Annotated in this window: 117 protein-coding genes (2 of these 117 cut by a window edge); 44 read left to right on the top strand and 73 right to left on the bottom strand. The window is 64.1% G+C overall.

Annotated features, from left to right (window positions below; genetic code table 11):
* From MJ205_RS21760 to MJ205_RS21745, 4 genes are all read left to right on the top strand, one after another.
* A protein-coding gene (locus tag MJ205_RS21760) for an efflux RND transporter periplasmic adaptor subunit (protein WP_239812824.1) crosses the window boundary here: on the top strand, positions 1-248 show its end. 1,072 nt of this gene lie to the left of the window's left edge; only the last 248 of its 1,320 coding nucleotides appear in the window; its start codon lies beyond the left edge, outside the window; its stop codon occupies positions 246-248.
* Positions 249-263: 15 nt separating this feature from the next.
* Positions 264-3,482 (top strand): efflux RND transporter permease subunit, encoded by a 3,219-nt coding sequence (locus MJ205_RS21755; protein WP_239810337.1) that lies wholly within the window; start codon positions 264-266, stop codon positions 3,480-3,482.
* Positions 3,475-4,914 carry an efflux transporter outer membrane subunit gene (locus MJ205_RS21750; protein WP_239810336.1) on the top strand — a complete coding sequence of 480 codons (1,440 nt, stop codon included), beginning with the start codon at positions 3,475-3,477 and terminating at the stop codon, positions 4,912-4,914. The genes MJ205_RS21755 and MJ205_RS21750 overlap by 8 nt, the downstream gene beginning before the upstream one ends.
* A 193-nt stretch (positions 4,915-5,107) precedes the next feature.
* Positions 5,108-6,007: a c-type cytochrome gene (locus tag MJ205_RS21745; protein WP_239810335.1), complete on the top strand. Its 900-nt coding sequence runs from the start codon at positions 5,108-5,110 to the stop codon at positions 6,005-6,007.
* 29 nt (positions 6,008-6,036) lie between these two features.
* On the opposite strand, the gene MJ205_RS21740 is transcribed toward MJ205_RS21745, so the two are convergent.
* The gene (locus tag MJ205_RS21740) at positions 6,037-6,606 is read right to left on the bottom strand and encodes a DUF2946 family protein (RefSeq protein ID WP_239810334.1); all 570 of its coding nucleotides are present in this window, start codon (positions 6,604-6,606) and stop codon (positions 6,037-6,039) included.
* Between the two features lie 130 nt (positions 6,607-6,736).
* On the opposite strand from MJ205_RS21740, the gene MJ205_RS21735 reads away from it, so the two are divergent.
* The 4 genes from MJ205_RS21735 (at position 6,737) to MJ205_RS21720 (ending at position 10,109) form a co-directional block, all read left to right on the top strand.
* Positions 6,737-7,339, top strand: a complete 603-nt coding sequence (locus MJ205_RS21735; RefSeq protein ID WP_239810333.1) for a LemA family protein — start codon at positions 6,737-6,739, stop codon at positions 7,337-7,339.
* A gap of 4 nt (positions 7,340-7,343) precedes the next feature.
* Complete coding sequence (locus MJ205_RS21730) at positions 7,344-8,282, top strand: TPM domain-containing protein (protein ID WP_239810332.1); 939 nt, start codon at positions 7,344-7,346, stop codon at positions 8,280-8,282.
* The gene (locus MJ205_RS21725; RefSeq protein WP_239810331.1) at positions 8,282-8,800 is read left to right on the top strand and encodes a TPM domain-containing protein; all 519 of its coding nucleotides are present in this window, start codon (positions 8,282-8,284) and stop codon (positions 8,798-8,800) included. The genes MJ205_RS21730 and MJ205_RS21725 overlap by 1 nt, the downstream gene beginning before the upstream one ends.
* A gap of 121 nt (positions 8,801-8,921) precedes the next feature.
* Positions 8,922-10,109, top strand: a complete 1,188-nt coding sequence (locus MJ205_RS21720) for a DUF1624 domain-containing protein (protein ID WP_239810330.1) — start codon at positions 8,922-8,924, stop codon at positions 10,107-10,109.
* Between the two features lie 31 nt (positions 10,110-10,140).
* Here MJ205_RS21720 and MJ205_RS21715 read toward each other — a convergent pair whose 3' ends face one another.
* From MJ205_RS21715 to MJ205_RS21665, 11 genes are all read right to left on the bottom strand, one after another.
* Positions 10,141-10,530, bottom strand: a complete 390-nt coding sequence (locus MJ205_RS21715; RefSeq protein ID WP_239810329.1) for a Fur family transcriptional regulator — start codon at positions 10,528-10,530, stop codon at positions 10,141-10,143.
* Between the two features lie 117 nt (positions 10,531-10,647).
* Entirely contained in the window at positions 10,648-11,982 is a 1,335-nt protein-coding gene (locus MJ205_RS21710; RefSeq protein ID WP_239810328.1) for an OprD family outer membrane porin, read from the bottom strand.
* 241 nt (positions 11,983-12,223) lie between these two features.
* Entirely contained in the window at positions 12,224-12,640 is a 417-nt protein-coding gene (locus MJ205_RS21705; RefSeq protein WP_021025621.1) for a F0F1 ATP synthase subunit epsilon, read from the bottom strand.
* A 71-nt stretch (positions 12,641-12,711) separates the two neighbouring features.
* Entirely contained in the window at positions 12,712-14,115 is a 1,404-nt protein-coding gene (gene atpD / locus MJ205_RS21700; RefSeq protein WP_239810327.1) for a F0F1 ATP synthase subunit beta, read from the bottom strand.
* Between the two features lie 34 nt (positions 14,116-14,149).
* Positions 14,150-15,022: a F0F1 ATP synthase subunit gamma gene (gene atpG / locus MJ205_RS21695; protein ID WP_239810326.1), complete on the bottom strand. Its 873-nt coding sequence runs from the start codon at positions 15,020-15,022 to the stop codon at positions 14,150-14,152.
* Positions 15,023-15,040: 18 nt separating this feature from the next.
* Positions 15,041-16,600: a F0F1 ATP synthase subunit alpha gene (gene atpA, locus MJ205_RS21690; RefSeq protein ID WP_230775531.1), complete on the bottom strand. Its 1,560-nt coding sequence runs from the start codon at positions 16,598-16,600 to the stop codon at positions 15,041-15,043.
* Positions 16,601-16,642: 42 nt separating this feature from the next.
* Complete coding sequence (locus tag MJ205_RS21685; RefSeq protein WP_239810325.1) at positions 16,643-17,191, bottom strand: F0F1 ATP synthase subunit delta; 549 nt, start codon at positions 17,189-17,191, stop codon at positions 16,643-16,645.
* A 12-nt stretch (positions 17,192-17,203) separates the two neighbouring features.
* A complete protein-coding gene (locus MJ205_RS21680) occupies positions 17,204-17,674 on the bottom strand; it encodes a F0F1 ATP synthase subunit B (RefSeq protein ID WP_021025616.1) in 471 nt (156 codons plus the stop codon).
* Between the two features lie 35 nt (positions 17,675-17,709).
* Complete coding sequence (atpE, locus tag MJ205_RS21675; RefSeq protein WP_021025615.1) at positions 17,710-17,958, bottom strand: F0F1 ATP synthase subunit C; 249 nt, start codon at positions 17,956-17,958, stop codon at positions 17,710-17,712.
* Positions 17,959-18,010: 52 nt separating this feature from the next.
* On the bottom strand, positions 18,011-18,874 hold the full coding sequence (gene atpB, locus MJ205_RS21670) for a F0F1 ATP synthase subunit A (protein WP_239810324.1): 864 nt from the start codon (positions 18,872-18,874) through the stop codon (positions 18,011-18,013).
* Between the two features lie 20 nt (positions 18,875-18,894).
* Positions 18,895-19,368, bottom strand: coding sequence for an ATP synthase subunit I (locus MJ205_RS21665; protein ID WP_239810323.1), 474 nt, complete (start codon positions 19,366-19,368; stop codon positions 18,895-18,897).
* Positions 19,369-19,587: 219 nt separating this feature from the next.
* On the opposite strand from MJ205_RS21665, the gene MJ205_RS21660 reads away from it, so the two are divergent.
* From MJ205_RS21660 to lipA, 3 genes are all read left to right on the top strand, one after another.
* On the top strand, positions 19,588-19,899 hold the full coding sequence (locus MJ205_RS21660) for a YbeD family protein (protein WP_239810322.1): 312 nt from the start codon (positions 19,588-19,590) through the stop codon (positions 19,897-19,899).
* A 58-nt stretch (positions 19,900-19,957) separates the two neighbouring features.
* On the top strand, positions 19,958-20,662 hold the full coding sequence (gene lipB / locus MJ205_RS21655; protein WP_239810321.1) for a lipoyl(octanoyl) transferase LipB: 705 nt from the start codon (positions 19,958-19,960) through the stop codon (positions 20,660-20,662).
* A 141-nt stretch (positions 20,663-20,803) separates the two neighbouring features.
* On the top strand, positions 20,804-21,784 hold the full coding sequence (gene lipA, locus MJ205_RS21650) for a lipoyl synthase (RefSeq protein WP_239810320.1): 981 nt from the start codon (positions 20,804-20,806) through the stop codon (positions 21,782-21,784).
* Positions 21,785-21,869: 85 nt separating this feature from the next.
* Here lipA and MJ205_RS21645 read toward each other — a convergent pair whose 3' ends face one another.
* Positions 21,870-22,460 carry a cysteine hydrolase family protein gene (locus tag MJ205_RS21645; RefSeq protein ID WP_239810319.1) on the bottom strand — a complete coding sequence of 197 codons (591 nt, stop codon included), beginning with the start codon at positions 22,458-22,460 and terminating at the stop codon, positions 21,870-21,872.
* 134 nt (positions 22,461-22,594) lie between these two features.
* Between MJ205_RS21645 and MJ205_RS21640 the strand changes: the two genes are divergently transcribed.
* A complete protein-coding gene (locus MJ205_RS21640; RefSeq protein WP_239810318.1) occupies positions 22,595-23,587 on the top strand; it encodes a GlxA family transcriptional regulator in 993 nt (330 codons plus the stop codon).
* 14 nt (positions 23,588-23,601) lie between these two features.
* Here MJ205_RS21640 and ptsP read toward each other — a convergent pair whose 3' ends face one another.
* The 4 genes from ptsP to MJ205_RS21620 all read right to left on the bottom strand — a co-directional run bounded on the left by ptsP (position 23,602) and on the right by MJ205_RS21620 (position 26,971).
* Positions 23,602-25,362, bottom strand: coding sequence for a phosphoenolpyruvate--protein phosphotransferase (ptsP, locus tag MJ205_RS21635; protein WP_239810317.1), 1,761 nt, complete (start codon positions 25,360-25,362; stop codon positions 23,602-23,604).
* 227 nt (positions 25,363-25,589) lie between these two features.
* Complete coding sequence (locus MJ205_RS21630; protein ID WP_116926826.1) at positions 25,590-25,859, bottom strand: HPr family phosphocarrier protein; 270 nt, start codon at positions 25,857-25,859, stop codon at positions 25,590-25,592.
* Complete coding sequence (locus MJ205_RS21625) at positions 25,828-26,277, bottom strand: PTS sugar transporter subunit IIA (protein WP_239810316.1); 450 nt, start codon at positions 26,275-26,277, stop codon at positions 25,828-25,830. Before MJ205_RS21625 ends, MJ205_RS21630 begins: the two co-directional genes overlap by 32 nt.
* A gap of 148 nt (positions 26,278-26,425) precedes the next feature.
* Entirely contained in the window at positions 26,426-26,971 is a 546-nt protein-coding gene (locus MJ205_RS21620; protein ID WP_239810315.1) for a hypothetical protein, read from the bottom strand.
* 136 nt (positions 26,972-27,107) lie between these two features.
* Here MJ205_RS21620 and MJ205_RS21615 point away from each other — a divergent pair, with 136 nt between their 5' ends.
* Together MJ205_RS21615 and MJ205_RS21610 are read left to right on the top strand one after the other, a co-directional pair.
* Complete coding sequence (locus tag MJ205_RS21615; RefSeq protein ID WP_239810314.1) at positions 27,108-27,620, top strand: TlpA family protein disulfide reductase; 513 nt, start codon at positions 27,108-27,110, stop codon at positions 27,618-27,620.
* 117 nt (positions 27,621-27,737) lie between these two features.
* On the top strand, positions 27,738-28,232 hold the full coding sequence (locus MJ205_RS21610; protein WP_239810313.1) for a GNAT family N-acetyltransferase: 495 nt from the start codon (positions 27,738-27,740) through the stop codon (positions 28,230-28,232).
* A 138-nt stretch (positions 28,233-28,370) separates the two neighbouring features.
* On the opposite strand, the gene MJ205_RS21605 is transcribed toward MJ205_RS21610, so the two are convergent.
* The 21 genes from MJ205_RS21605 to MJ205_RS21505 all read right to left on the bottom strand — a co-directional run bounded on the left by MJ205_RS21605 (position 28,371) and on the right by MJ205_RS21505 (position 43,542).
* A complete protein-coding gene (locus tag MJ205_RS21605; protein ID WP_239810312.1) occupies positions 28,371-28,880 on the bottom strand; it encodes a peroxiredoxin in 510 nt (169 codons plus the stop codon).
* 128 nt (positions 28,881-29,008) lie between these two features.
* Positions 29,009-29,278 carry a 30S ribosomal protein S17 gene (gene rpsQ, locus MJ205_RS21600; RefSeq protein ID WP_021025601.1) on the bottom strand — a complete coding sequence of 90 codons (270 nt, stop codon included), beginning with the start codon at positions 29,276-29,278 and terminating at the stop codon, positions 29,009-29,011.
* An 11-nt stretch (positions 29,279-29,289) separates the two neighbouring features.
* On the bottom strand, positions 29,290-29,487 hold the full coding sequence (gene rpmC, locus MJ205_RS21595; protein ID WP_021025600.1) for a 50S ribosomal protein L29: 198 nt from the start codon (positions 29,485-29,487) through the stop codon (positions 29,290-29,292).
* Positions 29,488-29,504: 17 nt separating this feature from the next.
* On the bottom strand, positions 29,505-29,921 hold the full coding sequence (rplP, locus tag MJ205_RS21590) for a 50S ribosomal protein L16 (RefSeq protein WP_021025599.1): 417 nt from the start codon (positions 29,919-29,921) through the stop codon (positions 29,505-29,507).
* 2 nt (positions 29,922-29,923) lie between these two features.
* Positions 29,924-30,787 carry a 30S ribosomal protein S3 gene (rpsC, locus tag MJ205_RS21585; RefSeq protein WP_021025598.1) on the bottom strand — a complete coding sequence of 288 codons (864 nt, stop codon included), beginning with the start codon at positions 30,785-30,787 and terminating at the stop codon, positions 29,924-29,926.
* A gap of 16 nt (positions 30,788-30,803) precedes the next feature.
* Positions 30,804-31,136, bottom strand: a complete 333-nt coding sequence (gene rplV / locus MJ205_RS21580; RefSeq protein WP_021025597.1) for a 50S ribosomal protein L22 — start codon at positions 31,134-31,136, stop codon at positions 30,804-30,806.
* A 10-nt stretch (positions 31,137-31,146) separates the two neighbouring features.
* The gene (gene rpsS / locus MJ205_RS21575; protein WP_027010580.1) at positions 31,147-31,422 is read right to left on the bottom strand and encodes a 30S ribosomal protein S19; all 276 of its coding nucleotides are present in this window, start codon (positions 31,420-31,422) and stop codon (positions 31,147-31,149) included.
* 10 nt (positions 31,423-31,432) lie between these two features.
* Positions 31,433-32,257: a 50S ribosomal protein L2 gene (rplB, locus tag MJ205_RS21570; RefSeq protein WP_021025595.1), complete on the bottom strand. Its 825-nt coding sequence runs from the start codon at positions 32,255-32,257 to the stop codon at positions 31,433-31,435.
* Positions 32,258-32,259: 2 nt separating this feature from the next.
* Complete coding sequence (rplW, locus tag MJ205_RS21565) at positions 32,260-32,595, bottom strand: 50S ribosomal protein L23 (protein ID WP_021025594.1); 336 nt, start codon at positions 32,593-32,595, stop codon at positions 32,260-32,262.
* Complete coding sequence (gene rplD, locus MJ205_RS21560; RefSeq protein WP_021025593.1) at positions 32,592-33,212, bottom strand: 50S ribosomal protein L4; 621 nt, start codon at positions 33,210-33,212, stop codon at positions 32,592-32,594. Before rplD ends, rplW begins: the two co-directional genes overlap by 4 nt.
* Positions 33,212-33,883 (bottom strand): 50S ribosomal protein L3, encoded by a 672-nt coding sequence (rplC, locus tag MJ205_RS21555; protein WP_021025592.1) that lies wholly within the window; start codon positions 33,881-33,883, stop codon positions 33,212-33,214. The genes rplD and rplC overlap by 1 nt, the downstream gene beginning before the upstream one ends.
* 233 nt (positions 33,884-34,116) lie before the next feature.
* Positions 34,117-34,434: a 30S ribosomal protein S10 gene (rpsJ, locus tag MJ205_RS21550; RefSeq protein ID WP_239812823.1), complete on the bottom strand. Its 318-nt coding sequence runs from the start codon at positions 34,432-34,434 to the stop codon at positions 34,117-34,119.
* A gap of 18 nt (positions 34,435-34,452) precedes the next feature.
* Entirely contained in the window at positions 34,453-35,643 is a 1,191-nt protein-coding gene (tuf, locus tag MJ205_RS21545) for an elongation factor Tu (protein WP_116926819.1), read from the bottom strand.
* A gap of 146 nt (positions 35,644-35,789) precedes the next feature.
* On the bottom strand, positions 35,790-37,901 hold the full coding sequence (gene fusA / locus MJ205_RS21540) for an elongation factor G (RefSeq protein ID WP_239810311.1): 2,112 nt from the start codon (positions 37,899-37,901) through the stop codon (positions 35,790-35,792).
* Between the two features lie 157 nt (positions 37,902-38,058).
* Complete coding sequence (rpsG, locus tag MJ205_RS21535; protein ID WP_021026534.1) at positions 38,059-38,532, bottom strand: 30S ribosomal protein S7; 474 nt, start codon at positions 38,530-38,532, stop codon at positions 38,059-38,061.
* Positions 38,533-38,701: 169 nt separating this feature from the next.
* On the bottom strand, positions 38,702-39,079 hold the full coding sequence (rpsL, locus tag MJ205_RS21530; RefSeq protein ID WP_012202325.1) for a 30S ribosomal protein S12: 378 nt from the start codon (positions 39,077-39,079) through the stop codon (positions 38,702-38,704).
* 329 nt (positions 39,080-39,408) lie between these two features.
* Complete coding sequence (locus tag MJ205_RS21525) at positions 39,409-40,581, bottom strand: D-alanyl-D-alanine carboxypeptidase family protein (RefSeq protein ID WP_239810310.1); 1,173 nt, start codon at positions 40,579-40,581, stop codon at positions 39,409-39,411.
* Positions 40,582-40,666: 85 nt separating this feature from the next.
* Positions 40,667-41,308 carry an alpha/beta hydrolase gene (locus MJ205_RS21520; RefSeq protein ID WP_239810309.1) on the bottom strand — a complete coding sequence of 214 codons (642 nt, stop codon included), beginning with the start codon at positions 41,306-41,308 and terminating at the stop codon, positions 40,667-40,669.
* Between the two features lie 109 nt (positions 41,309-41,417).
* Positions 41,418-41,771 (bottom strand): (2Fe-2S) ferredoxin domain-containing protein, encoded by a 354-nt coding sequence (locus tag MJ205_RS21515; protein ID WP_239810308.1) that lies wholly within the window; start codon positions 41,769-41,771, stop codon positions 41,418-41,420.
* Between the two features lie 91 nt (positions 41,772-41,862).
* Positions 41,863-43,062, bottom strand: a complete 1,200-nt coding sequence (locus MJ205_RS21510) for a VanZ family protein (RefSeq protein WP_239810307.1) — start codon at positions 43,060-43,062, stop codon at positions 41,863-41,865.
* 60 nt (positions 43,063-43,122) lie between these two features.
* The gene (locus MJ205_RS21505; RefSeq protein WP_239810306.1) at positions 43,123-43,542 is read right to left on the bottom strand and encodes a CopD family protein; all 420 of its coding nucleotides are present in this window, start codon (positions 43,540-43,542) and stop codon (positions 43,123-43,125) included.
* Between the two features lie 198 nt (positions 43,543-43,740).
* On the opposite strand from MJ205_RS21505, the gene hemB reads away from it, so the two are divergent.
* Both hemB and MJ205_RS21495 read left to right on the top strand, forming a co-directional pair.
* Positions 43,741-44,754, top strand: a complete 1,014-nt coding sequence (hemB, locus tag MJ205_RS21500) for a porphobilinogen synthase (protein ID WP_239810305.1) — start codon at positions 43,741-43,743, stop codon at positions 44,752-44,754.
* Positions 44,755-44,825: 71 nt separating this feature from the next.
* Positions 44,826-46,070 carry a magnesium transporter CorA family protein gene (locus MJ205_RS21495; protein ID WP_373449446.1) on the top strand — a complete coding sequence of 415 codons (1,245 nt, stop codon included), beginning with the start codon at positions 44,826-44,828 and terminating at the stop codon, positions 46,068-46,070.
* A 51-nt stretch (positions 46,071-46,121) separates the two neighbouring features.
* Here MJ205_RS21495 and MJ205_RS21490 read toward each other — a convergent pair whose 3' ends face one another.
* From MJ205_RS21490 to MJ205_RS21480, 3 genes are all read right to left on the bottom strand, one after another.
* A complete protein-coding gene (locus MJ205_RS21490; protein ID WP_239810303.1) occupies positions 46,122-48,173 on the bottom strand; it encodes a bifunctional 2',3'-cyclic-nucleotide 2'-phosphodiesterase/3'-nucleotidase in 2,052 nt (683 codons plus the stop codon).
* Positions 48,174-48,332: 159 nt separating this feature from the next.
* Positions 48,333-49,025, bottom strand: coding sequence for a dienelactone hydrolase family protein (locus MJ205_RS21485; protein WP_239810302.1), 693 nt, complete (start codon positions 49,023-49,025; stop codon positions 48,333-48,335).
* A gap of 46 nt (positions 49,026-49,071) precedes the next feature.
* The gene (locus tag MJ205_RS21480; protein ID WP_230773277.1) at positions 49,072-50,289 is read right to left on the bottom strand and encodes an MFS transporter; all 1,218 of its coding nucleotides are present in this window, start codon (positions 50,287-50,289) and stop codon (positions 49,072-49,074) included.
* A gap of 135 nt (positions 50,290-50,424) precedes the next feature.
* Here MJ205_RS21480 and MJ205_RS21475 point away from each other — a divergent pair, with 135 nt between their 5' ends.
* The 6 genes from MJ205_RS21475 to MJ205_RS21450 all read left to right on the top strand — a co-directional run bounded on the left by MJ205_RS21475 (position 50,425) and on the right by MJ205_RS21450 (position 56,048).
* Positions 50,425-51,300: a helix-turn-helix transcriptional regulator gene (locus MJ205_RS21475; protein ID WP_239810301.1), complete on the top strand. Its 876-nt coding sequence runs from the start codon at positions 50,425-50,427 to the stop codon at positions 51,298-51,300.
* 64 nt (positions 51,301-51,364) lie between these two features.
* On the top strand, positions 51,365-52,111 hold the full coding sequence (locus MJ205_RS21470; RefSeq protein WP_239810300.1) for an SDR family oxidoreductase: 747 nt from the start codon (positions 51,365-51,367) through the stop codon (positions 52,109-52,111).
* A gap of 24 nt (positions 52,112-52,135) precedes the next feature.
* Positions 52,136-52,852 carry a two-component system response regulator CreB gene (gene creB, locus MJ205_RS21465; protein ID WP_239810299.1) on the top strand — a complete coding sequence of 239 codons (717 nt, stop codon included), beginning with the start codon at positions 52,136-52,138 and terminating at the stop codon, positions 52,850-52,852.
* Between the two features lie 9 nt (positions 52,853-52,861).
* Positions 52,862-54,328, top strand: coding sequence for a two-component system sensor histidine kinase CreC (gene creC, locus MJ205_RS21460; RefSeq protein ID WP_239810298.1), 1,467 nt, complete (start codon positions 52,862-52,864; stop codon positions 54,326-54,328).
* 110 nt (positions 54,329-54,438) lie between these two features.
* Positions 54,439-55,854: a cell envelope integrity protein CreD gene (gene creD, locus MJ205_RS21455; protein WP_239810297.1), complete on the top strand. Its 1,416-nt coding sequence runs from the start codon at positions 54,439-54,441 to the stop codon at positions 55,852-55,854.
* On the top strand, positions 55,851-56,048 hold the full coding sequence (locus tag MJ205_RS21450) for a hypothetical protein (protein WP_239810296.1): 198 nt from the start codon (positions 55,851-55,853) through the stop codon (positions 56,046-56,048). The genes creD and MJ205_RS21450 overlap by 4 nt, the downstream gene beginning before the upstream one ends.
* A 67-nt stretch (positions 56,049-56,115) precedes the next feature.
* On the opposite strand, the gene MJ205_RS21445 is transcribed toward MJ205_RS21450, so the two are convergent.
* The 5 genes from MJ205_RS21445 to MJ205_RS21425 are packed head-to-tail and all read right to left on the bottom strand — an operon-like array spanning position 56,116 to position 60,358.
* Complete coding sequence (locus tag MJ205_RS21445) at positions 56,116-56,754, bottom strand: hypothetical protein (RefSeq protein WP_239810295.1); 639 nt, start codon at positions 56,752-56,754, stop codon at positions 56,116-56,118.
* Positions 56,754-57,425 carry an ABC-type transport auxiliary lipoprotein family protein gene (locus MJ205_RS21440; RefSeq protein WP_239810294.1) on the bottom strand — a complete coding sequence of 224 codons (672 nt, stop codon included), beginning with the start codon at positions 57,423-57,425 and terminating at the stop codon, positions 56,754-56,756. Before MJ205_RS21440 ends, MJ205_RS21445 begins: the two co-directional genes overlap by 1 nt.
* 10 nt (positions 57,426-57,435) lie before the next feature.
* The gene (locus MJ205_RS21435; protein ID WP_239810293.1) at positions 57,436-58,401 is read right to left on the bottom strand and encodes an MlaD family protein; all 966 of its coding nucleotides are present in this window, start codon (positions 58,399-58,401) and stop codon (positions 57,436-57,438) included.
* Positions 58,402-58,403: 2 nt separating this feature from the next.
* Complete coding sequence (locus MJ205_RS21430) at positions 58,404-59,231, bottom strand: ABC transporter ATP-binding protein (protein WP_239810292.1); 828 nt, start codon at positions 59,229-59,231, stop codon at positions 58,404-58,406.
* A 2-nt stretch (positions 59,232-59,233) separates the two neighbouring features.
* Positions 59,234-60,358: an MlaE family ABC transporter permease gene (locus MJ205_RS21425; RefSeq protein ID WP_239810291.1), complete on the bottom strand. Its 1,125-nt coding sequence runs from the start codon at positions 60,356-60,358 to the stop codon at positions 59,234-59,236.
* Between the two features lie 298 nt (positions 60,359-60,656).
* On the opposite strand from MJ205_RS21425, the gene MJ205_RS21420 reads away from it, so the two are divergent.
* Both MJ205_RS21420 and MJ205_RS21415 read left to right on the top strand, forming a co-directional pair.
* Entirely contained in the window at positions 60,657-62,339 is a 1,683-nt protein-coding gene (locus MJ205_RS21420) for a GMC family oxidoreductase (protein ID WP_239810290.1), read from the top strand.
* A gap of 535 nt (positions 62,340-62,874) precedes the next feature.
* Positions 62,875-63,633: a sulfite exporter TauE/SafE family protein gene (locus MJ205_RS21415; RefSeq protein ID WP_239810289.1), complete on the top strand. Its 759-nt coding sequence runs from the start codon at positions 62,875-62,877 to the stop codon at positions 63,631-63,633.
* Positions 63,634-63,757: 124 nt separating this feature from the next.
* Here the strand turns inward: MJ205_RS21415 and mrdA are convergent, their stop codons facing one another.
* The 4 genes from mrdA to MJ205_RS21395 form a co-directional block, all read right to left on the bottom strand.
* Entirely contained in the window at positions 63,758-65,710 is a 1,953-nt protein-coding gene (mrdA, locus tag MJ205_RS21410; RefSeq protein ID WP_239810288.1) for a penicillin-binding protein 2, read from the bottom strand.
* A gap of 20 nt (positions 65,711-65,730) precedes the next feature.
* A complete protein-coding gene (gene mreD, locus MJ205_RS21405) occupies positions 65,731-66,249 on the bottom strand; it encodes a rod shape-determining protein MreD (protein WP_239810287.1) in 519 nt (172 codons plus the stop codon).
* Between the two features lie 37 nt (positions 66,250-66,286).
* Entirely contained in the window at positions 66,287-67,228 is a 942-nt protein-coding gene (mreC, locus tag MJ205_RS21400; protein ID WP_239810286.1) for a rod shape-determining protein MreC, read from the bottom strand.
* Positions 67,229-67,515: 287 nt separating this feature from the next.
* Complete coding sequence (locus tag MJ205_RS21395; RefSeq protein ID WP_021026802.1) at positions 67,516-68,562, bottom strand: rod shape-determining protein; 1,047 nt, start codon at positions 68,560-68,562, stop codon at positions 67,516-67,518.
* Between the two features lie 212 nt (positions 68,563-68,774).
* On the opposite strand from MJ205_RS21395, the gene gatC reads away from it, so the two are divergent.
* The 3 genes from gatC to gatB all read left to right on the top strand — a co-directional run bounded on the left by gatC (position 68,775) and on the right by gatB (position 72,167).
* A complete protein-coding gene (gatC, locus tag MJ205_RS21390) occupies positions 68,775-69,074 on the top strand; it encodes an Asp-tRNA(Asn)/Glu-tRNA(Gln) amidotransferase subunit GatC (RefSeq protein WP_239810285.1) in 300 nt (99 codons plus the stop codon).
* Positions 69,075-69,216: 142 nt separating this feature from the next.
* Complete coding sequence (gatA, locus tag MJ205_RS21385) at positions 69,217-70,692, top strand: Asp-tRNA(Asn)/Glu-tRNA(Gln) amidotransferase subunit GatA (protein ID WP_239810284.1); 1,476 nt, start codon at positions 69,217-69,219, stop codon at positions 70,690-70,692.
* Between the two features lie 20 nt (positions 70,693-70,712).
* Positions 70,713-72,167 carry an Asp-tRNA(Asn)/Glu-tRNA(Gln) amidotransferase subunit GatB gene (gene gatB, locus MJ205_RS21380; RefSeq protein ID WP_239810283.1) on the top strand — a complete coding sequence of 485 codons (1,455 nt, stop codon included), beginning with the start codon at positions 70,713-70,715 and terminating at the stop codon, positions 72,165-72,167.
* A gap of 139 nt (positions 72,168-72,306) precedes the next feature.
* On the opposite strand, the gene MJ205_RS21375 is transcribed toward gatB, so the two are convergent.
* From MJ205_RS21375 to MJ205_RS21355, 5 genes are all read right to left on the bottom strand, one after another.
* Positions 72,307-72,459, bottom strand: a complete 153-nt coding sequence (locus MJ205_RS21375) for a transcription initiation factor TFIID subunit D10 (protein WP_239810282.1) — start codon at positions 72,457-72,459, stop codon at positions 72,307-72,309.
* Between the two features lie 206 nt (positions 72,460-72,665).
* Positions 72,666-73,466, bottom strand: a complete 801-nt coding sequence (locus MJ205_RS21370; protein WP_239810281.1) for a hypothetical protein — start codon at positions 73,464-73,466, stop codon at positions 72,666-72,668.
* A gap of 108 nt (positions 73,467-73,574) precedes the next feature.
* Positions 73,575-73,733: a hypothetical protein gene (locus tag MJ205_RS21365; protein ID WP_239810280.1), complete on the bottom strand. Its 159-nt coding sequence runs from the start codon at positions 73,731-73,733 to the stop codon at positions 73,575-73,577.
* A 434-nt stretch (positions 73,734-74,167) separates the two neighbouring features.
* The gene (locus MJ205_RS21360) at positions 74,168-75,355 is read right to left on the bottom strand and encodes a hypothetical protein (RefSeq protein WP_239810279.1); all 1,188 of its coding nucleotides are present in this window, start codon (positions 75,353-75,355) and stop codon (positions 74,168-74,170) included.
* Entirely contained in the window at positions 75,352-76,656 is a 1,305-nt protein-coding gene (locus MJ205_RS21355) for a hypothetical protein (protein WP_239810278.1), read from the bottom strand. Before MJ205_RS21355 ends, MJ205_RS21360 begins: the two co-directional genes overlap by 4 nt.
* Before the next feature lie 242 nt (positions 76,657-76,898).
* On the opposite strand from MJ205_RS21355, the gene MJ205_RS21350 reads away from it, so the two are divergent.
* Together MJ205_RS21350 and MJ205_RS21345 are read left to right on the top strand one after the other, a co-directional pair.
* Positions 76,899-77,360, top strand: a complete 462-nt coding sequence (locus MJ205_RS21350; RefSeq protein WP_239810277.1) for a PaaI family thioesterase — start codon at positions 76,899-76,901, stop codon at positions 77,358-77,360.
* 58 nt (positions 77,361-77,418) lie between these two features.
* Positions 77,419-77,970 carry a nitroreductase family protein gene (locus MJ205_RS21345; protein WP_230773338.1) on the top strand — a complete coding sequence of 184 codons (552 nt, stop codon included), beginning with the start codon at positions 77,419-77,421 and terminating at the stop codon, positions 77,968-77,970.
* A 63-nt stretch (positions 77,971-78,033) separates the two neighbouring features.
* Here the strand turns inward: MJ205_RS21345 and MJ205_RS21340 are convergent, their stop codons facing one another.
* The 6 genes from MJ205_RS21340 to serA form a co-directional block, all read right to left on the bottom strand.
* A complete protein-coding gene (locus tag MJ205_RS21340; protein ID WP_239810276.1) occupies positions 78,034-79,125 on the bottom strand; it encodes an ABC transporter ATP-binding protein in 1,092 nt (363 codons plus the stop codon).
* 1 nt (position 79,126) lies between these two features.
* A complete protein-coding gene (locus tag MJ205_RS21335; RefSeq protein WP_239810275.1) occupies positions 79,127-79,993 on the bottom strand; it encodes a carbohydrate ABC transporter permease in 867 nt (288 codons plus the stop codon).
* Positions 79,983-80,984 (bottom strand): carbohydrate ABC transporter permease, encoded by a 1,002-nt coding sequence (locus MJ205_RS21330; RefSeq protein ID WP_239810274.1) that lies wholly within the window; start codon positions 80,982-80,984, stop codon positions 79,983-79,985. The genes MJ205_RS21335 and MJ205_RS21330 overlap by 11 nt, the downstream gene beginning before the upstream one ends.
* Before the next feature lie 18 nt (positions 80,985-81,002).
* On the bottom strand, positions 81,003-82,367 hold the full coding sequence (locus tag MJ205_RS21325) for an ABC transporter substrate-binding protein (RefSeq protein WP_239810273.1): 1,365 nt from the start codon (positions 82,365-82,367) through the stop codon (positions 81,003-81,005).
* Between the two features lie 110 nt (positions 82,368-82,477).
* The gene (locus tag MJ205_RS21320; RefSeq protein WP_239810272.1) at positions 82,478-83,434 is read right to left on the bottom strand and encodes a TauD/TfdA dioxygenase family protein; all 957 of its coding nucleotides are present in this window, start codon (positions 83,432-83,434) and stop codon (positions 82,478-82,480) included.
* 193 nt (positions 83,435-83,627) lie between these two features.
* Positions 83,628-84,857: a phosphoglycerate dehydrogenase gene (gene serA, locus MJ205_RS21315; protein ID WP_239810271.1), complete on the bottom strand. Its 1,230-nt coding sequence runs from the start codon at positions 84,855-84,857 to the stop codon at positions 83,628-83,630.
* A gap of 325 nt (positions 84,858-85,182) precedes the next feature.
* Between serA and MJ205_RS21310 the strand changes: the two genes are divergently transcribed.
* The 5 genes from MJ205_RS21310 (at position 85,183) to MJ205_RS21290 (ending at position 88,257) form a co-directional block, all read left to right on the top strand.
* Entirely contained in the window at positions 85,183-86,313 is a 1,131-nt protein-coding gene (locus MJ205_RS21310; RefSeq protein ID WP_239810270.1) for an alkene reductase, read from the top strand.
* Between the two features lie 82 nt (positions 86,314-86,395).
* Positions 86,396-86,968, top strand: a complete 573-nt coding sequence (locus MJ205_RS21305; RefSeq protein WP_239810269.1) for a hypothetical protein — start codon at positions 86,396-86,398, stop codon at positions 86,966-86,968.
* A 13-nt stretch (positions 86,969-86,981) separates the two neighbouring features.
* The gene (locus tag MJ205_RS21300) at positions 86,982-87,344 is read left to right on the top strand and encodes a hypothetical protein (protein ID WP_239810268.1); all 363 of its coding nucleotides are present in this window, start codon (positions 86,982-86,984) and stop codon (positions 87,342-87,344) included.
* An 88-nt stretch (positions 87,345-87,432) separates the two neighbouring features.
* The gene (locus MJ205_RS21295; protein WP_021026822.1) at positions 87,433-87,663 is read left to right on the top strand and encodes a hypothetical protein; all 231 of its coding nucleotides are present in this window, start codon (positions 87,433-87,435) and stop codon (positions 87,661-87,663) included.
* 60 nt (positions 87,664-87,723) lie between these two features.
* Positions 87,724-88,257, top strand: a complete 534-nt coding sequence (locus tag MJ205_RS21290) for a GNAT family N-acetyltransferase (RefSeq protein ID WP_239810267.1) — start codon at positions 87,724-87,726, stop codon at positions 88,255-88,257.
* 11 nt (positions 88,258-88,268) lie between these two features.
* Here the strand turns inward: MJ205_RS21290 and MJ205_RS21285 are convergent, their stop codons facing one another.
* The 3 genes from MJ205_RS21285 to pyrE all read right to left on the bottom strand — a co-directional run bounded on the left by MJ205_RS21285 (position 88,269) and on the right by pyrE (position 90,285).
* Complete coding sequence (locus tag MJ205_RS21285; protein WP_239810266.1) at positions 88,269-88,886, bottom strand: DNA-3-methyladenine glycosylase I; 618 nt, start codon at positions 88,884-88,886, stop codon at positions 88,269-88,271.
* Positions 88,887-88,901: 15 nt separating this feature from the next.
* Complete coding sequence (locus tag MJ205_RS21280; protein ID WP_239810265.1) at positions 88,902-89,507, bottom strand: DUF4124 domain-containing protein; 606 nt, start codon at positions 89,505-89,507, stop codon at positions 88,902-88,904.
* Positions 89,508-89,586: 79 nt separating this feature from the next.
* A complete protein-coding gene (pyrE, locus tag MJ205_RS21275; protein ID WP_239810264.1) occupies positions 89,587-90,285 on the bottom strand; it encodes an orotate phosphoribosyltransferase in 699 nt (232 codons plus the stop codon).
* Between the two features lie 10 nt (positions 90,286-90,295).
* Between pyrE and MJ205_RS21270 the strand changes: the two genes are divergently transcribed.
* Positions 90,296-91,099: an exodeoxyribonuclease III gene (locus MJ205_RS21270; protein ID WP_239812822.1), complete on the top strand. Its 804-nt coding sequence runs from the start codon at positions 90,296-90,298 to the stop codon at positions 91,097-91,099.
* 62 nt (positions 91,100-91,161) lie between these two features.
* Complete coding sequence (locus MJ205_RS21265) at positions 91,162-91,749, top strand: hypothetical protein (protein WP_239810263.1); 588 nt, start codon at positions 91,162-91,164, stop codon at positions 91,747-91,749.
* 9 nt (positions 91,750-91,758) lie between these two features.
* Here MJ205_RS21265 and pntB read toward each other — a convergent pair whose 3' ends face one another.
* From pntB to MJ205_RS21235, 6 genes are all read right to left on the bottom strand, one after another.
* Complete coding sequence (pntB, locus tag MJ205_RS21260; protein WP_239810262.1) at positions 91,759-93,174, bottom strand: Re/Si-specific NAD(P)(+) transhydrogenase subunit beta; 1,416 nt, start codon at positions 93,172-93,174, stop codon at positions 91,759-91,761.
* Positions 93,175-93,192: 18 nt separating this feature from the next.
* On the bottom strand, positions 93,193-94,842 hold the full coding sequence (locus MJ205_RS21255; protein WP_239812821.1) for a Re/Si-specific NAD(P)(+) transhydrogenase subunit alpha: 1,650 nt from the start codon (positions 94,840-94,842) through the stop codon (positions 93,193-93,195).
* 170 nt (positions 94,843-95,012) lie between these two features.
* Positions 95,013-96,755, bottom strand: coding sequence for a hypothetical protein (locus tag MJ205_RS21250; RefSeq protein WP_239810261.1), 1,743 nt, complete (start codon positions 96,753-96,755; stop codon positions 95,013-95,015).
* A 38-nt stretch (positions 96,756-96,793) separates the two neighbouring features.
* Positions 96,794-97,141, bottom strand: coding sequence for a hypothetical protein (locus MJ205_RS21245; protein ID WP_239810260.1), 348 nt, complete (start codon positions 97,139-97,141; stop codon positions 96,794-96,796).
* Between the two features lie 136 nt (positions 97,142-97,277).
* Positions 97,278-97,703: a cupin domain-containing protein gene (locus MJ205_RS21240; protein WP_239810259.1), complete on the bottom strand. Its 426-nt coding sequence runs from the start codon at positions 97,701-97,703 to the stop codon at positions 97,278-97,280.
* A gap of 80 nt (positions 97,704-97,783) precedes the next feature.
* Positions 97,784-98,620, bottom strand: a complete 837-nt coding sequence (locus tag MJ205_RS21235; protein ID WP_239810258.1) for an AraC family transcriptional regulator — start codon at positions 98,618-98,620, stop codon at positions 97,784-97,786.
* A gap of 188 nt (positions 98,621-98,808) precedes the next feature.
* Between MJ205_RS21235 and MJ205_RS21230 the strand changes: the two genes are divergently transcribed.
* Positions 98,809-99,447 carry an MBL fold metallo-hydrolase gene (locus tag MJ205_RS21230; protein ID WP_239810257.1) on the top strand — a complete coding sequence of 213 codons (639 nt, stop codon included), beginning with the start codon at positions 98,809-98,811 and terminating at the stop codon, positions 99,445-99,447.
* 67 nt (positions 99,448-99,514) lie between these two features.
* On the opposite strand, the gene MJ205_RS21225 is transcribed toward MJ205_RS21230, so the two are convergent.
* Both MJ205_RS21225 and MJ205_RS21220 read right to left on the bottom strand, forming a co-directional pair.
* Complete coding sequence (locus tag MJ205_RS21225) at positions 99,515-101,824, bottom strand: TonB-dependent siderophore receptor (protein ID WP_239810256.1); 2,310 nt, start codon at positions 101,822-101,824, stop codon at positions 99,515-99,517.
* Positions 101,825-101,987: 163 nt separating this feature from the next.
* Positions 101,988-102,920: a helix-turn-helix transcriptional regulator gene (locus MJ205_RS21220; RefSeq protein WP_239810255.1), complete on the bottom strand. Its 933-nt coding sequence runs from the start codon at positions 102,918-102,920 to the stop codon at positions 101,988-101,990.
* Positions 102,921-103,082: 162 nt separating this feature from the next.
* Here MJ205_RS21220 and MJ205_RS21215 point away from each other — a divergent pair, with 162 nt between their 5' ends.
* Together MJ205_RS21215 and MJ205_RS21210 are read left to right on the top strand one after the other, a co-directional pair.
* Complete coding sequence (locus tag MJ205_RS21215; RefSeq protein WP_239810254.1) at positions 103,083-104,099, top strand: alpha/beta hydrolase; 1,017 nt, start codon at positions 103,083-103,085, stop codon at positions 104,097-104,099.
* 12 nt (positions 104,100-104,111) lie between these two features.
* Positions 104,112-104,411 carry a DUF2218 domain-containing protein gene (locus MJ205_RS21210; RefSeq protein ID WP_239810253.1) on the top strand — a complete coding sequence of 100 codons (300 nt, stop codon included), beginning with the start codon at positions 104,112-104,114 and terminating at the stop codon, positions 104,409-104,411.
* A 19-nt stretch (positions 104,412-104,430) separates the two neighbouring features.
* On the opposite strand, the gene MJ205_RS21205 is transcribed toward MJ205_RS21210, so the two are convergent.
* Positions 104,431-105,279, bottom strand: a complete 849-nt coding sequence (locus MJ205_RS21205) for a M48 family metallopeptidase (RefSeq protein WP_239810252.1) — start codon at positions 105,277-105,279, stop codon at positions 104,431-104,433.
* A gap of 169 nt (positions 105,280-105,448) precedes the next feature.
* On the opposite strand from MJ205_RS21205, the gene MJ205_RS21200 reads away from it, so the two are divergent.
* The 5 genes in view from MJ205_RS21200 to MJ205_RS21180 are tightly spaced (each overlapping or abutting the next) and all read left to right on the top strand, a layout consistent with a single transcriptional unit that may run on beyond the window.
* Positions 105,449-106,156: a hypothetical protein gene (locus tag MJ205_RS21200; protein ID WP_239810251.1), complete on the top strand. Its 708-nt coding sequence runs from the start codon at positions 105,449-105,451 to the stop codon at positions 106,154-106,156.
* On the top strand, positions 106,153-107,028 hold the full coding sequence (locus MJ205_RS23735) for a hypothetical protein (RefSeq protein ID WP_305852705.1): 876 nt from the start codon (positions 106,153-106,155) through the stop codon (positions 107,026-107,028). The genes MJ205_RS21200 and MJ205_RS23735 overlap by 4 nt, the downstream gene beginning before the upstream one ends.
* Positions 107,025-107,879 carry an aspartyl/asparaginyl beta-hydroxylase domain-containing protein gene (locus MJ205_RS21190; RefSeq protein WP_239810250.1) on the top strand — a complete coding sequence of 285 codons (855 nt, stop codon included), beginning with the start codon at positions 107,025-107,027 and terminating at the stop codon, positions 107,877-107,879. Before MJ205_RS23735 ends, MJ205_RS21190 begins: the two co-directional genes overlap by 4 nt.
* Positions 107,867-108,892, top strand: a complete 1,026-nt coding sequence (locus MJ205_RS21185) for a sulfotransferase family protein (protein WP_239810249.1) — start codon at positions 107,867-107,869, stop codon at positions 108,890-108,892. Before MJ205_RS21190 ends, MJ205_RS21185 begins: the two co-directional genes overlap by 13 nt.
* Positions 108,889-109,493, top strand: the 5' portion of a protein-coding gene (locus MJ205_RS21180; RefSeq protein WP_239810248.1) for a hypothetical protein. It continues 541 nt past the right edge of the window; 605 of the gene's 1,146 nt are visible here — the first part of the coding sequence; the start codon lies at positions 108,889-108,891; the stop codon falls past the right edge of the window. The genes MJ205_RS21185 and MJ205_RS21180 overlap by 4 nt, the downstream gene beginning before the upstream one ends.

Raw genomic sequence — 109,493 nt, 5'->3', positions numbered from 1 at the left:
AGTCCAAGGGCACGAACTGGGTGGTGAGCGAAGGCCTCAAGGAAGGTGACCAGGTCATGGTCGATGGCTTCATCAAGCTGGGCATGGGTGCGACACACGTCACGCCGGTGCCATGGAAGAACCCGAGCGACAAGGCGGCATCACCAGCTGCCCCTGCGGCAGGGGCAGCGCCGCAGGCCGCAGCGCCGGCTGCGGACAAGCCCGCCGCTGCGGCCGACGCTGCAGGCAACGCCGCCGCCAGCAAATAAACAGGACACAGCGGAATGTCAAAGTTCTTTATTCACAGACCGATTTTTGCCTGGGTGATCGCGATCTTCGTGGTCCTCGCAGGTATCGTGTCCATTACCCGACTGCCGGTGGCGCAGTTCCCGAGCGTGGCACCGCCCACGATCACGGTGACGGCGACCTACCCTGGCGCAACCGCGCAAACGCTGACCGATTCGGTGCTGCAGCTGATCGAGCGGGAAATCAACGGTGCCGAAGGCCTGATGTACATGTCGTCGTCCGCCTCTGCCACGGGCAGCGGCGAGTTGACCGTGACTTTCGAGCCCGGCACCAACCCCGACCTGGCCCAGGTGGATGTGCAAAACCGGCTGGCACGCGCCACGCCGCGTCTGCCCAGCATCGTGCAATCGCTGGGGGTGCGCGTCGACAAGTCGATGAGCAACTTCCTGATGATTCTGACCTTCCAGTCGGACACCGGAGAGACCTCGCGTGACGAAATCTCCGATTACGTCAACCGCAACGTGGTGCCGGAAATCCAGCGCCTGAACGGCGTGGGCAAGGCCCAGCTGTTTGCGGCGGGCCGCGCGATGCGCGTCTGGGTCGATCCTGCCAAGCTGCAGGGCTACAACATGTCGATCGCGCAGATCAATGCGGCGATTGCCGCGCAGAACCAGCAGATCTCCGGCGGCGCGCTGGGCGATACGCCGAGCCTGCCGGGCACCATGATGAATGCCACCATCGTCGTGCCAGGTCAGCTGTCCACGCCCGAAGAGTTTGGCGAGGTGGTGCTGCGCTCCAACTCGGATGGCTCGACCGTGCGCCTCAAGGACGTGGCCCGGGTGGAACTGGGCTCCGAGAGCTATGCCACCAACTCGCGCCTGGACGGCAAGCCCGCCGTGGCGCTGGCGGTGCAGCTGACCTCGACCGCGAACGCGATGGCGACCGCCAAGGAGGTCTACAGCAAGATGGACCAGCTCGAACCCTTCCTGCCTGCGGGCGTGAAGTGGGCCGCGCCTTATGACACCTCGAAGTTCGTCAAGATCTCGATCGAAAAAGTGCTGCACACCTTGCTCGAAGCCATCGTGCTGGTGTTCATCGTGATGCTGATCTTCCTGCAGAACATCCGCTACACCCTGATCCCGACCATCGTCGTGCCCATTGCGCTGCTCGGGGCCTTTGCAGTGATGTACAGCGTGGGGCTGACGATCAACATTCTGTCGATGTTCGCGATGGTGCTGGTGATCGGTATCGTCGTGGACGATGCGATCGTGGTGGTGGAGAACGTCGAGCGGATCATGTCCGAAGAGGGCTTATCGCCCAAGGAAGCCACGATCAAGGCCATGGGCCAGATCCAGGGCGCCGTGGTCGGTATCACCGTGATTCTGGTGACCGTGTTCATCCCGCTGGCGATGTTCTCGGGCGCGACCGGCAACATCTACCGCCAGTTCTCACTGGTGATGGCGATCTCGATCTTCTTCTCGGGCTTCTTCGCGCTGACGTTGACGCCAGCGCTGTGCGCCACGATGCTCAAGCCCATCCCCAAGGGCCATGCGCATGACAAGAAGACCGGCCTGCTGGGCCCCTTCTACAACTGGTTCAACCGCATGTTCGGCAAGGCCACCAAGGGCTACCAGAAGACCTTGGTCGGCGTCGTCAAGCGCACATTCATGGCCTTCCTGGTCTACGCAGCGGTGATTGTCGGTGTGGTGTTTGGCTTCAAGGCGCTGCCAACGGCTTTCCTGCCGGTGGAAGACCAGGGCTATGTGATCTCCTTGGTGCAACTGCCCCCGGGTGCCACCCAGGAGCGCACCAGCGAAACCATGAAGCACCTCGAAGACTTTGCGCTGGCGCAGCCTGAGACGGCCAACATCGTGAGCATTCTGGGCTTCAGCTTTGCCGGTCAGGCACAGAACATGGGTCTGGCCTTCACCGTGTTCAAGGACTGGTCCGAGCGCACAAAGCCGGGCTCGGATGCCTCGTCGTTCGCCGGCCGCGCCATGGGCGCCATGATGAGCCTGCGTGACGGCTTCATCTACACCCTGGTGCCTCCGTCGATCTCCGAGCTGGGCAACAGCGATGGCTTTACCTTCCGTCTGCAGGACCGGGGCAACCACGGCCATGCCGAACTGCTCAAGGCCCGCAATGACCTGATCGCCAAGGCCAGCAAGAGCCCGATTCTGACCGGCATGCGCTTTGACGGTGTGGATGACGCGCCGCAATGGCAGGTCGATATCAACCGCAATGCGGTGTATGCGCAGAAGGTCAGCATGGGCGACATTGCCACGACCTTGTCGACGGCACTGGGCTCGAGCAACTCGACCGACTTCCCGAACAACGGCTACATGCAGCGCGTCACCATCCAGGCCGACGCGGCCACCCGCATGCAGCCCGAGGATGTGCTGAAGCTGACGGTGCCCAACGCAGACGGCAAGCTGGTCGAGCTGTCCACCTTGGTGACCGCCAAGTGGATCACCGGCCCGATGCAGATGTCGCGCTACAACGGCTATCCGTCGATGAGCATCACCGGCCAGGCCAAGCCCGGCTACACCACCGGTGACGCGATGGCAGAGATGGAGAAGCTATCAGCCGAGCTGCCACAAGGCTTTGGCTACGAGTGGACCGGCCAGTCGCTGGACGAAAAGAAAGCCGGCTCGTCGGCGATGATCCTGTACGCGTTCTCGATCCTGGCGGTGTTCCTCTGCCTGGCAGCGCTGTACGAGAGCTGGAGCATTCCGCTGGCCGTGCTGCTGGTGGTGCCGCTGGGTGTGTTGGGCGCGGTGGCCGGTATGCACCTGCGCGGCATGCCCAATGACATCTACTTCCAGGTGGCGCTGATCACCGTGATCGGCTTGTCCGCGAAGAACGCCATCTTGATTGTGGAGTTCGCCAAGGACCTGCACGACCAGGGCATGAGTGCGCTGGATGCGGCGCTCGAAGCCGGACACCTGCGTTTCCGCCCGATCCTGATGACCTCGCTGGCCTTCATCCTGGGTGTGGTGCCGCTGTACATTGCCTCGGGCGCCAGCGCCGTGAGTCAGCACGAGATCGGCACCGGCGTGTTCTGGGGCATGATCATCGGCACCTTCCTGGCCGTGTTCCTGGTGCCGGTGTTCTTTGTCGAGGTCTTCCGCCTGTTCGGCCGCAAGGGCGAGCAGGACAAGGGACCGCAAGGCAGCCCGCCCGCGCCGCATTCGCCTGACCGCGGACACGACGCTGTTCTGTCTGCCAATGTGGGGAAAGGAACCCACCATGAATAAGAAACTGATACCAACCGTCCTGGCTGCGGCCCTGCTGGCCTCGGGTTGCTCGCTGATTCCGTCGCTGGACAGGCCCGCCACCCCGGTGGCTGCGCAGTACCCGGTGGCCACCGAGCAGGCGCAGCAAGCCGCTGCCGATATTCCCTGGCAGAACTTCTTCACCGATACGCGCCTGCAGCAGCTGATCCAGACCGCGCTGGACAACAACCGTGACCTGCGCGTGGCGGTGCTCAACATCGCCCAGGCCCGTGCGCTGTACCAGATCCAGGACGCCCAGCGCTTTCCGGAAGTGGGCGTGTCCGGCTCGGCCACGCGCCAGCGCAGCCAGATCACCGGCGGCTATGCCAATGCCTTCAGCGTGGGCGTCGGTATCCAGAGCTGGGAGATTGACTTCTTTGGCCGCATCAGCAGCCTCAAGGAGCAGGCGCTGGCCCAGTACCTGGCCACCGAAGAAGGCCGCAAGTCTGCCCAGATCAGCCTGGTGGCGGCAGTCGCCAATGCCTGGCTGACCCTGCAGGCCGACGAGGAGCTGATCGACATCTCGCGCCGTACCCTGGAGACGCGGGAGGAGTCGATCAAGCTGTCCAAGCTGCGCCTGGATGCCGGTGTGGCTTCGGAGCTGGACTACCGCCAGGCCCAGTCGCTGACGGAAAACGCCAAGGCCACCTTGGCCCAGCAACTGCGCCAGCGCGCGCTGGATGTCAACGCCCTGACCTTGCTGCTGGGCCAGACGCCGCCTGCCGAGCTGTTGACCAGCCTGCAGGGCAAGCGTCTGAGCGATCTGCCGGTGATGGCCGATGTCCCCGCAGGCCTGCCGTCGGACCTGATGCTGCGCCGCCCGGACCTGCGCCAGGCCGAGCAGACCATGATCGCCGCCAACGCCAACATCGGCGCGGCGCGTGCGCTGTTCTACCCGGCCATCTCGTTGACCGCCAGCGCCGGCTTTGCCAGCTCCGAGCTGTCCGACCTGTTCGACTCCAAGTCCAAGGGTTTCACGATTGCGCCTTCGCTGTACCTGCCGATCTTCAATGCCGGCCGCAACCAGGCCAACCTGGAAGTGGCCGAAGTGCAGACCAAGATCGCTGCAGCGCAGTATGAAAAGGCCATCCAGACCGCGTTCCGCGAGGTATCGGATGCCCTGGTCAGCCGCCAGACCCTGGCCGACCAGCTGCAATCGCAGCAGGCCCAGGTCGAGGCCGAGTCGGCACGCCTGAAGCTGTCGGACCTGCGCTACAAGAACGGCGTGGCCAGTTACCTGGACCTGCTCGATGCGCAGCGTTCGCTGTTCACGCTGGAGCAGGCCGTGGTGCAGGTGCGCCTGACCCAGCTGCAGAACCAGGTCGGTCTGTACAAGGCCCTGGGCGGCGGCTGGACCGAGCCCGCGCCGGGCGACACTGTCGCTCAGGCGGCGCCCACTGCTGGCAAACCATAGGTTCCTGCCCGCGACTGCGGCCCCACAATGGCTTGCCAGCCCCCTGGCAAGCCATTTTTTTATGCGCCGGCACCCCAGGTGTGGCAGTTTGCCTGCAGGTAGTAGCCCGGAGGCCCAGCCAAAAAACCCGTCGATATAATGATTTTGGCCTCTGCACGATGAACAACAAGCCCCCAGAGAATTTGAGGAAGCCATGAGCGACATCCAGCAAGAAGAAGCACATACAGGCCCCGTCAAATCACCCAAGCAATTTTTGTGGACGGTGATCTTTGCTTTTGTGATTCCGGTCTTCGCCATCATTGGCCTCGTGACCTATGTGACCTCGGCCAACAAATCCGGCCCCGGCGCCGCCGATAACGCAGGCTCCATCGAAAGCCGGCTGCAGAAAGTGGGCTCGGTCGAAATACGCGATGCCAACCGCCCCCTCAAATCCGGCCAGGAGGTCTACCAGGCCCAATGCGCTGCCTGCCATGCCACCGGCGCTGCCGGTGCCCCCAAGTTTGAAGATGCCGCTGCCTGGGCGCCGCGCATCAAGACCGGCCTCGAAGCGCTGGTGCATTCGGCCATTGCCGGCAAGGGCGCGATGGCCCCGCAAGGCGGTGGTGACTTCGAAGACACCGAAATCGCCCGTGGCGTGGTGTACATGGCCAATGCCGCAGGCGCCAAGTTCGATGAGCCCCAGCGCCCTGCCGCTGCCAGCGCCGATGCAGGCAGTGCTGCCCCAGTTGCCCCGGTTGCTGCAGCGCCCGCCGCTGCTGCCCCTGCAACTGCTACGGCCGCCGCTGCAGCGGCCCCTGCCGAGCCAGCAGCGGCTGCAGCCGCAGCACCGGCAGCCGCCCCTACCGCCAATGCAGCCGTCAATGGCAAGGCGCTGTATGACAAGGCCTGCTTTGTCTGCCATGCCGCTGGTGTGGCGGGCGCGCCCAAGTTTGGTGACAAGGCCGCCTGGGCGCCTTACATCGCCCAAGGCATCGACAGCATGGTGAAGATCGCCATCAGCGGCAAGGGCGCCATGCCCCCGCGCGGCGGCTCCAGCGCATCGGATGAAGAGATCCATGCCGCCGTGCAGTACATGGTGGAGCATGCGCAGTAAGCGGGCAGCCCACCGCGCACCTTAAACGATCAAGCCTGGCCCGCCGCCTTCTGCGCGGCCGGTGAGCGCACAAAGCCATAGCGCTTTTCCAGCAGCACGCTGGCCACCTCGGTCGGCTCAGGCAGCAGGCCCTGCTCCAGCGCCTGCGACACATCCAACACATCCTGTGTATGCACGATGCCCAGACCCTGGCCGGTGTGCAGATAGACGGCACCTTGTTCATCGGCCAGCACCGCCTGCACCTGCGCAGGGGCCAGTACCGCGCCGGTATGGGCATGCAGATGCAGGGTCTCGTCGCGCCACTGCGCGCGCCAGACCCAGGGGGTCGCCTCCAGCTCCACAAACACCTGCTGCGGGCCATTCTGGAAATACCAGCAGCCCTGGGCATCGGCCAGGTAGTTGCGCGCAATGAACTGCGCGAGCTTGTCATGCTCCACCCGCGATCCCTTGGCGCCTGGCAGGCCGCTGGTAAACGTCCCGGCGGCCTGCGCCTGTGCATCACGCAGCCACCAGTTGCCGCGCGCGTCCAGCGCCAGCCAGCCCCAGCAGGCGGGCACGTTTGGCCATTTGGCCATGGCTTGTTTCACGATATCGTCCATCCGCGCATCGTACTGCATGCCCCACCGCCCGCCATGCCAGCGCCTGGGCCGCCTCACCGTCAATAATCGCTGACAATGGACCGCTGCCAGATGGGTAACAATGGCGGCTCTGAAATGGCAAGGAGCCCTCATGAACGCATGGAAAAGATTTCTGGTGGTGGCAACGGCGGCGCTGGCACTGACGGGCTGCGGCTACAACGATTTCCAACGTTTGGACGAAGAGTCAACAGCCGCCTGGAGCGAGGTGTTGAGCCAGTATCAGCGCCGTGCGGATCTGGTGCCCAACATCGTGGCCTCCGTCAAGGGTGAGGCCAACTTCGAGCAAGACACGTTGACCAAGGTGATCGAGGCGCGGGCCAAGGCCACCTCGATCCAGGCGACGCCCGAGCTGGTGAACAACCCCGAGGCTTTCAACAAGTTCCAGCAGGCCCAGGGCGAGCTGTCCAGCGCGCTGTCGCGCCTGATGGTGGTGTCGGAGCGCTACCCCGAGCTCAAGGCCAACCAGGCTTTCCGCGATCTGCGCGTGACCCTGGAGGGCACGGAAAACCGCATCGCCGTGGCGCGTGACCGTTATATCGGCACCGTCAAGGCCTACAACATCAAGGCCCGCCAGTTCCCGACCAACTTGACCGCCAAGGTCTTTGGCTACCAGCCCAAGGCCAATTTCACGGTGCAGAACGAGGCCCAGATCTCCCAGCCGCCTACCGTGGACTTCTCGTCTGAGCGGAAGTAAGCGCATGGCGTCGATGCCCGCCTGGCGCCCCCGGCTGGCCTGGCTGCTGGCCCTGGTGGCGGCCCTGTTGCTGCCCTGGTTCAGCACGCCGGCACGGGCTGCCGTGCAGCCGGTGCCAGCGCTCAGCGCCCATGTGATCGACCAGACTGCCACGTTGAGCGCGCAGGAGCAGGCTCAGCTGGAAGCCCAGCTCACGGCGCTGGAGCGTGATACCGGCGCGCAGGTGGTGGTGCTGATGGTCGTCAGCACCAGTCCCGAAGACATTGCTGCCTATGCGCACCGTGTGGCCAGCACCTGGATGATTGGCCGCAAGGACGTGGGCGATGGCCTGCTGGTGCTGGTGGCCAAGGACGACCGGCGCATGCGCATCGAGGTCGCCAAAACCCTGGAAGGCGCAATCCCCGATCTGCGCGCCGCGCGCATCATTGACGAGACGATGAAGCCGGCCTTCCAGGCTGGCAAGTTTGCCGTGGGCATTGGCGACAGCGTGGCCCAGATCAGCGCGCTGATCAAGGGCGAGGCGCTGCCGCCACCCCGCACCACCGCCCCAAGCCGCAACCAGGCGTCATCGGCCTTGCCCGATGACCCGGCGCAGCTGCTGCTGTTCTTCTTCATCTTCGTGATGGTGGGCGGCAGCGTGTTGCGCAGCATGCTGGGCCGTGCGCTGGGCTCGCTCGCCACCGGTGGTGCCGCAGGCCTGGTAGCGGCATGGCTGACATCGAGCGTGCTGCTGGGCATTGGCGCTGGCGTTGCCGCCCTCTTTGTGGTGCTGTTGGCCGGCACGATGCGCGGAGGCAGCTCGATTGGCGGGGGTGGCGGAGGCTTTGGCGGCGGAGGCGGCTTTGGCGGGGGTGGATTTGGTGGCGGCGGCGGTGGGGGCGGCGGATTCAGCTCCGGCGGCGGCGGCAATTTTGGGGGCGGTGGCGCCTCGGGGAGTTGGTGATGGGCCATTGGTTGCAACGCTGGGGCAGGCAACTGCGCCACCGCTTTCTGGAGCGCGATGCCTCCCATGCCTTGCCTGACGACGCCCGGCAGCGCCTGGCCCATGCCATCGCGGCCTCGGAGGCCAGGCACAGCGGCCAGATCCGCGTCTATGTGGAAAGTGCCCTGCCCTGGAGCTACATCCGCCGCGATGCGCCAGCGCGCGAGCGCGCGGTGATGCAGTTTGGCAAGCAGCGCGTCTGGGATACCGAGCACAACAATGGCGTGCTCATCTACCTGCTGCTGACCGACCATGCGATCGAGATCGTTGCCGACCGCGCGGTATCGCGCTGCGTGAGCGGCCCGCAATGGCAGGCGATGGTCGACAGCCTGGCCGCTGACCTGCGCAGCGGACAGTATGAAAAAGCCCTGCTGGCGGCCATCGGCCAGGTATCGCGCCATCTGGAGCAGCAGTTTCCGCGCGGCGCCGCGCCTACAGCGCCAGACAATGAACTGGATGACCAGCCGTTGATCGGCTGAGCACGGCGCACGAGGGGCGAATTTCGGCCTCCCCGCCCGATCAGGCAGCGGATATAAATGATAATGCGTAATCAATATCATTTGATGCGCATTTCATCGCCCATCTCGTCCGCCTGCTTCCATGTCCTCCGACGCCCCCATCCTCCCCCGCAGCCCTGCTGCCTTGCCGGGCGCCAGCCGCCTGCAATCCATCGACGCGCTGCGCGGCCTGGTCATCCTCTTCATGCTGATCGACCATGTGCGCGAGACCTTCTACCTGCACCACCAGGTGCCGGACCCGATGGATGTCTCCGCCACCGCGCCGGAGCTGTTCTTCAGCCGCTTGCTCGCCCACCTGTGCGCACCGGTGTTTGTGCTGCTCACGGGCCTGTCGGCTTTTTTGTACGGCAGCAAGTACGAAGATGGGCGCGCTGCGGCTTCGGGCTTTCTCTTTAAGCGCGGGCTGTTTCTGGTGCTGCTGGAAGTGACCGTGGTCAACTTTGCCTGGACCTTCCAGTTCCCGCCCACCAAGATCTTCTTGCAGGTGATCTGGGCCATTGGCCTGTCGATGCTGATGCTGTCGGCATTGGTGTGGCTGCCCCGGCGCGTGATCATTCCGCTGGGCCTGCTGCTCGTCGCCGGCCACAACCTGCTCGACCACCTGCACTTTGCGCCCGACCATGCGTTGCACACGCTCTGGGCCGTGCTGCATGACCGGGGCTGGATCGATGTGAGCAGCAGCCTGCGCCTGCGCACCTCCTACCCGCTGCTGCCCTGGATTGGCGTGATTGCGCTGGGCTATGCGATGGGCCCGTGGTTTGCCAAGGGTGCCGATGCGCTGCAGCGCCAGCGCCGCCTGCTGACCTGGGGCCTGGGCCTGCTGGTGGGCTTTGTGCTGCTGCGTGCCGCCAATGTATATGGCGACAAGCCTTGGGCGGTGGGCGACTCGCTGATGGTCAGCCTGATGGGCTTTTTGAACATCACCAAGTACCCGCCCTCGCTGCTGTTTCTGGCGCTGACCCTGGGCATCGGCCTGCTCCTGCTGCGCGCTTTCGAGCGCCGGCCACAGATGCGCTGGCTGGCACCGCTAACCGTGTTTGGCGCCGTGCCCATGTTCTTCTATGTGCTGCACCTCTATGTGCTCAAGTTCCTCTACCTGGGCGCGCAGGCGATCTGGGGCAACAACCAGGGGGAGGTATTTGGCTTTGATGCGATCTGGATGGTGTGGATCACCACGGTGGCCATGGGTTTTGCGCTGTACCCGGCGGTAAAGGCCTTTGCCGCCTTCAAGGCCCGCAGGCGCGATATCACCTGGCTCAAGTACCTCTAAGAACCTGTTCAAAGCCGTTTTTTACGCGGCCTCAGGCTGCAGGCCCTGCACCGCTGAGGCAGTCCTTGCACTGGCCGTACAAGGTGATCTCATGGTCCTCGACCAGAAAGCCCGGCGGCGCCATGCCCTTGAGATCGCCCGGGCAGGCGGGGATATCAAACACCCGGCGGCAGCTGTTGCACTGGAAGTGGTGGTGGTGGTCATGCGTGGCCGGCTCGTAGAGCGGCAGGCCACCGGGCAAGGTCACCACGCGCAGCAGGCCTTCTTCCGTCATTGACTTGAGGTTGCGGTAGACGGTGGCAATGCCCAGCGCCGGCAGCGCCGCACCCGCAATCTCCAGCACCTCTTGGGGGGAGAGAGGACGGCCTTGCGATGCAAAGGCATCGGCGATGGCGGCGCGCTGGCGGGTAGGACGTTGCATGGTCTGACAGGGGCGTTCTGGGGAACGGCTAAGGCAATCGAGGGTGCGCCCATCATAGCCGCTCAGGCCGCCGCCTGCAGGCAGCGCCGGCGGGCTGGCGCTCCCCTACCGTGCGCGTCAGAAAATCTGCAAGGGCATCTCGGCCAGCAGGCGCACCTGGTTCACATTCAGCTCGCCCTGGGTTTGGTTGGCCCGGTGCACGCCATAGCGCAGCTGCAGCGCCAGCCCCTTGGCCTGGCCCTGCTGCACGGTGTAGCGCAGCAGCATGTCGCGCTCCCAGTGGCGACCGCCACTGCCGGTGGCGCCCAGGTAGTTGGTATACACGCTGCCGGCACGGCTGTAGTCAATGCCCGAGCCGCGTGTATAGGCCACGCCAGCGCGCAGGCCCGGTGTCAGCCACTGGCCCAGATCGGCCTCGTACTTGAGCTGCCACGAGGCCTCGTGCGGCGCATTGAAGTCCGACAGCTGCATCGCGTTTTCCAACCAGATGGAGCCCCGGTTCACATAGTCGAACGGCGTGTCGCCATCCACCTTCTGGTAGCCCAGGCCCAACTGGTGCATGCCGGCCGAATAGGTGGCCATCAGGCTCCAGGTCAGGTTGTCGACCTTGCCGGCCTTGGCGGCACCGGTGTCTTGGTTGCGGTACAGGTTCAGGCTCAGCGAGAGGCTTTGCTTATCGGCCAGCGCCTTTTTGTAGAAGCCGCCCAGGTACCAGGTATTCCAGACATCCTCGTATTGGCCCATATAGCTCGACAGGCTCAGCCCGCTCCAGGGCGTGGCCCAGCTGCCGCCGGCAAAGCTGAAGGCATCGCCTTGCACACCCGCGTAATTGGCCAGCAGCGGCTGGCCATTCTTGCGCGCATTGCGGTCGGCCCAGCCGGTAAAGCGGCCGGCCTGCAGGCTCAGCTGCGGAATATCGTTGCTGCTGATCAGCCAGCCCCGGTTGGTCTCGGGCAGCAGGCGGGTGTCGGACGAGTGAAAGATCGGGTTCTTGGTGCGCATCTCGCCCACTTTCAGCTCGGTGGACGACCAGCGCAGCTTGAGTGCGGCACCGGCGCGGCCAAAGCTGTCCTGGAGGTCGCTGCCGTCCTTGGCGATATAGCGCGGATTGCTGCGCACCTTGTCCGCCTCCGAGCCCAGGTTGATGCCGCCATAGGCATGTGCATCCAGCCCCAGGCCGATCAGCCCCTGCGTGTAGCCCGAGCTGAAGTTCAGCATCAGTCCATAGGCGGCTTCGGCGGCCTTGTCCGAACGCGCGCCGCCGGACACCACGCGGGTGCTGTCGCCACGCCGGTAATCCAGCTGCTCATACACCATGCGGTTGACCATGCCCAGGCTCGCGCCCTCGACCAGGCCCTTGGCCTCGTCCTGCGCGCCCGCCTGCGCATGGCCTGCGGCCACGGCCAACACCGCCAGGCCGCCGCTGCGCGCCATCCATTTGAAATAGGTCATTGTCTTGTGTCGCTGAAAATTGCGGTGGCCGTTCAGCCGTGGCGCCCAGGCGCGGCTGACGATAGCCGTGAAGTGATGCTGCGCGCGCTTTGGTACCTCCGCGGACAGCGGCGTGCCGGACAGCGGCGTATCGCCCACCTTGTACCAGGATGCCGGCCCGCCGTAGCAAGCCATCCAGCACCGGCATAAAAAAACCACCGCATGCGGTGGTTTTTTCTGTGGCAGTTGCGCAGACAGCGGATCAGCGCTTCTTGCGGTATTTTTGCAGGGCGGCAATCTGGGCTGCCATGACGGACAGCTCGGATTGGGCCTTGGCCAGGTCAAGCTCGCCCTTGGCGTTCTTGAGGGCTTCTTCGGCCTTTTGCTTGGCTTCAACCGCTTTTTGCTCGTCCAGGTCCTTGCCGCGCACAGCGGTGTCGGACAGCACGGTCACGCAGTCGGGTTGCACTTCGAGAATGCCACCAGCCACGAAGATGAACTCTTCGCCGCCGTCGGCCTTCTCAATGCGCACCGAACCCGGCTTGATGCGGGTGATCAACGGCGTGTGGCGGGCGTAGATACCGAGTTCGCCCATTTCACCAGGCAAAGCCACAAAGCGGGCTTCGCCGGAGAAGATGGATTCTTCAGCACTGACCACATCAACGTGGAAGGTGTTCATCTTGGATCCTCAGAGTGAAAAAGAAACTAGTTCGCGAGAAGGGCTGCGTGCTGCAGCCCGTTCTGCAAAGCTTAGATCTTCTTCGCCTTCTCGATGGCTTCGTCGATCGTGCCAACCATGTAGAAGGCTTGCTCGGGCAGGTGGTCGCACTCGCCGTTGACGATCATCTTGAAGCCGCGGATGGTTTCCGACAGCGGCACGTACTTGCCTGGAGCGCCCGTGAACACTTCAGCAACGTGGAAAGGCTGCGACAGGAAACGCTGGATCTTACGAGCGCGGGCCACGACGAGCTTGTCTTCGGGAGCCAGTTCGTCCATACCCAGAATCGCAATGATGTCGCGCAGTTCGGTGTAGCGCTGCAGGGTACCCTGCACTTGGCGGGCTACCGAGTAGTGCTCTTCACCCACCACTTGGGGGTCCAGCTGGCGGCTGGTCGACGCCAGGGGGTCCACCGCAGGGTAGATACCCAGCGAAGCGATGTCACGCGACAGCGCCACGGTGGAGTCCAAGTGAGCGAAGGTCGTTGCTGGCGATGGATCGGTGTAATCGTCCGCTGGCACGTACACGGCCTGGATCGAGGTGATCGAACCCACCTTGGTCGAGGTGATACGCTCTTGCAGACGGCCCATTTCTTCGGCCAGCGTAGGCTGGTAGCCCACCGCCGATGGCATACGGCCCAGCAGTGCGGACACTTCGGTACCGGCCAGCGTGTAGCGGTAGATGTTGTCCACGAAGAACAGCACGTCCTTGCCTTCGTCACGGAACGCTTCAGCCATGGTCAGGCCGGTCAGCGCCACGCGCAGACGGTTTCCTGGTGGCTCGTTCATCTGGCCGTACACCATGGCAACCTTCGAGTCGTTCAGCGACTCCTGGTTCACCACACCGGCGTCCGACATTTCGTGGTAGAAGTCGTTACCTTCACGGGTACGCTCACCCACGCCGGCGAACACGGACAGACCGCTGTGCGCCTTGGCGATGTTGTTGATGAGCTCCATCATGTTCACGGTCTTGCCCACACCGGCACCACCGAACAGACCGACCTTACCGCCCTTGGCGAAAGGGCACACCAGGTCAATCACCTTGATGCCGGTTTCCAGCAGTTCCTGTGCAGGGGCCAGCTCGTCATAAGCGGGGGCCTTGCGGTGGATGGAAGCGGTCAGCGCCTGGTCCACAGGACCACGTTCGTCGATGGGGTTACCCAGCACGTCCATGATGCGGCCAAGGGTTGCCTTGCCCACGGGCACGGTGATCGCCTTGCCGGTGTTGGTGACCATCAGGCCACGCTTGAGACCGTCCGACGAGCCCAGCGCAATGGTACGCACCACGCCGTCGCCCAGCTGCTGCTGCACTTCCAGCGTCAGGGCAGTGCCTTCGAGCTTCAGTGCGTCATACACGTTAGGCACGCTGCCGTGGGGGAACTCAACGTCCACCACCGCACCGATACATTGAACAATCTTGCCTTGTACTTGAGCCATTTGTTGCTCCAATATTGATTTCAGTCGAGCTGTATTACACAGCCGCGGCGCCTGCGACGATTTCCGACAACTCGGTCGTAATCGCAGCCTGACGCGTCTTGTTGTAGATCAGCTTCAACTCGTTGATGACGTTGCCGGCGTTGTCGGTGGCGGCCTTCATGGCCACCATGCGTGCAGACTGCTCGGAAGCCATGTTGTCTGCAACGGCCGAATAGATCAGCGATTCCGCATAACGCACGAGCAGCTCGTCGATCACACTTTGCGCATCGGGCTCGTAGATATAGTCCCAGCCGTGGGATGCAGCCGGTGCCGAGCCCTGGATCGCATCTTGCGACAGGGGCAGCAACTGCTCCACAACCGAGTCCTGCTTCATCGTATTGATGAACTTGGTGTAGCACAAATAGACCGCGCTCAGCTTGCCCTCAGCGTACTGGTCGAGCAAAACCTTGGCCGGGCCGATCAGCGCATCCAGATGCGGCGTATCGCCCAGGGCGGTAGCGTTGGCCACCACCTTGACACCCACGCGCGTCAGAAAGCCCAGACCCTTGCTGCCAATGGCCACGGCTTCCGTGCTGACACCAGCGGATTGCAGTTCCTTGAGCTTGTTCGTCACGGCACGCAGCACATTGGTGTTCATGCCGCCGCACAGGCCCTTGTCAGTCGTCACCACGATCACGCCCACCTTCTTGACGTCATTCGACACCATGAAGGGGTGAACATATTCGGGGTTTGCCTGGCTCAGGTGAGCTGCAATTGCGCGAATCTTTTCGCTGTATGGACGGGCTGCCTGCATCCGCTCCTGCGCCTTGCGCATTTTGGATGCGGCAACCATTTCCATGGCCTTGGTGATCTTCTTGGTGTTTTCCACCGATTTGATCTTGCCGCGTATTTCCTTGCCTGCTGCCATGATGACTCCTCGACCGGATTAAGCGAAGGACTTCTTGAATGCAGTGATGGCTGCAGTCAGTTCAGCTTCGTCCTTGCCTTCCTTGTCGAAAGCCTTCTTCTCGTTCAGACGGTCCACCAAGGCGCCGTAGCTGGTCTTGAGGAACTGGTGCAGACCCGATTCAAAGGACAGAACCTTCTTGACTTCGATGTCGTCCATGAAACCCTTGTTCACGGCAAACAGCGAAGCGGCCATCAGAGCGACGGGCAGCGGGCTGTACTGGGCTTGCTTGAGCAGCTCGGTCACACGGGCACCGCGGTCCAGTTGCTTGCGGGTTGCATCGTCCAGGTCAGAGGCGAACTGTGCGAAAGCAGCCAGTTCACGGTACTGTGCCAGGTCGGTACGGATACCGCCGGACAGGCCCTTGATCAGCTTGGTCTGAGCGGAACCACCCACGCGGGACACCGAGATACCGGCGTTGATAGCGGGACGGATACCGGCGTTGAACAGGCTGGTTTCCAGGAAGATCTGGCCGTCGGTGATCGAGATCACGTTGGTAGGCACGAAGGCCGACACGTCACCGGCTTGGGTTTCGATGATGGGCAGAGCCGTCAGCGAACCCGTCTTACCCTTGACTTCACCCTTGGTGAAGGCTTCCACGTAGTCCGCGTTCACGCGGGCTGCGCGCTCGAGCAGGCGGCTGTGGAGATAGAACACGTCGCCAGGGAACGCTTCGCGGCCTGGTGGACGGCGCAGCAGCAGCGACACTTGGCGGTAAGCCACGGCTTGCTTGGACAGGTCGTCATACACGATCAAGGCGTCTTGGCCACGGTCGCGGAAGTACTCACCCATCGTGCAACCCGAGTAGGCCGACACGTACTGCATCGCAGCGGATTCGGACGCGGTAGCGGCCACGACGATGGTGTATTCCATCGCGCCGGCTTGCTCCAGAGCACGCACCACGTTCTTGACCGACGAAGCCTTCTGACCAATGGCCACGTACACGCAGGTAACGCCTTGGCCCTTTTGGTTGATGATGGCGTCGATAGCGACAGCGGTCTTGCCGGTCTGGCGGTCACCAATGATCAGCTCGCGCTGGCCACGGCCCACGGGCACCATCGCGTCGATGGACTTGATACCCGACTGCAGCGGCTGGTCCACGGATTGACGGGCGATAACACCAGGCGCAACCTTTTCGATCACGTCGGTCATCTTGGCGTTGATAGGACCCTTGCCGTCGATAGGCTGGCCCAGTGCGTTCACGACGCGACCCACCAGTTCTGGGCCCACGGGCACTTCCAGAATACGGCCGGTGCACTTGACGATGTCGCCTTCCGAGATGTGGGTGTATTCACCCAGAATCACGGCGCCAACAGAGTCACGCTCCAGGTTCAGAGCCAGACCGAAGGAAGGTTGACCGTCGGCGGTGGCTGGGAATTCCAGCATTTCACCGGCCATCACATCGGACAGGCCGTGCACGCGCACGATACCGTCGGTCACCGACACCACCGTACCTTGGTTACGGATATCGGAATTGCCTGACAGACCCTCAATGCGGCTCTTGATCAGTTCAGAAATTTCTGCGGGATTGAGTTGCATTACTCACTCCTTTTCATGGTTTAGCCGAATCCTCGAACTGCATTACGCAGTGAGGGTTGCTTTCATTTGTTCCAGACGGGCCTTGACCGAGGTGTCAAGCACCTCGTCACCCACCACAACGCGAACGCCGCCAATCAGCGACTCGTCCACGGTGGTGCTCAGATTCAGTGGGCGGCCAAAGCGTTTTTCCAGCACGGTGCCCAGCGCATTCAATGCGGAGTCATCCATGGGGAAGGCGCTGTACACCAGCGCATCGGACGAACCGTTGTTACGGTTCACCAGCGCGCGAAATTGCGAGGCCACTTCAGGCAGCGCATCCAGACGGCGGTTTTCCACCACCGTGCGCAGGAAGTTGCGCGCCAGGTCTGACAAGGCCCAACCGCGTGCCAGCGTCACACCGGCCATCACCTCGATCACCTGTTCGTTGGTGACGTTGGGATTGTCGGCCAGTTGGCGCATTTCCGGATCGGCGGCAATCGCCGCCAGTTCGTCCGTCCAAGACAGGGCGTCGCTCAAGCCGGCACCCTTGTCGGTGCAGGCCTTGAACAAGGCTTCAGCGTAAGGACGGGCAATGGTGGCGAGTTCTGCCATTTCGTTGCTTCCTTACAGCTCAGTCTTCAGGCGATTGAGCAAATCACTGTGTACCGCAGGATTGACTTCCTTGCGGAGAATCTGCTCAGCACCCTTGACAGCCAAAGCTGCAACTTGCTCGCGCAGCGATTCGCGCGCCTGGATCACTTGCTGCTCGGCGTCTGCACGGGCGGCGGCAATGATCTTGTTGCCTTCTTCGGTAGCACGGGCCTTGGCCTCTTCTACGATTGCTTGGGCACGACGGTCTGCGTCCGCGATACGCGACGCTGTCTCATTGCGGGTTGCGGAAAGTTCTTCCTCAACGCGCTTGTTCACAGCTGTCAACTCGGACTTTGCCTTATCGGCAGCAGCAAGACCATCGGCGATTTTCTTTGCTCGCTCATCCAACGCCTTGGCAATAGGTGGCCACACGAATTTCATCGTGAAGAGCACCAGAATCAAGAAGACAATGGCCTGAACGAACAGGGTCGCGTTAATACTCACGGCAACACCTTTCTATCTACGGCGTTGATCGGAGCTTAGGCCAGTTGGAATGGGTTGGCGAAAGCGAACAGCAGAGCGATAGCAACGCCGATCAGGAATGCAGCGTCGATCAGACCAGCCAAGATGAACATCTTGGTTTGCAGTTCGTTGATCAGCTCAGGCTGACGTGCCGACGATTCCAGGAACTTGCCGCCCATCAGAGCAATACCGATCGAAGCGCCGATAGCGCCCAGACCAACAATCAGACCACAAGCCAGAGCGACGAGACCGAGAACGTTTTCCATGATGACTCCTGAGAAAAAAAAGAAAGGTTAAGAGAAAAAGGAAAGGGAACAGTTAGTGAGCTTCATGTGCCTGGCCGAGGTAAATCAGCGTCAGCATCATGAAAATGAAGGCTTGCAGAGTAATCACCAGAATGTGGAAGATCGCCCAGATCGTGCCTGCAATGATGTGCCCCACGGGGAGCAACACACCAGAGAGCGACATAGCGGCTGCGCCACCCATCAGGGCAATCAGCATGAACACCAACTCACCAGCGTACATGTTGCCGAACAGTCGCATGCCGTGCGACACCGTCTTGGCAACGTATTCAATAATCTGCATCAGCAGATTGACAATGCCGAGGATCACGGCAAAGACAGGATTCTTGCTGGTACCAAAGGGAGCGGACACCAGTTCGTGCGCCCAGCCGCCCAGGCCCTTGATCTTGACGCTGTAGTACAGGCACAGGACCAGCACGGCAGTCGACAGACCCAGCGTGGTCGACAGATCGGCGGTGGGCACGACACGCAGATAAGCGTGGTGGTCACCGGTGGCACCTTGCCACAGCACCGGCAGCAGATCGACCGGCAGCATGTCCATCGCGTTCATCAGGAAAATCCAGACGAAGACGGTCAGGGCCAGCGGGGCAATGAACTTGCGCGATTGGGCGTTGTGGATATTGGCCTTGGCCTGGTTGTCCACCATCTCGACCAGCATCTCGACAGCCGCCTGGAAACGACCAGGGACGCCGGAGGTGGCCGAACGGGCTGCCAGCCACATCACGAAGATGCCCAGCAGGCCCAGGATCACGCTCACTGAGATCGAATCAAGGTTGACCACCGAGAAATCGATGATCGACTTTTGCTTGATATTCTGAAGATGCTGCAAGTGGTGAACGATGTATTCACTTGCAGTGGGTGCATTCGCTTCTGCGGCCATCGGACAACTCTTCTTCTCAATTACAAAATTTTTGCAGATCTGGTCAGCAGCCAAAGCGCCAACCAGTACGTCTTCATCACCACAACCAGACCCAACACCAGCGCCAACCAGTTGAGTCCCGGCACAACCAGAGGCGCCAGCAGCAGCAGCACCACGGTCAAAACCAATTTTGCGATCTCCAAACCAAAGAACCGGACCATCGCAAGATTCTCTTGCCCAGCCCCCAGATGCAGCCGCAACCCACGTGCAAAAAAGGCAGCAGGAATCACCACCGCCGCCGCACCGTATGCCACCGACCACATCCATCCGGCCCGCTGCGTCACCAGACCCACCAACACCGTGAGCACCACCCCGACGACCAGCTGCCACTTCACCACACGCACCACCGATACCGGCGGATGGCGCTGGCGCCACTCTGCTGCTTCTTGCGCAGTCAGGGGCTTGAAGTCCGGCTCTTCGGCCACATGTTCTTCTTGTGGAGCATCTGTTGTCATAGTGTTGGCTCCCGGGCAGAACAACCTAGCCAAAGCCTGCGATTATAAGGATAAACCCGTTGCAAACGGGAAGCGTTTTGTTGCGCGTCTGTTTTTTTGCGGCACACCAGCCCCCATTGCGCCTCTTTTCACGTCAGTTGCATCCGACAAATTCCACACCAGGAAGATGGCTTATCAGCTGATGGCACATCACTTGCAAGCTTCTGTTTTAATAGCAAAATGACCACCACTACACCTCCTGTTGACCCTGTCGCTTCCGGCGCCGATCCCCGCAAAGATTCCCTGATCGAATACCCCTCAGACTTCCCGATTAAAGTGATGGGTCTCAACCAGGACGGCTTTGTCCACGCGGTCACCGCCATCGCCAAGGAACACGACCCCTTCTTCGACGCCAGCTCGGTAGAGCTGCGCCCCAGCAGCGGCGACAAGTACCTGGGCGTCACGATCACCGTGACGGCCACCAGCCGCGAACAGCTGGACAACCTCTACCGGGCGCTCACCTCCAGCCCCATGGTCAAGGTCGTACTGTAAGCGGGCCTTGTTGTCACCTTTGTGAACCTTGCCGGCCCTTGGTGGCCGATTTTTTGCGATGTACACCCGCTTTCTTGGCCAGGCCGATTACGCGCCCACGCTGCAAGCCATGCAGCAATTCACTGCCCAGCGTTCGCCGCAGACGCCCGATGAGCTGTGGATGTGTGAGCATGCGGCCACTTTCACGCAGGGCATTGCCGGCCTGCCCAGCCATTTGTTGCATACAGGCGACATTCCAGTGGTGCAGACTAACCGGGGCGGCCAGGTCACCTACCACGGTCCGGGGCAAGTGGTCGCTTACCCTCTGATTGATCTGCAGCGCGCGGGCTACTTCGTCAAGGAGTATGTGTTCCGCATTGAGGAAGCCGTGATCCGCACCCTGGCCACCTTGGGTGTGACCGGCCACCGCGTAGCAGGCGCTCCGGGCATCTACGTGCGCCTGGATGACCCCTTCTCCCACGCAATGCTGGCCCAGCGCCCGATGCAGCGCGATGCCGGCAGCCCCGCACCCGAGCCGGTGTTTGAAGGCCTGGGCAAGATCGCCGCCCTGGGCATCAAGATCAGCCGGCACTGCAGCTACCACGGCGTCGCGCTGAATGTAAAGATGGATCTGGAACCCTACCACCGCATCAACCCTTGCGGTTATGCCGGGCTGCAAACCGTCGATCTTTCTACAATCGGGGTTAACGCCGACTGGGAGGACGTCGCCAAGACCTTGGCGCAAGAGCTTTCCGCCCGCTTGGCGCCTGCCGGTTCTGCATAACCTGGTGCCGCAGCGCACGCCCTGTTCCCCACCAAGGGGCGGCGCAGCAGCCTCGGGCCGTTCTTGCTCTGAGCCTACGGCCCCTCCGGTTTTGTGCGTGCCTGTCGCACAGAACGCGGTGAAACAACTAAAGTGAGCAACATGAGCACCAATGAAGTCGTGCGCGAAGCACAGTCCGCTGCCACCTACAACCCGCTGGCCAAGCAAAAGGCTGCCGCCAAACTGGCGCGCATCCCCGTGAAGGTCCAGCAAGCCGAGGTGCTGAAAAAGCCGGAGTGGATCCGCGTCAAGGCGGGCAGCCCCACGACCCGCTTCTACGAGATCAAGGACATCCTGCGCCAGAACAATCTGCACACCGTCTGTGAAGAGGCCAGCTGCCCCAACATCGGTGAGTGCTTTGGCAAGGGCACGGCGACCTTCATGATCATGGGCGACAAGTGCACGCGCCGCTGCCCGTTCTGTGACGTGGGCCATGGCCGCCCCGACCCGCTGGATCTGAACGAGCCGCTGAACCTGGCACGCACCATTGCAGCTTTGCGCCTCAAGTATGTGGTGATCACCAGCGTGGACCGCGATGACCTGCGCGATGGCGGCTCGGGCCACTTTGTCGAGTGCATCAAGAACATCCGCGAGCTCTCGCCCACGACCCAGATCGAGATCCTGGTGCCGGACTTCCGGGGCCGTGACGACCGCGCGCTGGAGATCCTGAAGGCTGCGCCGCCCGATGTGATGAACCACAACCTGGAGACCGCACCGCGCCTGTACAAGGAGGCGCGCCCCGGCTCCGACTATCAGTTCAGCCTGAACCTGCTCAAGAAGTTCAAGGAACTGCACCCCACGGTGCCGACCAAGAGCGGCATCATGGTGGGCCTGGGCGAGACGGACGAGGAGATCCTGCAGGTGATGCGCGACATGCGCGCCCACAACATCGACATGCTGACCATCGGCCAGTACCTGGCCCCGTCGAACAGCCACTTGCCGGTGCGCCGCTATGTGCACCCCGACACCTTCAAGATGTTTGAAGAAGAGGCCTACAAGATGGGCTTCACCCACGCCGCCGTCGGTGCGATGGTGCGCTCCAGCTACCATGCCGACCAGCAGGCACACGCTGCAGGCGTCTAAACCCCGAGCGCTCTCCACCAAGAGGCTGCCCCTGGCAACACAGGGGCAGCCTCTTTGCTTTGGAGCACGCTACCGGAGCGCAGCCTTAACCCAGCGCCGCGCTGCTGCCCACCACCACCGCATACAGGTCACCAATGGTGGCCATTGCGCCCTGGTGCAGTTGCGCGGCAGAGACTGCGCCGGCGGCCGATTGCAGCGGACGGGTGGCGCAGGCATTGGCGACAACGGTGGCGCGCTTGCCGCGCAGGAAGGCACCTTCGGCGGTGAAGGTGACGCACATATGGCTCATGAAGCCGATGATCACCAGCTGCTCGTTGCCTGCCGCTTCCACATGCTGGGCCAGGTCGGTGTTGTGGAAGGAGTTGGGAGCCTTCTTGACGACAACCGGCTCACCGGCCAACGGCGCAACGCTGGCATGGATCTGGCCGATCTCGGCGCGGATGTCATAAGGCGAGCCCTCGCCGCCGTCGTGCATCACATGGATCACCTTGGCGCCTGCAGCGCGGGCCTGGGCCAGCAGCCGCGATGCGGCATCGAGTGCGGCTTGCCAGCCCTCGAGTTCCATGACGCCACGGGTGTAGGTGTTCTGGTAGTCGACCAGAATCAGGGTCGACTGGGCCAGAACGGCTGGCTTGGCATCGAGTTGGTTGAGTTCGCGTAAAGTGCTGGTGTGCATGGTGGTTGCCTTGTGGAGTTGGGAGACCGCCACCCGCAATGGTGGCGCCATGGATGCATCTTAGGCACAGCCCCTGCGGCGGACAATGCCGTCTTAGCCGCAAAAACCGACACCCGCCCCGAACGAGAGACCGCATGCCGCATCCAGAACGCCTGATCGTGATCGTGTTGTTTGACCGGGTGGACCTGCTGGACATCACCGGTCCGCCCGAGGTGTTTGCGCTGCTGCAGCGCGAGATGGAGCTGCCCTGCGGCTACCAGGTGCTGCTGGCGGCAGAGTCGCTGGAGCCGGTGACCACGGCCGCTGGCGTGCGCGTGCTGCCCGACATTCGCCTGGACAGCCTGCAGCACCAGGCGATTGATACCTTGATCGTGCCCGGCTCGGTCGAGACCGACGCCCAGGGCCGCGTGCAGGCATTGGCCGATCCGGCCGTGGTGCGGTGGGTGCAGACCCTGTCGGCGCAGTCCCGGCGCGTGGCCTCGGTCTGTGTGGGCGCCCATATCCTGGCGGCTGCCGGCCTGCTGGAGGGCAAGGAGGCCACGACGCACTGGTCCACCGCTGCGCAACTGGCCCAGGACCACCCCGGCATCCGTGTCGATGCCGACCGCATCTACATCCAGCAGGGCCGCATCTGGACCGGCGCCGGCCTGACCACCTGCCTGGACCTGGCGCTGGCGCTGGTGGCCGAGGATTTTGGCAATCCCTTGGCCATGCGCGTGGCGCGCCAGCTGGTGATGTTCCTGAGACGCACTGGCGGCCAAAGCCAGTTCAGCGTGATGCTCGAGCCGCTGTCGAGCACCCGCCGCATGGAAGACCTGCGCCAGTTCATTGCGCAGAACCTCGGCCAGCCGCTGTCGATGGCGGACCTGGCTGAGCAGATGCATGTGAGCGACCGGCAGCTGGCCCGCATTTTCAAGACCGAGCTAGGCATGACACCGGCGGCCTACCTGGAAGCTGCGCGGGTGGAGGCGGCCCGCCAGCAGCTGGAGGCCACCGATGCCTCCCTGGAGCAGGTGGCCGGGACCTGCGGCTTCAAGACCACCGATACGCTGCACCGCGCTTTTCGCCGCCAGCTGGGCACCACGCCGGGCCAGTACCGCAGCCGCTTTCGCACGCCGGCAGAGTAAGCGCTGCGAAGGCTTCAGCTCTCCAGCAAATCCGCCGGGTTCTCGGCATCCACCACCTGCTGGGCCCAGCCCACCAGGCGCCGCGTGTCGGCGCGCAGCACCTGCTGCTTGATGGCCAGGATCTGCGCGGGCTGCATCGAGAAGCTGCGCAGCCCCAGGCCCAGCAGCAGGCGGGTCATGGCGGTATCGCCCGCCATTTCACCGCAGACGCAGACATCCTTGCCCGCCGCATTGGCCGCCTGGATGACCTCGGCCACCAGGCGCAGCACCGCGGGGTGGAAGGGGTCGTAGAGCTGCGATACCGCCTCGTCGGCCCGGTCAATGGCCAAGGTGTACTGGATCAGGTCATTCGTGCCGATCGACAGGAAATCGAAGTACTTCAAAAAGGTGCGCACCGTCAGCGCCGCAGCCGGTATCTCGATCATCGCGCCCAGCTTGACCATGCCCTGGGGCACTTGGCGCTCGCGCAGCTCCTGCGAGGCCTGCTCCACCAGTGCCAGGGTCTGCTTGATCTCGCTCACATGGGCCAGCATCGGGAACAGCAACTGCACCGGTCCATGGGCCGCCGCGCGAAGGATGGCACGCAACTGCGTGCGGAACATGTCCGGGTCGGCCAGGCTGAAGCGGATGGCGCGCAGGCCCAGCGCCGGGTTGAGGTAGTAGTCCTTGGGCTGGGCCTTGTCCAGCGGCTTGTCGGCACCCACGTCCAAGGTGCGGATCGTGACCGGCATGCCCTGCATGCCTTCGAGCGCCTCGCGGTAGGCGCGGTACTGTTCTTCTTCATCGGGTACCTTGCCACTGCGCCCCATGAAGAGAAATTCGGTACGGAACAACCCCACGCCCACGGCGCCGGCCTTCACGGCGGCCGGGCCATCACCGGGCTGCTCGATGTTGGCCAGCAGCTCGACGCGCTCACCATCGAGGGTGATCGACGGCGTATCGCGCAGGCGCGAGAGGCGCTCGCGCTCCAGCCGCATCTGGCGCTGCTTGAAGCGGTACTCCTCCAGCAGGATGGGCGACGGGTCGACAATCACCTCACCGGCATCGCCGTCGATGATGACCCAGTCGTCGGCGCGGATGAGCTGGCTGGCCGTGCGTGCACCCACGACGGCCGGAATGTCCATGCTGCGGGCAACAATGGCGGTATGGCTGGTCTTGCCGCCCACCGCCGTGACAAAGCCGGCAAACACGCTTTGCTTGAACTGCAGCATGTCGGCGGGCGAGAGGTCATTGGCGATCAGCACCATCGGCGCATCGCGCTCATCGGTCACCCAGTCGTGCTGCCCCGCCTGCCCGCCCGGCGGCGTGCTGACCGGTGCGGCCACCGGGCTGGAGACACCGCGCATATGGCGCAGCACCCGCTCCACCACCTGTTCCAGGTCGCCTTTGCGCTCACGCAGGTACTCGTCGTCCATCTCGTCGAACTGGCGGCACAGCAGCTCCAGCTGCGCGGTCAGCGCCCATTCGGCGTTGTAGAGGCGTTCGCTGATCAGCTGGCGCACGCCCGAGGACAGCATGTCATCCTGCACCAGCATCAGGTGCACATCCAAGAGCGGCTCCAGCTCCTGCGGGGCATCGACGCCCAGGTCGCCGCGCAGGCGCTGCAGCTCTTCGATCACCGCCAGCCGTCCCTTGCGCACGCGCTCGATCTCGCGCGCCACCTGGTCGGGCTCGATCAGGTAATGGGTGACCTCCAGGTGGCTGGACGCTGCCATGACTGCCCTGCCAATGGCAATCCCCCGGGCCACTGCGATTCCATGGATGGCAAATGTCATGCGGAACTTCCTCTTCGCTGGCGCGCTGGTGCGCCAAGCTGATTTATACGCCTGTCTCAGAAGACTGTACAAGCACGGGGCCGGTAAAGCGGGGGAAAGGTAGGCGTTCAGGCAAAGCGCGGGGCCTACCTGTGCAACGCGGGCCGCAGCCCGGCATGGGCAGGCAGCAGAGCGCCTGGCGCGACAAGCAAGCCTGCGCTGCGCCGCGGCAGACGCCGGGCGGCGCCTTATTCGCCTTCGCCGAACTTGTCGTTGATGAGGGCCAGCAGCGCATCCATTGCCTGCTGCTCATCGGCGCCATCGGTTTCGATGGTCACCTCGGTGCCGATACCGGCGGCCAGCATCATCACACCCATGATGCTTTTGGCGTTGACGCGGCGTTCGCCCCGCGTGATCCAGACCTCGCAGGCAAAGCTGCCGGCGAGCTTGGTGAGCTTGGCCGACGCGCGGGCGTGCAGGCCCAGTTTATTGCTGATGGTGACTGCGGTCTTGATCATGTGCTCGGATATTCTGGTTCTGTGGCGTGGTCTGCGTCACCTGCATGATGCCCTGGCTGCCCCCTGCGATGGCCCGGGCCACGAGGCTGTCGAGCGCTTCCTGGCGATAGCACAGCGCGCGCAGCAGCATCGGCAGGTTGACACCGGCCACCAGCCGGGTGGATGCACGGCGCTTGGCCAGTTCCTGGGCAATATTATGCGGGGTCGCACCGAACACGTCGCTCAGCACCAGCACCGGGCCGCTGTGGCTGTGGTCGAGCATGGCCTGCGCCTCCTCCAGGCAGGCCACTGGATCGGCGCTGGCAGGCACATCCAGCGCCATCAGGTGCTCGCCGCTGTCGGGGAACACATGCGCGGCGCATTGCGCCAGCGCCTGGGCCAGCGGTGCATGGGCGATCAACAGTATCCGGTTGCTCATCAAATCAAAATACAAGAAGTTCTGTGAAGAGGCGCCCCACTGGCGGCGATACCGGCCCAGCCGCGCCCTCTGCCAGTGTAGCGATTTTGCGGCACTGCAACATTGGTAGTGTTGCTTAGCCCAACGCCCGGGCTGGCGCGCTCCTACCCTAACGCAGTTGCAGCCCTTTGACAAAGCTCTGCAGCGCCCCGTCCGCCAAGGGCGCAGCGGACAGCACCAGGGCCTGGTAGACCCGCACCTGCGGCCCTTCGGTGCGCGCAAACCAGCGCGCATTCGCATACACCGCCTGGCCCGTGCCGTTGCGGCCCTGCCACTGCACCTGGCGTGCCTGGGGCAGCTCCAACGTACCGGGCAACACCAGGTTCTGTCCCGGCAGCGGCTGCCAGGCATCGGCCATCTGCAGCTGCTGGTGCAACGCCTTTTGCCAGTCCGCCATCACCGCGGCTGCATCCTGCGGCAGTGCCAGGGCCACATGGGCCAGTGCATAGGTCGCCCCCTCGGCCTGGCAGCCCACCATCGACACCGCCAAGGTCTGTGTGCCCCAGACCACATCGCGCACTGCACGGTCAGGCTTGCAGGGCAGCAGCAGGTCCAGCGGCGCATCGGCCAGGGCCACGACGCGCCAGTTCAGCGCCGGGCTGCAGGCGGCCAGCAGCAACGCGGTGGAGAGGATCAGGCAGCGGGCCAGGGGCATCCGGCCATTATGGGCACGGCACTGCGATGGTCAAGCCAGACGCGCAGGTAGGGCCGTTGCGCTGCGCCTGCCCGCAGCCAGGGTCGCATAATGGCCACAACGCCGAACTTTCGGCACGGCTTTGACTCCGAGCACCATGTCCAGAAAAACCACCACCACCGTCTTTACCGCGCTGGCCATCGCTGCGGCGCTGGGCATCGGTGCCTTTGTCTACCAGGGCACCGGGAAGGCGGCCGCACCCGAGAGCCGCTTTGTGCTGCTCAACGGCAGCACCCAGACCACCGCTGACATGAAGGGCAAGGTCACCCTGGTGAACTTCTGGGCCACCAGCTGCACCACTTGCGTCGCGGAGATGCCCGAGATCGTCAAGACCTACGACAAGTACAAGGACCGGGGCTACGACACGCTGGCGGTGGCCATGCATTACGACCCACCGAGCTATGTCGTCAACTTTGCCCAGTCGCGCAAGCTGCCGTTCAAGGTCGCGATCGACAACACCGGCCAGATTGCGAAGGACTGGGGCGACATCCAGCTCACCCCGACGACCTTTGTCGTCAACAAGCAGGGCCAGGTGGTCAAACGCTATGTGGGTGCGCCCAACTTCGACGAGCTGCACAAGCTGATCGACAAGCTGCTGGCCGAGACCTGAACCAGTGCCAGCCCGCTGCCTGCCACCGGGAAAACCGCCTTCGACAGGCGGTTTTTCGATGGTGACTGTGAGGGCGCGGGCGCTACACTGCGCATTCCTTGACTAAGCGCCGCCGCTGTGGACAGACCTGAGATAACGCTCCTGCACCCCACCACACCGGAAGAGCTTGCGGTGACCCGCGAGATCTTCCGGGAATATGCCCAATCACTGGATATTGATCTGGGTTTCCAGGGTTTTGAGGATGAACTGGCCGACTTGCCCGGCGAATATGGCGAGCCCCGGGGCGATCTCGTACTCGCCCTGGTCGAGGGTTCCGTCGCCGGTTGCTGCGCACTGCGGCCGCTGGATGATGTGGACTACAGCAATGCCTGCGAGATGAAGCGCCTCTACGTGCGCAAGGCCTTCCGCGGCTTTGGCCTGGGCCGCCAGCTGGTTGACTACACGATGGCCAGCGCCATCCGGCTGGGCTATGACTGCATCCTGCTCGATACGCTGGACAGCATGGAGTCGGCGCGCGCGCTCTACGCCGATTTCGGCTTTGAAGAGATTCCGCCCTACTACCACAACCCCGTCGCTGGCACGCATTACCTGAAGGCGGACGTCCACCCCTGACGACCGTGCGCGCGCCGCACCGCAGCGCAGGCTGCGCGATGGGCCAGCGGTCATAAAAAAAGCACGCCTGGGCGTGCTTTTGTGCGTTCAGACCCGGCCCTGCAGCGCCTTGCGGCAACGCAGCGGCCCGGATGGGGCTCAAGCCTGCTTGGCTTGGGCCAGGATGGTGTCGGCATCGCTGACCGTGAACTGGCCAGGGGCTTCCACGTTCAGCTGCACGACCTTGCCGTCCTTGACCAGCATCGAGTAGCGGTTGCTGCGCAGGCCCAGGCCCTTGCCGTTCAGGTCCAGGGTCAGGCCGGTGGCCTTGGCAAAGGCGGCATCGCCGTCGCCAATCATGCGCACCTTGCCTTCGGTGTGCTGGTCCTTGCCCCAGGCGCCCATCACAAAGGCGTCGTTGACCGACAGGCACCAGATTTCGTCCACGCCGGCGGCCTTGAAGGCCTCGGCCTTTTCCACGTAACCGGGCAAATGCTTGGCAGAGCAGGTCGGCGTGAATGCACCGGGCACCGCAAACAAAGCGATGGTCTTGCCAGCCGCTTCCTTGGTCACATCAAAGGCATTGGGGCCCAGGCTGCAGCCATTGCCTTCCACGGCCACAAACTCGCTCAGGGTTGCAGCGGGAAGCGAATCGCCAACTTTGATCATGGTGTACTCCTTGAAAATTGCCCATCAGGCAGAGAACCCGCAGGCCGGGCGGCCAAAACGGGCATAAAAAAACGACCCACAGATTGTGGGTCGTTTTTGAAGTTACGTTGGTACAAGTCGCAAAAGACTTAAACCAAAGCAGCCTTTTGCACCAAGCGGGTAGCGACCCAGTTCTTGGTCTTGGAGAGCGGACGGCTCTCGGTGATCTCGATGGTATCGCCCGTGTTGTACTCGCCCTTTTCGTCGTGGGCGTGGTACTTGCTGGACTTGATCATGATCTTGTCGTAGATGGGGTGCTTCACGCGGCGTTCTACCAGAACGGTCACGGTCTTTTCACGCTTATCGCTGACCACCTTGCCAATCAAGGTGCGCTTGAGGGATTTTTTAGCTTCCGTCATGTCGGCTCCTATTACTTGGCGGCTTGCTTTTCAGCAAGAATGGTCTTGGCACGTGCCACATCGCGGCGGGTAGCCTTGATGGTGGCGGTGTTACCCAGTTGTTGCGTTGCCTTTTGCATGCGCAGACCAAAGTGGGCCTTTTGCAAGGACTTGATCTCGGCTTCCAGGCCAGCAACGTCTTTTTGGCGCAGTTCAGCAGCTTTCGTCATATCGATTTCTCCTGAATTTAAGCGCCAAGCTGACGGGTAACGAACGTGGTGCGCAGCGGCAGCTTGGCAGCAGCCAGGCGGAACGCTTCGCGGGCCAGTTCTTCGGGCACGCCAACGATTTCGAACACCATCTTACCGGGCTGAATTTCAGCCACGTAGTACTCTGGGTTGCCCTTACCGTTACCCATACGGACTTCGGCTGGCTTGGTCGAGATTGGCTTGTCAGGGAACACGCGGATCCAGATACGGCCGCCACGCTTGACGTGACGGGAGATTGCACGACGTGCAGCCTCGATCTGGCGGGCCGTCAGGCGGCCACGGTCCGTGCATTTCAGGCCGAAATCACCGAACGCTACCGTGTTGCCACGGGTTGCGATACCAGTGTTGCGACCCTTTTGCTCCTTGCGGTATTTGCGGCGAGCAGGTTGCAGCATAGTTATTCTCCTTTACCGTCCGCTGCTGTAGCGGGCGCGTCAGTCTTGCGAACGCGCTTAACGGAATCAGCACCAGCGCCGGCGGGCTTGTCGCTACCGTCTGCAGGAGCCGTGTTACCACCAGCGGGGCGGCGAGGGCCACGCGATGGACGATCGCCATTGCGGTTGTCACGACGAGGACCACGTGGACGACGCTCTTCTTCAGGACGTGGCGTTTCTGCGGCTGGCAGATCGTTACGACCCAGAGTGTCACCCTTGTAGACCCACACCTTCACGCCGATCACACCGTAGGTGGTCTTGGCTTCGGAGGTGCCGTAATCGATGTCGGCGCGCAGAGTGTGCAGTGGCACACGGCCTTCGCGGTACCACTCGGTACGTGCGATTTCGATACCGTTCAGACGGCCCGACGACATGATCTTGATACCTTGAGCGCCCAGACGCATCGCGTTCTGCATCGCACGCTTCATGGCGCGGCGGAACTGGATACGCTTTTCGAGCTGCTGGGTGATCGAGTCAGCGATCAGCTGGGCATCGATTTCAGGCTTGCGCACTTCTTCGATGTTCACAGCGACTGGCACGCCCAGGCGAGCAGCGAGTTCCTTCTTCAGGGCCTCGATGTCTTCACCCTTCTTGCCGATCACCACACCAGGACGAGCCGAGTAAATGGTGATACGGGCGTTCTTGGCAGGACGCTCGATCAGAACGCGTGCCACGGCAGCGTTCTTCAGCTTCTCTTTCAGGTACTCACGAACCTTGATGTCTTCGGCCAGCATGCCGGCGAAATCACGGTTGCTTGCGTACCAGCGGCTAGACCAGTTACGGCTGACCGCCAGACGGAAGCCGGTAGGATGGATTTTTTGTCCCATGTTCTTCCTTTAGGCCTCAGTTACCCACGGTCACATAAATGTGGCAGGTAGGCTTGCTGATGCGGTTGCCGCGGCCCTTGGCGCGAGCGGTAAAACGCTTGAGCGTGGTGCCTTGCTCAACGAAGATGGTCTTGACCTTCAGTTCGTCGATGTCAGCGCCGTCGTTGTGCTCAGCGTTGGCGATAGCGGACTCCAGAACCTTCTTGACGATCACAGCAGCTTTTTTCTGCGTGAATTCGAGAATGTTCAGAGCTTGGTCAACCTTCTTGCCGCGAATCAGATCCGCAACCAGACGGCCTTTGTCAACCGACAGGCGAACGCCGCGGAGGACTGCACGTGTTTCAGACATGGTCTACTCCTTATCGTTTCGCTTTTTTATCAGCGGGGTGACCCTTGAAGGTGCGCGTCAGGGCGAATTCGCCGAGCTTGTGGCCCACCATCTGGTCGGTTACATATACCGGTACGTGTTGCTTGCCGTTGTGCACGGCGATGGTCAGACCGATGAAATCGGGCAGAACCATGGAGCGACGCGACCAGGTCTTCACTGGTTTCTTGTCCTTGGTGGCGATGGCCTTTTCGACCTTTGCCAGCAAGTGATGGTCAACAAACGGACCCTTTTTAAGAGAACGAGTCATTTGCTACCCCTTACTTCTTACGGCGCGACACGATCATGGTCTGTGTGCGCTTGTTGTTACGGGTACGGTAGCCCTTCGTCAGATTGCCCCATGGGTCAACTGCGTGACGGCCTTCACCGGTCTTGCCTTCACCACCACCGTGTGGGTGATCGACAGGGTTCATCACCACACCGCGGACGGTAGGACGAATACCCATCCAACGCTTGACACCGGCCTTGCCCAGTTGGCGCAGGCTGTGTTCTTCGTTGGCGACTTCACCGATGGTTGCACGGCATTCGATATGGATCTTGCGAACTTCGCCCGAACGCATACGCACTTGGGCGTAAACGCCTTCGCGAGCCAGCAGGGTAGCCGAGGTACCAGCGGAACGGGCGATTTGTGCGCCAGCGCCGATCTTCAGCTCGATGCAGTGAATGGTCGAACCCACAGGGATGTTGCGGATCGGCAGGGTGTTACCCACGCGGATCGGTGCTTCAGAGCCACTGATGATGGTTGCGCCCACTTCCAGGTTACGCGGAGCGATCACATAGCGACGCTCGCCGTCTGCGTAGCACACCAGAGCGATGTGAGCGGTACGGTTTGGATCGTATTCAATACGCTCAACCTTGGCGGGGATACCGTCCTTGGTGCGCTTGAAGTCCACCACACGGTAGTGGTGCTTGTGACCACCGCCCTTGTGACGGGTAGTGATGTGACCGTTGTTGTTGCGGCCTGCCTTTTGGAACTGAGGTTCCAGCAGAGGAGCGAAACCTTCGCCCTTGTGCAGATGGCCACGGGTCACCTTCACCACATGGCGTTGGCCGGGCGAAGTTGGTTTGAGCTTAATAACAGCCATGATTACGCAGCCTCCCCAGAGAGGTTCAGCTCTTGACCTGGCTTGAGCAGCACATAAGCCTTGCGAACGTTGTCGCGGCGGCCAATGGTCTTGCCAAAGCGCTTGGTCTTGCCCTTGGTGTTCACCACAGACACGCCCTTCACTTCGACCTTGAACAGCAGCTCAACAGCGGCCTTGATCTCGGGCTTGGTGGCGTTCTGCAGCACCTTGAATGTCACAGCGTTGGACTTTTCAGCAACCAGCGTGGCCTTTTCGGACACGATAGGAGCAACCAGCACTTGCATCAGACGACCTTCGTCGAACTTGCGTTCGGCGGGAGTAGGGTTCACACGGCTCATGCGAACATCTCCTTGAGTTTGTCGAGAGCGCCCTTGGTAACGAGCACTTTCTTGAATTGCACCAGCGACACTGGATCAGCGTAACGTGGCTCGACCACGAACACATTCTTCAGATTGCGCGAAGCGAGGTACAGGTTTTCGTCCACTTCGTCGGCGATCACCATCACCGAGTCCAGGTTCATGGACTTGAACTTGTCAGCCAGTACCTTGGTCTTGGGCGAATCAACCGTCAGCGAATCAACCACAGCCAGGCGGCCTTCACGGGCCAGCTGCGAGAAGATGGATGCCATACCGGCACGGTACATCTTCTTGTTGATCTTCTGCGTGAAGTTTTCATCAGGCAGATTCGGGAAGATGCGACCGCCGCCACGCCACAGAGGCGAAGACGACATACCAGCACGTGCACGGCCAGTACCCTTTTGTTTGAAAGGCTTGGCGGTGGTGTGACGGACTTGTTCGCGGTCCTTTTGAGCGCGTGTGCCTTGACGGCCGTTGGCGCGGTAAGCAACGATGATCTGGTGAATCAGGTCTTCATTGAAATCGCGACCAAACACGGTCTCAGGAGCGTCCACTTGGGAGGCTGCCTTACCTTGTTCGTTCAGGAGTTCGAGCTTCATTAGTTCGCTCCTTTAGCAGCTGCCTTGACAGCAGGACGCACGGTCACGAAGCCATTCTTCGAACCGGGGATTGCGCCCTTGATCAGCAGCAGTTGACGGGCTTCGTCGATGCGAACCACGTCGAGATTCTGGGTAGTCACGGTCTCATCGCCCATGTGACCGGTCATGCGCTTGCCGGGGAACACGCGACCTGGGTCTTGTGCCATACCGATCGAGCCGGGAACATTGTGCGAACGGCTGTTACCGTGAGAAGCACGTTGCGACTTAAAGTTGTGACGCTTGATGGTACCGGCGTAGCCCTTACCGATCGAGGTACCTTGCACGTCGACCTTTTGGCCCACTGCGAAGATCTCGGTCACTGGCAAGGATGCACCTGCGGCGTACTTGCCGGCGGTGTCAGCTTCAACGCGGAATTCCTGGGTGATTTCACCAGCTTCCACGCCTGCCTTGGCCAGGTGGCCAGCGGCTGGCTTGGTCACGCGCGAAGCGCGGCGTTGACCAAAGGTGACCTGCAGGGCCACGTAGCCGTCGTTCTCTTGGGTTTTGACCTGGGTCACGCGGTTGTTAGACACATCCACCACGGTGACAGGCACTGCATCGCCGTCATCCGTGAACAGGCGCATCATGCCTACCTTACGGCCCAGCAACCCGAGGGAGTTGCTTTGACTCATTTGTTGCTCCAAAACTTCCGCCACCGAAACTGCAATTGGCTCGGTGTTGCCCCTGGGTTTGACGCCATCGGCACGAAAGAAGGTTAATAAAAACTTCGCCTCTTACCACCAAAATGCCAGGCAAATTGGATGTATAGATCACGAAGCCATAAATTCTAACGCGAACTTCCCAAATAGGCAAGTTCGCGTTAGAAAGGACAAGCAGCCACACCCGGAGGTGTGGCTTTAAGGCCTTATTGCAGTTTGATTTCGACGTCCACGCCGGCAGCCAGGTCCAGCTTCATCAGCGCGTCAACGGTCTTGTCGGTAGGATCGACAATGTCCATCAGGCGTTGGTGGGTGCGGATTTCCAGCTGGTCACGCGAGGTCTTGTTCACGTGGGGCGAACGCAGAATGTCGAAACGCTTCATGCGGGTTGGCAGGGGCACGGGACCCTTGACAATCGCGCCGGTGCGCTTGGCGGTTTCAACGATTTCAGCAGCGGACTGGTCGATCAACTTGTAATCGAAAGCCTTCAGGCGGATGCGGATTTTTGCTTGGACATGGTTAATTCCCAGTTGTTCTAAGAATTAAGCAATGATCTTGGCAACCACGCCAGCGCCCACGGTACGGCCGCCTTCGCGGATAGCGAAACGCAGACCTTCTTCCATAGCGATGGGGTTGATCAGCTTGACGGTGATCGACACGTTGTCGCCAGGCATAACCATTTCCTTGTCAGCTGGCAGCTCGATGGCGCCGGTCACGTCCGTGGTACGGAAGTAGAACTGAGGACGGTAGTTGTTGAAGAATGGGGTGTGGCGGCCGCCTTCGTCCTTGCTCAGCACATACACTTCAGCGGTGAAGTGGGTGTGTGGCTTGATCGAGTTAGGCTTGCACAGCACTTGGCCACGCTCCACGTCTTCACGCTTGGTGCCGCGCAGCAGCAGGCCAACGTTGTCACCAGCTTGACCTTGGTCCAGCAGCTTGCGGAACATTTCCACGCCGGTAACGGTGGTCTTGACGGTGTCCTTGATACCGACGATTTCGATTTCTTCGCCGACCTTGATGATACCGCGCTCGATACGGCCGGTCACCACGGTACCACGACCGGAGATGGAGAACACGTCTTCCACGGGCATCAGGAAAGCACCGTCCACAGCGCGCTCTGGCGTTGGGATGTAGGTGTCCAGAGCTTCAGCCAGACGCAGGATTGCGGGCTCACCCTTGTCGGATTGGTCGCCTTCCAGAGCCAGCTTAGCCGAGCCGCGGATGATTGGGGTGTCGTCACCTGGGAAATCGTACTTGTCCAGCAGTTCGCGGACTTCCATTTCCACCAGCTCCAGCAGCTCTTCATCATCAACCATGTCGCACTTGTTCAGGAACACGATGATGTAAGGCACGCCCACCTGGCGAGCCAGCAGGATGTGTTCACGGGTCTGGGGCATGGGGCCGTCAGCAGCCGAGCAAACCAGGATAGCGCCGTCCATCTGAGCAGCGCCGGTGATCATGTTCTTCACATAGTCGGCGTGGCCAGGGCAGTCCACGTGAGCGTAGTGGCGGTTAGCCGTTTCGTACTCAACGTGTGCGGTATTGATGGTAATGCCGCGAGCCTTTTCTTCAGGAGCAGCGTCGATTTCGTCGTACTTCTTGGCTTCGCCGCCGAACTTGGCAGACAGCACGGTTGCGATAGCAGCCGTCAGCGTGGTCTTGCCGTGGTCCACGTGACCAATGGTGCCCACGTTCACGTGCGGCTTGGTGCGCTCGAATTTTCCTTTTGCCATGAGAATTCTCCAAATAAAGAGCAAAACCTGTGTTGGGTTTAACGTCTACACCGAATTGCTGGGTCGCTTCGCACAGGAAACAAAGCGGCACCCGGTCGTAGACAAAAAGCAGCCCGCACCTGGCAAGCCAGGCGCGGGCGCATATTTTAGGCCTTTGCGCGGGAAGCGACAATAGCCTCAGCCACGTTGCGTGGGGCTTCAGCGTAGTGCTTGAACTCCATCGTGTACGTAGCACGGCCTTGCGTTTGCGAACGCAGCGACGTGGCGTAGCCGAACATTTCGGACAGGGGCACTTCTGCCTTGATGGCCTTGCCGCCACCCACCATGTCGTCCATGCCCTGCACCATACCGCGGCGGGAAGACAAGTCACCCATCACGGTACCGGCGTAGTCTTCAGGCGTTTCCACTTCCACGGCCATCATTGGCTCGAGGATCACGGGGCTGGCCTTGCGGGCAGCTTCCTTGAAACCGAAGATAGCGGCCATCTTGAACGCCATTTCGTTCGAGTCCACATCGTGGTACGAACCGAAGGTCAGCGTCACTTTGACGTCCACCACAGGGTAGCCAGCCAGCACGCCGGAGGTCAGCGCTTCGATCACGCCCTTTTCCACCGCAGGGATGTATTCGCGAGGAACCACACCGCCCTTGATGGCGTCGACGAACTCGAAGCCCTTGCCTGGCTCTTGCGGCTCAACCGTGAACACCACGTGACCGTACTGGCCCTTACCGCCGGACTGGCGAACGAACTTGCCGTCCACGTCCACGACCTTTTGGCGAATCGTTTCGCGGTAGGCCACTTGGGGCTTGCCCACGTTGGCTTCCACGTTGAATTCACGCTTCATGCGGTCAACGATAATTTCCAGGTGCAGCTCGCCCATACCGGCGATGATGGTCTGACCCGATTCTTCGTCGGAGCGCACGCGGAACGATGGATCTTCTGCAGCCAGACGCGACAGAGCGATACCCATCTTTTCCTGGTCGGCCTTCGACTTGGGTTCCACAGCCTGTGCAATCACGGGCTCTGGGAACACCATGCGTTCCAGCACGATGGGCGAAGCCACGTCGCACAGGGTTTCACCGGTGGTCACGTCCTTCAGGCCCACGCAAGCGGCGATGTCACCGGCGCGGATTTCGTCCACTTCGATACGATCGTTCGCCATCATCTGCACGATACGGCCGATACGCTCTTTCTTGCCCTTGACCGAGTTGTACACGGTGTCGCCCTTGGACAGAACGCCGGAGTACACACGCACGAAGGTCAACTGGCCCACGAACGGGTCGGTCATCAGCTTGAACGCCAGAGCGGAGAACTTCTCGCCGTCGTCCGCCTTGCGGGTCAGCTTCTTTTCTTCGTCTTCTGGGTCGGTACCGGCAACGTCAGGGATGTCCACTGGCGAAGGCAGGTAGTCGATCACGGCGTCCAGCATGCGCTGCACACCCTTGTTCTTGAACGCGGTGCCGCACAGCATAGGCTGGATTTCGGTCGACAGCGTGCGGGCGCGGATACCGGCCTTCACGTCTTCTTCGGACAAGGTACCTTCTTCCAGGTACTTGTTCATCAGGTCTTCCGAAGCTTCGGCTGCCGATTCCACGAGGTTTTCACGCCACTTGTTGGCGGTTTCCACCAGGTCTGCAGGAATATCTTCGTATTCGAACTTCATGCCCTGGGATGCTTCGTCCCAGATGATGGCCTTCATCTTGACCAGATCGACCACGCCCTTGAAGTTGTCTTCAGCGCCGATAGGGATCACCACGGGCACAGGGTTGGCCTTCAGGCGCAGCTTCATCTGGTCGTAGACCTTGTAGAAGTTGGCACCGGTACGGTCCATCTTGTTCACAAAGGCCAGACGTGGCACCTTGTACTTGTTGGCTTGACGCCACACGGTTTCGGACTGGGGCTGCACGCCACCCACAGCGCAGTACACCATGCAAGCACCGTCGAGCACGCGCATGGAACGTTCCACTTCAATCGTGAAGTCCACGTGGCCGGGGGTGTCGATGATGTTGAAGCGGTGTTCTGGGTAGGACATGTCCATACCCTTCCAGAAGCAGGTCACTGCAGCGGAAGTGATGGTGATGCCACGCTCTTGCTCTTGCTCCATCCAGTCGGTGGTAGCAGCGCCGTCGTGCACTTCGCCCAGCTTGTGGGTCACGCCGGTGTAAAACAGGATACGTTCGGTCGTGGTGGTTTTACCTGCGTCGATGTGCGCAGAAATACCGATATTGCGGTAGCGCTCGATGGGGGTCTTGCGAGCCATGGTTGATCCTTTGTTGATCAGTAAGTGTGGGGCGATGCGGACTGGCGGATTGCGCAGGCATCAGCCTTCGATGTGAGGGCAGTCTCAATCCGAGCAAGGCCGCAGGCAAAAATTGTTGCATGCGGCCTTTGCAATATCGAGACAGATCTCGCGCAGCTTAGAAGCGGAAGTGGCTGAATGCCTTGTTGGCTTCGGCCATACGGTGCACTTCGTCACGACGCTTCATCGCGCCGCCACGGCCTTCCGTAGCTTCCAGCAGTTCGTTGGCCAGGCGTTGGGCCATGGACTTTTCACCGCGCTTGCGAGCAGCTTCCTTGATCCAGCGCATGGACAGAGCCAGACGACGGACAGGACGCACTTCAACTGGCACCTGGTAGTTGGCACCGCCAACACGGCGGGACTTCACTTCGACCATGGGCTTGACGTTGTTGATGGCAACAACGAAAGCTTCCAGCGGGTCTTTGTCAGGGTGCTTCTTCTCGATCAGTTCCAGAGCGCCGTAAATGATGCGCTCAGCAACTGCCTTCTTGCCGCCTTCCATGATCACGTTCATGAATTTGGACAGCTCTACATTGCCGAACTTTGGATCCGGCAGAATTTCACGTTTGGGGACTTCGCGACGACGTGGCATTTCTTTACCTCTATCTTTGCTTCAGTTGGCATCTTTTCAGACACCGCGAGAGCCAATCAAGGACTCCCACTTACTCGACCCACACAAAACACTTGCGCTTGGGGTCACTACGCTGGATCTCGCGCCACGCGGGACACAGCACCTTTGTATTCGTTCAAAAAACCAGGGCTTACTTGGCCTTAGGCTTCTTGGCACCGTACTTCGAACGGGACTGCTTACGGTCCTTGACGCCTTGCAGGTCAAGCGAACCGCGCACGATGTGGTAACGCACACCTGGCAAGTCCTTCACACGGCCACCGCGCACCAGCACAACGCTGTGCTCTTGCAGGTTGTGGCCTTCACCGCCGATGTACGAAATGACTTCGAAACCGTTGGTCAGACGAACCTTGGCCACCTTACGCAAAGCCGAGTTAGGCTTCTTAGGCGTCGTGGTGTACACACGGGTGCACACGCCGCGGCGCTGGGGGCAGTTTTCCATAGCAGGGCTCTTGGATTTAACAACTTCTACCGTGCGGCCCTGACGCACGAGTTGGTTAATGGTTGGCATTAATAAACGTCCCTAAACGTGAAATTACCGTGAACTTATCGTGATTCGCTGCCAGTCCCTTGCCCCAAAGGCAAAGACGGCAGCCCCTTCGGAAATTCCGAAAAGCCCTCTAATGTACCACCTGACTCCAAATTGAGCAAATGGTTTACGCGCAAGCCCGCCGCACAGCGGTCCGCATCTCGCTACTTTCCGGCACAAAAGGCCGACCCATCTGCCCGAGCCGCTCTCATTTTTGCAAGCCTGGAAACCACAAAGCGTGCCAGGGGCACGCTTTGCAGGGGGAGGAACGGGCCTCTGCCAGGCGTTAAAGCCTCGGCATCAGCACCGCTTTACTTGATCCACAGACGGATGGCGTCCCAGGCGCGGCCAAAGATGCCGGCTTCTGCCACATCATCGAGCGCCACCAGCGGCACCTCGGCCACTTGCTGGCCGCCAGCCATCACCTTCAGGGTACCCAGCTTCTGGCCCTTGGTGAAAGGGGCAATCAGCGGCTCCTGGCTCACCACCTGGGTCTCGAGCTTGCCGCCCGTGCCCGCTGGCACATTCACGACGATGGGAGTGACGCTACCGATCTTGACGGTGTCTTGCGCGCCCTTCCAGGCCTTGGGGGTGGCCACGGCCTGGCCGCCGTCAAACAGCTTGACGGTATCGAAAGCGGTATAGCCCCAGTTCAACAGCTTCTGGCTTTCGTTGGCACGGTCCTTGTCGCTGGCGGCACCCAGAAGGATGGAGATCAGGCGGCGCTCGCCGGCATTGGGCACCTGGCGCTTGGCCGTGGACACCAGGCAGTAGCCGGCAGCATTGGTGTGGCCGGTCTTCAGGCCATCGACCGTCGGGTCACGGAACAACAAAGTATTACGATTGGTGCCGTTGGACTTGGGTGTGCCGGGGTAGTACCACTGCTTGGTCGCGTAGTAGTGCATGTACTCGGGGAAGTCCTTGATCAGGCGGCTGGCCAGAATGCTCAGGTCCTTGGCCGTCGTCGTGTGGCCGGGCTCGGTCAGCCCTTCGGGGTTCTTGTAGGCCGTGTTGGTCATGCCCAGCGCCTTGGCCTGCTCGTTCATCAGGCGCACAAAATTCTCGGCGGTGCCGCCCACCGCTTCGGCCAGCGCCATCGTCGCGTCGTTGCCGGACTGCACAATCATGCCGTGCAGCAGGTCGTCCACCTTCACCTGCATCTTGGGATCGATGAACATGCGCGAGCCGGGCATCTTCCAGGCGCGCTCGCTCACCGGCATGGTCTGCTCCAGGCTGATCTTCTTGTTGCGCAGCGCATCGAACACCACGTAACCCGTCATCAGCTTGGTCAGCGACGCCTGCTCGACCGGCGCATCCACATCCTTGGAAGCCAGGATCTGGCCGGTGGTCACGTCGAACAACAGGTAGTTGCGCGCCGCGATCTCGGGCGGCTGGGGCGCAGCCAGTTGTGCAAAGGCCAGGGTGGGCGCCAGCAGCGCTGCTGCAGCCCAGTTACGCAGGGTGGGCATCAAGCTCGATTTCATGTCGTACAACTCTTAGAAACAGGTGCCTGCAGCGCAGCATGGCAGGCTGCAGACTATCAAAAACAATAGCAATACTACACCACCGTCACAGTGCGGGGGCGAGCAGGTGGCGCGTGACCAGGCCTTTGAGAAGCGGCAATTGTCCGTGGAAAAAATGCCCGCCTCCGGGCACAACCGTAACCGGTAGTATCTGAGGCCGGGCCCAGTCCATCACCGCCGACAGCGGTACCGTGTCATCGGCTTCGCCATGCACCACCAGGGTGCGCTCATGCGCCTCAGGCGGCAAGGTCGCCACGGTAAAGCGGGATGCCGCCGTGCCGACGAACACCGCCTTGTCGATCTGGCGCCTGGACCAAAGTTCCGTCAGCGCATGGCTCATCACAAAAGAGCCGAACGAGAAGCCCGCCAGTGCCAGCGCGCCCTGGGGCGCCAACTGCTCGACCACGGCCAGAAAATCATCGCGCTCGCCCCGTCCCTCGTCATAGCTGCCCGCCGACTGGCCGACACCACGAAAGTTGAAGCGCAGCGCCGTCCAGCCGCTGGCGACAAAGGCGCGCGCCAAGGTCTGCACGACCTTGTTGTCCATCGTGCCGGCGAACAGCGGATGGGGGTGGGCAATGATGGCCGTGCCGCGCTGCACGCCGTCAGCGCCGGCCGCGAGGTCGCGGGCCACTTCCAGAATGCCGGCAGGCCCGGTGATGGTGAAACGTTCGGTTTGCGCGTTCATGCTGCGGTCAACTCCATGGCGGGCCGCACACCGGCGGCAGCGGCAGCGGCGCCCTGTATCTAGGCGGGAAATTCGGTGGTGGTGAAGGCGAAGGAGAACAGGCAGGCGCTCAGCGGCCCACGTCGGGCGGCGTCAGCAGGCGTTCGACCACCTTGCCATTCTTCAGATGCGACTCGACGATTTCGTCGATATCGTCATTGTCGATATAGGTGTACCAGACGCCTTCGGGATAGACCGCCATGATGGGGCCGCCGGCACAGCGGTCGAGACAGCCTGCCTTGTTGACCCGCACCTTGCCCGGTCCGCTCAAGCCCTCCGCTTTGACGCGGGCCTTGCAGTGGTCAAACATCTCCTTGGCGCCATGGTGGGCACAGCTGTCTTCGCCATTGACGCGGTCATTCAGGCAGAAGAACACGTGGTGCTGGTAGTACGGGGCGTCGTTGCCAGGTTTTTGCTCGCTCATGCCAAGCTCTCTTCGAATGCGATCCCCCATTGTGGCAGCTTGGCGCCCGCGCGGCGCCCACGGGCCGCAATACCGCCACGGGCTACTGCGTTTAGCGCTGCTCGGGCGGGCTGGCCGTCACCCGCTGGCGCCGGCGGGCCGCCACCACCGCAGGCAGCCGGCCCAGGCGCAGCAGCACATAGGCGATCACCGCAAACGGCCACAGCCAGCTGAGCCACTGGCCCAGGCCAAAAAAGCGGATGAAGCGCCCCTGCTCCCAGGACTGCAGGGCATCGGCATAGTAGGGGTTGGGCGGAGCCTGGTTGAGCAGGTTGACATCGATCATCAGCCCCATCAGCAGCAGCAGCACGCAATAGCGGCGTGGCAAGCCCACTTGCAGCAGCGCCAGCGACACCGCCAGTGCTATGCCCAGGCGCGTGGTCTGGTCCAGCCAATCCCAGGCATAGGCTGGCCCATAGCTCAGCGACGACGACAGCGCCGAAAAGCCTATCCCGGCCAACACCACCAGCGCCACCATGATCATGCGACGCGTCACGCTGCCCATCACGCTGAAGGCCAGCCAACAGGGAATCAGCAGGCCCAGCAGCACGGCCATCAGCTGCCCGATGGGCGACAGCGGCTCGGTGGCCTGCATGAAGTTGGGCATCCAGTGCTCGAAGGCCGAGTTCTCGAGCATGTCGACCAGCCACATCTCCAGCCGGTCAAACACCTGCCCGAGGCCAAAGGGCTGCGCAGCCGGGAACAGCAGCGCCAGAGGCCACAGCATCAGCAGCACGATCGCGCCACGCGCATCAGCGTCGAACCAGCGTGCCCGCACATCGCGCCAGCGCCGCAGAATGCCCATCCAGGCCAGCAAGGGCACCATCAGGGCCCCGAGCAAGGTGCCGATGCTGTTGAGCAGCCAGTCCATGTTGCTGGAGACCCGAAGCGGCAGAAAAATCTGCAAGAACTCCATCGACAGCGACAGCAGGCTGCCCACGCACAGGGCCCAGAACCAGCCCGTCCTGAACCAGCCATGGCGCCACCAGCCCAGGCTCAGCAACAGGCCCAGCGGCGCATAGCCCGCCACATTGATCCAGACATCGAACCAGGTCCAGTACGGCGGCGGAATGCGGGCCAGCAAAAATTCTGCCGGCGAGATGCCCTGGGTGCGCCAGCCCGTAAACGGGAAAAGGCTGGCAAAGACGATCAGCGCCACATACACCGGCACCAGCGGCCAGGCAATGGTGCGGTGTTCGCCGGATGCGGCAGGCGCCGGCGGGTGGGAGGGGACGGGACTGCTATCAGGCATGGTGCGTGGGCCCGGGTGCGCCGATCGTAGTGCGGGGTGGGGTACCGAAGTGTGCGCGGATTAAAAGGGTTTGACCACCACCAGCACCACGATGATGACCATGGCCACGACCGGCACCTCGTTGAACCAGCGGTACCAGACATGCGAATGCCGGTCCGTGCCATTGGCGATCTTGCGCAGCAGCACCGCACAGGCATGGTGGTAGCCGACGACCAGCAGCACAAAGAACAGCTTGGCATGCAGCCAGCCCCCGGCCCCGCGCCACCAGCCCAGCCACAGCCACAGGCCCAGGCCCAGCGCCAGCACGGCAATCATCGTCATGAAGCGCAACAGCTTGCGCGCCATCAGCAGCAGGCGCTCGCGCTCGGCCTGCGAGCCGGCCGGCACCATGGCCAGGTTCACGAAGATCCGGGGCAGGTAAAACAGGCCCGCAAACCAGCTGGCCACAAATACGATATGAAAGGCTTTGATCCACAGCATGAGCATGCGCCACAGTGTAGTGGCTCGGGCGATGGCCCAGCACAGGACCCCGGCTATAAAACGGGGGCCACCGGGCGCACCGGCGCGGCCTTGATCTGGCGCAAGCAGTGGCCCGCCGGGTAGCAAACCTCCATGCCCGGCGCAGTCTCTCGGGGCTGCCCTGTGCAGCCTGCCCTCGATCTGGCGCACAATCGCTGCATGCATCTGTCCAGCCCCACCCCCTTTCCCCACAACCGTCCGCGCCGCCTGCGCCGCGACGCCTTTACCCGCAACCTGGTCCGCGAGAACGTGCTCACCCCGCACGACTTCATCTACCCGGTCTTTGTGCATGAAGGCCAAGGCAAGCGCGAGCCGGTGCTGTCGATGCCCGGCGTGGACCGCCTGAGCCTGGACCTGTTGCTGCCGGTGGCCGAGCAGTGCGTGGCACTGGGCATTCCGGTGATGGCCCTCTTCCCCCAGATCGACACGGCGCTGAAGACGCCCGACGGCAAGGAGGCGCTCAACCCCGATGGTCTGATCCCCCGCGTGGTGCGCGCGCTGAAGAAAGAATTTCCCCAGCTGGGCGTGATGACCGATGTGGCGCTCGATCCCTACACCAGCCACGGCCAGGATGGCCTGCTCGACGAGACCGGTTACATCCTCAATGACGAAACCGTCGAGATCCTCGTCGGCCAGGCGCTCAACCATGCCGAAGCCGGTGTCGACATCGTCGCCCCCAGCGACATGATGGATGGCCGCATCGGCGCCATCCGCGATGCCTTTGAATCCCAGGGCCACATCTACACCCGCATCATGGCCTACAGCGCCAAGTACGCCAGCGCCTTCTACGGCCCCTTCCGCGATGCGGTGGGCACGCGCGGCGCGCTCGGCAAGGCCGACAAGAATGTCTACCAGATGGACCCGGCCAACACCGACGAGGCGCTGCGCGAAGTGGCGCAAGACCTGGCCGAAGGCGCCGACATGGTGATGGTCAAGCCCGGCATGCCCTACCTGGATGTGGTGCGCCGCGTCAAGGACGAGTTCAAGGTGCCCACCTTTGCCTACCAGGTCAGCGGCGAATACGCGATGCTCAAGGCCGCCGCACAAAACGGCTGGCTGGACCATGACCAGGTGATGATGGAATCGCTGCTGGCCTTCAAGCGCGCCGGGGCCGATGGCATCCTGACCTATTTCTCGCTGGACGCAGCGCGCTGGCTCAAAGAGAAAAACTGATAGCAAAAATACCAGAGCGGGCTTGCACAGGCCCGTTTTTTTTGCCATGCTGCGCCTGAAGCGACCGAGGAATCCCGGTGAGTACACCCAGCAGCATCCGCATCTTTCACATCATCGGCAACGAGACCAGCGAGCTGGCCTCGGTGCCTTTCGAGCTCCCTGCCAAAGGCTTCCTGTGGCTGGCCTGCACCCGCAGCTATTTCAGCGAGCAGCTGGGCAGCCTGCAGCTGGCACTGCAAAAGCTCAGTGGCGCGCCGCTGGTCGACCTGCATGTCTCCGACCTGCTCAACGCCCAGCTCCCTTCCCACTATGACTACACCTCGCAATACGACCTGCTGGTGATACGCCGTCTGGCCAGCACGCCATCCCAGGTGGGCACCGCTGCGCTGGCAGCGGCGCGGCGCACCGCCGCGGCCAAACCCCTCAATGAGGCACCGCGCATCAGCACCACGCCGGTGGGCTTTGCCGCGTGGGAGCGGGTGCTGCTGTCGGTACACCCCGAGGACTGCACGGTGCGTGATGGCTATGCACGGCGCCTGCTGCAATTTGCCAAGACCGGCACGCCGCCGCTGGCTGCCGAGGCGCCCGACCTGGGCCAGATATCGGATGCCACGCAAGAGCGCCTGGCACGCGAGGACAAGGCCTTCCGCAACCCCGGCAGCAGCCCCACGCCGGGCGGCCTCCAGCCCATCCGCCTGCCGTTGTCCCCGGCTGACCTGATGATGCGTGTGGTCAACATCATCGTGGACAACTACCTGGACCTGCGCCGTGAGCTCTCGCGCCACCTGGACCAGTGGCAAAGCGCGCTGCTGTCGCCGCGCAAGCGCATTGCCAACTGGCAGGCGCTGCTGGAGGCGCGGCTGACCCTGCACCAGCTCGACGAAATCTGCGAAGACCAGCGCGCTGCCGTGCAGGACTGGGTGGACGCGCTGGAGACCTGGCCTCAGCCGGAGGCCCCCGGTGCCCAGCGCGAGCTCGAAGCGCTCAAGGTGCGCAGCCGCGATGTGCTCGAACACATCGAGCGCGTGGTGCACCATGTGCGCCGGCTCGAACAAAGCACCGAGACGGCCGTGCAGATGCATTTTTCGGTACAGAGCAACCGCGCCAACGACATCATGCGCACGCTCACCACGATCACCGCCATCTTCCTGCCGCTCAACCTGATTGCCGCGATCTTCGGCATGAACTTTGAGTTCATCCCCCTTATCCACAAGGAAGACGGCTTCTGGTGGGCCATGGGCGTGATGGCCTTCATCACCGTGGCGCTGATCGGCTTTTTCTCGTACAAGCGCTACCTGACCCGCACTGGCAGATAGCGCTTACCCGTCCTCCAGCCAGCGGCGCACGGCGCGCCACTGCTGGACGGCTTACCGGCCCAGATCAATGCGGTAGACCGCGCGCTGCGTGCCCGTCCCATCATCCGCCTTGTCCAGCGAGACATGGTCCAGGCCCGCTGCCTGCGCCACCGGCAGCGCATTGGCCGCCGACGTGAACAACACCTTGCCGGCCGTCGGCGTCTTGGCAAAGCGCCAGCTGTGGGCAGCACCATTGGCCGAACGGGTCACCTGCGGGTGGTCCTTGATGTACGCGATCACCACATCGCGGTTCGCATCGGGCGAGGCATAGATGGTGGCGCGGCCGTCGAGCTCGGGCAGGAAGCTCTTGCCGCTGGTGGCACGGTAGTTGTTGGTGGCGATCACAAAGTCCTGCGCCGGGTCGATGGGCGCGCCCTTGTACTGCAGGTCCACGATGCGGCTGCCGACGGGCTGGGTCACATCGATCTGGTACTGCATGTCGGCGCTGGTGAACATGTCGAAGTTGTAGCCGGGAAAGCTGCTGATCAGCCACTGGTCTGCAGTCGCAGCCGGGTCGATGCGGTTGAAGCGCTGGGCAGCGGCCTCCAGCCAGCGCTTGATCTGCGCGCCGTTCACCTTCACCGCATAGACGGTGTTGGGGTAGAGGTAGAGGTCGGCCGCGTTGTAGATCGCCAGCGGACCGGCGGCCACATCGGTGTAGTCCGCACCGCCCTGGAAGCCCGACTTGAAAGGCGCGCTCACCGACAGCACCGGCAGCTGCGCATACTGCGGCAGATTCGCCTGCACATAGCGCTGCACATAGTCCTGCTGCGCCTGGTTGACCAGCTGGATCGCGCCGGGGTCGCCCACATCGGCAAACTGCGTGCCCATGCGGAAGTCGGTCTGGCCCACGGGCGTCTTCACATAGCTGATGGCCGCCTGGTGCTGGCGCTCCACCACCGGTGCAATGCTGCTGTCAACGGCCACATAGGTGGTCTTGCCTGCGGCATCCTTGCCGGTGGCCGTGCTGCGCAGCGCCGACTTGCTCTGGGTCCTGTCCACACTCCAGGCCTTGCCATCCCACTTCAGCGACAGCGCCACCACGCCCAGCGCCTTGCCCCAGCTGCTGGCCATCACCGCCGGCACGCCGTTGACCGTGCCAGCCTGGTGGTCGACTCCGGCCATGCTGAAGGCCGGTTGCGCGGCCGTGTCGGGGAAGACGCCGTGCTGGTGGCCCATCACCATCGCGTCGATGCCCGCCACCTTGCTCAGGTACAGGCCCGGGTTCTCCATGTCGGCACGGTATTCCGAGGCGTCGAGCCCGCCATGCAGCAGCGCCACGACGACGTCAGCGCCCTTGCTGCGCAGCTCAGGCACATACTTTTGTGCGGCCTCGACCGCACCCGTCACCTGTACCTTGCCTTCCAGATGGCGCTTGTCCCAGCCCATGATGCCGGGCGTGGTAAAGCCGATCACCCCGATCTTGATCGGCAGCTTGACGGCCTTGCCGTCGCTGTCGGTGCCGCTGATCTCGCGCTCGAGCACCAGATAGGGCGGCACCAGCGGCGCATTGGTTTTGCTGCTGATCACATTGGCCAGTGCCATCGGGTAGCCCGGGCCTGCGCACTTCTTGCTGGCATCGACGCCATCGACCTGGAGGCCGCCACCCAGCACCTGGTTGAGAAAGGGCAGGCCGTAGTTGAACTCATGGTTGCCCAGGGTGCCGGCATCGAACTTGAACACGCCCATGGCCTTGTACATGGACAGCTGCTGGTCGCAGGCGATCGGCGCCACCTGCGCCTCGTAGTCGGCCAGCGCCGTGCCCTGGATGGTGTCGCCGTTGTCCACCAGCAAGGTGTTGGCAAAGTCGCTGCGCGCCTGGCGGATCAACGTGGCTGTGCGCTCAAAGCCATACGAGGGATCATCGGCCAGCTTGAAGTAGTCGTAGCTGCGGATGTTGAAGTGCAGGTCGGTGGTCTCGAGCACCGCCAAGGTGGCGGTCGCCGATGTGGGGCTGCTGGAGCCGCCACCGCCGCAGGCCGTCAGCAGGGCCGCAGCGGCCAGCGTGGTCAGCGTGAGCGCTGCGGTCCGGAAGTCGCAGGCAGGGGGAAAAGGGGTGCGCATCGTGGTTATCGTTGAAAGTGAGCGATGCGCGCATCATCAGCAGGCGGTATGACGACGGTGTTACGAACGGCCCCCGAAAATGCAACAAAGCCTTGCAGGCTGAGAACAGGGTTCTCAAAGCCTGCAAGGCTTCGTGCAGCGCTGGGCGGGAGTGACCGCTCAGCCTACATGTTTGGCAAAAAAGGCCATGCTGCGGGCCCGTGCGGCGGCCGATGCTGCTGCGTCATACGAGCCGCGCTGGTCGCAGTTGAAGCCGTGGTCGGCCGCGTAGACATAGACCTCGGCCTCGGGGTGGGCGGTGCGGAAGGCGTCCACCGACGCCAGCGGGATCCAGTGGTCCTTGTCGCCAAAATGGGCCATCACCGGGCACCGGGGCTGGCGCGCGATCTCGTCGCCAGTGGTCATGCCGCCGCCGTAGTAAGGCACCGATGCCGACAGCCCCTGGAGCTCGCAGGCTGCGCGCCAGGCCAGCAGGCCACCCCAGCAAAAGCCGGTGATGCCGACCTTGCCGCCGCTGCGCCGTGCGCCTTCGTCAATCGCGGTCTGCAGGTCCAGCATCACGCCAGGGGCCACGGCGGGCGCTTCGGCAGCGGCCTTCAACGCTACGCCGGCTTGCATGTCGGCATCGCTGTAGCCCAGGTCCACGCCGGGCTTGATGCGGGCGAACGTGGCCGGCGCAATCGCCACATAGCCGCTTTGCGCAATGCGGTCCGCCACCGAGCGGATGTGCGAGTTGACGCCAAAGATCTCCTGCACCACGACGATGGCGCCACGCGCCTGGCCTTCTGGCTCGGCGATGTAGGCCGGAAACACCTGGCCGTCGGCCGACTTCAGATCTACAAAATTTCCCATCGCGATCACTCCTTGCTCAACAGATTCAAGATTCGGGCCTCGCTGATTATGGCGTGGCGCAGGCCGCTGCCGGTGCCGGACGCGCCAGCATCGTCAGCCAGGCTGCCACCAGCAGCAAGGCCAGCCCGCCATACACCGCCGCCAGGCCCAACGCCGTCTGCGGGTTCACCAGGTGGATGCCCAAGGACGCGAGCAGCGAGGTCAGCAAGAAGGCCAGGCCGCCGGCAATGCCGCCCGACAAGGCAGCGTGTTTGGGGAACATCGACAGCACATGGGCGAAGTGGATATTGAACACCAGTCCCGCCGCCACATGGATGCAAAAGGCGACGGCCGCCATCACCTCCAGCGATGGCCAGGACGCGGGCAGCCAGGTCGTCAGCGCCAGCAGCCCGATAAAGCCGGCCATGGCCAGCAAGGCACCTTGGTGCTTGGCCGCCAGCGAGCGCGCCATCGCTGCGCGGGCGATCAGGCCGCCCCCCATCCAGGCCAGGCCCATCAGCAGCGCCAGCGATCCCGTGGTGGTCGGTGGGCGGTGGTACACCGTCTCGACGATGAAGGGCGAGGCCATGCTCCAGCCCATCACCATCGCATACGCGGCGCTGACGCAGAGCACGCCCCGCGCAAAGGCGCGGTTGCGCATGATCTCCCAGGCCCGGCTGGCCACTTCACGCGGCCGGATGGGCTGGGGCTGGGCCAAGGTCTCGCCGCCGCCCAGCAGCTCCAGCACCAGCGCAACCACCGAGAATGCGGCCAGCACCACAAAGTTGGCACGCCAGCCCCAGTGGGTCTGCACAAAGCCGCCGATGAAGGGCGCGCAGATGGGCCCCAGCGACCAGACCACGGTCATCCAGGTCAGGTAGCGCTGCAGCGCCGGGCCCCGGAACACATCGACAAAAAAGGTGCGCTTGCCGACCACGGCCACCGCGCCCAGCAGGCCTTGCAGCAGGCGCAGCGCGCAGATGACGACGATGTCGTCGCTGACGGCAATGGCCGCGCTCGACAGCGCAAACAACGCCAGCGCCACCATCGTGGGGCGCCAGCGGCCAAAGCGGTCCAGCAGCACGCCCACCACCAGCTGGCCCAGGCCATAGCCGGCGATGAACAAGGTCAAGGTCAGCTGGATCTGGGACGCGGTGCCGCCCAGGCTCTGCGCCATGGCGGGCATCGAGGGCAGGTAGATATCGGTGCCAATGCCCGACAGCGGGATCAGCAGGAAGGCCAGAAAAACGCCGAAGGTGGCGTTGTCAGCAGTGATTCTTCGCATGGGAGTCTGCGCCTGAAAATAAAACAGGGCGCCAGTGTGTTATGTTTTTTAGACTGGTACAAGATCTTACGTAGCCTAGGCTTGGAAGGCCTATACTGCACTGCACCATTGCCGCTACCCTAACCGCCCAAGACCATGCTTGCAGCCACCCCCACCCATGCCCCGCCTGCCGTTGCGGCCTCTGCCCCTGCGCAGGAGCTGGGCCACTTTCTGCGCGCCCGGCGCGAGAGCCTGTCGGCCGCCGCCATGGGCCTGGCGCGCCATGGCCGCGTGCGCACGCCCGGCTTGCGGCGCGAGGAGGTCGCCCAGCTCGCCGGTATTGGCGTGACCTGGTACACCAAGCTTGAGCAAGGCCGTGAGGTACAGCCGTCGCGCCAGGCAGTGGAGGCCATCGCCCGGGCGCTGCAATGCAATGACGACGAGCTGCGTCACTTGCTCGTGCTGGCGGGCATCAAGCTCGACCAGCCCGCGGTTGCATCGCAGGAAGCACCGGGCTGCCTGCACCGGCAATTGCTGGACAAGATGCTGCCCTACCCCGCCCAGATGCAAAGCGCCGCGTTTGACCTGCTCGACGCCAATGCCGCCTATGAGCGGCTGATGGGCGTATCGCTGCAGCGGTTGCCTGCGCTGGAGCGCAACTGCCTGCACATGAACCTGTTCAATCCGCAGTGGCAGCGCGTGGTGCGCCATGAGCCGCAGAGCATCGAGCGCATGGTGGCGATGTTCCGCGCCGCCTACACCCAGCAAAGCGGCGACCCGGCGATTGCCCGGCGGCTGGACTATTTTCTGGCGCACTCGCCCGTCTTCCGCAATGCCTGGGAGCGCTACCAGGTGCGCAGCCCGGAGAACAACGAAAAGACCTTTGACCACCCGGTGGTCGGCATCCTCCATCTGCGCCAGACCTACTGGTGGTCGGCGCCGCGCAGCGGCATGCGCATGGTGGTCTACCTGCCCGTCAGCGACCAGGACGCCGAGGCGCTCGACCGGCTGGCCGCGCTGCCTGCGCCTTGAATGCGGCATGGGCATGCGGCGCAAGCTCGCCTAAGATAGTGCATCTTTTGTGAGCCCCAACGCCATGACCTCTATCGTCCTCATCACCGGTGCCAGCCGTGGCATCGGTGCCGCCACCGCCCTGCTCGCCGCCCGCCATGGCTGGGATGTGGCCGTGAACTACAGCAGCAATGAAGCAGCAGCCCAGACCGTGGTGCAGGCCGTGCAGGCCCTGGGCCGCCGCGCCATCGCCGTGCAGGCCGATGTGGCCGACGAGGCCCAGGTGCTGCCGATGTTTGCGCGCATCGACAACGAGCTGGGCCGTCTGGGCGCCCTGGTCAACAACGCGGGCGTGGTGGACCGCGCCCAGCGCCTGCAGGACATGGACATGGCCCGCTGGCGCCGCATGTTCGACATCAATGTCCTGGGCAGCTTTCTGTGCGCCCGCGAAGCGGTGCGCCGCATGAGCACGGCCGAAGGGGGCGCCGGTGGCAGTATCGTCAATGTGTCCAGCCGGGCCGCCTGCCTGGGCTCGGCCAACCAGTATGTGGACTATGCGGCCTCCAAGGCGGCCATCGACACGATGACCCTGGGCCTGGCCCATGAAGTGGCCGCGCAAGGCATCCGCGTCAACGGCGTGCGCCCGGGCCTGATCGAGACCGACATCCACGCCAGCGGCGGCCAGCCCGACCGCGTGCAGCGGCTGTCGGCCGGTGTGCCGCTGGGGCGCGGCGGCACCGCAGACGAAATCGCGCAGGCCATCTACTGGCTGATGTCCGAGCACAGCAGCTACTGCACCGGCTCCTTCATCGATGCCGGTGGCGGGCGCTAGGCCGCCGTTCAGACCCAAGCCAACATGCTCTCTACCCCCCATGTTCTGCTGCTGGAAGACGACCCAGCCATTGCCCGCACCGTCTGCTATGCGCTGGAGCGCGATGGCATCCGCTGCACCCACAGCCTCTTGATGGCCGATGCCCGCGCGCAGTGGGCCAGCGGCCGCTTTGATGCGCTGCTGCTCGATGTGGGCCTGCCCGATGGCAATGGCCTGGACTGGTGCCGCCAGCTGCGCACCGCCGGCTCGCCCGCGCCCATCCTGGTGCTCAGCGCCCGGGGCGAAGAGGTCGACCGCGTGCTGGGCCTGGAGCTGGGCGCCGATGACTACCTGAGCAAGCCCTTCAGCCCGCGCGAGCTGGTGGCGCGCACCCGCGCGCTGCTGCGCCGTGCCCAGCAGTTTTCACCGCCGCCAGCCACTGCCAGCCATGCCCCGCCCCACGCCGCCCGCAACGCGTTCCAGGTGGACGAGGCCGGCCAGTGCGTGCGCCTGCAAGGCGTGCTGCTGGATCTGACGCGGCGCGAATTCCAGCTGCTCAGCAGCCTGCTGGCCGCGCAGGGCCGCATCCTCAGCCGCCACCATTTGCTCGATGCCGTCTGGGGCCTGCACAGCGACAGCACCGACCGCACGGTGGACACCCACATCAAGACCCTGCGCGCCAAGCTGCGCGCCGTCGTCGCTGACCAGGACTTCATCACCACGCACCGGGGCATGGGCTACAGCCTGCGCGACGGCAGCTGAGGACCGGCCATGCGTCTGGGGATCCGCCTGCTGTTTGCCTTCTTCCTGATCAACGGGCTGGCCGCCTTCTTTGTGCTGCGCGTGTTCATGGCCGAGATCAAGCCCAGCGTGCGCAAGGTGACCGAAGACACCTTGGTCGAGACCGCCTACCTGCTGGCCGCCCAGGCCAGCGATGACCTGGCCGATGGCAAGCTGGGCAGCGGTAGCGGCAGCAGCAACAGCCGCTTTGCCCAGCATGTGCAGGCCGCCTTCGAGCAGCCGCTGCGGGTGTGGATCTGGGACACGCGCAAAGCCGCGCTGGACCTGCGCGTGACGGTCACCAACGGCCAGGGCCGCGTGCTGTTCGATTCCGCCGGCCAGGATGTGGGGGCCGACTACGCGCGCTGGCGCAATGTGGCCCTCACCCTGCGCGGCGAGTACGGCGCCCGCACCTCACGCGAAGTGGCCACCGACGAGGCCACCAGCGTCATGTATGTCTCCGCGCCCATCATGCGGGATGGCGCCATCCTCGGCGTGCTCACCGTCTCCAAGCCGGCCAATGCGGTGCAGAGCATCATCGACAGCAGCGAGCGCAAGATGCTGCGCGGCGGCGTGCTGTTCCTGCTGCTGTCGGCCGCCGTCGGCTTTGCCATCACCTGGTGGCTGGTGGTGCAGGTGCGCAAGCTGCGCAGCTATGCCCAGCATGTGCAGGGCCCCACCCTGCAGGAGGCGCAAGGCAAGCTGCTGCCGCACAAGACGCCCGAGGTGCCCGATGTTCCTGGCGAGCTGGGCGACCTGGCCCAGGCCATGGATTCGATGCGCCGCCGGCTGGAAGGGCGCGACTACATCGAAGGCTATGTGCGCGCCCTCACGCATGAGCTCAAGAGCCCGGTCGCCGCCATCCGGGGCGCAGGCGAGCTGCTGCAGGACGATCTGCCCGCCGCCGACCGCGCCATGTTTGCCCAGCAGGTGGTGGACCAAAGCCTGCGCCTGCAAAACCTGATCGACCAGCTGATGCAGCTGAGCCAGCTGGAGCAGCGCAACGGGCTGGCCCAGGCAGGCACCCCCACCAGCCTGCGCGCCTGTGCTGCGCAGGCCATCGCGCAGCTGCAGGCCACCGCCGCACAAAAAGGCATACAGCTGCAGCTGCAGGGCGGCGACAGCCAGGGCGCCTGGGATGCAGCGCTGGTCACCTTGGCCATCAGCAACCTGCTGGCCAATGCCCTGGATTTCTCGCCGGCGCACAGCCAGATCGTGCTGACCTTGGAGCCCCAGCGCCTGAGCGTGCAGGACAGCGGCCCGGGCGTGCCCGACAGCCTGTTGCACCGCCTGGGAGAGCGCTTCTTCACCACGCCGCGCCCCAATGGCGAGCGCAGCGGCACCGGGCTGGGCCTGTCCATCGTGCAGCGCATCATGCTGCTGCATGGCGGCCGGCTGCAGTTTGCCAACACCCATCCCGGCCTGCGCGCCAGCCTCGATTTCTCGGCCCAGGGCTGAGCATTTCATCGCCCATCGCCGCCACTTCACGCTGCCTTCACAGACTTCATGCTCGGCTCACCGGGGCCGCCGACACTCGCCGCACCGATACACAGAGCAACGAGGAATGCATGAAAAACAGACTGGTGCAAAAGGCCTTGAGCCTGGCCATCACCATGGCGCTTTTGATGGTGGCGCTGATGATGATCAGCGATGTGGTGCGCGACCGCATCTACAACCGCGACCGCGCGGTACAAAGCGTGGTCAACAGCACCGCCGGTCCGCAGACATTGTTCGGCCCGGTGCTGGCCCAGCGCTGCAGCCGTGAGGTGAGCGGCAAGGACAGTGAAGGGCGCGTGGAAACGCGGCTGGTCAGCTTTCAGCGCTACGCGTTGCCCGATGAGCTCAGCCACCAGACACGTGCCGAGATGCAGCCCCGCGCCCGTGGCCTCTACCAGGTCAACACCTTCCTGATGCATGACAAGCTGGTGGCGCGCTTTGCGCCGGGCAACCAGTTGCAAGGCAAGCCTGAGGGCAGCGCCGTGCGCCATTGCGATGCGCCGCGTCTGGTCCTGCCACTGAGCGATCCGCGCGGCATCCGCAGCGCGACCCTGCAGGTCGATGGCAAGCCACTGCCACTGGAGCCGGGCACCGGCCACAGCGTCTACCCCCGGGGCCTGCAGTCCAAGACCCTGGCTGCCGGCGCCAGCGGCAGCGACAGCAACGCCACGATGGAGGTGGTCGTGCTGCTGCAGCTGATGGGCACCGAGCGCGTGGCCTTTGTGCCGCTGGGCGGCACCAACCAGGTCAGCATGCAGGCCGACTGGCCCCATCCCTCGTTTGGTGGCAACTTCCTGCCGCTGGGCCGCGAGGTCAGCGAACAGGGCTTCACCGCCAGTTGGAGCATTCCTGCGCTGGCCTCGTCGGCACGCCAGGCTTTTGTCCAGGAGCGCTCGCTGTGCAGCCTGGGCATCGCCGATACCAGCTACGCCTATGCGGCCGAAGAAAGCCAGTGCCTGGAGCAGTTCGGCACCAGCTTCATCGACCCGGTCAACCCTTACAGCCTGAGCGACCGCGCCACCAAGTACGGGGTGCTGTTCGTTGTGCTGACCTTCGTGGCCGTGGCCATGTTCGAGGTGCTCAAGAAGCTGCGCGTGCACCCGGTGCAGTACCTGCTGGTGGGCTCGGCGCTGTGCATTTTCTTCCTGCTGTTGATCAGCCTGTCCGAGCATCTGGGCTTCACACAGGCCTATGCGATGGGCGCCGGCGCCTGCGTGCTGCTGCTGGGCTACTACGCCAGCCACATCCTGGGCAGCCTGCGGCGCGGCCTGCCGTTTGCGGCGCTGATTGCGGTGATGTATGGCCTCTTGTTCGTGCTGCTGCAGCTCGAGCAGACGGCGCTGGCCGTCGGCTCGCTCGCACTGTTTGCCGTGCTGGCGATCGTGATGGTGGCCACGCGCAAGGTTGACTGGTATGCGTTTGGCAAAGGCGACAACCCCGAGCCCGCCCCGAAGGCCTGGGCCCAAGGCCTGCAGGAGCGCGCATGAACACCGACCACCGCATGGAAAAGCAGCGCCAGCAATGGCGCCTGGCCCAGCGCCAGATGAGCCGCAGCCAGTTGCGTGCGCTGCGTGACCAGTGGCTGGAGCGTGGCAGCCAGCTGCCGCTGCAGGCCAATGCCCGGCGCCTGATGTGGCTGCGGCTGCGCTGCTCGCTGCTGCTGGCCCAGCAGCGGTTCTGAGCGCCGCTACCACCCCATGCAACCAGGCAGCCCTCGGGCCGCCTGGTTGCGTTTCAAAGGTGGGTGCCTATTTGGCAGGCGGCGCGCCACTGCCCCGGCTCAGCGCGCGCAACCGTGCCTCCGGAGACAGGCCGCGCACGCACTGCACATTGGCATCGCCCAGCAGGCTGTCGCACTTGCGGATGGCGGTGTCCAGGTCGGCTTCGCGCTGGCGTTCGGCCTGGCTCTTGGGTGGCGTGAAGATGGAAACCTCGCTGGCCGCCTGCTGGTGCGCATCCTGGATGCCGGCCGCGCGCTTTTGCTTGGCCTCACGCAGGCATGCCTGCTGCGCGCTCTTGCTGTCCTTGTCGTTGCCGGCATGGCGGCTCTTGCAGTCCTCGGCGGCCAGCGCATGGCGCCGTTCCACCTGGGCCGCAAGCGCCTTGAAATGGTTGTTACCGCTGGGGTGGCGCCGCGCCTGCAGCGCAGCGGCATCGACCTGGTGCTGGGTCTCTGCCTCCAGCAGGCAGCGGCGCTGGGCATTGGGGCCACCAGCGAGCTGCTTGCAATGCGCCAGCGCCCGGTCCGCCTGCGCATCGAGCTGCGCCACCGCCTCCCGGTAGGCATCGTCGCCCATCTCTGCGGCCAACAGCGGCACCACCGCCATGGCACCCAGCATCCAGGCGGCCGCCGCGCGCCACAGCGGGCGCCTCCATGCTGCGCGCATCAGCGGTTCTGTTGGCGCAGCCAGGTATCGAGCTGCTGGGCAACCTGGTCGGTGGCGGCCGCCAGCGATGCTGCAGCGCCCGCAGCATCTGCACTGGTGGCCGGTTGGCGGGCATCGAACACCTGCTGGGCCAGCCAGCGCTCACCCTTGGGCGTGATCTCGCTCAAGGTGGCGCGCATGCGCAGCACGCCGTGGCTGGACTGGGCAGAGTCAAATACCTGGCTGAAATCGACCACCTCCAGGCGCAGCATCGCTGGGTACGCAGTATTGCGCAGCAGCGGCGTGGCGCCATCGTCATCGAGCACGACGGCCCGCTGGCCGCTGAGCACATCGCGCATGCGCTGCTGGATCAGCTGCATCGCCGGCAGCACCCAGCTGGCCTGGGTATAGGGCCGCAGTTCGCGCGCATCCGCATAGGCCAGCCGGTAGTAGATGGAAGCGCTGGCATCGGGTACCCCGGCCGCGCGCACGTCGGCCAGAACGAGGGGCTCGGTCGTCGCGGCAGACGTGGCCGGTGCCGCCAGGGCCTGCGCCGGTCCGAAGTCATAGCGTGCCACCGGTTGGGGCTTTTGCGGCAGTGCCGAGCAAGCGGCCAGCACCGCCACGGCCGTCACCACCAGGGCGGCACGGCCAGCGCCGTGCAGGCGGCGACGCAGGGAAGTAGAAATCATGGCATCCATCCTATCGGCCGCTGCCCACGGCGGGCGGGGCTACAAAACCTGGCTCGCCAGGGCCTGGCAGCGCATTGGAGCTGCCATAGATCAGAGACTGCGGGTTGTTCTTGAACGCATCGGCCGTATCGCCCATGCGGCGCGCGGCGGCGCCCACATCGTGCATCGTACGGCCCATGGCGGGCAGGGTGCTGCGGTTGAAGTTGTCGGCCGCGTCGCTGACCTTCTCGACCGCCTGGCCCATCTGGTCAACAACCCCACCCTTGGCCGCCAGGCTGCCGACTGCAGCGCTGACGTCGTTCGAGGTTTTCTGGATACCGGCCAGCGTCTTGCGCGCATCCTGGGCCACGGCAGGCAGGCTGTCGAGCGCCGGATCGAGCTTGGTATCGACGGTGACGACCAGGCGCTTGCTCAGCTGGTCCAGGCTCTGGGCCGCCTGGCCCAGGCTCTTCATGCTGTCCACCAGCACCTGCTGGTTGCCCGGGCTGAGCAGGTCGTTGACCTTGCGGGTCGCATCTTCCACCTGCTGCAGGATGATTGGCCCCTGCTCGGCAATCTGGCCAAAGGGCGAAGGCTTGACGCGCAGGCGCGGAATCCCATCGGGGCCGGGCGGCAGCGGCGTGGTTTCGGTGTTGTCGTCATCAAGCTGGATATGGGCCAGGCCCGTGACACCCTGGTAGCCCAGCATCGCGTAGGTGGTTTTGGTGATGGGCGCTTCCGAGTTGACCGCGATGATGATCAGCACCGTGCCGTCCTTGGCCGGGTCGAACTCGATCTTGGTCACGCGGCCTACGGCCACGCCCTTGTAGCGCACCGCGGCCTGCGGCTGCAGGCCGCTGACGGTCTCACGGGTGGACAGTTCATAGCGCGTGTAGTTCGTGTTGTCACGGCCCATCCACAGGCTCAGGAAGATGACCAGCGCCGTGAGCAAGACCACAAACAATCCAGCCGCCAGTGCGTGTGATTTGTTTTCCATAGCTATCCCTTCACCCCACCAAGCGCCACCGGAGCCATTGCACGGCGTCCACGCTCACCCAGGAAGAAATGTTCAATAAACGGATGCTTGAACTGCACCACTTCGGCCGGTGTGCCCGAGACAATCACTCTTTTTTCGGCCAGCACTGCCACGCGGGTGGACAGCGCAAACAAGGTATCGAGGTCATGGGTGACCATGACCACGGTCAGCCCCAGCTCGGCATGCAGGTCCTTGAGCAGATCGCAGAACTCGTCCGAGCTGTTGGGGTCGAGCCCGGCGGTGGGCTCGTCGAGCAGCAGCAGCGGCGGGTCCATGATCAGCGAGCGCGCCAGTGCCACGCGCTTGATCATGCCGCCCGACAGGTCGGAGGGCATCCGCGTTGCATGCTCGGGCTTGAGGCCCACCATCTGCAGCTTGACCATGGCTGCATCACGCACCACATCCTTGGGCAAGGTTCCCTGCTCGCTGAGCGGAAACGCGATGTTCTCCAGCACATTGAAAGCCGAGAACAGCGCCCCTTGCTGGAACAGCATGCCGATGCGCGAGGCCGCGCCCCGCAGGCTCAGCTCCCGGACCGGCTGGCCCATGATCAGCACCTCGCCCTTGGCGGGCTGCAGCAGCCCCAGCATCTGGCGCAACAGCACCGATTTGCCGGTGCCCGAGCCGCCGACCAGGGTCAGGATCTCGCCCCGGTAGACGGACATGTCCAGATCCTGGTGGATCGCAAAGGCCCGCTCGCCCTGGCCGAACACGGTCCACAGCTTGCGGATATCAACGACCTTCTCATCGCTGGCCACTGCGTTGGGTGGGGGAGATACCGCCTTGTCCATCACTAGAACCCCACCTTGCGGAATGCAATCGCAAAGATCGCATCGAGCACGATCACTGCGGTGATCGAGATCACCACCGACGAAGTCGTGCCCCGGCCCAGGCTCTGGGTGTTGGGCTCGACCTCCAGGCCCCAATGGCAGGCAATCAGCGCAATGGCCACGCCAAAGGTGACCGACTTGGCCAGTGCCAGGTAGAGGTTCGCAATATCGACCGCGCCGGGCATCGCCTGCAGGAAATAGGCAGGCGATACGCCCATCGCGGCATCAGCCGCCATCATGCCGCCGACCAGCGCGCAGACCGTGGTCCACATCGACACCAGCGGCATCGCCAGCGCCAGCGCCAGTGCACGCGGCATCACCAGGCGGTAGCCTTGCGCAATACCCATCACCTGCATCGCATCGAGCTCTTCGTTGACCCGCATCACGCCGATCTGCGCAGTGATGGCCGAGCCAGTGCGGCCGGCGACCAGGATCGCACCCAGCAGCGGTCCCAGCTCGCGCACCAGCGAGATGCCCAGAATATTGACGATGAAGGCATCGGCACCGAACTGGCGCAGCTGCAGCGACATCAGATAGGCCAGCACCACACCGATCAAGAAGCCCACCAGGGCCGTGATCGGCAGCGCCGTGGCGCCCATCGCATACAAATGGCCCGACACATCGCGCCAGGGGCCGCGCAGCGGGTTCTTGATGAGGCGCAGCACATCCAGCAGCAACTGCCCGACCATCTCGACCATGCTGCGCACATGGGCCATGAAGCCCAGCAGCACCAGGCCCAACTGGATCAGCCAGCCCCACCAGTTGACCTGGGTCTCCGGCGGGCAGCCCATCGTCAACGAGGCCACCCGCTCCAGCATCTGGCGCTGCAGATCGGTGGTGCGCAATTGCGCAGGCCACTGCTGGCCCCAGTGGTCCCACAAGAGCTGCGCGCCCACATGGTCCAGCCACTGCACCTCGGACAGGTCCCAGCCCTGTTCTTTGCCCGGTGCCGCGCCATCGAGCTGGCGGCGCAGATCGCGCCACAGCGAGCGCTGGCCCAGCTCAGCCGCGCCCCAGCGTCCGCGCAGCTGCGCCCAGCGCTGCGTGCCGTCCTGGTGTTGCTGTAGATGAGGGGCTGTATCGTCCATGGGTCTAAAAACAAAGCGTGTCGCCCTGCGCGCACGCCATTCGCACTATAGCCGGTCTGTTACCCAGCCGCACCCTGCGCGCTGGCGATCACAGCGCGTGCCTCTGTAGGAAGGTATCGCCGAGCCGCAGCACTGCGGCATCTACACCACGCTTGGCGGCCAGGGACCGGCAGTAGGCGCGGTGGGTGACAGGACATTGGTTTTCCCGCTTGGCAAGCCCGGCATACTGACCACAAACTTGCCGATTCATTCGATGGACCGTGGGCGCCCGGCGCTCCCCCTGATAAGAAGACCGCACATGCAATCTGGAGACAACACAAGTTTCGACTACATCGTCATCGGTGGAGGCACGGCGGGCGCACTGCTGTGCAACCGCCTCAGTGCCAAGACCCATAACCGGGTGCTGCTGATCGAGGCGGGCCGGCGCGATGACTACCACTGGATCCACATCCCCGTCGGCTATTTGTACTGCATCGGCAACCCGCGCACCGACTGGCTCTACAAGACCGAGCCCGATGCCGGTCTCAACGGCCGCAGCCTGCTCTACCCGCGCGGCAAGACCTTGGGCGGCTGCTCCAGCATCAACGGCATGATCTATATGCGCGGCCAGTCCCGCGACTACGACCAGTGGGCCGAGCTGACCGGCGACGCCCGCTGGCGCTGGAACGACACGGTCAACTATTTCAAGCGCCATGAAGACCATTGGCGCCTGGACCAGGAGGGCGAGACCAGCCCCAGCTTTGCGCAGTGGCATGGCAACCGCCGCACTGGCAGCACCGGCGAATGGCGGGTCGAGAAACAGCGCCTGCGCTGGGACATTCTGGATGCCTTTGCGCAGGCGGCCCAGCAGGCCGGCATCCCCGCCACCGATGACTTCAACCGGGGCAGCAACGAAGGGGTGGGTTACTTCGAGGTCAACCAGAAGAACGGCTGGCGCTGGAACACCGCCAAGGCCTTTTTGCGGCCCACCTGCTATGGGCGCTCGAACTTCGAGATGTGGACCAATGCCCAGGTCAGCCGCCTGGTGCTGGAGCGCCAGGCCGACGGCCAGCTCGCCTGCACCGGGGTGGAGGTCTGGACCGGCACCGAGATGACCATCGTCAAGGCCGACAAGGAGGTGGTGCTGAGCGCGGGCGCCATCAACTCGCCGCAGATCCTGCAGCTCTCGGGCATTGGCCCCGGCGCGTTGCTGCAGCAGCATGGCATTGCCGTGCAGCATGACCTGCCCGGCGTCGGCGCCAACCTGCAGGACCATCTGCAGATCCGCTCGGTCTTCAAGATCGATGGCGCGCCCACGTTGAACGTGCTGGCCAGCAACCTGTGGGGCAAGGCACAGATCGGGCTGGAATACCTGCTCAAGCGCAGCGGCCCGATGAGCATGGCACCGTCGCAACTGGGGGCCTTCACCCGCAGCAGCCCCACCCAGCCCCATCCCAACATCCAGTACCACGTGCAGCCGCTGTCGCTCGATGCCTTTGGCCAGCCGCTGCACAGCTTCCCGGCCTTCACCGCCAGCGTCTGCAACCTCAACCCCACCAGCCGTGGCACCGTGCAGATCAAGAGCGCAGACTTTCGCAGCGCCCCTGCGATTGCGCCCAACTACCTGTCCACCGCCGAGGACCGCCAGGTGGCAGCCGACAGCCTGCGCGTGACCCGCAACATTGCCGCCCAGCCCGCATTGGCCAAGTACCAGCCGGTGGAATGGAAGCCCGGCGCGCAGTACCAGAGCGATGAGGACCTGGCGCGCCTGGCCGGCGATATCGCCACCACCATCTTCCACCCGGTGGGCACCACCAAGATGGGTGCGGACCACGACCCAATGGCCGTGCTCGACAGCGAATTGCGCGTGCGCGGCGTGCGCGGCCTGCGGGTGGTCGACGCTGGCGCCATGCCCACCATCACCAGTGGCAACACCAACTCCCCCACGTTGATGCTGGCCGAGCGGGCTTCGGAGTGGATCCGCGCCAGCCATGGGCCATGATGGTGCGCTACAGAGTTTCAGCGCGGTTACGGCCGCTGCTGCGCTGACCACGTCCCCTTGAGGGGCTACCGACCGGTTCACAGGCGCTGAAACGGCAGTTTTGTCTCATTTTTTGCTGTTCCGGGGCGGCTGGGCGCACGAATGGGGCAAAAAGTGGCGCCATCCTGCAATCTGCACCAAATCAGTTACCTTTGGGGTAAATCCCAATGCACCATGCAGGTGCGATGGCCTATAGTAGAGGCACTCGAGGCACTGAAACAGTGCTCTGCGAGAGGACCGAGGAGACATCTCAACAATTCGAACATTTATATAAGGCATCAATAAAAACGAGATGCTCCTTCAAAGCGCCCTTCGGGCGCTTTTGTTTTTCTGGCGTCCCATGCGCCATCCCTCCTCTGTCCCAGGGCTTGCATCGCGACCCGGCAAGGCCACGCGCCTGCCCCGTCCGACACCGCTGCTGTTCCGTTGGCGGCCTTGCATTTAGCCGCCCTGGTACGGTGCCAGCCCCCCGTTGGCGGTGCGACAATCTCGCCCCATGGAATGGATCTTCGTTACGCTCGCGTCCATGTTCGCGGGCTTTGTGGATGCGGTCGTCGGTGGCGGCGGCCTCATTTTGGTGCCCGCACTGTTTGGCGCTTTCCCCGCTGCACCACCGGCCACCTTGCTGGGCACCAACAAGAGCGCCGGCGTCTGGGGCACGCTGATCTCGGCGCGCCAGTACGCCAGGCGCGTGGACATGCGCTGGGCAGCCATTGCACCGGCGGCAGGCGCAGGTTTTGTCGCCTCGCTGCTGGGCGCCTGGGCGGTGACCGTGGTCGATCCGAGCATGCTGCGCAAGGCCTTGCCGATCATCCTGATCGCCGTGCTGGCCTACACCTTGTACAAAAAGCAGCTGGGCCAGACCCATGCGCCGCGCTACAGCGGCCGCGCCGAGGCCTGGGTGGCCTGCGCGATTGGCGCCACCATCGGCTTCTACGACGGTTTCTTTGGCCCCGGCACCGGCAGCTTCTTCGTGTTCTTGATGGTGCGCTGGCTGGGCTACGACTTTCTGAACGCTTCGGCCAGTGCCAAGATCCTGAACATCGCCACCAATGTGGCAGCGCTGATCCTGTTCACCGCCAAGGGCCATGTCTGGTGGCACTTTGCGGTTCCGCTGGCCGCTGCCAACATCCTGGGCAGCATGCTGGGCACCTGGATGGCCTTGAAAAAGGGCTCGGGCTTTGTGCGCGGCATGTTCATCGTCGTCGTGGCGGCGCTGATCCTCAAGACCGGTTACGACGCCTTTTTGCGCTGAACGGCGGCCTGGGTGCTGGCCTGCATGGCCAGCCCTGCCCGGGCATGGCCCTTCGTCCTTCACCGCCTGGTTCTGAGGCGGTTTTTTGTGGCCTGGTGCGCTGCCCCGCCACGGGCCCACGGGCTTACTGCGGTGGCTCGGTCTGCGGCTTCAGCTGGATATCTTCGACGCGCCTTGGCGTGCCCATCGGCGCACGGCCATCGCCGCGCTGCATCGCGGCAATATCGGCCTCGCTGGGGTATTCACCCAGCAGCCAGTAGTCGATGATGCGGCGGGCAATCGGAGCAGCCGAGCCGGCGCCAAAGCCAGCGTTTTCCACGATCACGCCGACGGCGATCTTCGGGTCTTCGGCCGGTGCAAACGCGATGTACAGCGCATGGTCGCGCTGGCGCTCGGCCAGACGCGCGGCATTGTACTTTTCCTTCTGGCCAATGCTGATGGCCTGGGCCGTGCCGGTCTTGCCGCCGGCCGTGTAGCGGGCCGTGCCAAAGGAACCGCGCCCGGTGCCACCCGTCACCACCGACACCATGCCGCGCTTGACTGCATCCATATTGCTTTGCTTGTAGCCCAGGTTCACGGGCGGCGGCTGCTCGATCGGGCGGCGCTCGCCGGTCACCGGGTCGATCAGCGAACGGCCCACATGCGGCACCCGGCTGTTGCCGTTGTCCAGGATCGTCGCCAGCGCATGGGTCAGCTGCAGAATCGTGAAGTTGTTGTAGCCCTGGCCAATGCCCAGCGAGATGGTCTCACCGGCATACCAGCGCTTTTGCTCGGGACGCTTGTAGGTTTCGCGCTTCCAGGTGGTGCTGGGCAGCACGCCACGTACTTCACCGGGCAGGTCGATACCGGTGATCTGGCCAAAGCCCAGCGGCTTCATGAAGTCATGGATCGCATCCACACCCATTTCATTGGCCAGGGTGTAGAAATAGACATTGCTCGAATGCTGGATCGCGCGGTTCAGATCGACAGGGCCCAGCGCATGGCCGGAGCGGAAGGTGTGGCCGCCAAAGGTCCAGCTGCCGCCGTCCTGGATGATGGTCGACGGGGTGCGCTTGCCCGTCTCCAGCCCGGCCAGTCCCATGAAGGGCTTGTAGGTCGAGCCGGTCGGGTAGGTGCCGCGCATCGCCCGGTTGAGCAGGGGCCGGTCGATGGATTCGTTCAGCGCCTTCCAGCTTTCCTGGTCAATGCCTTCGACAAAGATATTGGGGTCGAAGGTGGGCTTGCTGACCATGGCCAGCAGCTCGCCGCTGCGCGGGTCGATCGCAATGGCCACGCCCCGGCGCTCGCCATACAGGTCCTCGACCATCTTCTGCAGCTTGATGTCCACCGACAGCACCACGCTCTCGCCCGGGGTGGCCGGAGAGCTGTCGAGCTTGCGCACTGCATGGCCGCCGGCCGACGTTTCCATGCGCTCGACGCCGGTGTGGCCGTGCAGTTCCTTCTCGTAGCTGGCCTCCACGCCGGTCTTGCCGATGTATTCGGTGCCCCGGTAGTTGGCCGCTTCGTCGGAGTCGTCGATGCGCTCCTTCTCGCGCTGGTTGATGCGGCCGATATAGCCGATCAGATGGGCACCGGTCTCCCCCATCGGGTAGGAGCGAAACAGACGCGCCTTCACATCGACGCCGGGGAAGCGGTAGCGCTGGGCGGCAAACTTGGCCACTTCCTGGTCGGTCAGGCGCGAGCGGATCGGCAGCGAGTCGAAGTTGCGCGAATCCTCACGCAGGCGCTTGAAGCGGCGGCGGTCACGCGGCGTGATCTCGATCAGCTCGGACAGCGCATCGATGGTCTCTTCCACGTCGCTCACCTTGTAGGGCGTGATCTCCAAGGTGTAGGCCGAGTAGTTGGTGGCCAGCAACACGCCATTGCGGTCATAGATCTGGCCCCGGTTGGGCACGATGGGCACCACCGCCGTGCGGTTGCTCTCGGCCTGCGCCAGCAGGTCATCATGGCGCTCGATCTGCAGCACATACAGGCGTGACAGCAGAATGCCGAAGCACAGCACGACCACCAGACCGATGACGACCACCCGCAGCCGAAAACGGCTGAAGGCACGGTCTGAGTTCTGGATCTCGGTCATGGTCTGCGCAAACGCCCCGCTTACAAGGGGCGGTTTTCGTCATCGTCGGGCGGCTGGCGCTGGGGCAGCTGCAGCAGCCAGCTGACCAGCGGCCACAGCAGCACGCACCACAGGCCAGGCGTCAGAAAGCCCCAGCCCGGAAAACTGCCGCGCAGCAACAGCCGCAACAGCATCAGCACCACGTCGGAGGCGAGGAACAGCGGCATCACCTGCACCGCCTGGGCCATCACGCTCAGCCAGGTGATGCGCTGGCGCAGCAGCGCCACGCCATACAGCACGCCCGAGTACACCAGCGCATGCAGTCCCAGCAGGGACGACTGGTGCACATCCATGCACAGGCCCAGCACAAAGGCCCAGCCCATGCCGATCTTGCCGGGCTCATGCACACCCCAGTAGACGAGCACCAGCAGCAGCACGTCGGGCAGCCACAGCGCGCGGCCCAGCGGCAGCATGTTGATCATCAGCGCCAGCACCAGGGTCAGCGCCACAAAGCCTGGGGGAACAGGGAGCAGCAAGGGCTGCCCACGCGGCATGATCATGGCTGCATTCCTGGGGTTCGGTTCATCGGAGCCGGCATCATCCGCGCTTGCCCTTGCGGGGGGTGGAGGCCGGACCTTCTTGGGTCTTGGTCTCCGCCGGCGGGCGCGGCGGCAACGCGTCCTCGGGCAGCGGGTTGATCACCATCACGAACTGCGTGCCGAACATCTGTGCCAGCGGCTCGCAGTAGACGCGCGAGAACGGCGAATCCGCGCGGCGCTCGATCTTGACGATGCGCGCCACCGGCAGGCCGGGCGCATAGACGCCGTCCACACCGCTGGTGGTCAGCAGATCGCCTTCCTGGATATCGGCATTGCTGGGCATGAAGCGCAGCTCCATGCCGCCACCGTAGGCATTGGTCGGGTCGCCATAGGCGACAGCCCGGGCGCCGGTGCGCGGGTTGAGCACGGGGATGGCCTGCTCCCGGTCGGTCAGCAAGGTTACCTCGGCGGACATCGGAAACACCCGGGTTACCTGGCCCAGCACACCCATCTCATCCATCACGGGGGAGCCACGCGCAATGCCGGCAACCTCCCCCTTGTCGATCACCACACGGCGGTTGAACGCGTCTGCCGTCTCGTATACCACCTGGGCGGCGCGCCCCTCGGTCTTGAGGCGGGGCACCAGATTGAGCAGCTGGCGCAGGCGCTGGTTCTCGTGGTCCAGGGTCTCGACCAGGTTGGCACGGTGCGTCAGTGCAATGGCGTTTTTCTCGGCCGTGACGGCGGCGGCCTGGGCGGTATGCAGGTCTTCGAAATACTTGGCGCCGCCCTGGGCCAGCAGCACCGGCTGCAGCATCACCCACTGCAGCGGAAAAAGCACGGTGGCGACGGCCTTGCGCAGCGGCTCGGTCAGCTTGAAGCGCACGTCCGCCACCATCAGGAACACCGCCAGCGCTACGCACAGCGCCAGACGCACATTGGCGCTGGGGCCCTGGGGCCGGAAAGTGGGGATACCGCCGGAGAAGACGTTGCGTGCCATGCGGTGCCTCAGCAGGACCGGGCCCGGTGGCCAGCGCCCGGCCCGGACGCGTGCCGGTCCGCCGGTCGGCGGTCAGCACGGTGGACAAAAGGCAATGGCAGGGACATCGGAGAAAGGCGAAAAATCAGAAACGGGCGCATCACAGCGGCGAAGCATCCAGCAAGGCTGCCTGCACATGGCAAGCGGCCCAGCTGCCGGATACACGTCGGGCGGGCCTGCAGCATGCGATGCAAGCATTGCCGCTGACGCACGCCATTATTGCGTAACCGCCGCGAAGGGTGCCTCTGTTACTCGCTGGTGAAAATCGTCACACCCTTGCGATCCAGGGTGTCGAGTGCAATACCGCAGCCGCGCACCACACAGGTCAGTGGCTCCTCGGCCACGAGCACCGGCAGGCCGGTCTCTTCGGCCAGCAGGCGGTCGAGGTCGCGCAGCAAGGCGCCACCACCGGTCAGCATCATGCCCCGGTCGGCAATGTCGGCACCCAACTCGGGCGGGGTTTGCTCCAGCGCGTTCTTCACCGCAGAGACGATCTGGTTGAGCGGCTCGGTCAGCGCTTCCAGCACCTCGTTGGAGCTGATCGTGAAGCTGCGCGGCACGCCTTCGGACAGGTTGCGGCCCTTGACTTCGATTTCCTTGACTTCGGAGCCTGGGAACGCAGAGCCAATGCTCTTCTTGATCAGCTCGGCGGTGGGCTCGCCGATCATCATGCCGTAGTTGCGGCGGATGTAATTGATGATGGATTCGTCAAACTTGTCGCCACCCACGCGGACACTGCCCTTGTAGACCATGCCGCCCAGCGAGATCACGCCCACTTCGGTGGTACCACCACCGATGTCGACCACCATCGAGCCGGAAGCCTCGGACACCGGCAGGCCCGCGCCGATACCGGCAGCCATCGGCTCTTCGATCAGCTCGACCTGGGTCGCGCCGGCCTTGAGCGCCGCATCCTTGATCGCACGGCGCTCGACCTGGGTCGAGCCGCAGGGCACGCAGATGATGATGCGGGGGCTGGGCGAGAGCAGGGTGCGGGGGTGCACCATCTTGATGAACTGCTTGATCATCTGCTCGGTGATCAGGAAGTCGGCAATCACACCGTCCTTCATCGGACGGATCGCTTCAATGTTGCCAGGCACCTTGCCCAGCATGGCCTTGGCTTCGCGGCCTACGGCCTGGATGACCTTGCGGCCATGGGTGCCGCCTTCATGGCGAATCGCAACGACAGACGGTTCATCCAGCACAATCCCCTTGTCGCGTGCAAAAATCAAGGTGTTGGCCGTGCCCAGGTCGATGGCCAGGTCGGTGGAAAAGTAGCGACGGAACGCTCCGAACATGCAGGTTTCCTCTAGGGCATGGGTCGCGCTTCGGCGCTCCATCGCCCTTCATTGGTGTGTGGTGAGATGACAGAAGGGTTTTTGATGCGCAATGACCGACGTTGCCGCGTTATTGCGTCAAAGACGGGATAATACTCTATCCCCTGTGAATAACTTACAGGGCAACGCTTTCCGGCCCCGTTTTTTTACGACTGGTTTACATACGACTATCTATGGCCCTGACAAAAGATGACATTGCCCGCATCGCCAACCTGGCGCGGCTCGAATTATCCGGAACCGAGAGTGAGCGCATGCTCTCGCAGATGAATAACTTTTTCGGCATTGTGGAGAAGATGCAGGCTGTGGATACCTCCGGTGTCATGCCCCTGTCACACCCCGTGGCCGCGATCCAGGAAATCAGCCTGCGCTTGCGTGATGACGTCATCAGCGAACCCAATAACCGGGAGGCCAACCAGCGCAGTGCCCCTGCCGTGGAAAAAGGCTATTTCCTGGTACCCAAGGTGATTGAGTAATTCACAGCATCTTCAGGCCTGGTGGGCCCTGGCAACAACCGGCCCCCGGCCGTGGTGGCGGCACCAGGCCGCACCACGGCCCTGAGACCGGCGCGCAGCGCCCTTTCCCATTCACCGAGATCGCCAAGATCGCGAGATTTGCATGAGCATCCCTACCGAATTGCATGACTTGAGCGTGGCCCAGCTGGCCGCCAAGCTCAAAAGCCGCGAAGTGTCCTCCGTCGAGGCTGCGCAACATTTCCTCACCCGCGCCAAGGCCCACCAGGACCTGGGCGCCTATGTCCATATCGATGAGGAGGTGACCCTGGCTCAGGCCCGTGCCGCCGATGCCGCCATTGCAGCGGGCACGGCCGGCAAGCTGGCCGGTGTGCCGATTGGCCACAAGGACCTGTTCGTCACCCAGGACTTCCCCACCACCGCAGGCAGCAAGATGCTGGCCGGCTACCAGTCGCCGTTTGACGCCACCATGGTGAGCAAGCTGGCCGCTGCCGGTGCCGTGACCCTGGGCAAGCTGAACATGGACGAGTTCGCGATGGGCTCGGCCAACGAGAACAGCGCCATCAGCCCGGTGCGCAACCCCTGGGATACCAGCCGCGTGCCTGGCGGTTCGTCCGGCGGCTCGGCAGCCGCCGTGGCCGCACGCCTGGCGCCCGCAGCCACCGGCAGCGATACCGGCGGATCCATCCGCCAGCCCGCGTCGTTCTGCGGCATCACCGGCATCAAGCCCACTTATGGCCGCGCCAGCCGCTACGGCATGATCGCCTTTGCCTCCAGCCTGGACCAGGCCGGCCCGATGGCGCGCACCGCCGAGGACTGCGCGCTGCTGCTCAGCGAGATGTGCGGCCCCGACCTGGACCGCGACTCCACCAGCCTCGACCACCCGGCCGAAGACTTCAGCGCTCACCTGAACGACTCGCTGGCCGGCCTGCGCATTGGCGTGCCTGCCGAGTTCTTTGGCGATGGCCTGAGCAGCGATGTGCGCGCCGCCGTCGATGCCGCCCTCAAGGAGTACGAAAAACTGGGCGCCAAGCTGGTGCCGATCAGCCTGCCGCGCACCGAGCTGTCCATCCCCGTCTACTACATCATCGCCCCGGCCGAAGCCTCGTCCAACCTCTCGCGCTTTGACGGCGTGAAGTTTGGCCACCGCGCCAAGGACTACACGGACCTGGTCGACATGTACAAGAAGACCCGCGCCGAAGGCTTTGGCGACGAAGTCAAGCGCCGCATCATGACCGGTGCCTATGTGCTCTCGCACGGCTACTACGACGCCTACTACCTGCAGGCGCAAAAGATCCGCCGCATGATTGCCGACGACTTCCAGGCCGCCTTCAAGGACTGCGACCTGATCGCCGGCCCCGCTGCGCCCACCGTGGCCTGGGCGCTGGGCGGCAAGAGCGACCCGCTTGCCAACTACCTGGCCGACATCTACACCCTGCCTGCGTCGCTGGCCGGCCTGCCCGGCCTGAGCGTGCCTGCCGGCTTTGGCGAAGGCGGCATGCCCGTGGGCCTGCAGCTGATCGGCAACTACTTTGGCGAAGCCAAGCTCCTGAACGCGGCCCACCAGCTGCAGCAAGCCACCGACCACCACCTGCGCCAGCCCACCGGCATCGCGAAGTAACGCAGGGAGGAACACAGAACATGACCGAAACAACCGTCAAGCTCATCAACGGCTACGAAGTGGTGATTGGCTTTGAAACCCACACCCAGTTGGCCGCCAACAGCAAGATCTTCAGCCGCGCCAGCACCGCCTTTGGCGCCGAGCCCAACACCCAGGCCTGCGCCGTGGACCTGGCCCTGCCCGGCACCCTGCCGGTGATGAACAAGAAGGCCGTCGAGTGCGCGATCAAGCTCGGCCTGGCGCTGGGCAGCACCATTGCGCCCGTCAGCATCTTTGCGCGCAAGAACTACTTCTACCCCGATCTGCCCAAGGGTTACCAGATCTCGCAGTTCGAGATCCCGGTGGTGCAAGGCGGTGAGGTGAGCTTCTTCGTCGGCGACCAGAAAAAGACCGTGCGCCTGGTGCGCGCCCATCTGGAAGAAGACGCCGGCAAATCCGTGCACGACGAATTCATCGGCCAATCGGGCATTGACCTGAACCGCGCCGGCACGCCGCTGCTGGAGATCGTCACCGAGCCCGACATGAGCAGCACCGCCGAAGCCGTGGCCTATGCCAAGGAACTGCACAAGATCGTCACCTGGATCGGCATCTGCGACGGCAACATGCAGGAAGGCTCGTTCCGCTGCGATGCCAACGTGTCGGTGCGCAAGCCCGGCCAGCCGCTGGGCACCCGCCGCGAGATCAAGAACCTGAACTCGTTCAAGAACATGCAGATCGCCATCGATTACGAAATCCGCTGGCAGATCGAGGAGATCGAAGATGGCCGCGCGATCCAGCAGGCCACCGTGCTGTTCAACCCCGACACCGGCGAGACCCGCGCAATGCGCACCAAGGAAGACGCGGCCGATTACCGCTACTTCCCCGATCCGGACCTGCCGCCACTGGTGGTGGCCGACAGCTGGGTGCAAGCCGTCAAGGCCGAGATGCCCGAGCTGCCGCGCCAGCGCGCCGACCGCTTTGTGGCCGACTACGGCCTGCCCGAGTACGACGCCACCACCCTGACCCAAAGCCAGGCGATGGCCGACTACTTTGAAGCCGCCGCCAAGGCCAGCGGCCAGCCCAAGCTGGCCAGCAACTGGGTGATGGGCGAGATCTCGCGCCGCCTGAACCTGGAAGAGATCGGCATGGACCAGGTCAAGGTCAGCGCCGCGCAGCTGGGCACCCTGATCGCCCGCATCCACGGCAATGTCATCAGCAACAACAGCGCCAAGCAGGTGTTCGAGGCGCTGTGGAGCGGTGAAGGCGCAGATGTGGACACCGTCATCGACGCCAAGGACCTGAAGCAATCCAACGACACCGGCGCGCTCGAAGCCATCATCGACGAGGTGATCGCCGCCAACCCCGGCAATGTCGAGCAGTACAAGGCCGGCAAGGACAAGGCCTTCAACGCCTTGGTCGGCCAGGTGATGAAGGCCTCCAAGGGCAAGGCCAACCCAGGCCAGGTCAATGAACTGCTGAAGGCCAAATTAGCCTGACCCTGGGGCAGCAATACCCAGACAGCAAGAAGCCTCCAGCGATGGAGGCTTTTATACGGGCTCGCCAGGCATGCACGCTGGCAGGCCCTAGGGATTACCGCGCCGTGGCGGCTACCCGTGGCTTAGGCCAACGCGGGCTTTAGCGCTGCTGCTGCGAGCGGTCTTGCTGACCAGGCTGCTTTTGCTGCGGCGACTGCTGCTGGTGTTGCTGCTCTTTTTGCGAACCGGATTTCTGGCCCGATTGCTGCTGGTTCACCTGGTTGGGATGGCGTTGGCTGTTTGGCTGATTCATAGCGTTAGCTCCTTCAAGATGATGACGGGGCGACATGCCCTGCCATGGCTCTATAGTCGCGCCGCAGCCCAGAGGCCGGTGTAGGAATTGACGCGCCGCCTGCATCGAGACGTTTCTCTGCGCACATTTTGCAAAGCCGCATGGCGTTCTTGCCTGGGGCGATCGGCGCAAGTCAACAACATTCCTTTTCCTTCCTTCACAGAAGTTCAAGCTTGGGTTGACTCCCAGCGGTCGGCCATGTCTTCGGTATAGCCCAACACCAAGCTGCGTTGCGTTTGCAGCACCGCTGGCAGGGCTTGCCAGCCCGGATGGGCCCGCAACGCCTCATCAGCCGAGGCATACAGCGCCCGCAAATCCTCTACCAGCGCCTGGGCCTGCGCCGCATCCGGCGGCTGCGGGCGGGCCAGCGCCATCCAGGCGGCGCCCATCGCATACAGCTGGTAGCCATGCTGCTGCCCCAGATGCTGGTGGATGGCATGGTTCTGAAAGCTGTCCCAGTCGGCGCTGAAATAGCCATTGGGCTGGCCGGCGATCAGCGGGTCGGCATCGGCGAGCGGCAGGCGCTGGATGTAGATGACCTCGTCCAGCAGCAGATCGGGGCAGCGATTGGCGGCCAGCAGCGCGTCGATATCGCTGCCGCTCAGCGCCAGACTGCCGCAGACCTCAGCCCAGCGTTGCGGGCCCTGGGCCTGCCGCAGTTGCCGCGCGCGGTGCTGCAGCGCCTGCAGCTCCCAGGCGGCCTCCTGTGCCGGATCGTCCCAGTCCATGTCCGGCGGGCTGGCCAGGGAGAGCCGATCGCCCTGGCTGGCATGGCCGCTGGTGTAGCTGGCCTGCTGGATATCGTCCAAGGTGCTCAGGTAGCGGTGGCCGGGGTCGGCGGCACGCAGCGCCTCGACATGGGCCAGCAGCGCAGCGAGGCTGGCCACCCCCTCCAGCCATAGGTAGGCAAAGGGGTAGTTGGCGCGGCGGTACGGGGGGTTGGGCTGCGCGAAGAAACCGGTGTTCATGGCAATCTGCTGGCGAGGGGGTCAAGGACGCCAGTATCGCCGCTGACAGCGCTGCTGCGCCCACGAAAAAGCCCGCTGGAAGCGGGCTGTGGCGCAGCATTCAGCAGATCAGCACATCTGTGCATTGCTCGGCGTCTTGGGCTCGGTGCCCAGTTGGCGGCGGTTGCATTTGCACTGCTGCTGCGAGTACTTGGCCTCGCGCAATGGCTGCCCCTGTTGCAGGGGCCAAGGTTGCTGCTTGGTCATCGGCAAAGGCAGGTGTTGCATGGCTGGCTCCGTGTGATCTGGCTGCGTGCCGTCGCTGTCTACTTCTGCGACTGCTGCTTGCGGTCTTGGTGGCCCTGTTGCTGCTGCTTGGGGACTGCTGCTGTTGCTGCTGTTCCTTTTTCTGCACAGGCTGTTGGTTGGACGCCTGGCGGTTCTGCTGAGTCATCGCTATCTCCTTCAGTGTCAAGTTGGGAGGGGCGGCAGGCTCTGGGCACTGCCGTAGCTAGATGGTGCCGCAGGTGCTGCGCCGCGCTTGTAGGAGTTTTGGAGATCTGAATGGCTTTACGTAAACGAGCCGTTCGATTTGCAAAATTTCTTTTCAAAACAGCAGCTTATCCCAGCCAATAACTATCGACGCAAGGGCCGTTTTTGGGGCCGGCTATGGCCCCACCGCCGGGCTGCGGAGTGATCGGCTGGGGCCGGTCTGCCGCCGCTCAGTCTTCGCCCGGGGATGGAAGGCGTTTTTGCGGCTGAAAGTCGTACAAGGTCTGGCCGGCGTTGTCGATCACCAGCGCCGGAAGGTTGGCGCTGGTGGTCAGGTAAAAGCCGCCTGGCCAGGCCTGCGCAGCGAGCTGCGCCCCGTCCAGCAGCAGCTGCGGCATCTCGCGTGACGACTTGCGCCATACCAGTTGCAGGCTGCGCGCATCCACGATCTGCAGCACGACTTCGGCAGCGGTGGTGGGCGTCTCGTCGTAGCGCATCAGCACCCGGTCGGCATTGCGGGCCAGCACCTCGCCGCTGAACTGCACCGGCACTTGGGCCACTGCGGCGATCTGGGTGATGCCTGCATCACGCAGCGCCTGGCGGCTGACGACGAAACCATCGCTCACCGGCTGGTAGAGCCTGGGCGCGGCGCGCACCTGTTGGTCTGCGCTGGAATGCACGCTCAGCCGTGGCCAGCGTTCAAACTCGCCGGGCCGCACTTTTTGCGCAAACTGCAGCAGCATGGTGGGCAAGCCGTACTGGGCCACGTCGGTGTCAAAGTCGGCGTAATCGATGCGCGATACCGTCTGCTGGTACTGCGCCCAGGGGCGCTGCTGCCAGCGCTGCAGCCGCTCCGCCCAGGGGTACAGCTCGCCGCTGGCCCAGTACAGCGCATAGCGGTCGCCGGTATTGCTGGTCACCTCCAACAAACCCGGTTCGCGCTGCTCGCCAAATGCGTACCTGGACACGCCCGTGCCCAGCGCTGCCGCAAAGCGCTGGCGCAGCGCTGCATCCATCGGTTCAAACGCGGTCTGCGCCGGCTGGCGCAGCCACCAGTGCCGGTCATTGAGCAGCAGCGACAGCTGGCCATCGGCCTCGCTGCGCAGGCGGGCGGGCTGGCGCAGCTGCGCGCGGGGCAGCACGATGCGCTGGGGCTGGCCCAGCAGCTGCCTGGCCTGCAGGTCGTTGTCCAACAGCACAAATACATCGTCCTGCGTGGTGCTGTGCTTCATCACCCGCAGCATGCGCAGGCTGCCATCCTCGCCCTGGTAGATGGCCGATGCCTCGACCTCGCCCAGCTCCTCGGCCTGGTCCGCAGGGCGCAGCAGGCGGACCGTGGCGGGCACCAGCAGCGGCAGCACAAAAAACACCACCAAGGCGATGCCCAGGGGCCCGATGGCGCGCCGGGGGATGTTCATCGCGCGGCGCCTTCAGCCGCACCGCTAAAGTCCTGCAGCACTGCACCGTCCTCGCCGATCAGCAGCGCAGGCTGGCGCATGTCGTTGAGCAGCAAAAAGCCGCCGCTGACCGCCTGGCCGGTGACATAGGCTCCACCTTCGCGCTTGCCCAGTGGGGGCAGCTGGTCGATCGTGCGGCTCCACACCACCTGCTGGCTGGCCTTGTCCAGCAGCTGGATGACGCGGCCTTCCTGCCGCACCGGGCTGGGGTTGTAGGCCAGCAGCAGGCGGCGCGCGTTTTCCGCCATCACATCGGCATGGAAGCGCGGCACCGCCGGCTGCACCACCTTGATGCGCAGCAGCCCCCGGTCCTGGGTGGCATACCGGGGCGTGAAGTAACCATCGCCTATCGGCACATAGCTGCGCAACGATGTCTGCACCTCGCGGCTGTCGCCGGGCTGCAGGTCGAAGTAGCCAAAGTGAAGAGGCTGACCGGGCTCGTGCCGCCACCAGGACTGCACCAGCACGGCGCGGTTCTCCTCGCCGGTCGGGCGGGGCAGCGATTCGTAGCGGTAAAAGGCGGTCTCCTGGCGGTAGTCGGCTTGCGCCTTTTCATACAGGCTGCTGCTGTCGGCCGCCGGCCAGATCTGGCCCAGCAGCCAGTACACCAGGTATTTGCTGCCATTGCGGCTGGTCACCTCCAGGCTGTCGGGCCGGTCACGGCCCTTGGGCGCCACGCCGACGATGCCCTCGCCCAGCTGCGCTGCAAAGCGCGCGCTCAGCTGGGGCTGCAGATCGACAAAGCGCAAGGTGCCGGGGTCGAAACGCCAGAAACCGCGCTCCTTCAAGAACAGGTAGAGCTGGCCGTCGGAGAAGAACTGCAGCTCTGCGCTGCCCGAGCTGCCGGCCCAGGGCATCGCCATGCGCTGGGGCTCCCCCAGGCTGGTGCCGGTGGCCGCATCGCGCACCACCGTGCGGTAGATCACATCATCGTGCTCACGGTTTTCATACAGCTGCACCAGCAGGCGCTGGCCGTTGCGCTCAATGAGCGTGGTGGCCTCGCTGCGGCCCAGCGCCAGCGGCGGTGCCTTGGCTTGCCAGGCAGCGGGCAGGCTCAGTCGGAGCCCGGGTTGCAACCGGGGCAGCCACCAGGGTATGGACACCAGCATCGCCAGCAGCACCAGGACCCAGGGCAGATGCCGGCGCAGCCGCGCCCCGCTGGCTGCGTCTGCAGAGGCGGGCATGCCTGGGTAGGCCTGACCCTGCAACTGCTCCAGCCGGAACTGCGCGCCGCACTGCAGGCAGGCAAAGGCATGGGGCACGCCTGCACTGCGGCAGTGCGCAGCGCCGCAGCGCGGGCAATACGGGGACAACAGAGAGGATGCGGGGGACCAGGCGGGCATAAGCCAGCGATGATAAACCGTGGCCCCAGGATCCCGGGGACCCGCTTTGCAAACGAAGCTGGGCGCCGCCAGGTGGGCGACTCCCAGGCGTCAGCCGCCTTGCCCGCGCGGCTGCCCCAGCCGCTAACATGCTGGCTTTTGAACCTGCTGCGCCCTGCCCCATGACCACCACCGCCCCATCCACCGCTGTTGCCAACGACATCCCCGCCTACACCGTGGATGAGCCGGCCCACCAGATCTTCGGCCTCAGCATGGCCATGGCCGAGGCCTTTCTGCTCAAGGGCGAGGCGATCGGCAATGACCGCGCCCGGGTGCGCATGCCCTACCAGAAGCAATACACCAACAGCCGGGGCGACATGCATGGCGGCGCCATCGCCACGTTGCTCGATGTGGGCCTGTCCTGCGCCGCACGCGCGCATGACCCGTCGCGCTATGGCGTCATCACCGTGGACCTGACCATCCACTACATCGCACCGGGCAGCGGCGATGTGGTCTGCACCGCCATCTGCGAAAAAAGGGGCAGGAGCCTGTCGTTTGTGCGAGGCGAACTGCATGACGATGCCGGCAACCTTTTGGGGCTGGCCACCGGCACCTTCAAGCTGGTCGACAAACAGAAAATCTGAGCCTGCAAAAAACCGGCAGATATGGCATGCTGGCGGTCTTATTGCTCCAATTTTGACCATGACGCGCCAATCCACCCATGCCATCCATCCCCAGTTTCTGGACCGTTCCTCGCCCCGCGCCTTCTCCGGCAAGGCGCTGACGCCCAAGGACATCGAGACCATTGTTGAAGGCGCACGCTGGGCCCCTTCGGCCAGCAACAAGCAGCCCTGGCACTTTGCGTATTCGATCCATGGCGATGCCAACTGGCAAGCGTTCTCCACCATCCCCAACGAGTTCAACCGCCGCTGGTGCCTGAACGCCGGCGCGTTGCTGGTGGTGTTGTCGAACAAGGCCGAATCGGCCATGCACAGCTTTGACACCGGCTGTGCCTGGGGCTACCTGGCGCTGCAAGCGCATGCCATGGGCCTGGCCACGCATGCGATGGCCGGCATCGAGCTGGCTGCCGCACGCGAGGTGCTGCAACTGGGCGAGCAGTGGCAGGTCGAATGCCTGGTCGCGATCGGCGAGCGCGGCGACAAGTCCAGCCTGCCAGCCGACCTGGCCGAGCGCGAAACACCATCGCCACGCAAGGCGCTGTCGGACATCCTGAGCGCAGGCCCGCTGGCTTAAACGGCTGCCTCCAGCAACGCAAAGGCTCCCAACCGGGAGCCTTTGTGCTTCAGGCATCAGGCTTTATGCGACGTTCAGGCGCTCGCCGCTGTGCCGGTCAAACACATGCCAATGCTGCGGCGCCGTGTGCCAATGCAGGGCCTGGCCGGGGGCCAGCGCCAGGCGCTCCTTGACGGTCGATATCAGTGGCTGCTGGCCAAAGCGGCTGACCACCTGGGTTTCGGCGCCGGTGGGCTCGACGACCTCGACCGTCGCAGCGCTGGTGGCCACACCGCTCAGCGGCGCCACCTCCAGCTGCACATGCTCGGGCCGCACACCCAGCCACAGTTCACGCGCGCCCTGGGCCTGCAGGCCAGGCAGCAGCGGCAGGCGCTGGCCATCGTCGGTCACCAGCTGCCAGCCGTCCTGCGCTGGCTGGCTGCGGGCGGCAATCAGGTTCATCGCCGGTGAACCGATGAACTGCGCGACAAAGGCATTGCGCGGCCGGTCATACAGCTCCAGCGGGGTGCCGACTTGCTCAATCACGCCGTCGCGCATCACCACGATGCGGTCGGCCATGGTCATGGCCTCGATCTGGTCGTGGGTGACATAGACCGTGGTGGTGCGCAGGCGCTGGTGCAGGGACTTGATCTCGGTGCGCATCTGCACGCGCAGCTTGGCATCGAGGTTGGACAGCGGCTCGTCAAACAAAAACGCCAGCGGCTCGCGCACAATGGCGCGGCCCATCGCCACACGCTGGCGCTGGCCGCCCGAGAGCTGGGCAGGCAGGCGGCCCAGCAGCGGCTCCAGGCCCAGAATCTCGGCCACCTGCTGCACGCGCTGCGCGATGGCCGCCGGCGCCTGGCGCTGCAGCTTCAGCGCAAAGCCCAGGTTATCGGCCACCGTCATATGCGGGTAGAGCGCATAGTTCTGGAACACCATCGCGATATTGCGCTCGCGCGGCGGCACCTCGTTGATAACCTGTCCGCCCAGCACGATCTGGCCGCTGCTGACTTCCTCCAGCCCGGCGAGCATGCGCAGCAAGGTGGATTTGCCGCAGCCAGACGGGCCCACCAGCGCGACAAACTCCCCCTCGGCGATATCAAGCGATATGCCCTTGAGCACATCGTGCCCCTCAAAGTGCTTGCGCAGCTGTCTCAATGCAATCGAAGCCATCTCAGTCCTTTACGCCACCGGCGGTGAGGCCGTGCACCAGGTATTTGCGCACCAGCACCGTGAACAGCAGCACCGGCAGCATCACCATCGTGCCGGCCGCTGCGATCTTGGTCCACTCCCAGCCGTCGTACTGCAGAAAATTGACGATGGCGACCGGCGCCGTCACCGCCTGGGTGCGGGTCAGAATCAGTGCGAAGAAAAAGTCGCTCCACGAGAAGATGAAGCACAGCACGGCCGTGGCCACCAGGCCCGGCCGGGTCAGCGGCAAGGTCACATGCCAGAACGCCGACCAGATGCCGCAGCCGTCCATCCAGGCTGCCTCTTCCAGCGCTGTGGGAATCGCGTCAAAAAAGCCTTGCATCATCCAGATCACGATCGCCAGGTTGAAGGTCAGGTAGACCAGCACCAGCGCCCAGACCGTGTCGAGCAGACCCAGCCAGCGAAAGGCCAGGAAGAACGGAATCGTGAACGCAATGGGCGGCGCCATGCGCGTGCACAGCACCCACAGCGCCACCTGGCGCCGCTGCTTGAAGCGCCAGCGCGACAGCGCATAGGCCGCAGGCACCCCCAACAGCAGTGACAGCCCGGTGGACAACACACTCACCAGCAGGCTGTTGCCAAAGGAGCGCGCAAAGTTGTCCTGCCAGAGCCCGGTAAAGGCCTCCAACGTGGGGCTGAAGATGAGATCCAGCGACAGCGCATCGCCCGCCGGGCGAAAGGCCATCTGCAGCATCCACAAAAAGGGCAGCAGCACCAGCATCAGCACCCCCACAGCCACGGTGCTGCGCAGATGGCGCTGTGCGCGCTGCACTAAGCGTTGCCACAGCGGCAATGAAGGTGCTGCGCTGTGCCAGGTCTCAGCGTGCATGGCGCTCTCCGTTGGCCTTGCCCAGGCGGCTGATCAGCGCGCTCAGCATAAAGATGATGGCCAGCATCACCACCGCAATGGCGCTGCCATACCCCCAGTACGAGAAGTTGAAGGCCTGGATAAAGCCGTAGAAATTGGTCACCTCGGTCACGGTGCCCGGCCCGCCATTGGTCAGCACATACAGCAGCGGAAAGGCCTTGAAGCTGTCGATCAAGCGGAACAGCGCGCAGACCACCAGGGTGCGCTGCAGATAGGGCAGCACGATGTAGACAAACACCTGCCAGCGGTTGGCGCCATCGATGCGGGCGGCATCGACCGGGTCGCGCGGCACCATCTGCAGCTGCGCCAGCACCATCAGCATCGTGAACGGGAACCACTGCCAGACATCGGCAACGACGATGGCCCACAGAGCGGTATCGGGATTGGCGATCAGCGAGCGCACCGGCCAGCCCCACTGCTCGAGCAGCGCATGCAGCGGACTGATGTCGGGCGTGTAGATGATCTTCCAGACGAGGGCCACCACAATCGGTGGCAGCACCATGGGGATCAGGAAAAATGTGCGCAAGCCCGCCAGCAGCCGGCTGCCGCTGTGCAGCAGCAGGGCCAGGCCCAGGCCGACGAGCAGCTGCAGCAGCACCCCTACCGACGAGAGCTTGGCCTGCACCCACAGCGAATCCAGAAAGCGCTGGTCCTGCAGCAGCTGCGCATAGTTGCCAGCGGGCTGCCCAAAGTGGAAGGTGGCTGCCGGGTCCGTCAAGCTCAGCGGCGTCAGGCTCACCACCACCAGGGTGATCAGCGGCAGCAGGGTAATGGCGGCCAGCACCACCAGCGCCGGTGCCAGGCCCAGGCCGTAGGCCCGCGCCGATGCGCGCTGCCAGCGCTGTGTGGCGGGCGTTTCAGCGTGCTTGCCGTATGTTGGCCCGGGCAGCGGCAAGGACTGCGTCGGCCCCGTGTCGAGCGCCTGCGGCGCGATGGAAGCGGTGGGCGGCATGGGCGCGTTCCTGGCCTGTCAGACCGAGACGCCAGCGCGGCGCAGCTCGGCAATCGACGCGGTCTGCGCCTGCTTCATGGCCTGCTCGGGCGTGCGCTGGCCGGTGACGATCAACTCGATGGCCTTGTTGATCTGCTGGTCCACCTGCGGGTAGGCGGCCACGGTGCGGTATTTCATATGGCCCTGCTTGGCCGACAGGTCCACCGATGCGGTCACCAGCGCCGCAATGTCATAGCCATTGGCGCGTTGGCGCTCGCGGTAGATGGGGGAGTCGATGTCCGAGCGGCGTGTCGGAGAGCCATAGCCGGCGGCCACGGCACGCTGCAGGGTTTCCTTGGACGTCGCCCAGCGGATGAACTGCCAGGCGGCGTCCTTGTTCTTGCTGCCCACCGGAATGCCCCAGCCATGGATGGCGGTGCCTGGAAAGCGGCCGGCCACGCCCTTGGGCACCTGGCCCCAGGCCGCCGATGCCGCCACCTTGCTGCTCGATGCGTCGGCCAGCTGCGAGAGGTTGATCTGGCCTTGCACGCTCAAATGGCTGCGCCCGGCCTTGAGCGACTGCACCGCCTGGTCCGAGGTGTAGGAGACCACTCCGTCAGGCCCGTATTCACGCAGCAGGCGGGCAAAGTAGTCGGCCGCCGCGATCGCCTCGGGGCTGTCCAGGGTCGGGAACAGGTCATCGGGCGCCTTGCGGAACACATCGCCGCCAAAGGCCTGCAGGAAGGGGATGAAGGTCCAGCCATAGTGGTTGTCGGTGACAAAGCCGGCCGCGCGCTCCTTGCGGTTGAGCAGCTTGGCCGCTTCCAGCCAGGCATCTGTCGTATCGGGAAAGGCCAGGCCCGACTGCTTGAGCACATCAAAGCGCGAGGCGGCGGCAATCGTCACCTCGGCCTGCCAGGGAATGCCGTAGAGCTGTCCGTCGCGGCCCCGCTCGGGCGCCAGCGCGCCTTCCAGAAAGTCGCGGATGTCAAAGTTCGCCGGCGTTTTGTTCGGATCGTTGATATAGCCGTCCAGCGGCGTCAGCCAGCCCGAGTTGATCCAGCGGCTCGAATAGATGAAGGTGACATTGACCGCATCAAAGGCCGCGCCCTTGGTGGACAACTCCAGATCGGCACGCTGGTTGTAGACCGGAAAGCCGGGCGTGTCGAAGTTCACCTTGGCGCCCGTCGCCTCCTCGAATTCGGGAATCCAGGGGCGCAGCAGCTTCGAGTACGGCGAGCTGTACAACGAGGTATTGAGCGTCACGCCCTTGAGCGGCTTGCTGTCCAGCGCCAGTGCGGGAAAGCCCAGCGCGCTGCCGGCACCGGCGGCCAGCGCTGAGACCAGCAGCTTGCGGCGCGGCACCAGCAGGCCGCCTTCATAGTGGTAGGTGGTTCGGGTCATCGAAGTTCTTCTCCAGCGGGCGCAGGCGTTCAGGGCCGTCTGCTGTCGGATAGGGAGGCAGGCGCAGCGCCAGTCCAGGCAGCCGCCAGGTCCGGCCGGTCTGCGGCGGGTCAGGCTGCGGCCGGCTCGCGCACCGTCAGGTCGACGCTGGTGCGGCCATCGACCGCAGTGGCCACATCGCCGGTGACCGTGACGCGGCGCATCACGCGGTGGGCGTCGGCGTAGTCATTGATGGCGTAGTGCTGGGTTGCCCGGTTGTCCCAGATGGCCACATCGCCGGGCTGCCAGTGCCAGCGCACGGTGTTTTCCAGACGCACAATGCGCTCATGGAAGAGCTGCAGCAACGCGGCAGACTCGTTGCTGCGCAGGCCCTTGATGCGCTTGGCAAAGTGGCCCAGCAGCAGCGCCTTCTCCCCCGTCTCGGCATGCACATGCACCAGCGGTTGCTCGGACTCGATGGTCTTGCTGGTGAACACCTTGCGGTAGCTGGCACGGCCCTGCGTCTCGCTCTGGCTGGCGGTGGTGTTCTGGCGGAAGTTCTCCGCATAGTCGTAGTCATTGCCATGCACGGCCCAGAGCTGCTCGGCCAGCTGCTGCAGCGGGGCGGGCAGGCTCTCGTAGGCGGCCACAGTGTTGGCCCAGACGGTGTCGCCACCATGGCCGGGCAAGGTGACGGCGCGCAGCACGCAGACTTTCGGGAACACCGCCTTGAAGGTCACGTCGGTGTGCCAGGAATCGGCCCGGCCACCGTGCTGGGAATTGAGCTCCAGGAAGGCCGTGCCATCGGGTGCGGGCACGGTGGGATGCGCTTCGATCTCGCCAAACAGACGGCCAAAGGCCTGGTGGCTGGCGTCATCAAGGTGCTGCTGGCCCCGGAAGAAAATCACCCGGTGCTGCAGCAGCGCCGCCTTGATCTGGGCAAACAGCGCTGGCTCCAGCGCGCCCGACAGCGACACGCCATGCACCACCGCGCCAATACGGCCCGCCAGGGGCTCGATGTGCAGGGCGGCGCCTGCAGCGGCATCGGCCGCGGGGCTCAGGTGGCGAACATTGGTGATGGCATTCATGGGCGCTCCTCAAGGGCTGGCAATCAGGTGGAAGCCTTCATGCTAGGCAGGGGCCCGTGCCATCACAACGACGCATTTCATGCATCGATATGCCAACAGCGGCTAAGAAAAAAGAGGCATAAGCCTCTTTCTGGGGTGTCTAAAGCCATCCACTGCAACGGCCCCGCTGGGACGCGCTGCGGTGGATGCCGCATCAGAACAGCACGCGGCAGCGAATAGTGCCGGCGATCTGGGCCAGCTTCTCCAGCGCCAGCGCCGACGATTCCTGGTCGATATCGATCACCACGTAGCCCACCTTCTCATCGGTGCGCAGGTACTGGCCGGCGATGTTGATGCCGTTGTCGGCCAGCACCTGGTTGATGGCAGACAGGATGCCGGGGCGGTTCTCATGCACGTGCAGGATGCGGTTCTTGCCCGGGTGCTCGGGCAGTGCTACTTCGGGGAAGTTGACCGCCGAGGTGGTGGTGCCGTTGTCGCTGTACTTGACCAGCTTTTCTGCCACTTCCAGGCCGATGTTGGCCTGGGCTTCCATCGTCGAGCCGCCGATGTGCGGTGTCAGGATCACGTTGTCCATGCCGCGCAGCGGCGACTGGAACTCATCCTTGTTGCTCTTGGGCTCGACCGGGAACACGTCGATGGCAGCGCCCAGCAGCTTCTTGTCCTTCAGTGCCTGGGCCAGGGCATCGAGGTCCACCACGGTGCCGCGCGAGGCATTGATCAGGATGCTGCCGGGCTTCATCGCCGCGATCTGCGCCGCGCCGATCATGTTGTGGGTGGAGGCCAGCTCGGGCACGTGCAGGGTCACGATATCGGACTGCTCCAGCAGCGCATGGAGGTTGGCGGCCTGGTGCGCATTGCCCAGCGGCAGCTTGGTGACCACATCATGGAACACCACCTTCATGCCCAGGCCTTCGGCCAGCACCGACAGCTGCGTGCCAATGGAGCCGTAGCCGACGATGCCCAGCGTCTTGCCCCGGATCTCGAAGGCGTTGTCGGCGCTTTTCTTCCAGCCGCCCCGGTGCGATACCGCGTTCTTCTCGGGGATGCCACGCAGCAGCAGGATGGCTTCGGCCAGCACCAGCTCAGCGACGGAGCGGGTGTTGGAGAAAGGCGCGTTGAAGACCGCAATACCGCGCTCGCGCGCCGCATTCAGATCGACCTGGTTGGTGCCAATGCAAAAGCAACCCACGGCGACCAGCTTGTTGGCCGCGGCAAACACATCGGCTGTCAGCTGCGTGCGGGAGCGGATGCCGACAAAGTGTACGTCGGCGATCTTGCGCTTGAGCTCCTCGCCCTCCAAGGCGCCGGTCAGCGCCTCGACCTGGGTATAACCCGCCGCCTGCAACACCTTGAGCGCGGAAGGGTGGATGCCCTCGAGCAGCAAGAACTTGATCTTCGATTTATCCAGCGATGTTTTGGTCATGAATGCGCGCTTTCTCTTTCACAAACAACAGCGGTCTGCCCCAACGGCTGCGATCGGCAGCTGGCAGACCCGGGTCGATCATGGCGCAGAACCTTTGCCATTACGTGTTGTCGGGTTGACCCTAGGTCCTACGCGGCGCAGCCGGCGCCACCCGCCGCTTGTCCAGGCCTGCCGCCCTGCACAGCTGAAGCACTTGATTTGCTTGGTTTTTCAGCACCCGGGTGGTTCGCCGACAAGCGCCGGGCTTCAACCCTGGCCTGCAAAGGGTGAGGCTGCGTGGTACAAAAAGCAGGTGATTCTGTGACACAACCGCAAGGAGTTTTGCATGACAACTGCCCCCACCCACAGCCTGTTCGACCCGATACAAGTGGGCGATCTGGCGCTGGCCAACCGCATCGCGATGGCGCCGCTGACGCGCAACCGTTCGCCCAACGCCGTGCCCCAACCGATGACGGCTACCTACTATGCCCAGCGCGCCAGCGCGGGCTTGCTGATCACCGAGGCCACCGCCATCAGCCACCAGGGCCAGGGTTATGCCGATGTGCCGGGCCTGTACGAGCAGGACCAGCTTGACGGCTGGAGCAAGGTGACCCACGCCGTGCATGCCAAGGGCGGCAAGATCGTCTGCCAGCTGTGGCATGTGGGCCGCGTCTCCCATCGCCTGCTGCAGCCGGGCCAGCAGGCCCCGGTGGCCCCTTCGGCCATCACTGCCAAGACCAAGACCTACCTGATTGACCACGCCACGGGAGAAGGCCGCTTCGAGCCGACCTCCGAGCCGCGCGCACTGGATGCCGAGGAGATCCCCGGCATCGTGCACAGCTTTGCTGCGGCTGCCCGCAATGCGGTCAAGACGGCCGGCTTTGATGGCGTCGAGATCCACGGCGCCAATGGCTACCTGCTGGACCAGTTCCTGAAGACCGGCGCCAATGTGCGCCGCGACGACTACGGCGGCTCGATTGAAAACCGCGCCCGCCTGACCCTGGAAGTCACCCGCGCGGTGATCGATGCGGTAGGCCGTGGCCGGGTGGGTATCCGGCTCTCGCCGGTCACCCCGGCCAATGGCATCGATGACGCCGATCCGCAAAGCCTGTTCACCTACCTGGCCCACCAGCTGGCGCCGCTGGGGCTGGCCTATATCCATGTGATCGAGGGCGCCACCGGGGGCCCGCGCGAGGTGGAAGGCCGCCCCTTCGACTACGAAGCGTTCAAGGCGGAATACCGCCGCGCCGGCGGCAAGGCGGCCTGGGTGGTGAACAACGGCTATGACCGCGAACTGGCCGAACAGGCCGTGGCCAGCGGCCAGGCCGACATCGTCGCCTTTGGCCGGCCCTACATTGCCAACCCGGACCTGGTCGAGCGCCTGCGCAGCGGTGCCGCGCTCAATACCGGCGACAGCAGCACCTACTATGGCGGTGGCGAGAAGGGGTATACCGACTACCCCACCCTCGCCGGCTAAGCGCCTTGAGCGGCCTGGGCCTACAAAGAACCTGTTCCAAGGCCTGGGCTGCTGCTTCACGGTATTTTGGTAGAGTGCGCAGATGCCATTGACTCCTCTCTTCCGCACCACCTTCTGCCTGCTGCTGGTCCCCGGCCTGGCCGCCTGCTCCATCCTTTGGCCCTCCAAAAAAGAGGCCGATCCTGCGCCCCGCGCGCCCCAGCAGGCGCCCAGCGGCAAACCGGCGCCGCAAGCACCTGCCGCCGCAGCGGCCAGCATCAGCGAGGCCGACCTGGCCGGCATCTGGGAATGCCAGTTCCAGATCAGCATGGGCAAGGACAGTGCCAGCTTCACCTACACCAACCAGTTCAACCCCGACCACACGTTGCGCTCGCAGGCCTTTCTGGCCTATGACATGCCCAGTACCGAGCAGCAGTACCGCTTTGTGCTGCAAGGCACGGGCCATTGGCGCATTGATGGCAGCACGATCACGATGATCGTGCCCAAGGTGGTCAAGCAGGACCGCTCCGAACACAAGAAGCCCGAACTGATGAACGACAAGGACCTGGTCCCCGAGGATTTGAGCGATACCTGGGCGGTGCAGGCGCACAAGGGCAAGAACCTGCGCGTGACCGTTGGCAGCCTGGCTGATGCCATGCTCTGCAACAAGGAATAAGGCCGGGCCTCGCATGGATTCGCTGACCCTGGCCTTTTTGCCGCTGGCGCTATGGTGGCCGGTGGCCACCGGCCTGTCCTTGCTGCTGGTGCTGAGCGCCGTGCTATGGATGTTTCTGCAGAACCGGCCGCCGCGGCAGCAGGCATCCGCAGGCCGTCCGGCCTGGCTGCCGTGGGCGTTTGCACTGTTTGCGCTGGTCTGGTGGGGCTTTGGCTTTGCTTTCGCGCTGTGGCCGCTCACCGAGCTGGATGAACTGGGCCAATGGGCCCGCGCCAGCAGTTATGTGCTGGTGCCGCTGTGGATAGGCGGCGTGGCCTGGGTGGGCGCGCTGCTGGTGCAGCGCCTGCTGCGCAGCACGGCGGCCATGCGCGGCTAGCGCGGCGCCACCGGTTGGCGGCGATTGCCGATTGACAGCCGCCCCATTTGCGCGACACTGGTGCTTACCCCTGAGTTGGAGGCCTGCCATGACCGATATCGACAGCATCAACCTCGACAAACTGCGCAATATCGTGCAGAAGTTCACGCACCGCGACTTTACCGCCGCCCAGATTGCCGATGACTACTGGGATGGCGCGGCCGAACAGATCGGCGCCAGCGGCGCGCAGTTTGAAGCCGTTTTGCAGCGCAATGCGGCACTGCTGGGCATCCAGACGGTGGGCAGCCATCAGCCCGCGCGCTGGCATGTAGCGGCCTGAGACGCCGGCCCCTCATCCATGCCACACCGCACCGCCGCCCAGCGGTGCTAGGCTTGCACCATGCTGCAGCCCGCCCGCCTCCATTTCCGTGATTTCTCTCCCGCCGACCTGTTCGTCGTCGCCCATGCGATGGGCGACGCACGGCTGACCGCGTTCTACGGACTGGAAACGGCGCACAGTGATGCCCGCGTCATTGCGCAGGAACAGCTCGATTGGTATGCCAGCGTCGCCAGCGAAGGCAGCGGCTGGTGGCAGGCGGTGCTGCTGGACGGGGCCGTCATCGCAGCCGTCGGCATCTACGACCATGACGACGAGGCCGACAGCGCCGATCTGGGCTACTGGTTGCTGCCCGACCATTGGGGCCACGGTTGGATGGACCAGGCACTGCGCCAGTGGCTGCCCGGCGCATTTGGGCGGCTGGGCTTGCACAGCGTGGTGGCCTATGTGGAGCCCGAGAATGCGGCATCGACCCGTTTGCTGGGCCGCCTGGGCTTTTGCCATGAAGGCCTGCTGCGCGACTGCAGCAAGCGCGATGGCGCCTACGTATCGCTGCAGCGCTATTCGCTGCTGGTGAGCGAGCTACCGGGCTTGTAGCGTAAAGGGGCTCAGGCCGGCCGGCCATCCCGCACATGGCAGCCATGGAGGTGGTCATTGACCATGCCCATCGCCTGCATGAAGGCGTAAACCGTGGTGGGGCCGACAAACTTCCAGCCGCGCTTTTTCAGATCCCTCGACAGCGCCACGGCCTCGGGCGCCACGCCCATCTGGCGCACGGCCTCCAACGTGATCCGCTCCGGGCGGCTTGCCGGCGCTGGCGCAAAGCGCCACAGGTAGGCGTCAAAACTGCCAAATTCTCGCTGCAGCTCAGCCAGGCGCAGGGCATTGTTGATCACCGCCTCGATCTTGCCCCGGTGGCGCACAATGCCGGCGTCGGCCAGCAGGCGCTGCACATCCTCGGCACCGAACTGCGCAACCTGCTGCGCATCGAACTGCGCAAAGGCCGCCCGGAAGGACTCGCGCTTGTTCAGAATCGTCAGCCAGCTCAGGCCGGCCTGAAAGCCTTCCAGGCAGATCTTCTCGAACAAGCGGCGGTCATCATGCACGGGGAAGCCCCATTCATGGTCGTGGTAGTGCTGGTAGAGGGGCGAGGCCATGCACCAGCTGCAACGCGCGCGCTGGTCGTCGGCCAGGGCCAGGCCTGGGGCGAGGGTGTCGAGGGGCATGGAGGTTGCGCGCGGCTACTTGGAAGCAGCCGGGGTCCAGTAGGGTTTGAGGCTTTGGGCCTCTGCGTCAAAGCGCAGGTTGGTGGCCTTGATTTCTTCGTTGATCGTGGCGATCTGCTCGTCGACTTCCTTGAAGTCACGTCGGTTGCCATCCAGGCGCGCCTGCAGCAGGGCAGGCGCCTTGCTGGGGTCCTTTTTGTAGAACTCCATGTCCTGGTCGATCTTCTTGCGGTCTTCGAGCAAGAAGGTGCGGCGCTCCTGCACGATACGGATCTGCGCACGCAACACATCGACGGCTTCGGCACGCTCGGCGTCATGGGCGGCCTTGGTGGGAAAGCGTGTGGCCAGCGCGCGCTCGCGCCGTTTGCCATCATTGGCGCGGTAGCGCTCTTCTGCCTCACGGCGCTGCTGCGCGGCCTGCTCGGCACGCTCGCGCTCGGAATAGGCCGGCCCGACCGTGCGCACCGCACCGCCGGGCATCGTGACCTGCTGCTCGCGGTCCGCACAGGCAGGAATGGGCCGGTCCGCCGTCAGGCGGCGGCCAGCCGCATCCACGCAGCTGTAGACCATGGAGGCCGACGGGGACTTCTGGGCATGGCTGGCGCCAGCGAGCGCCAGCATACCGATGGCCAAAGCAGCTGCACACCTGTCCTTCCGCATTGCTAGATCCTTATCATTCAAAACTATCGAATTCTAATAATCAATTGCCAACGCCATAACGTTCCCGGTAAGCCAGCACCTGACTGTGGTGTTCACGCATCGATTCTGCGGCCGGGCCCTGGGCCAGGAAGGCCAGCAGGTCCTCCAGCCTGGCAATGGTGCAGACCTGCATTCCCAGCTGGTCGCGCACATACTGCACCGCACTATGGGCAACGTCCTTGCCATTCTCAGTGGCTTTCTCCTGTCTGTCCAATGCAATGGCCATCGCATGGGGAATGGCGCCCGCGCCCTTGATGAGCGCAATCGATTCGCGCGCAGCAGTGCCGGCCGACATCACATCGTCAATGATCAGCACCCGGCCTTGGAGCGGCGCGCCCACCAGGCTGCCGCCTTCGCCATGGTCCTTGGCTTCCTTGCGGTTGTAGGCAAAGGGCACGTTCTTGCCCTGGCGCGCCAGCTCCACGGCCACGGTCGCGGCCAGCGGAATGCCCTTGTAGGCCGGTCCAAACACCATGTCGAACGCCACACCGCTGGCCAGAATCGCTTTTGCATAGAATTCGGACAGGCGCGCCATCTTGGCGCCATCATCAAACAACCCGGCATTGAAAAAATACGGGCTGATGCGGCCGGCCTTGGTGGTGAACTGCCCAAAGCGCAGCACGCCGGCTTCGACGGCAAACTCTACAAAATCCTGTGCCAACTGCGCATCTGCGCCTGGCTGTGGGAGACTATCGACCATGACCCAATCCTTGTTCAAATTAACCAGCCTCAACCTCAACGGCATCCGCTCCGCTGCCACCAAGGGCGTGATCCCCTGGATTGAGACAACCCGGCCCGATTGTATTTGTGTGCAGGAAATCAAGGCACAGCAAGCGGATATGCTGGACAAGTTCGACGTTATCGACGAGATGAACGGGTATTTCCAGTTTGCCGAGAAGAAGGGCTACTCGGGGGTGGGCATCTACACCCGCCATGCACCCAGCGATGTGGTGGTCGGCTTTTCGCCCAACGAGTTCGATGCCGAAGGCCGCTACGTGGAGCTGCGCTTTGACACGCCCACGCGCAAGCTGTCGATCATCAGCTGCTACTTTCCCAGCGGCAGCTCGGGGGACATCCGCCAGGCTGCCAAGTACCGCTTTCTGGCCGAGCTGCACCCGCACCTGATGCGCTTGCGGGCCGAGCGCGACTTCATCCTCTGCGGCGACATCAACATTGCCCACACCAACGCCGATATCAAGAACTGGCGCAGCAACCAGAAGAACAGCGGCTTCCTGCCCGAAGAACGCAGCTGGATGACCCAGCTGCTGGAGAAGGAGACCGAGACCGGCGGCCTGGTCGACGTGTACCGCGTGCTGCAGCCCGATACCACCGACGCCTGCTACACCTGGTGGAGCAACCGGGGCCAGGCCTATGCCAACAATGTGGGATGGCGCCTGGACTACCACCTGGCCACGCCAGCGATTGCCGCACTGGCCCGCAAGGAGCACATCTACAAGGATGTGAAGTTCTCCGACCACGCGCCCATCACGATCGATTACGATTTCCAGCTCTGATCCCAATGCCCAGCCACGCGTCCCAGCGGCCGGGAGCCCAGACCACCCACCGGGAGCTTTCCATGCGCATCACTGCAGCACCCCTTCTTCTGGCTGCCCTGCTGGCCAGCAGCGCCGTTAGTGCCCGGGATGCATCGGATTACAGCACGCAGGAACTGGTCGAGGCGCTGGCCCAGCGCCTGTCCAAGGTGCTGCTGGCGGGCCCTACGCGTGATGCGCCGCCCAGTACCGCAGCCATTGTCATGCTGGAGGGCAAGGGCCTGCGCCTGGCGCCACGGCTGCAATCCACCCCGGCGATGCGGGTGCTGAGCCAGGAGCAACTGGTGGCCGAGCAGCGCGCCAACTTTCTGATCATCTCGCAGCTGGGCCAGCAGGGCGCGGACATGCTCGTCGACTACGAGACGCCCAACAATGCCTCGTTCGGTACCTTGCGCATCCAGGACAAGGACGGCAAGCTGGTGTTCAAGGCCGAGGACACCTACCGCAGCAGCAGTGGCGCGCGGGCCACCTATGCACGCCTGTACGGCGGCCTGCCCTGCCGCAATGGCAGCGAGATGGCCTACCGCTTCAACTATGCCGACCGCTATGCGCGCAGCGGCGAATGCCCGGTGGCGCGCTTTCCCAGCAGCGATTCCGCCTTCGAGTGGTAAGCATCCGTCCTAGGCGCTGCCCTTGAGGCTGGCCAGCACCTCGTCGAGCATCTGCTTGGCATCGCCAAACAGCATGCGGTTGTTGTCTTTGTAGAACAGCGGGTTGTCCACGCCGGCATAACCGGCCGCCATCGAGCGCTTCATCACGATGGACTGGCGCGCCTTCCAGACCTCCAGCACCGGCATGCCGGCAATGGGGCTCGCAGGGTCGTCCTGGGCGGCGGGGTTCACGATGTCATTGGCGCCGATGACCATGGCCACATCGGTATCGGGAAAGTCGTCGTTGATCTCGTCCATCTCCAGCACGATGTCATAGGGCAGCTTGGCCTCGGCCAGCAGCACATTCATGTGGCCGGGCATGCGGCCCGCCACCGGGTGGATCGCAAAGCGCACCTCCACCCCGCGCTCGCGCAGGCTACGGGTGATCTCGTTGACGGTGTGCTGTGCCTGGGCCACGGCCATGCCGTAACCGGGCACGATGACCACGCGCTTGGCCTCGCGCAGCATCTCGGCGGTCTCGGCCGCGGTTACCGCCACCACCTCGCCCTGGGGCGCTGCGCCTGCCTGGCCCGCTGCTGCGGGCGTGCCACTGCCAAAGCCGCCGGCGATCACACTGATAAAGCTGCGGTTCATCGCCTGGCACATGATGTAGCTCAGGATCGCACCCGACGAGCCCACCAGCGCACCGGTGACGATCAGCAGGTCATTGCCCAGCATGAAGCCGGTGGCGGCGGCCGCCCAGCCCGAGTAGCTGTTGAGCATCGACACCACCACCGGCATGTCGGCGCCGCCAATGGCCATCACCATGTGCACGCCAAACAGCAGTGCGATGGCCGTCATCACGAGCAGCGCCAGCATGCCCAGGCCCAGCGATGCGGTCTGCACAAACCAGCAGCCCAGCGCAACCACCACGACCAGCCCCAGCAGGTTGAGCAGATGCCGCCCCGGCAGCAGCAGCGGTTTGCCGCCGATGCGGCCATTGAGCTTGCCAAAGGCCACCAGCGAGCCCGAGAAGGTAACAGCGCCGATGAGAATGCCGATATAGATCTCAGCCGCGTGGATGGCCTTCTCAGCGCCCTGCAACGGATGGGAGGTATCGACATAGCTGGCAAAACCCACCAGGCAGGCGGCCAGGCCGACCAGGCTGTGCATCAGCGCCACGAGCTCGGGCATCTGGGTCATCTTGACCCGCTTGGCGGCATACAGCCCGATGCCGCCGCCCAGCACCAGCGCGATGACAATGGCCACCACGCCAGATTGCGACACGCGCGGGCCGAACACGGTCACCAGCACCGCCAGGCCCATGCCCAGCATGCCCAGCAGGTTGCCGCGCCGCGCGGTCTCGGGGTGTGACAGCCCGCCCAGGCTGAGGATGAACAAAATGGCAGCGCCCAGGTAGGCAACGGTTGCAAGGCTTTCGGTCATGCGGTTCTACCCCCCGGCCTATTTGCGGAACATGGCCAGCATGCGGCGCGTCACCGCAAAACCACCAAACATATTGATCGCCGTGAGCACCAGGGCCACAAAGGCCAGTGCGCCAATCAGCAGCCCCGGCCGGTCCGTGCCCACCACGCCGGGCGGCGCTATCTGCACCAGCGCGCCAATCGCGATGATGCTGGATATCGCATTGGTCACGCTCATCAGCGGTGTGTGCAGGGCGGGCGTCACATTCCAGACGACCATGTAGCCGATAAAGCAGGCCAGCACAAACACCGTGAGGTGGCCCAGGAAGGCCGCCGGCGCATGCGCGCCAATGAGCCAGAAGAGCAGCGCCAGCACCGCAAAGAGGATGGCCAAGGTGCGCGCAGGCAGAGGGCTGCCGGCACCATGGCCATGGCCCCGCTTTTTGGCCGCTGCCGGGCTGGCTGCGGCCGTGCCCGCAGCAGCCGTGGCAGCAGCCGCTGCCGGCTTGGCCACCGGCGCCGCCGCCAGCGCAGGCGCGGGCCAGCTGATGCTGCCCTGGTACACCACCGTGAGGCCCCGGATCGCATCGTCCTCCATGTTCACCACTGCATGCCCATCCTTGGCCTTGCACAGCTCCTCGGCCAGGCGCAGCAGGTTGTTGGCGTACAAGGTGGAGGACTGCGCCGCCAGGCGCGAGGCCAGGTCGGTGTAGCCCACAATCGTCACGCCGTGGCGCACCACGGCCTCGCCGGGCACCGTCAGCTCACAGTTGCCGCCCTGCTCGGCGGCCATGTCCACAATCACGCTGCCGGGCTTCATCGCCTGCACCATCTCGGCCGTGACCAAGCGCGGCGCCGGCTTGCCGGGGATCAGGGCCGTGGTGATGATGATGTCGGCCCATGCGGCCTGCTGCGCATACATCAGGCGTTGCGCTGCCTGAAAGCCCTCGCTCATCACCTTGGCGTAGCCGCCGCCACCACCGCCCTCTTCGGCGTAATCCACCGGCACAAAGGTACCGCCCAGCGACACCACCTGGTCCGCCGCCTCGGCCCGCGTATCGTTGGCGCGCACCACCGCGCCCAGGCTGACGGCCGTGCCAATCGCCGACAAGCCCGCCACCCCGGCACCCGCAATAAACACCTGTGCAGGCGGCACCTTGCCGGCCGCGGTGATCTGCCCGCTGAAAAAGCGCCCAAAGGCATGGGCCGCCTCGACCACTGCCCGGTAGCCGCTGACACCTGCCATCGAGGTCAGCGCATCCATCTTCTGCGCGCGGCTCAAGGTGCGCGGCAGCGCATCCATCGCCAGCACCGTCAGCCCCTTGGCCGCCAGCTGCGCCATCAGCTCCGGGTTTTGCGCAGGCCAGATAAAACCGACCAGCATCTGGCCGGCATGCATCCATTCGCATTCTTCAGCAGTAGGTGGCCGCACCTTGAAGAGAATGTCGGCCCCCGCCCAGATCGCCGAGCTGGGCATGACCTGCGCACCCGCTGCGCGGTAGGCCTCGTCGCCAAAACTGGCCGCCTCGCCAGCGCCTGCCGCGACGCTGACGCGAAAGCCCAGTTTCACCAGCTTCTCCACCACCGCAGGCACGGTGGCCACGCGCTTTTCAACGGCGAATATCTCGCGCGGCACTCCTATGCATTGCGGGTTGGCCGGCGGTGGCTGCGGCGCCGCTGCTGCTGACATCGGTGGCGAGGTGCTGGACATGGATGCGCGCTCCTGGTTCAGGGATCAATGGGCTTGCAGCGCGCCGGTGTGCCCGGCCATGCCTGCAGCGCAGAACCCCTTGTATCACGGGCCAGCGGTTTGGGCTACGCGCATTTTTGCCTAGGGCCGCCCATCGCGCATCGCGCCCTTCAGTCCAATACACCCAGCCCCATCGCATTGCCGTGGCGGTCGCGCAAACGGGTCATCGTGCCACCACGGTTCATGATCGGCATTTGCAAGAACTGGTGCCATGCCCAACCCGCCTCGGGGGCAAGTTGCCCACAGCTGACGTCCCCATCGTATCGATCGCTCACCAAAGAACAAAACACCGAGCCATCGGCGGTGGTCACCACGTCCCCGACCACCTGGGTCAGCTCCAAGGTCTTCTGAGCACTGTGAAGAAACCACTTGCCCAGCATCGCTTCGGGAAAATTGGTCGGCTTCTCCAACTGCAAACGGCGGATACGAACCGGGCTTTCTCCCGGCAATTGCAATTGGCCCACGGTCCACCACAACAACGCTTCGTTGGGCGGGGTATCAGAGCGGTCATTGGCGATATCGTAGGCAAACTCCAGCTGCGCATGGCCTGCCTGGCTGCGCCATTGCGCGGATTGCTTGGCGCCGCCCACACTGCGGCCGCCTGCATACTCGTCCATTGGAATGGCGGCCACCGAAGCCATGGATTTCACCCCTTTGCTCAGATAGGGCGCACTGCCCATATGAAAGCTCGGCTGCAGATCGTCGCGGTAATGGTAGACCTGCAAGATGGCCGTATTGCCCTGGATGTCCAGCGCCAGCCCTCTGCCCGGCTTGCCGGTCAGCTCATCCTCCACCACCCAGGTGCCATTGATCGGCATCAAGGTCGAGACGTTTTCCGTGGAATAGCAGCTGACCTGGCAGACGCCACCTCGCATAAAAAGCCCGCGCTGGTAGTTCTGCTCGATGGAGGTGGTCCATGTTGTGTTGCCCTCTTGGCGGCGGCCTCCTACTTCGTAGGCTCCCAGGTTATGGCCGGTAATGGTTTGCGCCTTTCCCGCCGGTGCACCTTGCAATTGCACGCTGCCCACCAGGTCATAGCCCACCAGCTCAAAAGTCAATGCCGCCACGCGATAGCTCGCCGCATCATTGGCCGGTGCGGCTGTGTTGGGGTGCGAGCAATGCCAACGCGCGCGCTGACCCTGCAGTTCGCAGTTCAGCTCTTCAAAAACAGTGAAGACAGGTCTGTTGTAACCTGCCTGTGCCTCCATCAAAGTGAGTCGGAAGCGGCCATCCGACATCGGCGTCAGTTCGCTCTTCCATTGGTTGCTCACATCACCCTGGGCATCCTGCACCAGCATCCTCAGAACGCGAATCCCCGTCTGTGCACGCGGGTTCGTGACGTTGGCGTCATCGCTGCGCACCACAAAGCGTTCGATAGCCGACTCCGGCTCGCCGGGGAACTGCACCGTGCCCGCGACGCCGTTGCGAAAACTCACACGCACATTCCCAATGGATTTGTCTTCAACGGCATCGCGCGCCTCACTGCCAAAGCTGCGGCCGCCCTTGTAGCGCATCAGTGGCGCAGTGACGCTGTTGCCGACCATCTGGCCGGTGGCTGTGTAGAACGTGGCATCCCCATTCTTCTCATAGCCAAACACCTGCATGAAGAAGGTGTTGCCCTGCACATCAATCGCCAGGCCTCGGCCGGGCTTGCCGTCGAGCTCATCGCTCACCACCCAGGTGCCCGCCTGAGGCGTGAAGTCGCGCGCCGCCCAACCAGGGCTGCTTAACAACGCGGCGCCCGCCAGAACGACGGATTGAAAAAATGGATTACCCAGCGCTTTATTCACCTTCTGCCTCCTTTGATTATTGAGGCAGTATATACAGCAATTCAGCAATATTGCATTTGCCAATACATATCATGCAGTTGTGCAAATGCATGGCGTACTACTCAAGGCGCGTGCACCGGGTATAAAGAAATTTCCAGCCCGATTCCCAAGGCTCCGGCAAGCTGTACGAGCACAGCAGGAAAGGCCAGATATTGAAACCCTTCCTCTCTGGCCTCTCGCGCAAAGTCCAGCGTCGCGGCCGACTCCGGCGTCTGCATCATCCATCGGATATCGGCGGCATGGCCACTTAGAAATGCCAACGCATCCTGCAGCTGGCCGGGAACATCATCGAAGTCGCAGTCACTCACCAGAAAATGGGCGGTGCCGCTTTCCAGCCGATAGGGTTGGATCGTGGTATTCACCAAACAAGCTTCCACATTCAAAGCTGAAACTCGCAATACTGCGCTCATCGCCAATATCTCCCTCGCTGTTTTTGGTGCTTTATTGCGCTAGAGAATGGCCGATTATTCAGGCGACTCTCCAAGCAAAAATTCTAGCGAAGATGCCGCGAGGCCCGGCATCTTCTGTCTTTGCATGGGTGGGGTTCTACACCCAAAGGTCATTCGCCACCGTACGCGCCCCCGCCTCCCCATCCCCCGTATTGGCCACCCCGCGCGGCTCGATCAGCAGCAGCTTGACCTCGGCCTGCGCAAAGGGCTTGTGCTCGAGGCCCTGGGGGATGACGGCCATCTGGCCGGCCTGCAGGTGGAGGGCACGGATGCTGCCGCTGGCATCGCGCAGGTCGATGCGCAACTCGCCGCCCAGGACGATGAAGGTTTCGTCGGTGTCGCTGTGCTGGTGCCACAGAAATTCGCCGGCGATCTTGACGACCTTGAACTGGTAGTCGTTCATCTCTGCAACCACGCGCGGCTGCCAATGGCCCTGCAGCTGGGCGATCTTGCCCAGCAGATCGATGGACTGGCCTTGGCCTCGGTGGTGGGGTGCGGGAGATGTTTCGGCAGGTGCTGACATGGTGGTGCTGTAGGTGTTGAAAACAGCAGCCAGCTTAAGCATGCGCAGCCCGGACGTATTGAACGTTTGTGGTGCCGGGTTCAGCGAGGTGGTGCATGGCGCATCACCTGCAGCCAGCGCCCCGGGGTGATGCCAAAGGTCTTCAGAAAATGCCGCGTCATATGGCTTTGGTCGGCAAAGCCGGCGTCCTGGGCGGCGTCGGCCAGTGACAGGCCCGCCAGCAGCAGGCGCCGCACGGCATCGAGCCGGCGCATCGTCAGGTAGCGGTAGGGGCTGGTGCCATAGAACATGCGGAAATCATGCGACAGGCTCCAGCGGTCGCGGCCGGTGGCCGCCTCCAGCTCGTCCAGTGCCACGACCCGGGTGGCATGGGCCTGCAGGTAGTCACGCGCGCGGCGGGCGGCCTGGTAGTCACCCTTGGCCTTGGCGCGCCGCGTGCCGGGCCCGCCGGTGGCAGCGGCCAGCGCATGGGCCAGCTGCGCCAGCGCATCGCTTTGCTCCAGCGGCTCGACCACCTCATCCACACCTTGCAGCAAGGCCTGGGCAGCGGCCGATATCGCCGGGTCGTGGGTGATGCCGCCTTCCAGAAAAGGCAGCACGCTGCCGCCCAGAATGTCCTGGATCAGCGCGGGTTCCACATAGACCATGCGGTAGCGAAAGCCCTCGTCCGTGCCGGCCTGCCCGTCATGCGCCTCGTCGGGATGCAGCACCAGGGTGCTGCCGGCCAGGCTGTCGCGCCGGCCGCGCCGGTAGTGAAAGCTCTGCACGCCCGCCAAGGTGCGCCCGATCGCATAGGTGTCGTGGCGGTGCATCGCGTAGGCAGGGCCCTGGAACCAGGCCTCGATGCGCTCCATGGCGCCGGAGGCCGGGCTGCGCAGCACCCAATCCGAACGTGGCAAGGCAGGAGGGCGGGGCATCAAACCTCCAGAAAAGACGTAGAACCGATGGGCGAAGCACTGATTTTACGGGGCATCCCCCAAGCGGCACCCCACCACCTGCGGCTCCAAACCCCACCCAGCCCCCTCGTCCATAGCAGCTTGCCGCACAATAGCCGGATTGCGCCCTGCATCCGCGGCCTGCGCGCTGCCGCCAGCCCCAACAAACCATGCTCCACTACCATACGATTCCCGTCACCGCGTTTCAGCAAAACTGCTCCCTGGTCTGGTGCGACCAGCAGATGGAGGCCGCCGTCATCGATCCCGGCGGCGATCTCGACCGCATCGAGGCGGAGATTGCACGCCTCGGTCTGCAGCTCAAGGCCATCTGGCTGACCCATGCGCATATCGACCATGCCGGTGGCGCCGGTGAGCTGGCCGAGCAGCGCGGGCTGCCGATCATTGGCCCGCACCCGGGCGACCAGTTCTGGATTGATGGCCTACCCCAGCAAAGCCAGATGTTTGGCTTTCCGCCCGCGCAAAGCTTTGTGCCCACGCGCTGGCTGCAGGATGGCGATACGGTCAGCATCGGGCAGGAGACCTTGCAGGTGCGCCACTGCCCCGGCCACACCCCTGGCCATGTGGTTTTCCATGCGCCGCAAATCGCGCGCTGCTTTGTTGGCGATGTGCTGTTTGCCGGCAGCATCGGCCGCACCGATTTCCCCCAGGGCAACCACCAGCAGCTGATCGACTCCATCACCCAGCGGCTGTGGCCCATGGGCGATGCGACGGTGTTCATCCCCGGTCATGGTCCCGAGAGCAGCTTTGGCCGCGAACGCCAAAGCAACCCCTATGTGGGTGGGACCTGATCTCCAGCGAAGGGTCTAACGCCCAAGGCCAGCGGCATGCCGCTGGCCTTTTTTGCGTAGATGCCGATCAGAACCTGGCGGTCAGCGACGCATAGAACGAGCGGCCCGGCTCGTTGTAGGTCGCGGCACCGGCACCGTAGATGGTGCGCGGGTTGTTCACGCCCACGGCATTGCCCATGCGGTAGAGGCGCTTGTCAAACAGGTTCTTGATGCCGGCGGTCAGGGTGACATCCTTGCTGAAGCTGTAGCGCGCGCCCACGCCGACCAGCGCATAAGGGGCCAGGCGGCGGGTTTCCTCGCCGGTCAGCGGCAGGCCCTGGTAGTCGAGCTTGTTGGGCTTTTGGCCGCCATACCAAGTCACCGAGCCAAGCAGTTGCAAGGCGTTGGTGGTCTGCCATTCCACCCGCGAGTTGAGCGTGTACTTGGGGATGATGGACAGCTGCTCGCCGGTGGTCTTGTTCTTGCTCTGCACCATGTAGGTGAGGTTGTTGCTCAGGCGCACTGCAGGGCCCAGCTTGATGTTGAACGTGCCCTCCACGCCAGACACCACCGCCTTGGGGATGTTGGTCCAGGTGAACACATCGGCATTGGCATAGGCGCCCGTACCGCCAGTAGCGCTGCCCACCGGGGTCATGCCCGCATCGATCTTGTTGCGGTAGTCGTTGTGGAACAGGGTCACACCGGCCAGCAGGCCCTCGTCGGCGTACTCGATGCCCAGCTCCTTGTTGATGCTGGTCTCGGGCTTGAGGTCGGCATTGCCCATCAGGTAGCAGGCACCGCCCGCGCCCCAGCAGCCAATGCCGCGGCTGTAGAGCAGGTAGTTGGGGTTCATCTGGTAGAGGTTCGGAGCCTTGTAGGCCCGTGCCACGCCGGCCTTCAACGTGACCTTGTCCGTCAGGTAGTGCGACAGGTTCAGCGACGGGCTCCAGTTGGTGCCCACCTCGCTGTGCTGGTCCAGGCGCAGGCCGGGGGTCAGCAAGGTGCGGGCGTTGAGCTCGATGTTGTCTTCGACAAAGACCGAGGCAATGCGCGAGGAGATCTTGCCGCTGCGGCCGGTGTTGTCCACCCCCGGCACGCTGCCGGCCTCGGTCGTGGTCTGCGATACCGAGTTGCTGTCTTCCAACTCTTGCTCGACCCACTCGGCGCCCACAGTCATCACATGGGGCAGGCTGCCCCATTTGCCCCGGGCGCTGACCTCGCCATGGGCGGTCAGGATGTCGAGCTTGGAGGTGCCATAGGCATCGCTGGAGAACAGGCCTTCGGTGCCGCCGGCCAGGCCCTCGTTCAGGCGGGTGTTGCGCGTGGTTTCGTACTGCAGGTAGGCGGTGGAGCTGCCAAAGTCATACTCGCCCTTGTGCGTGACGGCATAGGTGGAGCGGTACATGCGGTTGGTCTCGGTCCCCAGCGCATCGAGCACGCGCTGCGAGGTGGCGACCAGGTTGCCATTCGCGTCGACCGTGTAGTTGTTGGTGTTTTGCGTATCGCCCGCATAGATATTGCCCTGGCGCGCAAAGCTGGCATCGAAGTCGATGCGGTGCCCCGCTGCGGGCTTGAGGCTCAGCCGCCCCGACAGATTACGGTCGCGCACGCCTTCGCGGCCCGCAGGGAAGGTGCCGGCATAGATGCCGGTGCGGGTCGAGGCATGGCCTTGGTTGATGTCCCAGGCGTCCGCATCGGTCTTGTCGATATTGCCGCTCAGGCGAAAGCCCAGTTGCTCCGAGATGGGCCCGGCCAGCGAGAAGCTGGTGCGGCTGCTGCTGCCGTCGCGCGAATCTTCGGGCTGGTTGTAGTAGACCGTCGCGCTGCCGCTCAGCTTGTCGGGGATGCCCTTGGTGATGATGTTGACCACGCCGCCAGCGGCGCCATTGCCATAGCGGGCCGCGGCGGGGCCGCGCAGCACCTCGATCTGCTCGACGGCCTCTTGCGGCACCCAGTTCATGTCACCCCGGGTGTCGCGTTCGCCGCGCCAGCCGTAGCGCACCGATCCCCGGCTGTTGACGGGTTTGCCGTCGACGAGGATCAAGGTGTTTTCCGGGCCCATGCCGCGCAGGTCGATCTGGCGGTTGTTGCCGCGCTGGCCGCTGCTGGAGTTGCTGGTGAGGTTCACACCGGGCTGCTGGCGCAGCACATCGGCCAGGTCATTGCTCGGCTGGCTGTCCAGGTCTTCGCGCGTGACGGTCGATACGCCCGGTGCCTGCTTCCAGGCGCTTTCTGCCGTGCCCAGCACCTGCACGGTCTCCAAGGTCGGATCCTGCTCCGGCGGTGTGGTTGCCGCTGCCTGGGTCTGTGCCTGCGCTGCCGCCTGCACACCCACTACCAGCACCGCTGCTGCCACGGCGCGCAAGCGCCACCCCTGTTCCCCTGCCTGGATCGACATACCGCCCCTTTTTTGAAAGACAAATGATTTTCATTACCAAGTACTGAATTCTTCCATCCCGGGGGCGCTCCGTGGTTTGCGCGGGCAACAAAGATGTTTGCGCCAGCGGCAGTGCCGTCCGGCGGAGACCAGGCAATGGATGCGGACGGAAGAGCGCGCGCTTTTAGACCCGTGCTCGCGCCAGCTTGGGCGCCAGGCCAAAGCGCCTGCGGTAGGCGGTGGCAAAGTTGGCAGCGCTGGTGTAGCCGGCCAGCAGCGCCGCCTGGCCCACGGTGATGCCGTCGCGCTCCAGCGCCTGGCGGGCGCGCTGCAGCCGGCATTCGCGCAAGAACTCGAATACGGTAGTGCCGTATACGCTGCGGAACTGGCGCTGCAAGGTGCTGGCATTGACACCGGCCTGGCGCGCAATCGCATCCATCGACAGCGCATCGGCCTGGCCCGAGGCCAGAAACGCCTGCAGCTCGCGCAGCCGCTGGTGTTCACGCGGCAGCAGGCCTGCGGCGCTGGCGCCTGGGGCGGCGGCCTCGCCATCCCCCACGGTGGCCAGTGCCTCGCCCAGCAGCTCCAGCGCATGGCTTTCCAGGTACATGTGCTGCAGCAGCGGCGCCAAGGCTGGCGGATGGACGATCTGCTCGGCAATCACGGCGGCGCGGGGCGACAGCTGCCAGCGGCGCGTGGCCAGGTGCTCATGCATGAAGCGCTGCAGATCGGGCCAGGCGGCCCCGTCGCCACCACCGGCCTGGGCCAGCCAGGTGGGAGTGAGCCCCAGGCTGACCCGGCGTGAATACACGCCCGAGCGCGCGCGCCGCTCAAAGCGTTCGCGCTCGGCCACCGACACCAGCGCCGCGCTGGCGCCCGCGCCTGCATGGCTCAGCGCCACCCGGGTCAAACCGTAGGAGACATCAATGCGCCCTTCCAGCAGCACCACCAGGCGCAGCCCGGCACCGATCTCGGCCTGCGCAGTCTGGTCGCGCAGGTCGCAACCGTCCTCGCTGTGCAGGTGCAGGCCCGGGCGCAGTTCGCGCAGCCGCGAGACATGCGCGCGCAGGTCCGCCTGATCCGCCTCTGGGCTGGATGCAGGATCAGCGCTGTGCATGGGCCAGGCCGGTAGCGGGTGGAAGGGGTGCCCGGCATGCGCAAACATTTTTCTTGCTGCAGCAAACATGGGCCAAGCGGGTTTGTGCCATGCTTGCCATGATAATTTCTTAATGCAAATCATTCTCAAGCCCATGGTTGATTTGCCGCAAGCCCCGCCCCTATGCACATTGCCCTGTTCCCCTTCCCTACCCTGCCCTTGGCCCAGCTGGCCGATGGGACCCGGCGCCGTTTGCTGGGCCTGGGCGCCGCGCTTGCGCTGCCCGGCTGCGCCTGGCAAAGCAGCCTGCAGGACGCCCCGCCCGTGACCCTGCCCGGCACGCGGCAGCTGGACCTGCGCGCGCCCGGCATGCCGGGCCCGGGCGCACCGGAGCGCGTGCACCGCATCATGGTGGCCGTGCCGCCCGCCCCGCCGCCGCCCCAAGGCTACCCGGTGCTCTATCTGCTGGATGGCAACCTGCTGTTCACACCCACCGCGCAGCTGATGCGCAACCGCTTTGCGCGCGGCCCCTCGGTGCCCACGCAAGGCGCGGTGGTCGTCGGCCTGGGCTATGCCGACAGCGCGGTGCTGGACCTGAGCGCCCGCAGCTATGACTACACCCCGCCTGCGCCCGGGCCGGCCACCGATGCGCGCGGGCGTGCCGAAGGCGGCGCCGACCATTTTCTGGATTTCATCGACCAGCAGGTGCGCCCGCTGGTGGAGGCGAGCTGGCCGATCGACCGGGCGCGCCAGACCTTTTTTGGCCACTCGTATGGCGGCCTCTGCGTGCTGCATGCGCTGCTGACCCGGCCGGGCAGCTTTCAGCGCTATGTCGCCGCCAGCCCCTCGATCTGGTGGCGCGATGGCTTGGTGCTGCAAGCCTTGCCCGGCTTTTTGGCACAGGCCGCGAACCGGCCTGCCGATGCAGTGGCGCTGCAGCTGTTGCTGACGCAGGGTGAGCGGGAAGCGCGGCCTGCCGCGCCATCGACGCAGTCTTCGCCGCCGGCATCCGCCAGCGACCCGGCCCGTGATGCGATACGGCGCCAGCGCCAGAACGCGCCCGGCATTCCGGCCTTGATGGAAAGTCTGCGCGGCGCGCCCGGCCTGGCGCTGCGCTATACCAGCTTTCCCGGAGCCGACCACGGCGGCGCGATGCTGCCAGCGGCGCAGCAGGCGTTGGCAATGGCTCTGCAGGACTGATCGCCCGACGCCATGACTTCATCGACCGACACCCCATTCAGCACCCAAGGCCAGGTAGCGACGCCAGAGGCCAGCCGCTACCTGCAGCGGCTGTGCTACCACTTCAGCCGCAAGATCAAGGTGCAGTACGACAGCCTGCAGGGCGAAGCGCAGTTCCCCTGGGGCCACTGCAGTTTGCGGGCCGACGAACGCATGCTCTCCTTTGTCTGCAGCGCAGACGATGCCCTGGCGCTGGCACGGGTGCGCCATGCCATCGATGCGCATGTGGCGTTGTTCTCGCGCAAGAACCCGATGCAGGTGGAATGGGTGTGAGAGCGTTCAGGCCGGGGCTCTAGCGCTTGGCGCGCTCGTAAAGACCTTGCACCTTGGGCACATTCGCCTCCAGGTTGGCGATGCGGTCCGGCCCGGTCGGGTGGGTGGACAGAAAGCCGATGCCGCCCTTGCCGGTGGCAGCACCCATCTTTTCCCACAGCGTCACGGCGGCCTGCGGCGCATAGCCGGCACGTGCAGCGATCTCCAGCCCGACCAGATCGGCATCGGACTCGTCGGAGCGGCTGAACTTGAGCGTCAGCAGCTGGCCGCCCAGGTTGGCTGCGGCCGTGCCCATATCGCCCAGCCCAAAAATGGCCGCGCCCAGACGGATGCCCAGCCCGGTGGCCTGGGTCTTGGCCAGTTGCTCGCGGGAGTGCTCGCGCAGCGCATGCGCCATCTCGTGGCCCATGACCATCGCAATCTCATCGTCGCTGAGTTGGAGCTGGTCGATCAGCCCGGTGTAGAACACGATCTTGCCGCCCGGCATGCAAAACGCGTTGATCTGCTTGCTGCCGATCAGGTTCACCTGCCACTGCCAGTCCTTGGCGCGCGGGTTCCAGGGCAGGGCCTGCGCAATCAGGCGCTGGGCAATCGTCTGGAGGCGCTGCAGCTGCGCATTGCCCGGCCCCGCCAACGCACCCTGCTCTTTGGCCTGCGCCAGCAGCTCGGCGTACTGCTGCTGCGCCGCCTGCTCTAGCGTCTCGGCCGGCACCAGATTGCGCAGCGCGGACGACTTGCCCACATCGACCTGCGCCCAGGCGCTGCCCGCCCCCACCACGGCGGCACCCGCCACCAGCGTTTGCAACCAGGCGCGGCGCCCGTGGCAGGCACAGCTGAACAACGGTGTCGGGTGAGGCAGGTCAGGCATTCCAGTTCCAATCATGAAAACGCGATGATTGCACAGCGGTTGTATCCCCAAATACGATTTCGCTTAGCACATTAATAAATATATTTAATAAATAAATTGCAAACTATGTTTCGCTCTGGTACAAATCTACACCCAATTACATTTGCTCCAAAGCAAAACAGGCCCGCCCATGCCTCATCTGCGTTTTCTGGCCGCCGCGAGCATCGCGCTTGGCCTTGCCTCTGCTGCGCATGCGCAGATGGAGATTCCTGCTGGCTCTGAAGGGAGCCTAGGCGGTGGCAGCCAGGACCTGGGCTGTGAGGCCGTCACCATTGCGGGCAGCTATGCACTGGACGGTGGCACGCTGCAAAACGCTGGGGCCTTTTTGATCGAAACGGGTGGCGTGCTCGATGCCCAGGGCAGCATCCAGCTGGGCTCCGATTTTCGCAACCAGGGCAGCTTGAACGCAGCGGCCAGCACCATGGTTTTCGACGGCTCCTGCGCCGCGCCGGGCGCCAGCCTCACCGTCTCCGGCATCACCACGGTAGCCAACCTTACCTTCAGCTCCAGCAGCGGTCAAAGCTTTGTGCTGCCCAACGGCGCCAATATCGTCGTTACGGGCAACCTGGTGCTGCAAGGCCAGCCGGGCCAGCCGCTGCAGATCACCAGCGCATCCGGCCAGCCAGCGACCTTCACCTTGGGCCCGGGCGCACAAGTCACGCAGCAGAACGTCAACCTGGTCAATGTCTACATCGGCACACCGCCTAGCGCGGCGCCGGTCGCGGTGCCGGTCTCCGGCCTGGGCTGGACGGCCAGCCTCGCACTGCTGCTTTCGCTTTTGTCCTGGGGCGCATTGCGCTCTGCCCGCATCCGCTCTTTTCTGAGAACCCAGCCATGAACCTCGTCACCTCCTTCTTCCACAGCCGTTGGCTGGCCGGCGGCATCATGGCCCTGGCTGCGAGCGCCGCATGGTCTGCCGATACCAGCTTCAAGCCGGCGGCAGGCTCCGGCTTTGTCATCAAGGACCAGGCCAACCAGGATCTGTTCCGGGTGCAGGGCACCGGCGAAACCTATGTACCGCCAGTCCGTACCGCGCCCGAGTCCGGCACCGAGCAGCTGTGCATGGACCCTGCCACCGGCCGCCTGCTGCGCTGTGCCGATGGCATTGGCACCGGTGCCACCGGACCCGCCGGCCCCGCGGGGCCGCAAGGTGAAGTTGGCCCAGCCGGCGCCATCGGACCGGCTGGCCCTGCAGGCCCCACTGGCGCCGTGGGCCCTGCTGGCGCGGTAGGTCCTGCAGGGGCTACCGGCCCTGCGGGTCCCGCCGGTCCGACAGGAACTGCGGGCCCAGTCGGCCCGGCTGGCGCTACGGGTAACACGGGCCCTGCGGGCCCGCAAGGGATACAAGGGCCCGTCGGCCCCGCCGGTGCGACCGGTCCCCAAGGCCCTATAGGCCCTACCGGCCCTACCGGTTCCCAAGGCTCCATTGCAGCGATCATTCAGCGCTCGGACACCAAAACAGGTGAACTCTGCGAGGCCACCGCCTGCTGCTCGGTCAATGAACAAGTGGTCGGCGGCGGCTATAGAGCCGCCAACGCCAAGGGTGGGAATGCGAACTTCGATGTCCGTGTCTCTGCCAATGCACCGGCCGAGTCTCTCAGCTGTGCCAGCACGCAAGGATGGTCGGTGCGGGTGCTCAACTCCTTCGCAGGAGATGGCTCCTTGAGCTGCACGGCCTATGCGCTGTGCGCCCCGGTCTCCGCACCATGACCCTCGCAGCCGCTCCCTGCCCCCCAGGCCCGACCCGCCAGGGTCTGCGCCTGCAGGGCATCACCACCATGCGCCTGCCCTGGCGCCTGGAGGTAGCGGCTGCCTTGCATGAAGCCCAGCAACTGCCCGAATCCCTATGGCGCATGCATTTCAACCAGGGCCGGCACGATGGTGGCTGGCAAGCGCTGGCCTTGCGGGCATCGGCCCAGGCGCCGTCGGACATCATGCCGATGGATGCCAGTTTGGACGCGTATGCCGACTGCGAGGCGCTGCAGGCCTGCCCCGCCATTGCCGCCCTGCTGCACAGCCTGGACCTGCAGTGGAAATCGGTGCGCCTGATGCGCCTGCAGCCTGACAGCGAAATCATGGAGCACACCGATGCAGGCCTGTGCGCGGCCGAGGGCGATGCCCGGCTGCACATTCCCTTGCAGACCGAAGAGCGGGTTTTTTTCCATTTGGGTGGCCAGCGGGTGCCGATGCGCGTGGGTGAATGCTGGTACACCGATGTGTCCCTGCCCCACCGCGTGCGCAACCGCAGCGGCAAGGCACGCATCCACCTGGTGGCAGATGCGCTGGTGGACGAGCGCCTGGCACAGGCGTTTGCCGCCGGTGACCAGGGCGAGCCAGCGCCTGAAGACGGTGATCCCTGGTTGGCTTTTGAACAGTTTCGCGAGCGCGTGTTTGCGCAAGAAGCACTGGCCGATGCGCTGGCCGGCTGCGCCGACCTGGCCAGCCTGAGCGACCGCAGCATTGCGCTGGGCCAGGCCCAGGGCCTGGTGTTTGATGCCTCCGATGTCGAATCGGCGATGAAGGCCGGGCGCCGCGCCTGGAATGCCCAATGGATGCTCTGACCCTCCAGGGCTGGCGGCCCGTTCGGCTGTACCACGATGGCAACCAGACCATGGTGGACTGGGCGCGCCTGGGCGATGCACCGCTGCGCGCCCCCTTCTACCAGGAGAGCCTCAAGCCGCTGCTCAACCTGCCGTTCAACCAGGCCTTCCGCCGGCAGACCCCGCTGCAAGTGCTGCTGGACTGGCAGGCGCAGTCGCCGGGTATCACTCCTTGCCTGCTGGTGTTCCATGTCTCGCGCTGCGGCTCCACCTTGTTCCCCCAGGCACTGGCGCAAAGCGCCCACCACCTGGCGATGTCCGAGCCGCCACCGGTCGATTTCCTGCTGCGCGAGGCACGGGTCAATGGCTGGCTCAGCCCCGCGCAATCCATTGCCGCGCTGCGTGCCTGGATGAGCGCCTGGGCCCAGCGCAGCGATGCGGCCAGCCCGGCGCTGCAATCGGCCAGCCTCAAGATCGACGCCTGGAACACCGACCAGGCACCGCTGTTGATGCAGGCCTGGCCTGAGGCCTTGCCGGTCTTTTTGACCCGCGAGCCGCTGGCGGTGCTGGTGTCGCAGATGCAGGAGCGCGCTTTCTACCTCGTTCCCGGCGCCTTTGGCCCCACGTTCGGCCTGCCGGGCCTGAGCCTGCTGGAGCAGGCCACGATGCCGCCCGCACAGTACTGCGCACGCATGCTGGGCCACATTTATGCGGACATGGCCCGGGTGGCCGATCCGGCGCAAGCGCTGGTGCTGGACCATGCCCAGCTGCCCGAGGCCATCGAGCAGTGGGTGCTGCCACGCATGTCCTGGCAACCCGATGCAAAAGCCATGCAGGCGCTGCGCGAGCGCCTGTCGCGCCACGGCAAGCGGCCGCATGAACCCTTTGCCCAGGACACCAACGACAAACATGCCAAGGCCGACGCCGCACTGCGCGCGCTGGCCGCGCAATGGATGGCCCCCCATTACCAGCAATTGCGGGCCCGGTGCGACGCCCATGACCGCGCAGAGACTCTCACCGAGGCCGCTCTATGACCATGATTCCAAGACGCCATTTTCTCGCCTCCACCAGCGTGGCCGTCAGCACGACCGGCGGCTGGAGTGCTGCGCAGGCGCTGGTCCACAGCGCCCCGGCCCCGCAAACGGCCAAGGCCTGGCAGCTGCTGGCCGTGGCGCCGCAGTCGCACAAGGTGGCCACTCTGGGCTCGGACTACCGCCGAGGCCTGGAGCTGGGCCTGGCCCAGCGGCCGGAGATCGCTGTACAGCTGCACTGGGTGGAAGCCCCACCCACCCCCAGCCGTGCCGCCCGCAGCATCACGGCGGCAATGGATCAGCTGCCCCAACTGCATGGCGTTGTCGGCTGGATGCCGCCCGCCGTCGAAGCCAGGGTGGCCGCCCATGCGCAACCCAGGGGGCTGCCTCTGTGGGCCAGCGATACCGGTGCCGATCTGCCTGCCGATGCCAAGCCGGGCCAGCCCCAGGCCGTCGTGCGCCACAGCCTGGATCTGTGCGGCAGCGCCGCGCAGCTGGCGCAGGCCGTCTACCAACAACTAGGCCCACGGGCCGTGCTGGCGGTGGGCCATATGGAAGGTGGCTACGACTTTGTTTATACCTTTGAACATAGTTACCGTGCGCT

It is taken from the genome of Comamonas sp. B21-038 (assembly GCF_022387135.1).
GTDB lineage: Bacteria > Pseudomonadota > Gammaproteobacteria > Burkholderiales > Burkholderiaceae_C > Comamonas > Comamonas sediminis.
The sequence above is the reverse complement of the archived record's forward strand: the minus strand, read 5'-3'. Positions and strand labels throughout refer to the sequence as shown.

Excerpts from the sequence above, each read along its gene's own strand:
- MJ205_RS21370 (WP_239810281.1), bottom strand. The coding sequence starts at position 73,466 with ATGAACACCGGTTTCTTCGCGCAGCCCAACCCCCCGTACCGCCGCGCC.
- MJ205_RS21365 (WP_239810280.1), bottom strand. The coding sequence starts at position 73,733 with ATGCAACACCTGCCTTTGCCGATGACCAAGCAGCAACCTTGGCCCCTG.
- MJ205_RS21375 (WP_239810282.1), bottom strand. The coding sequence starts at position 72,459 with ATGAATCAGCCAAACAGCCAACGCCATCCCAACCAGGTGAACCAGCAG.
- creD (WP_239810297.1), top strand. The coding sequence starts at position 54,439 with ATGAAAAACAGACTGGTGCAAAAGGCCTTGAGCCTGGCCATCACCATG.
- MJ205_RS21660 (WP_239810322.1), top strand. The coding sequence starts at position 19,588 with ATGACCACCACTACACCTCCTGTTGACCCTGTCGCTTCCGGCGCCGAT.
- gatC (WP_239810285.1), top strand. The coding sequence starts at position 68,775 with ATGGCCCTGACAAAAGATGACATTGCCCGCATCGCCAACCTGGCGCGG.
- rpsC (WP_021025598.1), bottom strand. The coding sequence starts at position 30,787 with ATGGGACAAAAAATCCATCCTACCGGCTTCCGTCTGGCGGTCAGCCGT.
- MJ205_RS21285 (WP_239810266.1), bottom strand. The coding sequence starts at position 88,886 with ATGCCCCTCGACACCCTCGCCCCAGGCCTGGCCCTGGCCGACGACCAG.
- hemB (WP_239810305.1), top strand. The coding sequence starts at position 43,741 with ATGCATCTGTCCAGCCCCACCCCCTTTCCCCACAACCGTCCGCGCCGC.
- MJ205_RS21620 (WP_239810315.1), bottom strand. The coding sequence starts at position 26,971 with ATGCCCCTGGCCCGCTGCCTGATCCTCTCCACCGCGTTGCTGCTGGCC.
- MJ205_RS21720 (WP_239810330.1), top strand. The coding sequence starts at position 8,922 with ATGTCCTCCGACGCCCCCATCCTCCCCCGCAGCCCTGCTGCCTTGCCG.
- atpA (WP_230775531.1), bottom strand. The coding sequence starts at position 16,600 with ATGCAACTCAATCCCGCAGAAATTTCTGAACTGATCAAGAGCCGCATT.
- rpsS (WP_027010580.1), bottom strand. The coding sequence starts at position 31,422 with ATGACTCGTTCTCTTAAAAAGGGTCCGTTTGTTGACCATCACTTGCTG.
- rplP (WP_021025599.1), bottom strand. The coding sequence starts at position 29,921 with ATGCTGCAACCTGCTCGCCGCAAATACCGCAAGGAGCAAAAGGGTCGC.
- lipA (WP_239810320.1), top strand. The coding sequence starts at position 20,804 with ATGAGCACCAATGAAGTCGTGCGCGAAGCACAGTCCGCTGCCACCTAC.
- MJ205_RS21280 (WP_239810265.1), bottom strand. The coding sequence starts at position 89,507 with ATGCTGGCGCTCGCTGGCGCCAGCCATGCCCAGAAGTCCCCGTCGGCC.
- MJ205_RS21235 (WP_239810258.1), bottom strand. The coding sequence starts at position 98,620 with ATGCCCCGCCCTCCTGCCTTGCCACGTTCGGATTGGGTGCTGCGCAGC.
- MJ205_RS21470 (WP_239810300.1), top strand. The coding sequence starts at position 51,365 with ATGACCTCTATCGTCCTCATCACCGGTGCCAGCCGTGGCATCGGTGCC.
- MJ205_RS21335 (WP_239810275.1), bottom strand. The coding sequence starts at position 79,993 with ATGCACGCTGAGACCTGGCACAGCGCAGCACCTTCATTGCCGCTGTGG.
- rplV (WP_021025597.1), bottom strand. The coding sequence starts at position 31,136 with ATGTCTGAAACACGTGCAGTCCTCCGCGGCGTTCGCCTGTCGGTTGAC.
- MJ205_RS21490 (WP_239810303.1), bottom strand. The coding sequence starts at position 48,173 with ATGCGCACCCCTTTTCCCCCTGCCTGCGACTTCCGGACCGCAGCGCTC.
- MJ205_RS21630 (WP_116926826.1), bottom strand. The coding sequence starts at position 25,859 with ATGATCAAGACCGCAGTCACCATCAGCAATAAACTGGGCCTGCACGCC.
- mreD (WP_239810287.1), bottom strand. The coding sequence starts at position 66,249 with ATGATCATGCCGCGTGGGCAGCCCTTGCTGCTCCCTGTTCCCCCAGGC.
- MJ205_RS21520 (WP_239810309.1), bottom strand. The coding sequence starts at position 41,308 with ATGAACGCGCAAACCGAACGTTTCACCATCACCGGGCCTGCCGGCATT.
- MJ205_RS21230 (WP_239810257.1), top strand. The coding sequence starts at position 98,809 with ATGCTCCACTACCATACGATTCCCGTCACCGCGTTTCAGCAAAACTGC.
- MJ205_RS21435 (WP_239810293.1), bottom strand. The coding sequence starts at position 58,401 with ATGGAAAACAAATCACACGCACTGGCGGCTGGATTGTTTGTGGTCTTG.
- MJ205_RS21215 (WP_239810254.1), top strand. The coding sequence starts at position 103,083 with ATGCACATTGCCCTGTTCCCCTTCCCTACCCTGCCCTTGGCCCAGCTG.
- MJ205_RS21210 (WP_239810253.1), top strand. The coding sequence starts at position 104,112 with ATGACTTCATCGACCGACACCCCATTCAGCACCCAAGGCCAGGTAGCG.
- MJ205_RS21510 (WP_239810307.1), bottom strand. The coding sequence starts at position 43,062 with ATGCCTGATAGCAGTCCCGTCCCCTCCCACCCGCCGGCGCCTGCCGCA.
- gatA (WP_239810284.1), top strand. The coding sequence starts at position 69,217 with ATGAGCATCCCTACCGAATTGCATGACTTGAGCGTGGCCCAGCTGGCC.
- MJ205_RS21640 (WP_239810318.1), top strand. The coding sequence starts at position 22,595 with ATGCCGCATCCAGAACGCCTGATCGTGATCGTGTTGTTTGACCGGGTG.
- MJ205_RS21205 (WP_239810252.1), bottom strand. The coding sequence starts at position 105,279 with ATGCCTGACCTGCCTCACCCGACACCGTTGTTCAGCTGTGCCTGCCAC.
- fusA (WP_239810311.1), bottom strand. The coding sequence starts at position 37,901 with ATGGCTCGCAAGACCCCCATCGAGCGCTACCGCAATATCGGTATTTCT.
- MJ205_RS21475 (WP_239810301.1), top strand. The coding sequence starts at position 50,425 with ATGCTTGCAGCCACCCCCACCCATGCCCCGCCTGCCGTTGCGGCCTCT.
- rpsL (WP_012202325.1), bottom strand. The coding sequence starts at position 39,079 with ATGCCAACCATTAACCAACTCGTGCGTCAGGGCCGCACGGTAGAAGTT.
- atpB (WP_239810324.1), bottom strand. The coding sequence starts at position 18,874 with ATGGCCGCAGAAGCGAATGCACCCACTGCAAGTGAATACATCGTTCAC.
- MJ205_RS21450 (WP_239810296.1), top strand. The coding sequence starts at position 55,851 with ATGAACACCGACCACCGCATGGAAAAGCAGCGCCAGCAATGGCGCCTG.
- MJ205_RS21715 (WP_239810329.1), bottom strand. The coding sequence starts at position 10,530 with ATGCAACGTCCTACCCGCCAGCGCGCCGCCATCGCCGATGCCTTTGCA.
- tuf (WP_116926819.1), bottom strand. The coding sequence starts at position 35,643 with ATGGCAAAAGGAAAATTCGAGCGCACCAAGCCGCACGTGAACGTGGGC.
- atpG (WP_239810326.1), bottom strand. The coding sequence starts at position 15,022 with ATGGCAGCAGGCAAGGAAATACGCGGCAAGATCAAATCGGTGGAAAAC.
- MJ205_RS21480 (WP_230773277.1), bottom strand. The coding sequence starts at position 50,289 with ATGCGAAGAATCACTGCTGACAACGCCACCTTCGGCGTTTTTCTGGCC.
- serA (WP_239810271.1), bottom strand. The coding sequence starts at position 84,857 with ATGACCAAAACATCGCTGGATAAATCGAAGATCAAGTTCTTGCTGCTC.
- rpsG (WP_021026534.1), bottom strand. The coding sequence starts at position 38,532 with ATGCCACGTCGTCGCGAAGTCCCCAAACGTGAAATTCTGCCGGATCCA.
- ptsP (WP_239810317.1), bottom strand. The coding sequence starts at position 25,362 with ATGACATTTGCCATCCATGGAATCGCAGTGGCCCGGGGGATTGCCATT.
- atpD (WP_239810327.1), bottom strand. The coding sequence starts at position 14,115 with ATGGCTCAAGTACAAGGCAAGATTGTTCAATGTATCGGTGCGGTGGTG.
- MJ205_RS21705 (WP_021025621.1), bottom strand. The coding sequence starts at position 12,640 with ATGAACACCTTCCACGTTGATGTGGTCAGTGCTGAAGAATCCATCTTC.
- MJ205_RS21415 (WP_239810289.1), top strand. The coding sequence starts at position 62,875 with ATGGAATGGATCTTCGTTACGCTCGCGTCCATGTTCGCGGGCTTTGTG.
- MJ205_RS21420 (WP_239810290.1), top strand. The coding sequence starts at position 60,657 with ATGCAATCTGGAGACAACACAAGTTTCGACTACATCGTCATCGGTGGA.
- MJ205_RS21740 (WP_239810334.1), bottom strand. The coding sequence starts at position 6,606 with ATGGACGATATCGTGAAACAAGCCATGGCCAAATGGCCAAACGTGCCC.
- pyrE (WP_239810264.1), bottom strand. The coding sequence starts at position 90,285 with ATGGTCGATAGTCTCCCACAGCCAGGCGCAGATGCGCAGTTGGCACAG.
- rplB (WP_021025595.1), bottom strand. The coding sequence starts at position 32,257 with ATGGCTGTTATTAAGCTCAAACCAACTTCGCCCGGCCAACGCCATGTG.
- MJ205_RS21710 (WP_239810328.1), bottom strand. The coding sequence starts at position 11,982 with ATGACCTATTTCAAATGGATGGCGCGCAGCGGCGGCCTGGCGGTGTTG.
- MJ205_RS21685 (WP_239810325.1), bottom strand. The coding sequence starts at position 17,191 with ATGGCAGAACTCGCCACCATTGCCCGTCCTTACGCTGAAGCCTTGTTC.
- MJ205_RS21360 (WP_239810279.1), bottom strand. The coding sequence starts at position 75,355 with ATGAACATCCCCCGGCGCGCCATCGGGCCCCTGGGCATCGCCTTGGTG.
- rplD (WP_021025593.1), bottom strand. The coding sequence starts at position 33,212 with ATGAAGCTCGAACTCCTGAACGAACAAGGTAAGGCAGCCTCCCAAGTG.
- MJ205_RS21615 (WP_239810314.1), top strand. The coding sequence starts at position 27,108 with ATGTCCAGAAAAACCACCACCACCGTCTTTACCGCGCTGGCCATCGCT.
- gatB (WP_239810283.1), top strand. The coding sequence starts at position 70,713 with ATGACCGAAACAACCGTCAAGCTCATCAACGGCTACGAAGTGGTGATT.
- MJ205_RS21755 (WP_239810337.1), top strand. The coding sequence starts at position 264 with ATGTCAAAGTTCTTTATTCACAGACCGATTTTTGCCTGGGTGATCGCG.
- MJ205_RS21515 (WP_239810308.1), bottom strand. The coding sequence starts at position 41,771 with ATGAGCGAGCAAAAACCTGGCAACGACGCCCCGTACTACCAGCACCAC.
- MJ205_RS21320 (WP_239810272.1), bottom strand. The coding sequence starts at position 83,434 with ATGAATGCCATCACCAATGTTCGCCACCTGAGCCCCGCGGCCGATGCC.
- MJ205_RS21185 (WP_239810249.1), top strand. The coding sequence starts at position 107,867 with ATGGATGCTCTGACCCTCCAGGGCTGGCGGCCCGTTCGGCTGTACCAC.
- lipB (WP_239810321.1), top strand. The coding sequence starts at position 19,958 with ATGTACACCCGCTTTCTTGGCCAGGCCGATTACGCGCCCACGCTGCAA.
- rpsQ (WP_021025601.1), bottom strand. The coding sequence starts at position 29,278 with ATGACGGAAGCTAAAAAATCCCTCAAGCGCACCTTGATTGGCAAGGTG.
- MJ205_RS21300 (WP_239810268.1), top strand. The coding sequence starts at position 86,982 with ATGGATTCGCTGACCCTGGCCTTTTTGCCGCTGGCGCTATGGTGGCCG.
- MJ205_RS21750 (WP_239810336.1), top strand. The coding sequence starts at position 3,475 with ATGAATAAGAAACTGATACCAACCGTCCTGGCTGCGGCCCTGCTGGCC.
- MJ205_RS21245 (WP_239810260.1), bottom strand. The coding sequence starts at position 97,141 with ATGAGCGCAGTATTGCGAGTTTCAGCTTTGAATGTGGAAGCTTGTTTG.
- MJ205_RS21625 (WP_239810316.1), bottom strand. The coding sequence starts at position 26,277 with ATGAGCAACCGGATACTGTTGATCGCCCATGCACCGCTGGCCCAGGCG.
- MJ205_RS21730 (WP_239810332.1), top strand. The coding sequence starts at position 7,344 with ATGGCGTCGATGCCCGCCTGGCGCCCCCGGCTGGCCTGGCTGCTGGCC.
- MJ205_RS21430 (WP_239810292.1), bottom strand. The coding sequence starts at position 59,231 with ATGGACAAGGCGGTATCTCCCCCACCCAACGCAGTGGCCAGCGATGAG.
- rplC (WP_021025592.1), bottom strand. The coding sequence starts at position 33,883 with ATGAGTCAAAGCAACTCCCTCGGGTTGCTGGGCCGTAAGGTAGGCATG.
- MJ205_RS21200 (WP_239810251.1), top strand. The coding sequence starts at position 105,449 with ATGCCTCATCTGCGTTTTCTGGCCGCCGCGAGCATCGCGCTTGGCCTT.
- MJ205_RS21340 (WP_239810276.1), bottom strand. The coding sequence starts at position 79,125 with ATGGCTTCGATTGCATTGAGACAGCTGCGCAAGCACTTTGAGGGGCAC.
- MJ205_RS21190 (WP_239810250.1), top strand. The coding sequence starts at position 107,025 with ATGACCCTCGCAGCCGCTCCCTGCCCCCCAGGCCCGACCCGCCAGGGT.
- MJ205_RS21525 (WP_239810310.1), bottom strand. The coding sequence starts at position 40,581 with ATGAAATCGAGCTTGATGCCCACCCTGCGTAACTGGGCTGCAGCAGCG.
- MJ205_RS21330 (WP_239810274.1), bottom strand. The coding sequence starts at position 80,984 with ATGCCGCCCACCGCTTCCATCGCGCCGCAGGCGCTCGACACGGGGCCG.
- MJ205_RS21325 (WP_239810273.1), bottom strand. The coding sequence starts at position 82,367 with ATGACCCGAACCACCTACCACTATGAAGGCGGCCTGCTGGTGCCGCGC.
- MJ205_RS21445 (WP_239810295.1), bottom strand. The coding sequence starts at position 56,754 with ATGCGCGCAGCATGGAGGCGCCCGCTGTGGCGCGCGGCGGCCGCCTGG.
- MJ205_RS21305 (WP_239810269.1), top strand. The coding sequence starts at position 86,396 with ATGCCATTGACTCCTCTCTTCCGCACCACCTTCTGCCTGCTGCTGGTC.
- creC (WP_239810298.1), top strand. The coding sequence starts at position 52,862 with ATGCGTCTGGGGATCCGCCTGCTGTTTGCCTTCTTCCTGATCAACGGG.
- MJ205_RS21395 (WP_021026802.1), bottom strand. The coding sequence starts at position 68,562 with ATGTTCGGAGCGTTCCGTCGCTACTTTTCCACCGACCTGGCCATCGAC.
- MJ205_RS21240 (WP_239810259.1), bottom strand. The coding sequence starts at position 97,703 with ATGTCAGCACCTGCCGAAACATCTCCCGCACCCCACCACCGAGGCCAA.
- MJ205_RS21425 (WP_239810291.1), bottom strand. The coding sequence starts at position 60,358 with ATGGACGATACAGCCCCTCATCTACAGCAACACCAGGACGGCACGCAG.
- MJ205_RS21485 (WP_239810302.1), bottom strand. The coding sequence starts at position 49,025 with ATGGGAAATTTTGTAGATCTGAAGTCGGCCGACGGCCAGGTGTTTCCG.
- MJ205_RS21725 (WP_239810331.1), top strand. The coding sequence starts at position 8,282 with ATGGGCCATTGGTTGCAACGCTGGGGCAGGCAACTGCGCCACCGCTTT.
- MJ205_RS21745 (WP_239810335.1), top strand. The coding sequence starts at position 5,108 with ATGAGCGACATCCAGCAAGAAGAAGCACATACAGGCCCCGTCAAATCA.
- pntB (WP_239810262.1), bottom strand. The coding sequence starts at position 93,174 with ATGACCGAAAGCCTTGCAACCGTTGCCTACCTGGGCGCTGCCATTTTG.
- mreC (WP_239810286.1), bottom strand. The coding sequence starts at position 67,228 with ATGGCACGCAACGTCTTCTCCGGCGGTATCCCCACTTTCCGGCCCCAG.
- MJ205_RS21310 (WP_239810270.1), top strand. The coding sequence starts at position 85,183 with ATGACAACTGCCCCCACCCACAGCCTGTTCGACCCGATACAAGTGGGC.
- MJ205_RS21645 (WP_239810319.1), bottom strand. The coding sequence starts at position 22,460 with ATGCACACCAGCACTTTACGCGAACTCAACCAACTCGATGCCAAGCCA.
- rplW (WP_021025594.1), bottom strand. The coding sequence starts at position 32,595 with ATGAGCCGTGTGAACCCTACTCCCGCCGAACGCAAGTTCGACGAAGGT.
- MJ205_RS21255 (WP_239812821.1), bottom strand. The coding sequence starts at position 94,842 with ATGTCAGCAGCAGCGGCGCCGCAGCCACCGCCGGCCAACCCGCAATGC.
- atpE (WP_021025615.1), bottom strand. The coding sequence starts at position 17,958 with ATGGAAAACGTTCTCGGTCTCGTCGCTCTGGCTTGTGGTCTGATTGTT.
- MJ205_RS21735 (WP_239810333.1), top strand. The coding sequence starts at position 6,737 with ATGAACGCATGGAAAAGATTTCTGGTGGTGGCAACGGCGGCGCTGGCA.
- creB (WP_239810299.1), top strand. The coding sequence starts at position 52,136 with ATGCTCTCTACCCCCCATGTTCTGCTGCTGGAAGACGACCCAGCCATT.
- MJ205_RS21440 (WP_239810294.1), bottom strand. The coding sequence starts at position 57,425 with ATGATTTCTACTTCCCTGCGTCGCCGCCTGCACGGCGCTGGCCGTGCC.
- MJ205_RS21225 (WP_239810256.1), bottom strand. The coding sequence starts at position 101,824 with ATGTCGATCCAGGCAGGGGAACAGGGGTGGCGCTTGCGCGCCGTGGCA.
- MJ205_RS21350 (WP_239810277.1), top strand. The coding sequence starts at position 76,899 with ATGACCACCACCGCCCCATCCACCGCTGTTGCCAACGACATCCCCGCC.
- MJ205_RS21665 (WP_239810323.1), bottom strand. The coding sequence starts at position 19,368 with ATGACAACAGATGCTCCACAAGAAGAACATGTGGCCGAAGAGCCGGAC.
- MJ205_RS21220 (WP_239810255.1), bottom strand. The coding sequence starts at position 102,920 with ATGCACAGCGCTGATCCTGCATCCAGCCCAGAGGCGGATCAGGCGGAC.
- rpmC (WP_021025600.1), bottom strand. The coding sequence starts at position 29,487 with ATGACGAAAGCTGCTGAACTGCGCCAAAAAGACGTTGCTGGCCTGGAA.
- MJ205_RS21290 (WP_239810267.1), top strand. The coding sequence starts at position 87,724 with ATGCTGCAGCCCGCCCGCCTCCATTTCCGTGATTTCTCTCCCGCCGAC.
- MJ205_RS21265 (WP_239810263.1), top strand. The coding sequence starts at position 91,162 with ATGCGCATCACTGCAGCACCCCTTCTTCTGGCTGCCCTGCTGGCCAGC.
- MJ205_RS21605 (WP_239810312.1), bottom strand. The coding sequence starts at position 28,880 with ATGATCAAAGTTGGCGATTCGCTTCCCGCTGCAACCCTGAGCGAGTTT.
- MJ205_RS21505 (WP_239810306.1), bottom strand. The coding sequence starts at position 43,542 with ATGCTGTGGATCAAAGCCTTTCATATCGTATTTGTGGCCAGCTGGTTT.
- MJ205_RS21345 (WP_230773338.1), top strand. The coding sequence starts at position 77,419 with ATGACGCGCCAATCCACCCATGCCATCCATCCCCAGTTTCTGGACCGT.
- MJ205_RS21295 (WP_021026822.1), top strand. The coding sequence starts at position 87,433 with ATGACCGATATCGACAGCATCAACCTCGACAAACTGCGCAATATCGTG.
- mrdA (WP_239810288.1), bottom strand. The coding sequence starts at position 65,710 with ATGACCGAGATCCAGAACTCAGACCGTGCCTTCAGCCGTTTTCGGCTG.
- MJ205_RS23735 (WP_305852705.1), top strand. The coding sequence starts at position 106,153 with ATGAACCTCGTCACCTCCTTCTTCCACAGCCGTTGGCTGGCCGGCGGC.